This window comes from Nocardia speluncae NBRC 108251, assembly GCF_001613245.1.
Lineage (GTDB): Bacteria > Actinomycetota > Actinomycetes > Mycobacteriales > Mycobacteriaceae > Nocardia > Nocardia speluncae.
On sequence record NZ_BDBZ01000014.1, the window covers coordinates 56,220 to 147,667 of the forward strand.

The 91,448-nt window shown below is 67.3% G+C and carries 84 protein-coding genes, 2 tRNA genes and 1 riboswitch; of the genes, 53 read left to right on the plus strand and 33 right to left on the minus strand.

What is annotated here, in order from left to right; translation table 11 throughout:
* Positions 1-155: 155 nt before the first annotated feature.
* From NS6_RS15585 to NS6_RS15595, 3 genes are all read left to right on the plus strand, one after another.
* Positions 156-881 (plus strand): HAD family hydrolase, encoded by a 726-nt coding sequence (locus NS6_RS15585; protein WP_307647723.1) that lies wholly within the window; start codon positions 156-158, stop codon positions 879-881.
* The gene (locus NS6_RS15590; protein ID WP_068042437.1) at positions 853-1,737 is read left to right on the plus strand and encodes a hypothetical protein; all 885 of its coding nucleotides are present in this window, start codon (positions 853-855) and stop codon (positions 1,735-1,737) included. The genes NS6_RS15585 and NS6_RS15590 overlap by 29 nt, the downstream gene beginning before the upstream one ends.
* Before the next feature lie 93 nt (positions 1,738-1,830).
* Entirely contained in the window at positions 1,831-2,343 is a 513-nt protein-coding gene (locus tag NS6_RS15595) for an OsmC family protein (RefSeq protein WP_068042439.1), read from the plus strand.
* 55 nt (positions 2,344-2,398) lie between these two features.
* On the opposite strand, the gene NS6_RS15600 is transcribed toward NS6_RS15595, so the two are convergent.
* On the minus strand, positions 2,399-3,271 hold the full coding sequence (locus tag NS6_RS15600) for a sigma-70 family RNA polymerase sigma factor (protein ID WP_068042441.1): 873 nt from the start codon (positions 3,269-3,271) through the stop codon (positions 2,399-2,401).
* A gap of 165 nt (positions 3,272-3,436) precedes the next feature.
* Between NS6_RS15600 and NS6_RS15605 the strand changes: the two genes are divergently transcribed.
* Entirely contained in the window at positions 3,437-3,874 is a 438-nt protein-coding gene (locus NS6_RS15605; protein ID WP_068042443.1) for a DoxX family protein, read from the plus strand.
* A 64-nt stretch (positions 3,875-3,938) separates the two neighbouring features.
* Here NS6_RS15605 and NS6_RS15610 read toward each other — a convergent pair whose 3' ends face one another.
* The 3 genes from NS6_RS15610 to NS6_RS15620 all read right to left on the minus strand — a co-directional run bounded on the left by NS6_RS15610 (position 3,939) and on the right by NS6_RS15620 (position 6,256).
* Positions 3,939-4,187 carry a hypothetical protein gene (locus tag NS6_RS15610; RefSeq protein ID WP_157112780.1) on the minus strand — a complete coding sequence of 83 codons (249 nt, stop codon included), beginning with the start codon at positions 4,185-4,187 and terminating at the stop codon, positions 3,939-3,941.
* A 229-nt stretch (positions 4,188-4,416) separates the two neighbouring features.
* On the minus strand, positions 4,417-5,541 hold the full coding sequence (locus NS6_RS15615; RefSeq protein WP_084471085.1) for a helix-turn-helix domain-containing protein: 1,125 nt from the start codon (positions 5,539-5,541) through the stop codon (positions 4,417-4,419).
* A complete protein-coding gene (locus NS6_RS15620) occupies positions 5,531-6,256 on the minus strand; it encodes a hypothetical protein (RefSeq protein WP_157112781.1) in 726 nt (241 codons plus the stop codon). The genes NS6_RS15615 and NS6_RS15620 overlap by 11 nt, the downstream gene beginning before the upstream one ends.
* A gap of 247 nt (positions 6,257-6,503) precedes the next feature.
* On the opposite strand from NS6_RS15620, the gene NS6_RS33925 reads away from it, so the two are divergent.
* Positions 6,504-7,076: a TetR/AcrR family transcriptional regulator C-terminal domain-containing protein gene (locus NS6_RS33925; RefSeq protein ID WP_168443478.1), complete on the plus strand. Its 573-nt coding sequence runs from the start codon at positions 6,504-6,506 to the stop codon at positions 7,074-7,076.
* Here the strand turns inward: NS6_RS33925 and NS6_RS15635 are convergent.
* The 5 genes from NS6_RS15635 to NS6_RS15655 form a co-directional block, all read right to left on the minus strand.
* Entirely contained in the window at positions 7,040-7,720 is a 681-nt protein-coding gene (locus tag NS6_RS15635) for a response regulator transcription factor (RefSeq protein WP_068042452.1), read from the minus strand. The genes NS6_RS33925 and NS6_RS15635 overlap by 37 nt on opposite strands.
* The gene (locus tag NS6_RS15640; RefSeq protein ID WP_068042454.1) at positions 7,717-8,901 is read right to left on the minus strand and encodes a sensor histidine kinase; all 1,185 of its coding nucleotides are present in this window, start codon (positions 8,899-8,901) and stop codon (positions 7,717-7,719) included. The genes NS6_RS15635 and NS6_RS15640 overlap by 4 nt, the downstream gene beginning before the upstream one ends.
* A gap of 5 nt (positions 8,902-8,906) precedes the next feature.
* Positions 8,907-9,785 (minus strand): CPBP family intramembrane glutamic endopeptidase, encoded by an 879-nt coding sequence (locus NS6_RS15645; RefSeq protein ID WP_068042455.1) that lies wholly within the window; start codon positions 9,783-9,785, stop codon positions 8,907-8,909.
* 192 nt (positions 9,786-9,977) lie between these two features.
* Positions 9,978-10,544 carry a TetR/AcrR family transcriptional regulator gene (locus NS6_RS15650; RefSeq protein WP_068042457.1) on the minus strand — a complete coding sequence of 189 codons (567 nt, stop codon included), beginning with the start codon at positions 10,542-10,544 and terminating at the stop codon, positions 9,978-9,980.
* Positions 10,545-10,554: 10 nt separating this feature from the next.
* Positions 10,555-12,105 carry an MFS transporter gene (locus NS6_RS15655; RefSeq protein WP_068042459.1) on the minus strand — a complete coding sequence of 517 codons (1,551 nt, stop codon included), beginning with the start codon at positions 12,103-12,105 and terminating at the stop codon, positions 10,555-10,557.
* A 381-nt stretch (positions 12,106-12,486) separates the two neighbouring features.
* Here NS6_RS15655 and NS6_RS15660 point away from each other — a divergent pair, with 381 nt between their 5' ends.
* Together NS6_RS15660 and NS6_RS15665 are read left to right on the plus strand one after the other, a co-directional pair.
* Positions 12,487-13,170: a TetR/AcrR family transcriptional regulator gene (locus NS6_RS15660; protein ID WP_068042461.1), complete on the plus strand. Its 684-nt coding sequence runs from the start codon at positions 12,487-12,489 to the stop codon at positions 13,168-13,170.
* Positions 13,167-14,060: an alpha/beta fold hydrolase gene (locus NS6_RS15665; RefSeq protein WP_068042462.1), complete on the plus strand. Its 894-nt coding sequence runs from the start codon at positions 13,167-13,169 to the stop codon at positions 14,058-14,060. The genes NS6_RS15660 and NS6_RS15665 overlap by 4 nt, the downstream gene beginning before the upstream one ends.
* A gap of 306 nt (positions 14,061-14,366) precedes the next feature.
* On the opposite strand, the gene atzF is transcribed toward NS6_RS15665, so the two are convergent.
* The 8 genes from atzF to urtA form a co-directional block, all read right to left on the minus strand.
* Positions 14,367-16,142 carry an allophanate hydrolase gene (gene atzF, locus NS6_RS15670; protein ID WP_084471093.1) on the minus strand — a complete coding sequence of 592 codons (1,776 nt, stop codon included), beginning with the start codon at positions 16,140-16,142 and terminating at the stop codon, positions 14,367-14,369.
* 125 nt (positions 16,143-16,267) lie between these two features.
* Positions 16,268-19,927: an urea carboxylase gene (gene uca / locus NS6_RS15675; RefSeq protein ID WP_245669371.1), complete on the minus strand. Its 3,660-nt coding sequence runs from the start codon at positions 19,925-19,927 to the stop codon at positions 16,268-16,270.
* 50 nt (positions 19,928-19,977) lie between these two features.
* On the minus strand, positions 19,978-20,679 hold the full coding sequence (locus tag NS6_RS15680; protein ID WP_281211413.1) for a GntR family transcriptional regulator: 702 nt from the start codon (positions 20,677-20,679) through the stop codon (positions 19,978-19,980).
* Positions 20,680-20,689: 10 nt separating this feature from the next.
* Positions 20,690-21,382, minus strand: coding sequence for an urea ABC transporter ATP-binding subunit UrtE (urtE, locus tag NS6_RS15685; RefSeq protein ID WP_068042464.1), 693 nt, complete (start codon positions 21,380-21,382; stop codon positions 20,690-20,692).
* 2 nt (positions 21,383-21,384) lie between these two features.
* Positions 21,385-22,266, minus strand: a complete 882-nt coding sequence (gene urtD, locus NS6_RS15690) for an urea ABC transporter ATP-binding protein UrtD (RefSeq protein WP_068042466.1) — start codon at positions 22,264-22,266, stop codon at positions 21,385-21,387.
* Positions 22,263-23,375 carry an urea ABC transporter permease subunit UrtC gene (gene urtC, locus NS6_RS15695; protein ID WP_068042468.1) on the minus strand — a complete coding sequence of 371 codons (1,113 nt, stop codon included), beginning with the start codon at positions 23,373-23,375 and terminating at the stop codon, positions 22,263-22,265. The genes urtD and urtC overlap by 4 nt, the downstream gene beginning before the upstream one ends.
* Positions 23,372-24,259: an urea ABC transporter permease subunit UrtB gene (gene urtB / locus NS6_RS15700; RefSeq protein WP_068042471.1), complete on the minus strand. Its 888-nt coding sequence runs from the start codon at positions 24,257-24,259 to the stop codon at positions 23,372-23,374. The genes urtC and urtB overlap by 4 nt, the downstream gene beginning before the upstream one ends.
* A 5-nt stretch (positions 24,260-24,264) precedes the next feature.
* The gene (gene urtA, locus NS6_RS15705) at positions 24,265-25,569 is read right to left on the minus strand and encodes an urea ABC transporter substrate-binding protein (RefSeq protein WP_084471087.1); all 1,305 of its coding nucleotides are present in this window, start codon (positions 25,567-25,569) and stop codon (positions 24,265-24,267) included.
* Positions 25,570-25,866: 297 nt separating this feature from the next.
* On the opposite strand from urtA, the gene NS6_RS15710 reads away from it, so the two are divergent.
* The gene (locus tag NS6_RS15710) at positions 25,867-26,472 is read left to right on the plus strand and encodes a ClpP family protease (protein WP_068042473.1); all 606 of its coding nucleotides are present in this window, start codon (positions 25,867-25,869) and stop codon (positions 26,470-26,472) included.
* 169 nt (positions 26,473-26,641) lie between these two features.
* Positions 26,642-27,232 carry a ClpP family protease gene (locus NS6_RS15715; protein ID WP_068042476.1) on the plus strand — a complete coding sequence of 197 codons (591 nt, stop codon included), beginning with the start codon at positions 26,642-26,644 and terminating at the stop codon, positions 27,230-27,232.
* A gap of 232 nt (positions 27,233-27,464) precedes the next feature.
* Here NS6_RS15715 and NS6_RS15720 read toward each other — a convergent pair whose 3' ends face one another.
* Together NS6_RS15720 and NS6_RS15725 are read right to left on the minus strand one after the other, a co-directional pair.
* Complete coding sequence (locus NS6_RS15720; RefSeq protein ID WP_068042478.1) at positions 27,465-27,833, minus strand: helix-turn-helix domain-containing protein; 369 nt, start codon at positions 27,831-27,833, stop codon at positions 27,465-27,467.
* 227 nt (positions 27,834-28,060) lie between these two features.
* A complete protein-coding gene (locus tag NS6_RS15725; RefSeq protein ID WP_068042480.1) occupies positions 28,061-28,378 on the minus strand; it encodes a hypothetical protein in 318 nt (105 codons plus the stop codon).
* A 344-nt stretch (positions 28,379-28,722) separates the two neighbouring features.
* Between NS6_RS15725 and NS6_RS15730 the strand changes: the two genes are divergently transcribed.
* The 5 genes from NS6_RS15730 (at position 28,723) to NS6_RS15745 (ending at position 32,587) form a co-directional block, all read left to right on the plus strand.
* A complete protein-coding gene (locus tag NS6_RS15730) occupies positions 28,723-28,926 on the plus strand; it encodes a cold-shock protein (protein WP_068042596.1) in 204 nt (67 codons plus the stop codon).
* Positions 28,927-29,259: 333 nt separating this feature from the next.
* A complete protein-coding gene (gene serA, locus NS6_RS15735; RefSeq protein ID WP_068042598.1) occupies positions 29,260-30,858 on the plus strand; it encodes a phosphoglycerate dehydrogenase in 1,599 nt (532 codons plus the stop codon).
* A gap of 170 nt (positions 30,859-31,028) precedes the next feature.
* A complete protein-coding gene (locus NS6_RS15740; RefSeq protein WP_068042599.1) occupies positions 31,029-32,036 on the plus strand; it encodes a 3-isopropylmalate dehydrogenase in 1,008 nt (335 codons plus the stop codon).
* 108 nt (positions 32,037-32,144) lie between these two features.
* A complete protein-coding gene (locus tag NS6_RS35875) occupies positions 32,145-32,387 on the plus strand; it encodes a hypothetical protein (RefSeq protein ID WP_245669378.1) in 243 nt (80 codons plus the stop codon).
* Positions 32,384-32,587 carry a hypothetical protein gene (locus NS6_RS15745; RefSeq protein WP_307647737.1) on the plus strand — a complete coding sequence of 68 codons (204 nt, stop codon included), beginning with the start codon at positions 32,384-32,386 and terminating at the stop codon, positions 32,585-32,587. Before NS6_RS35875 ends, NS6_RS15745 begins: the two co-directional genes overlap by 4 nt.
* 278 nt (positions 32,588-32,865) lie before the next feature.
* Here NS6_RS15745 and NS6_RS15750 read toward each other — a convergent pair whose 3' ends face one another.
* Positions 32,866-34,092 (minus strand): MFS transporter, encoded by a 1,227-nt coding sequence (locus NS6_RS15750; protein ID WP_210747120.1) that lies wholly within the window; start codon positions 34,090-34,092, stop codon positions 32,866-32,868.
* Positions 34,093-34,279: 187 nt separating this feature from the next.
* Between NS6_RS15750 and NS6_RS15755 the strand changes: the two genes are divergently transcribed.
* The 4 genes from NS6_RS15755 (at position 34,280) to NS6_RS15770 (ending at position 37,163) form a co-directional block, all read left to right on the plus strand.
* The gene (locus NS6_RS15755; protein ID WP_068042484.1) at positions 34,280-35,041 is read left to right on the plus strand and encodes a fumarylacetoacetate hydrolase family protein; all 762 of its coding nucleotides are present in this window, start codon (positions 34,280-34,282) and stop codon (positions 35,039-35,041) included.
* A gap of 13 nt (positions 35,042-35,054) precedes the next feature.
* Positions 35,055-36,530, plus strand: a complete 1,476-nt coding sequence (gene gltX, locus NS6_RS15760; protein ID WP_068042487.1) for a glutamate--tRNA ligase — start codon at positions 35,055-35,057, stop codon at positions 36,528-36,530.
* A 341-nt stretch (positions 36,531-36,871) separates the two neighbouring features.
* A tRNA-Gln gene (locus NS6_RS15765) sits at positions 36,872-36,943 on the plus strand.
* Between the two features lie 147 nt (positions 36,944-37,090).
* Positions 37,091-37,163, plus strand: a tRNA-Glu gene (locus NS6_RS15770).
* A 543-nt stretch (positions 37,164-37,706) separates the two neighbouring features.
* On the opposite strand, the gene NS6_RS33935 is transcribed toward NS6_RS15770, so the two are convergent.
* From NS6_RS33935 to NS6_RS15785, 3 genes are all read right to left on the minus strand, one after another.
* The gene (locus tag NS6_RS33935; RefSeq protein ID WP_168443477.1) at positions 37,707-38,210 is read right to left on the minus strand and encodes a phosphotransferase-like protein; all 504 of its coding nucleotides are present in this window, start codon (positions 38,208-38,210) and stop codon (positions 37,707-37,709) included.
* A 62-nt stretch (positions 38,211-38,272) separates the two neighbouring features.
* Positions 38,273-38,800: a pyridoxamine 5'-phosphate oxidase family protein gene (locus NS6_RS15780; RefSeq protein WP_068042490.1), complete on the minus strand. Its 528-nt coding sequence runs from the start codon at positions 38,798-38,800 to the stop codon at positions 38,273-38,275.
* A gap of 34 nt (positions 38,801-38,834) precedes the next feature.
* The gene (locus tag NS6_RS15785) at positions 38,835-39,536 is read right to left on the minus strand and encodes an IclR family transcriptional regulator (protein ID WP_068042492.1); all 702 of its coding nucleotides are present in this window, start codon (positions 39,534-39,536) and stop codon (positions 38,835-38,837) included.
* A 143-nt stretch (positions 39,537-39,679) separates the two neighbouring features.
* Here NS6_RS15785 and leuC point away from each other — a divergent pair, with 143 nt between their 5' ends.
* The 3 genes from leuC (at position 39,680) to NS6_RS15800 (ending at position 42,560) form a co-directional block, all read left to right on the plus strand.
* On the plus strand, positions 39,680-41,095 hold the full coding sequence (gene leuC, locus NS6_RS15790) for a 3-isopropylmalate dehydratase large subunit (RefSeq protein WP_068042494.1): 1,416 nt from the start codon (positions 39,680-39,682) through the stop codon (positions 41,093-41,095).
* 53 nt (positions 41,096-41,148) lie between these two features.
* Entirely contained in the window at positions 41,149-41,757 is a 609-nt protein-coding gene (gene leuD, locus NS6_RS15795) for a 3-isopropylmalate dehydratase small subunit (protein WP_068042496.1), read from the plus strand.
* Positions 41,758-41,912: 155 nt separating this feature from the next.
* A complete protein-coding gene (locus NS6_RS15800) occupies positions 41,913-42,560 on the plus strand; it encodes an HU family DNA-binding protein (protein WP_068042498.1) in 648 nt (215 codons plus the stop codon).
* 187 nt (positions 42,561-42,747) lie between these two features.
* Here the strand turns inward: NS6_RS15800 and NS6_RS15805 are convergent, their stop codons facing one another.
* The 3 genes from NS6_RS15805 to cofC are packed head-to-tail and all read right to left on the minus strand — an operon-like array spanning position 42,748 to position 46,668.
* The gene (locus NS6_RS15805; RefSeq protein WP_245669372.1) at positions 42,748-43,722 is read right to left on the minus strand and encodes an NUDIX hydrolase; all 975 of its coding nucleotides are present in this window, start codon (positions 43,720-43,722) and stop codon (positions 42,748-42,750) included.
* Positions 43,719-45,911, minus strand: a complete 2,193-nt coding sequence (locus NS6_RS15810) for an RNA degradosome polyphosphate kinase (protein WP_157112782.1) — start codon at positions 45,909-45,911, stop codon at positions 43,719-43,721. Before NS6_RS15810 ends, NS6_RS15805 begins: the two co-directional genes overlap by 4 nt.
* 52 nt (positions 45,912-45,963) lie before the next feature.
* Complete coding sequence (gene cofC / locus NS6_RS15815; protein ID WP_068042500.1) at positions 45,964-46,668, minus strand: 2-phospho-L-lactate guanylyltransferase; 705 nt, start codon at positions 46,666-46,668, stop codon at positions 45,964-45,966.
* A 30-nt stretch (positions 46,669-46,698) separates the two neighbouring features.
* On the opposite strand from cofC, the gene NS6_RS15820 reads away from it, so the two are divergent.
* Together NS6_RS15820 and NS6_RS15825 are read left to right on the plus strand one after the other, a co-directional pair.
* Entirely contained in the window at positions 46,699-47,694 is a 996-nt protein-coding gene (locus NS6_RS15820) for an NAD(P)H-dependent glycerol-3-phosphate dehydrogenase (protein ID WP_068042502.1), read from the plus strand.
* 55 nt (positions 47,695-47,749) lie between these two features.
* Entirely contained in the window at positions 47,750-48,868 is a 1,119-nt protein-coding gene (locus tag NS6_RS15825; RefSeq protein ID WP_068042504.1) for a D-alanine--D-alanine ligase family protein, read from the plus strand.
* A gap of 50 nt (positions 48,869-48,918) precedes the next feature.
* On the opposite strand, the gene NS6_RS15830 is transcribed toward NS6_RS15825, so the two are convergent.
* Entirely contained in the window at positions 48,919-49,587 is a 669-nt protein-coding gene (locus NS6_RS15830; protein ID WP_068042506.1) for a DUF3515 domain-containing protein, read from the minus strand.
* A 341-nt stretch (positions 49,588-49,928) separates the two neighbouring features.
* Here NS6_RS15830 and NS6_RS15840 point away from each other — a divergent pair, with 341 nt between their 5' ends.
* Genes NS6_RS15840 through NS6_RS15855 form a run of 4 tightly spaced genes read left to right on the plus strand, consistent with a single transcriptional unit; the run spans position 49,929 to position 52,860 of the window.
* Positions 49,929-50,954: a thiamine-phosphate kinase gene (locus NS6_RS15840; RefSeq protein WP_068042510.1), complete on the plus strand. Its 1,026-nt coding sequence runs from the start codon at positions 49,929-49,931 to the stop codon at positions 50,952-50,954.
* Positions 50,955-50,980: 26 nt separating this feature from the next.
* Positions 50,981-51,664, plus strand: coding sequence for a uracil-DNA glycosylase (locus NS6_RS15845; protein ID WP_068042512.1), 684 nt, complete (start codon positions 50,981-50,983; stop codon positions 51,662-51,664).
* A 35-nt stretch (positions 51,665-51,699) separates the two neighbouring features.
* Positions 51,700-51,939, plus strand: a complete 240-nt coding sequence (locus NS6_RS15850; RefSeq protein WP_068042514.1) for a hypothetical protein — start codon at positions 51,700-51,702, stop codon at positions 51,937-51,939.
* A 51-nt stretch (positions 51,940-51,990) separates the two neighbouring features.
* Positions 51,991-52,860: an alpha/beta fold hydrolase gene (locus NS6_RS15855; RefSeq protein WP_245669373.1), complete on the plus strand. Its 870-nt coding sequence runs from the start codon at positions 51,991-51,993 to the stop codon at positions 52,858-52,860.
* Positions 52,861-53,231: 371 nt separating this feature from the next.
* On the opposite strand, the gene NS6_RS15860 is transcribed toward NS6_RS15855, so the two are convergent.
* From NS6_RS15860 to rpmB, 3 genes are all read right to left on the minus strand, one after another.
* Positions 53,232-54,017, minus strand: coding sequence for an enoyl-CoA hydratase/isomerase family protein (locus NS6_RS15860; RefSeq protein ID WP_068042516.1), 786 nt, complete (start codon positions 54,015-54,017; stop codon positions 53,232-53,234).
* Entirely contained in the window at positions 54,014-54,622 is a 609-nt protein-coding gene (locus NS6_RS15865) for a GNAT family N-acetyltransferase (RefSeq protein ID WP_084471090.1), read from the minus strand. Before NS6_RS15865 ends, NS6_RS15860 begins: the two co-directional genes overlap by 4 nt.
* An 84-nt stretch (positions 54,623-54,706) precedes the next feature.
* Positions 54,707-54,898: a 50S ribosomal protein L28 gene (gene rpmB, locus NS6_RS15870; protein WP_011210730.1), complete on the minus strand. Its 192-nt coding sequence runs from the start codon at positions 54,896-54,898 to the stop codon at positions 54,707-54,709.
* A 372-nt stretch (positions 54,899-55,270) separates the two neighbouring features.
* On the opposite strand from rpmB, the gene NS6_RS15875 reads away from it, so the two are divergent.
* Entirely contained in the window at positions 55,271-57,196 is a 1,926-nt protein-coding gene (locus tag NS6_RS15875; RefSeq protein WP_371859342.1) for a DAK2 domain-containing protein, read from the plus strand.
* A 148-nt stretch (positions 57,197-57,344) separates the two neighbouring features.
* On the plus strand, positions 57,345-59,621 hold the full coding sequence (recG, locus tag NS6_RS15880) for an ATP-dependent DNA helicase RecG (protein ID WP_068042518.1): 2,277 nt from the start codon (positions 57,345-57,347) through the stop codon (positions 59,619-59,621).
* 706 nt (positions 59,622-60,327) lie between these two features.
* Here the strand turns inward: recG and metE are convergent.
* Positions 60,328-62,607 (minus strand): 5-methyltetrahydropteroyltriglutamate--homocysteine S-methyltransferase, encoded by a 2,280-nt coding sequence (gene metE / locus NS6_RS15885; protein ID WP_371859343.1) that lies wholly within the window; start codon positions 62,605-62,607, stop codon positions 60,328-60,330.
* A gap of 139 nt (positions 62,608-62,746) precedes the next feature.
* Positions 62,747-62,928, minus strand: a riboswitch (cobalamin riboswitch).
* A gap of 594 nt (positions 62,929-63,522) precedes the next feature.
* Between metE and NS6_RS15895 the strand changes: the two genes are divergently transcribed.
* Genes NS6_RS15895 through coaD form a run of 3 tightly spaced genes read left to right on the plus strand, consistent with a single transcriptional unit; the run spans position 63,523 to position 68,000 of the window.
* Complete coding sequence (locus tag NS6_RS15895; RefSeq protein ID WP_068042523.1) at positions 63,523-66,921, plus strand: pyruvate carboxylase; 3,399 nt, start codon at positions 63,523-63,525, stop codon at positions 66,919-66,921.
* Positions 66,918-67,511 (plus strand): 16S rRNA (guanine(966)-N(2))-methyltransferase RsmD, encoded by a 594-nt coding sequence (gene rsmD, locus NS6_RS15900; RefSeq protein WP_068042525.1) that lies wholly within the window; start codon positions 66,918-66,920, stop codon positions 67,509-67,511. The genes NS6_RS15895 and rsmD overlap by 4 nt, the downstream gene beginning before the upstream one ends.
* 3 nt (positions 67,512-67,514) lie before the next feature.
* The gene (gene coaD / locus NS6_RS15905; protein ID WP_068042527.1) at positions 67,515-68,000 is read left to right on the plus strand and encodes a pantetheine-phosphate adenylyltransferase; all 486 of its coding nucleotides are present in this window, start codon (positions 67,515-67,517) and stop codon (positions 67,998-68,000) included.
* On the opposite strand, the gene NS6_RS15910 is transcribed toward coaD, so the two are convergent.
* Positions 68,001-68,543, minus strand: coding sequence for a GtrA family protein (locus NS6_RS15910; RefSeq protein ID WP_068042529.1), 543 nt, complete (start codon positions 68,541-68,543; stop codon positions 68,001-68,003). It lies immediately after the preceding gene.
* Between the two features lie 225 nt (positions 68,544-68,768).
* Between NS6_RS15910 and NS6_RS15915 the strand changes: the two genes are divergently transcribed.
* The 15 genes from NS6_RS15915 to smc all read left to right on the plus strand — a co-directional run bounded on the left by NS6_RS15915 (position 68,769) and on the right by smc (position 82,639).
* Positions 68,769-69,515 (plus strand): DivIVA domain-containing protein, encoded by a 747-nt coding sequence (locus NS6_RS15915; RefSeq protein ID WP_068042531.1) that lies wholly within the window; start codon positions 68,769-68,771, stop codon positions 69,513-69,515.
* 110 nt (positions 69,516-69,625) lie between these two features.
* Complete coding sequence (locus tag NS6_RS15920) at positions 69,626-70,282, plus strand: YceD family protein (RefSeq protein WP_068042533.1); 657 nt, start codon at positions 69,626-69,628, stop codon at positions 70,280-70,282.
* 2 nt (positions 70,283-70,284) lie between these two features.
* On the plus strand, positions 70,285-70,467 hold the full coding sequence (rpmF, locus tag NS6_RS33940) for a 50S ribosomal protein L32 (RefSeq protein WP_081595648.1): 183 nt from the start codon (positions 70,285-70,287) through the stop codon (positions 70,465-70,467).
* A gap of 14 nt (positions 70,468-70,481) precedes the next feature.
* Positions 70,482-71,204: a ribonuclease III gene (rnc, locus tag NS6_RS15925; RefSeq protein ID WP_068042536.1), complete on the plus strand. Its 723-nt coding sequence runs from the start codon at positions 70,482-70,484 to the stop codon at positions 71,202-71,204.
* A gap of 1 nt (position 71,205) precedes the next feature.
* A complete protein-coding gene (gene mutM / locus NS6_RS15930; RefSeq protein ID WP_068042538.1) occupies positions 71,206-72,093 on the plus strand; it encodes a bifunctional DNA-formamidopyrimidine glycosylase/DNA-(apurinic or apyrimidinic site) lyase in 888 nt (295 codons plus the stop codon).
* An 80-nt stretch (positions 72,094-72,173) separates the two neighbouring features.
* Entirely contained in the window at positions 72,174-72,755 is a 582-nt protein-coding gene (locus NS6_RS15935; RefSeq protein ID WP_068042540.1) for a dihydrofolate reductase family protein, read from the plus strand.
* Between the two features lie 3 nt (positions 72,756-72,758).
* Positions 72,759-73,817 (plus strand): PHP domain-containing protein, encoded by a 1,059-nt coding sequence (locus tag NS6_RS15940; RefSeq protein ID WP_174552601.1) that lies wholly within the window; start codon positions 72,759-72,761, stop codon positions 73,815-73,817.
* A gap of 138 nt (positions 73,818-73,955) precedes the next feature.
* On the plus strand, positions 73,956-75,116 hold the full coding sequence (locus NS6_RS15945) for a winged helix DNA-binding domain-containing protein (RefSeq protein WP_245669375.1): 1,161 nt from the start codon (positions 73,956-73,958) through the stop codon (positions 75,114-75,116).
* A 177-nt stretch (positions 75,117-75,293) separates the two neighbouring features.
* Positions 75,294-76,817: a PstS family phosphate ABC transporter substrate-binding protein gene (locus tag NS6_RS15950; protein WP_068042542.1), complete on the plus strand. Its 1,524-nt coding sequence runs from the start codon at positions 75,294-75,296 to the stop codon at positions 76,815-76,817.
* Positions 76,818-77,008: 191 nt separating this feature from the next.
* A complete protein-coding gene (locus NS6_RS36235; RefSeq protein ID WP_281211414.1) occupies positions 77,009-77,134 on the plus strand; it encodes a hypothetical protein in 126 nt (41 codons plus the stop codon).
* Between the two features lie 94 nt (positions 77,135-77,228).
* The gene (locus NS6_RS15960) at positions 77,229-77,702 is read left to right on the plus strand and encodes an OsmC family protein (RefSeq protein WP_068042614.1); all 474 of its coding nucleotides are present in this window, start codon (positions 77,229-77,231) and stop codon (positions 77,700-77,702) included.
* A 2-nt stretch (positions 77,703-77,704) separates the two neighbouring features.
* Positions 77,705-78,010: an acylphosphatase gene (locus NS6_RS15965; protein ID WP_068042546.1), complete on the plus strand. Its 306-nt coding sequence runs from the start codon at positions 77,705-77,707 to the stop codon at positions 78,008-78,010.
* A 52-nt stretch (positions 78,011-78,062) separates the two neighbouring features.
* Positions 78,063-78,302, plus strand: a complete 240-nt coding sequence (locus tag NS6_RS15970) for a hypothetical protein (RefSeq protein ID WP_068042548.1) — start codon at positions 78,063-78,065, stop codon at positions 78,300-78,302.
* Between the two features lie 73 nt (positions 78,303-78,375).
* Positions 78,376-78,810 (plus strand): DUF1707 SHOCT-like domain-containing protein, encoded by a 435-nt coding sequence (locus NS6_RS15975; RefSeq protein WP_068042550.1) that lies wholly within the window; start codon positions 78,376-78,378, stop codon positions 78,808-78,810.
* 202 nt (positions 78,811-79,012) lie between these two features.
* Entirely contained in the window at positions 79,013-82,639 is a 3,627-nt protein-coding gene (gene smc / locus NS6_RS15980) for a chromosome segregation protein SMC (RefSeq protein ID WP_068042551.1), read from the plus strand.
* Positions 82,640-82,822: 183 nt separating this feature from the next.
* On the opposite strand, the gene NS6_RS15985 is transcribed toward smc, so the two are convergent.
* Entirely contained in the window at positions 82,823-83,212 is a 390-nt protein-coding gene (locus tag NS6_RS15985; RefSeq protein ID WP_068042554.1) for a DUF2237 family protein, read from the minus strand.
* Between the two features lie 168 nt (positions 83,213-83,380).
* Between NS6_RS15985 and ftsY the strand changes: the two genes are divergently transcribed.
* From ftsY to ffh, 6 genes are all read left to right on the plus strand, one after another.
* Complete coding sequence (ftsY, locus tag NS6_RS15990) at positions 83,381-85,216, plus strand: signal recognition particle-docking protein FtsY (RefSeq protein ID WP_084471092.1); 1,836 nt, start codon at positions 83,381-83,383, stop codon at positions 85,214-85,216.
* Positions 85,217-85,480: 264 nt separating this feature from the next.
* Positions 85,481-86,770: an ammonium transporter gene (locus tag NS6_RS15995; RefSeq protein ID WP_084471095.1), complete on the plus strand. Its 1,290-nt coding sequence runs from the start codon at positions 85,481-85,483 to the stop codon at positions 86,768-86,770.
* A gap of 5 nt (positions 86,771-86,775) precedes the next feature.
* Positions 86,776-87,114, plus strand: coding sequence for a P-II family nitrogen regulator (locus tag NS6_RS16000; RefSeq protein ID WP_033241369.1), 339 nt, complete (start codon positions 86,776-86,778; stop codon positions 87,112-87,114).
* A 118-nt stretch (positions 87,115-87,232) separates the two neighbouring features.
* Positions 87,233-89,707, plus strand: coding sequence for a [protein-PII] uridylyltransferase (locus NS6_RS16005; RefSeq protein ID WP_068042558.1), 2,475 nt, complete (start codon positions 87,233-87,235; stop codon positions 89,705-89,707).
* Positions 89,708-89,884: 177 nt separating this feature from the next.
* On the plus strand, positions 89,885-90,190 hold the full coding sequence (locus tag NS6_RS16010) for a hypothetical protein (protein WP_068042560.1): 306 nt from the start codon (positions 89,885-89,887) through the stop codon (positions 90,188-90,190).
* Between the two features lie 120 nt (positions 90,191-90,310).
* The coding region (ffh, locus tag NS6_RS16015; protein WP_068042562.1) for a signal recognition particle protein at positions 90,311-91,448 on the plus strand (1,138 nt) is incomplete at its 3' end.

Genomic DNA, 91,448 nt, shown 5'->3' on the forward strand with positions numbered 1-91,448 from the left:
ACCGAGGCCGGGTATTCCGCAGTGGACTTGACCTGCCACCTTCCGACGGCGACGCGGAGTCCTTTCACACTGATCGTGCTGCGTAGCGCTGCCCGGCACAGCTTGTGCTCGAGGCCGCTCACGGTTTACCTGATCGACGGGGCAAGCAACTGGAAGTGGAGGTCTCGAGCGTGGAAATGATCCGGGCGGTGGTTTTCGATGTGGGGGAGACATTGGTCGACGAGAGTCGCGAGTACGGGAACTGGGCTGATTGGCTCGGCGTGCCTCGCCATACCTTCGCAGCGGTGTTGGGTTCTGTTATTTCGCAGGGGCTCGGCTACCGGGAGACGCTGCAAGTGTTCGCGCCCGGGGCCGACCTGAGTCGGGAACGGCAGAAGCGGATCGATGCCGGGGCTGGGGAGTGGGTCGGCGAATCCGATCTCTATCCGGACGTGCGGTCGGGCTTGGCCGGGCTGCGGGAACTGGGAGTCGTGGTCGGTATCGCCGGGAATCAGACCGCGCGTGCCGGGCAGAGTCTGCGCGCGCTGGATCTGCCCGCGGACTTCCTCGTTACCTCGGAGGACTGGGGTGTACAGAAACCGGCTTCCGAGTTCTTCGATCGAGTGATCGAGGCGTCGGGGGCTGCGGCAGGTGAGATCGTGTACGTCGGTGATCGGGTCGACAACGATCTGGCGCCGGCCAAGCGGAGCGGCTTACGGACTGCCTTCGTGAAACGTGGTCCGTGGGGGTGGATACATCGGGACAAAACCGAGGTGGCGGAGCTGTCCGATTGGCAGATCGACAGTCTTCAGGAGCTGGTCGGGATCGTTGCTTCGGTGAACTGCTATTCGGATAACGAGGCGCGGAGAACGGATGATCTCGAAGAGTTGGGTCGAGCATGATGGTGCTGTGAACCTGTGGGCGACGGTGGATCGCGGGACCCGGCGGTATTGGAAGACGTTCGGCCGGCGGGTCGATCTGGACGGAAGGCATTCCTGGCTGCGGGCGCCGGTATTGTCCGACGTCGGTGGGACAGTGGGGGACAACTGGTTGCCGGCCCAGGCCGAGCGGGTCGGTGGGCGGATCGATAAGGAGCCGGCGGCGGGGTTGCTGCCCGATATCGGGATGCTTGCAGGTGTGGGGTTCGATCCGGATCGGTTGCATCCGGATGTCCGGGATTTCTATGAGCGCACCGGGTTGTGGCGGATGGAAGCCTGGGTGCAGTGGGCGCCGGTGTTCGCCGTGGGCGGGTGGTTCGTCACGAGGTTCTTCGGGCGTCGGGTGGGGCAGTTGGCGTTGCCGATCCGGTCGCTGGATACCGCGCGCGGGATCGACAGCCGGGTCGAGCGGGTGGTCGGCGCGGACGGTGGGTATCGCGGTGCGGCGTGGTTGCGGACGTCCCGGGCCACGGGCGAGTACGTCTACAGCGGCTTCTATCGCGTCTCGCAGCTGCCCGGGTCCGACCGGCCGAGCGTGCATGTGTCGTTTCCGCTGCCGTTGGGGAATGTGCAGGTCTTTCTCCGGCCGGAGGTCGAGGAGAGTGGGGCGTTGCGGCTGGTATCGCCGCCGGGTGGGTTCGGGGCCGACGGCGCCTATGTCACGGTGGTCGAGGGTGATCAGTGCTGGGCGGCGCGGATTCCGATTCATGAGGAGTTCCATGTGTTCTCCGACGGTGCGAATCTACTGCGCACCGACCACACGCTGGCGCTCGGTCGCGCGACTGCGCTTCGACTTCACTATTTGCTCTTGCGTGATTGAACCCGGTGTCCGGCGCCGTACCGGAATCGTCGATTCGCCTCAGCGTGAGCACAACTCTGGCCTCTGTTCCAGCCGGAACTTAGCGTCACAGCTATGACGGCCGGTACTTCCTCGCTCAACGATATCTCTGCCGCCACTGCCGACGCGGTGGCGCAGGATCCGGCGAATGCCGCGGTGGTATTCCGCGCATCGGGGATTCCGCAGGGCACCGTGGGTAGTGCGATCACTGCTGGTGCTCATGGGTTGCGGGTGGATGAACCGCCGGCGCTCGGTGGTGAGGGCACCGCGCCGAATCCGGTGGAGGTGTATCTCGGTGCGTTGATCTCGTGCCAGGTCGTCACTTACCGGTTCTGGGCGCAGCGGTTGGGGATCGTGGTCGAGGATCTGTCGATCGAAGCCGAAGGGGATCTGGATATTCGTGGGTTCTTCGGTCTCGACGACCGGGTTCGTGCCGGGTTTCAGGCGGTGCGGGTCCGGGTGAAGATCACCGGGCCCGAGACCGCGCAGCGGTATGCGGAACTACAGGCCGCCGTCGATGCCCACTGCCCGGTCCTGGACCTCACCACCGGCGCGACACTGGTCGAGACCACACTCGAAACAGCCTGACTTCAAGGGCCTCGCGGTCCCCGACCCTGGTGCGGGCCATCGGTATCGGGCCGATTCAGTGGTCGCTCAGGTTCAAGACGTCGATCCGCTCCGGATCGCCGATCATCTCGATACCGGTGATCCTTCCGTGCCGGACGGTGAAGACGAAGACGAATCGCGGCCGGCCCTCGACCCTCCAGACCGCACCCGGTTCTCGATCGATCAGGATCGGCCGGACGCCGCGGGCACGGCCGTCGAAGGTCCGGGCCACGGAATCGGAGCCGACCACTTCGGCTGCCGCACCGGCCGCTACGACAGTAGCGTCCGCTCGCAACACCACATCGGGGTCGAGGAGTTCGAGCAGGGCTGCGAACCGGCCCGTGCGGGCGGCAGACAGAAATGCGTCGACGATCTCACTGCGCGCCGTGACGTCGATCGTCGAGGGCTGATCGATTCCCTGGACCCGGCGTCGCGCGCGGCTGGCGAGTTGACGGGTCGCAGCGCTGGAGCGGCCGATGATTGCGGCGATCTCGTCGAACGGCACAGCGAACATATCGTGCAGGACGAACGCGAGTCGCTCGGCCGGAGACAAGGTGTCCAAAACGACCATCAGCGCCGACCCGACCGAATCGGCCATCACAGTTTCCTGCTCGGGCGACATCATGGCGGCGCGCTCCGCGCTGTCGTCGGCCGCTTCCGTTCCGTAGAGGTCCTCGCGGCGGCCTTTCCGGCGCTGGAGCACGTTCAGTGACACTCGCGAAACCACGGTGGTGAGCCATCCGGTCAAGTTGTCGACATCGGAGACGTCGGCCCGGCTGCTCAGCCGTATCCAGGTTTCCTGCACCGCATCCTCGGCGTCGGCGGCCGATCCCAGCATCCGGTACGCCACGGTGCGCAGGTGAGCCCGGTTGTCTTCGAACTCCCGGACCAGCCACTCGGTGTAGTCCATCCGCCACCTTCTTCTCGAGAGATCCGTCGGTAGGTATGACCGCCCACATCCCGCCGATGTGACACAGCGGGACAGATCGAGGTGTCACATTCGCCGGATTCGGACTGTCAGACATGCAGCGGGAAGGTCGCGTGCCCGCGTCCATGCTCCTACCGGAGGAACGAAATGTCTGAACATCGCACTGTCCCGAACTGGTTGCGCACTGGGTTCTACTGGTTGTTGGCCGCCGAATTCTTCATGGGGTTCGCCACCAAATTCTGGCCCGGGGAGACATTCTTCGGGCCCGCCTACTCCGAGAAATTCGCGGATTGGGGTTTCGACCCGAATATGCGGTACGTAGTCGGGGCGATCGAGCTGGTCTGCGCGATCCTACTGGTCCTGCCCCGGAGAGAGGCCAGATTCCTGGGTGCCGCGGGTCTGGTACTGGTGCTGACCGGCGCGGTGACTACGCACGTCATCGATGACGGGCCCGTCTACCAAGAGGTATCGGCTCCCTTGCATCTGGCAATCATGTTGTGTGTCGCGGCGGTGAACTGGCCGGCCGATGTGCGGGACCTCGTCCGGTGGCGACCCGCCACTTCGGGGCCCACGACTATCGGGTGAATCAGGCCCCGGAAACAGGGAGCGGTGGTGCGACATGATGTGCCGCACCGCCGCAGCCGCGAAATCAGTTCGCCTGGCAGACGAACATCCATTCGGTGCCGTAGTGGGCGGCGGATTCCTCATCGAGGTGCACCCACTCGTAGTGACCCGCGACGCCACCACCGGCGGTGCACGGGTCGCCGACCTTCTTGCCGTCCGGCGGCGGAGGCGGGCCGGGCTCCTGTTGCGCGCCCGGCAGTCCGGGCAGGTCGGCGCTACCGGAAGGGATCGCGGCGGCGGTAGCCCCTGATAAACCCATGACTGCCAGGGACATTGCCGCAATCATGCAGGCCTTCTTCATGAATGTGTCTCCACTCGACGTTCGTGCGGGGGCGGCCCTGAGACCGGTTGGTCGCCAGGATCGGCCGGAACACGCCGCCTGCGTCCGAACCGGCCGGTCGTAGGAGCCGGTGCCATGGTAGTGGCGGCGCAGGAGTCTTGCGAACTGGTGTACTCACGCCACGACGCACCCTTCTCCGCCGGACCACCTGCGCGAGCGTCCATCACGGTACGAGGGTGAGCTGAGGCTTGGGCTCTGCCTCGCCGAGTACTCGAAGCAGGTAGTCCGGTGCCCAATGCAATTTCTCCGCGAGTTCGCTGCACCCGTTCACGCCGAGGAGCGTGAATGCTTCCCTCAGTAACGCGGGGGCTTCGCCGGGATAGTGGGTCAGCTTTTCGCACTGAGATCCGGTCGTCGGGATCCGGTGCCGGCGGGCAGATCCGTCCGGGTCGGCCTCGTCCAGTCGATTGATCACGGCCGACAGCGGGACTCCCCATTGCTCGACCATGCGAATCAGTGCAGGCTGTCGAATGCTTGCTGGCAGTAGCGGTGCGATCTCGGCTTGCGGGAGGAGGAATTCGAGGGCGAAGCGGTGTGCCTCGTGCACTTGACCGTGGTCGCCTGGAATCGGATTCGGGTGCAGCAGAAGGTGCGCGAGTTCGAGGGCGCAGGACAAGCGGAAATCGTAGACGGATGTGGTTTCGACAGGAGGGACGACGACGAGAGGCCGGCCTCTTCCTTCGGTGGAGTAGGTGCCCACTCGCCGCAGGGTCCTGTCGGCGGCGGGGACCGCGCAGAGGACTATGCCGTGCGACTCCATGGTCGCCCCCAGATGCGCTACCGGCCCCCGCGGCAGACCCCAATGCTCGCGCAGCCCTCGGGCTGCTTCGGCAGGTGTGGCGCAGGTATCGACGGCTGGCAGGTCCGGCGCCGGCAGCTTGATGCGGCGATCCAGTTCGTACACCAGCTCCCACAACTGCTCAGCGTGGGCGGCCGCTTTGGCTCGGTCGGTCACCGATGTGGTACGCAGTCGGGAGAAATGGATATCCGCCTTGTCGATCCGGGCGAGCGGGCGGCCGTTGCAGAAATAGTTGACCGGAACCTGCAGTATCGATGCCAGTTTCGCTATGGCCTCGTCCGGTTGGGCGGCGCCTGACTCGAACCCTCGGACAGCGATGGTGCTGAGCCCGGCGCGCTCGGCCAATGCGGCTGAATCGAGCTCGGCGAGAACTCTGGCGCGGGTGATACGTGCAGGTTCGAACCAGATTCCGGTGGTGTCGACCGAAGGTCTGGAAGCGGCAACACGAAGGTTCGGCGTGGGCCGACTGCGGTGTGGGTCATCGGTCACCTTGCGTGTCTACCGCATCGTCTCCGCCGTGGGACAGTCTCCGAGGAATCTCATCGCTGGTGAAGGTCCGGTTCGGTGATGTGGAGACAGGCCCGGGGTGGTAGGCGGCCAACAGGACTTCGTGGAATTCGCCCCATTCGAGCCGGCGATCGCCGGTCGACACTGCCAGCCCCCACTCCACCGAGTTCAGCTCCTCCACGGAACTGTTGATGGCGACAAGAACGAGACCGTGGGAGGCTGCGTCCGGGTGGCTGGTGATGCCGGAGATCCTGTCGGTCAGCTCTGAATTGTTACTGATCGAGATGGGATCCGGCGGGATGACATCGAAGTCGAACGTTCCCTGGACCGGTTGCCGGTGCAACTCAGGGAGCTCGGTGCGAGCGACGGAGGTACTGAATGGGATGTCCTCCATGCGTTTGTCGGGGTTCCGGGCGAATCTCCACGGGAAGACTGCGATTCCGTTGATGACCGGCACCGAGTACTTGGCACCACCGGGGCTGATCAGGGTTGCGCCGGCGAGCTTGCCGAAGCATTCGAACCGTTCGAGCACCCCGGAGTAGAAGAGGCCGTAGGCCCTGGTGGCCTTCTGCTGCGAGGTCCGTTGCGACTCGACGGAAGCAGCATGGACTTCCTTGACCACCTGCGGTATCAGCTCTCGAAGGGTAGGGCCATGGGTCCCGAGAATCCGTCGCGCCCAATCCTGGCTCTCGTCCATCCGTGCCTCCTCGGACGACTGCTGATTTATTCCAGTATGCGTGAAGAGTTGGTGCGACATGTGACGTATTGACTTGCTCCACAATATATTTCGACATCTGTGTCGCCGCGGTGAGACAAAGGACGGTTAGAGGGCGATGCCGAGGGCGCCGAAATGGCCGATCAAGGGTGGGGCCGGTGCGATGGGGTTTCTGAGGGCACGGTCAGGCGTTCGATCGGGGTCCGGTTCGCCGCCACAGTTTCGAAACATGCCCGGGTGCACTGCCCGACAGCTCGTAATCCGGGAGTGCAATGGCCCCGGTCGCGGTGAGCTGCTGGGGACGGATCCCGACCTGCAGGCCCAACTCGACCAGCGGTATGAGTGGACCCTGATCTCCCGGCACCCCTGGGTCTTACGGGTAGTCACCACATTTCCTCCGGTGACTGCGCCCGCGCTACTCGCCGATGTCGAACGTGTCTTTGCCGCGCTGGTCACCGCCGGCCTCGCGCCGATCCAGGCTTACCGCTCATTCCAGAGCGTCACCGGGCTTGTCGAAGGACTTGCCGCATTGCGGACGAGTATCTCGGAGGCCGACGGCAAGGGCATTACGAGCCGGTGGAGGACCCTGGAAATCCCGGCGATCCTCGAGCGACTCGGACCGAAGGAACATCCGGTCCAGTCCGCGCTCCTCGAATCCCTCGACGAGGCGATGGATGCGGACTCGATGGTCGAATTCGGTCTTGCGCGATTGCTCGACGGAATCGAGCAAGTGGTCGAACAGGGTCGCGGCGAGGACTGGCCGGGTCAGTGCGCCGGGGATTGTCCGAGCGAACGGAGATAGATGAGGGTTGCTTGGACTCGGCGATCACCATCGCGAAGGGGGAGCTTCGCGAAGATGGCGCCGATGTGTTTGCGTACCGCGGCTTCCGAAACGGTCAAGACCTCGGCGATCCCGGAATTCGTGCGCCCCTCCGCTACCAGCGCGAGCACTTCCCGCTCCCGGGCGGTGAGGCCGGCCAGGGGCGTGTGGTGCCGGCCGGATTTGACGAGAGCCCGGACGACCTCGGGATCGACGATTGTCTCACCGGCGGCGATCCGGGCCACGGTGTCGAGAAATTGCCGGACATGACCGACGCGTTCCTTCAAGAGGTAGCCCACACCGGCGGTCGAGTCGTCACCGAGGAGATCATCCAGGTAGGCAACCGAAACATACTGTGACAGGACAACTATCGGTAGCCGAGGGTCACGGCGCCGTAGATCGGCGGCGGCGCGGAGCCCGTCGTCGGTGCCGTTCGGCGGCATCCGGACATCGGTGATCACCAGGTCGGGCAGGTAGGCCGCGCAGGCGTGGACGAGCCCGGGCGCGTCACCGACCGCGGCACTCACCTCGTGCCCGGCCGAGGTGAGCACGGTTTCCAGTCCTGCCCGCAGTAGGGGACTGTCCTCGGCCAGCACGATCCGCAGCCGGGCGGGAGGGTTTGTCACACTGCGCACTCCATCCGAATGGTCGTCGGGCCGCCGGGCGGGCTGGTCACCGTGAGCTGTCCGTCCAGGGCCGCGAGACGGCGTTGCAACCGGTCGAGGCCGTGACCGTCGACGATATGCGCACCACCCGGGCCGTTGTCGCTGACGATCAGTATCCACCGCGAACCGGTGCGGGTGCCGTGCACATCGACCCGGGCGTCCTCGGTGTGCCGGGCGACATTGGTGAGGCATTCGGCGACGAGGACATAGGACATGTGCTCGACCGCGGGTGGCAGGCGGTTGTTGTCGAGGTCGATGTCGATATCCAGCGGCAGGTCTGCGGCGAGGTCGGTCAGGGCCGGTGCGAGTCCGCGTTCGGACAGCACCCGAGGGGAGAAACCGCGCAGGACGGCCCGTAGTTCGCCCAAGGTTTCGTCGACCTGCCGGTGGGCCTCGGCAGCGAGACGGCCGGCGGGGCCGTTCGTATCCTGCGCTTCGGTCAGCCCCAAGTTCATCGACAGCGCGACCAGGCGGTGCTGGACACGATCGTGCAGTTCGGATTCGAGGAGTTCACGTTCGAAACCCTCCGCTTCCAGCAGGGCCGAGCGGGAGCCTTCGATCCGCACGGCTTCGTGGCGCCAACGGTCGGAATCGGGGGTGAGCAGACTCCGGGCGAGCAGCGCCTCGAGCGCCGACCAGGCGCCGATGAGAATGAGCAGTACGAGCATGGCGAGCACGCCCACTCCCGCGGTGATCCAGGCCGCAGAACTGTTGTCGATCACCCAGGGGCCGAAGTCGAAGTAATCGTCCCGGACGATGAACGGCGCAACGAACAGGACCGCGGCGACGGCGAAGCCCAGCGCGGCCAGGCAGAACACCGCACCGCCGGACACTGCGGTGGCGATGATATAGGTGACATGCCGGAGTGTGGGCAGACGATGCGCGGCACTCGCCTCCCGCACCCGGGAATCGGCACGGACGGCTGTATCGGGGTCGATCAGCCGGAGCCGCATGCAGTGCAGTCGCAGCATGGGCTCCCACAGGGCGGCCCGCAACGAACGGGTGAGACCGAGCAGTACGATCGGCACCAGACCGATCACTGTCAACGCCGACAGGACGCCGCCGCACACCACTGCGAGCAGCGCGCGCCACGGCCACGACGAGATCAAGAAGCGCGGACCTGTCCGGAGTGCGGATCCCATCGACGTCACCGCCCGGTCTTCGGGGTCGCGTTCCGCGGACCGCCGAGTCTCGTCGTTACGACGATCCACGCGACTACCGGCAAATACGCTGCGCACATCAGCAGGGTAATCGACGCGCCGGAGGGACCCGCGTTACCGACGAACAGCTCCAAGCCGAGCGCGACCACGAGATTGCTGCCGCCGTGCAGCAGCGCGGGCGGCCACACCGACCCGCTCCGCGCCCACAACCAGCCGATCAGGAACTCCAGTTCGATCGACAGCGGCAGCCACAACAGCATGGCGATGAACGCGTCGGCGGCCGAACCGCCCGAGCCCAGGTAGCCCACCCACGGCAGCGGCCAATGCCACACACCCCAGATCACGCCGGTCGCGAAGGTCGTGGCCACGGGGCGGCCGGGGAGGAGGCGATCGCGGAGATAGGTGGTCCAGCCGAACTCTTCACCGAAGAAGATCGGGGCCGCCAGCACCGGGATGATCGGGGCGAGCACCAGGAACAGCACGGTACCGGAACCGAAATCGTGCAGCGCGGGACGCCACATTCCCAGCAGTACCGCAAGCAAGAGCGCGGCGGCGAGCACGCCGATCGGCAGCAGCGCCGCGGTCAGATACGACCGCCACTGCGTCCCGAACCGCGGCCGCAGACCCGAATCGGCGAAACCTTCCCGGGTGATCCACCGGCGAGTGATGATCGCCGCGATTGCAGGGGTGAAAGCGCCGGTCAGCAATTGGACGCTGGGATTGTCGAGGGAGTATCCGGCCGCTGCGGCGATACCCCACGGAATCCATGCTCCCGCGAAAGCGAGCAGCAGGAACCAGAGGATGCCGCGCCGTCGAGTCAGGGTGCTGCGCCCGAACGGCTCCCGTTCGGTCAACGCTGTAGTCATTCCTTGATTACACGGTGGCAGCTGCGGGAAGTCGGTGGTGGACAGACCCGTTTCGTGGTCGCGTACGCGCTACCCCGCACGGTCCGGTTCGGGGGCGATATGGTCGGGAAGCGAACAGCCGTCGCCGGGGAGCAGCCGTGGGTGCTTCCGGTGAGTGGGCTGCTTACCGGCGCCCGCGACGCGTTCGGTGGACTACGGCCCCGGGCGCAGCAGCACGCCGTTGAGGAGTCCGCGGATATGTTCCGGGTCCACGCTCTGGTCGCCGAGCAGGATCGCCGCACACAATCCGTCGCAGAGCGCGACGAAAGCCTCCACGGCGTCGGGGTCGGCGGATTGTGCCCGGGCAAGTTCCGCGACGCCGGCGCGCCAGCTCCACGCCGCGGGACGTAACGCGGGCCGGCGAGCCGCCAAGGTGGAGAGTTCCCGTTCCGCGAGCGCGCGCTCACGGCCGGGACCTGCGGATTCGGCGATGATCCGGGCGAGTCCGTCCACCGGGTCGTCGGCGGTGTCGATGAGTTGGCGGATGCGTTGCGTGTAGGCGTCTGTGACGCTGGTCAGGGCGGCGACCAGCAGGTCGTCCAGGGTGGCGAAGTAGTAGAGAGTGAGGCTGGTGGTGATACCGGCTTCCTTGGCCACGGTTCGGTGGGTCACGCCGGCGGCGCCGTCGCGGTGCACGATCGTCAGTGTGGCCTCGATGATTTGAGCTCGGCGGCGCCGGCCGCGCAGCTTGCGGCCGTCGGCAGTGTCCTGCTCAGTCATCGTGTTCCTCTCACCGATCGTCGCTGCCCTGGGTCGAGGCTATCGGTTCCGTGCTGTGGCCGGTGGCGCCGATCGGTGCGAGATGGCGTAGCTGCCGCAAACATACGACGGCTGCACCGGCGACGGCGATGCCTGCGGCGATCGCGGCGATGTTGAGCCCGCCGGTGAACGCCTCCCGGGCGTGCCGAAGTGCTTCTACCGGTAGTTGTTCGGTGACCGATACTGCGCCGGGGAGGCTGTCGGTGTAGGACTCGGCCACGGCGGCGGGTGCGTCGGCCGGGGCTTGCGCCATGATCCGGTAGACCGCCGTGGTGAGGCTTCCCAGCAGCGCAACCCCTGCGGCGATCCCCAGTTCCTGCACTGTCTCCGACAGTGCTGCCGCCGAACCGGACCTTTCCGAGGGGGCCGCGCTCACGACGATTTCGGTGCCGAGAGCGGCGATGACACCCAGTCCGAGATAGACGAATCCGAAGCCTGCCACCACCGCGGGCACGCTGTTCGTTCCGGCGACGGCAAGCAGGGCGTACCCGATCAACGACAACGCCAGAGTGCCCGCCATGACGATTCCCGGCGAGACGCGACCGGCGAGCATCGGGGCACCGATCCCGCCGACGAGCATCGCCAGAGCAGGGGGCCCCATCCACAGTCCGGCCGCCGCCGGCGAGAGCCCGTCGACGAACTGCAGGTATTGGGTCACCAGGTACATCACCCCGCCGAAACCGGCCAAGCCGATCAGCAGGACGGACAGGGCAGCGGAGAAGCTCCGATCGGTGAAGAGCCTGATATCCAGCAGCGGCTCACGCAGGCGCAGTTGACGACGAACGAAGGCGATGGTCCCGGCACCGCCCAGCGCGGCAGCGGCCAGGACCTGGGCGTCGATACCGTGTGCGGCGGCGTGTTTGATCGCGAAGATGGCCGGAAGTAATGCGGCCAGCGACAGGGCGACGCTCCACAGATCGAGCCGGGAGGTGTCATTCCGGAACTCCGGCAGGAGGGCCGGCGCCGCCACCAGTGTCGCTACGCTGACCGGAACCGCAAGCAGAAAGACTGCACCCCACCAGAAGTGGGCGACCAGGATGCCACCCACAATGGGTCCCGCCGCCATTCCCAGCGCGAACATCGTGGCCCACAAACCGATCGCCGATGCCCGCTGCCGAGCGTCGGTGAACATGTTGCTGATCAGGGACAAGGTGGACGGCATCAGGGTCGCCCCGGCTACGCCGAGCAGCGCCCGTGCGGCGATGAGCCAGGGGGCACTTGTCGCGAACGCCGCTAACACCGAGGCTGCGCCGAATGCGGCCATACCGATCATCAGCAGGCGCCGGCGCCCGATCCGGTCGCCCAGCGTTCCCATCGTGATCAGGAAGCCTGCGATGAGGAATCCGTAGGCGTCCATGATCCACAACGTCTCCGTTGCGGTCGGTTGCAGGTCCGCGGCCAGGCTGGGGACAACCAGGTAGAGCGCCGTGACATCGAGACCCAGCAGCGCCGTCGGCAACATCAGCACCGCCAGGCCGGCCCACTGCCGCCACCCGGGGGCGGGCGCCCGTTGTGTGTCCATCTTCCACTCCGATCTAATTGAACGAACGTACTAGTTGTACCATCGTTCAAGAATATTCGTAAGGGGGTGGCAGGGCGCGTCGGGATGGGCCTCTGGGTGTCGAGTCGGGGCGCTACGCGTTTCCGGTGGACGACGCCACCTCCGGCGCGGTACTCGGCCGGCTCGCCCAGTGGCCTGCCGTCGACTATGGATCCGGCCCGGAGAACTGCAGGGATCGGCGGATCAATCGGTTGTCCGGCGGTCGCGGGGGTTTACGTCCGTGACCCCGCTGGTCACAGTTATGAACTCTTCACTGTCGCCCCCGATGCATCGGGTGAGGCGGGGGTTGCGGTATGGTAGTGACCAGAATTCACTAACTGGTCACTACGGAAGTGAAGCCTCATGCCACGCCCGCTCGTCCCCGATCGCCGGGGAAGGATCCTGACCGCGGCCGCCGAGCTGATCGTCGAATCCGGCTGGCCCGACACCACCGTCGCGCACATCGCGGAACGAGCCGGAATCGGCAAGGGTGCGGTCTACCGCGAGTTCGACGGCAAGGACGAAATCCTGGCCGCGGTGCTCAACCGCAGCATGCGGCGGATGACGGCGCAGGTGCACCGGCGAGTGATCGCCGCCGACAACCTGGTGGACCTGTCCGCCGTGTACCGGTTCGGCATGGAGGCGCTGCTGTCGGAGCCGCTGATGCGAGCGCTGTATCTGGGTGATGATTCGGTCCTCGGCGACCATGTTCGCGGGGTCGATGATCGACGCTATTCAGTCCGGATGGGCTGGCTCACCGACTACATCGAAAAGCTCCAGCAGGCGGGAGTGATTGCGGACGATATTGCGAGCGACAACATCACCCGCATGCTGAGTGTTTTCACCATCGGCCTGGTCAATGCGCCCGGCACCCTCGGTGCCGGAACCGCCGAGGGGCTGACCGACACGGTGGCGCTCTTCGCGCAACTGATGGGCGCCGGTCTGCGCGGCCCCGGGCCGGTGGATGCCCCCGCCGCTCGGCAGGCCCAGATCGCGCTGCTGGAACAGCTGTCGGATCAACTCAACCAACTCGAGGAGCCGGTATGATCTCCGCATTCGAACGCTGCACCGACCTGACGATCGGCGGTGGCCCCATCCGGCACTACCGATCCGGTGAACAAGGACCGCCCGTACTGTTGCTGCACGGCGGGATGATGGACACCGCCGAGGGGGTTTGGCGCGATATCGCACACCGGATGGCGGCGAAACACCAGGTGCACGCGATCGACCTCCCTCGGCACGGCGCCAGCAGGCCCTGGCCGGGCCGGCTGGACCGGCAGTTCTTCGATCGTTTCCTCGACGATCTCTTCGACCGTCTCGAATTGCCGCCCACGGCCATCGTCGGGTTGTCCCTCGGCGGGGGTATCGGAATCGGCTACGCGCTCCGCAATCCGGGCCGGGTCTCGGCGCTGATCGCGATCGGGCCCGGCGGGATCGGTGCGAAGCGGCGGGCCCAGTTCACCACCTGGGCGGTGATGAGAACACCGGGTCTGCTGAAACTCACCAGCAAGTATTTGGCCCGCAGCCCCGAAGCGGTCCGGCGGTCGATGATCACCAATCTGACTGCCGGTGCCGACACCCGCGACTTCGACGCCATCCTGGACCTGGTCCAAGCCGAAGCGCGGGCGAAGGCGCGGTTCGGCGAACCGGCGCTCGATGATTGGATGGTCGACGCCTATGGTCCTCGGCGGATGCGCTGGGACTATCTCACCGAACTCGACCGGCTCGCGGTGCCCAGCCTCTGGATCCGGGGCGAAAACGATCCACTTGTGGGACATCCGGAACTCGCCGCCGCCGCGGCGGCGGCACCCGGCGGCCGGTTCGCCGCGATTCCCGATGCGGGGCATATCGTCACCTACGATCAACCGGCCGAATTCTTTCGGCTGGCCGACGAATTCCTCGATTCGGCCGCCGGAGGGCGTGAGCGCACCGGATGAGTCGACGGTGAGCGAAGGCGGTTCGCTCAGTCGCCGACAACCATCGGGGCAGCGGACCATCACCGAGACCCCACTGTGCTGGGCGATGTAGGCGGCGTTGCCGGAGACCTCGACCGCGATACCTCGGCCGAGCCGCCGGAGGGGACGTCGGCAAACGAGATCGGCGGAGCGTGTACGGACTTACACACTCCGCCGACCTTGGGAGTTCGCGCGGCGGCAAGCCGAGGCTCGGGCCGAGCCCGCCGCGCCCCTCATCGGTACGGTGGGCCGATTCGCGTCACTCCCGAAAGGTGATCGGGACCGCGGTTACCGATCGGCGTTCAGATAGTTCTTCCACCCCCCGTACTCGGTGATATCGGTGGCGTCACGTGATGATTCGAAATCGCAGGCGAAGCCCGTGACCCATTCGCCGGAATCCAGCTCGACCTTGCCCAGTGTCATCGGCGCCGGCAGGTTGCCCAGGAACGTGCCGAGGGCGGCAGGGGAGAGGCGATACAGTTCGCCGGGTAGGGAGCGGCCCCCGGACCCGACGCGGAGCATTCCGGGTTTCGGCGGGGTGGCGGGTAGCGCGACCATGCGGTACGCCGCCGACGTCGTCACCTCCCCGACGAAGCGGGCGCGGGCCTGTTCCAGTTGGTGGTGCAGGGGCAGGCCGCGGAGGTGGGCGCCGACTACCAGGAGATCTGTGCCGGTGTCGGTGAGCAGGCTGGAGGGTTCGCCGAGAAGCCGGGCGGCGAGATCGATGCCGACCTGATCGGCGAAGGCCGGGGTGACGAACATGATGCCGAAGGGGTCCCCGTCGGCGGTGTCTGTGCCCGGCACCGCGACTGCGGCCAGGTCGAGGAGGTTGCAGAAATTGGTGAATGTGCCCATCCGGCCGTTGATCGCGATCGGTTCGGCCGCAACCGCTTCGATGGTCGGGTGCTCGGTGGTGGTGGGCAGCAGTAAGGCGGGGTATTCGGTGAACAGGCGGCGGGCCGTGGCCGCGGCACGGGTGAGGTGATCGAGATCGGCAACGTAGGAATGCGCGGCGGGGCGGGCGCCGCCGGTAATGATGGCAGAGACCACGGGGTCGGCGCCTGCGGGGCTGCCGCCGAGGAACTCGCCGACGGCGGCGAAGCGCTGGGCTACGATCGCGCCGTCGTAGAGGAGTGTGGCGGCGTCGAGAAGTTCGGCGATATCGACCGCGGCGATCTCGCCGCCACCGGACCGCCAGCGGTCGACGGTCGCGTCGAAGGCGGCGCGGTAGGCGGGAGTCAGGGATTTCAGGTTGTCGTCGGTAGGGACGGCGAGGACGGTGTTCGACGGTGCGCCGAGAGGAGTGTCGGCGGGCCACGGGCGGGAACGAGGATCGGCCGGATCCGGGCCGGTCATCGCGCTCGCGACCTTTGTGGCGAGGGACAGGTCGCGGGCGAAGACAGTGACGGCGTCGTAGTCGGGGCAGGCGGGGACCACGCCGGTCGTCGGGATCAGTCCCAGGGTCGGTTTGATCCCGACGATGCCGTTCAGCGCCGCCGGGACCCGGCCCGAACCGGCGGTATCGGTGCCCAGGGCGGCGTCGACCATGCCGAGGGCGACAGCCACGGCCGAACCGGAACTGCTGCCGCCGGAAACCCGGTCGGGGAAACGGCTGTTGCGGACAGCACCGTAGGGGCTGCGGGTACCCACGAGGCCGGTGGCGAACTGGTCGAGGTTGGTTTTGCCGAGGACGATCGCGCCCTGTGCGACCAGCCGGGCGACGGCAGGTGCGGTGTGGTCCGGAGTGCGGGCGAACCCGGGGCAGGCGCAGGTGGTGGGGGTTCCGGCGATATCGATGTTGTCCTTGACCGCTACGAGAATCCCTGCCAGCGGCAGCTTGTCGCCCTGCCCGACCCGGGCATCGAGCGCCGCGGCCTCGGCCAGGACGTCGGCTTCGGCGCGTAGCGAGATCCAGATCTCAGGACGGTCGTGCTCGTCGATTGCCCGGTACGCGGCAGCGACTCTGTCGGTTGCCGAAAGGATGGCAACGGCTGCGCCGGTGCAGTCCCCGGTTCCCACGACGGCCTTACCCGCACCGGCGGCCGCGTCGTCGGCAGCGATCATGTTGTCGGCTGCACGCGGTGCGCTCGCGGCAGCAGGGAGGACGCCGCTGTCGGCGGCGCGAATTTCGTTGTCGGCCGTCCCGGATGCCTCGGCACCCGCGCCGGCCAGCGGTAGTTTCTCCATGGTTATGCCGCTCCTTCGGATTGGATGGCGACCAGCGGTGCGCCGGTGGTCACTTGGTCGCCCGCGGTGGCGGTGAGCGCGCGGACGGTCCCGGCGACTTCCGCCACCACGGGAAGTTCCATTTTCATGGCCTCGAGGACGAGCAGAGTGGCGCCCGCCTCGACGTACTCGCCTTCGGTGACCTCGACCCGCCACACATTCGCCATCATGGGGGCGGTGACGATTTCGCAGCCTTCGGGAAGATCGAGGGTCTCGGCGGGATCGGAGGCCGGATCCGGTTCGGACCGGGCGCTGAGTTCGCCGCTGGCCTCCCAGCGCTGCCGTTCGGCTGTGAACGCGGCCTGCCGGATTTCCTCGGTTGCAGCGATATCGGAGGCGTGCTCCGCCAGGAATTCGAGATGTTCGGCCATCGCGAACTCGCCTACGCTGGTGCGCATCTCGAATCTCCCCGCCGACATATCGGCGCGCATATCGAGCAGCTCGCCGGCCGAGACGGGATACCAGGTGATGCGGTCGAAGAATCGGAACAGCCACGGCTTACCGGTTTCGAACGGGGCACGCTGCCGATACCCCGACCAGATAGGGACGGTGCGGCCGATGAGCTGGTAGCCGCCGGGAGATTCCATCCCGTAGACACACAAGTATTTGCCGCCGATACCGACGGCGTCGGAGGGGGTCCAGGTGCGGGCGGGATTGTATTTGGTGGTCGCCAGGCGGTGGCGCGGGTCCAGGGGGACGGCCAGTGGCGCGCCGAGGTAGACGTCACCGAGGCCGAGCACCATGTATTGGGCGTCGAAGACGATATCGCGGACCTTGTCGATACTGCCGAGACCGTTGACGCGGCGGATGAATTCGATATTCGACGGCAACCAGGGGGCGTCGGGCCGGACGCCGTGACCGTAGCGTTCGATGGCCTGCACGATGGTCGGATCGTCGAACGAGAGCGGCAACTCGATATGGCGGCTCGGGACGCGGAGGTCGGCGGTATCGGGGATATCGTCCTCGAGTTCGCCGAGCAGGCGGACCACGGTGCGCTGATCGATGGCATCGGGGTCGAAATGCAGATGCAGGGAACGTACCCCGGGCGTGATATCGATCAGGCCGGGAACGGCGGCCTGTTCGAGGCGTTCGCTCAGCGCGTGCACGCGCATACGCAGGCCGAGGTCCAGTTCCATCGGGCCGTATTCGACGAGCACGTTATCGTCGCCGCCGCGCAGGTATTTGACCTCCGGCGTGCCGGTGCCGGGGTCGCGGCGGCCGAGTACGCCGTTGTCCTGCTCGCGTGAGCCGAGGAATTCGGGGGTGGATACGTTACGGCCGCGCAGCGCGGGTGACGACCGGAACCCGGCGGCGCGTTCATCGGCGACCGGTACGAAACGCACCTGGTCGCCGGGTCGCATCTGGCCCAGCTTCCACCGGTGTGCGGAGACCACTGTGAGCGGGCAGGCGAAACCGCCCAGGCTGGGACCGTCCGGACCGAGCAGGATCGGAGTGTCGCCGGAGAGATTGAGTGCGCCCACGCTGTACGCGCAGTCGTGCAGATTCGAGGGATGCAGGCCGGCGTCGCCGCCGTCGGTGCGTGACCACGTCGGTTTCGGGCCGGCCAGGCGCAGGCCGGTACGGTTGGCGTGGGCCTGTACCTGCCAGGTGGCGTCGTAGAACTGGGCGATATCGGCCGGGGTGAAGTAGTCGGGCGCGGGCTGGGGGCCCTCGCCGACTCCGACGTACCAGGTGTGGCCGAATTCGGGGCGGTCCTCGGCGGGGATGGGCACGGGGTCGAGTAGACCGCCGGCGTCGGGTTTGATGCCGAGAATATCGCCTCCCGCGACGGCGCGGCCGGTGATACCGCCGAAACCGCCGAGGGTGAATGTCGCTGCGCTGCCGTGATAATCGGGGGCCAGGATACCGCCGCGAACCGCGAGGTAGGTGCGTAGACCGGTGTCGTGGGGTGCGCCGATATCGAGAACCGAACCGGCGGGCACGGTGATCGGTTCCCACATGGGCACGGGTTCGCCGTCCACGGTGACCGGCGCTTCGGCGCCGGTGACGCAGACGATCGTGGTGTCGGTGCAGCGTAGGCGCGGACCGAGAAGCGTCGCCTCGAGGCCGTTCTCGCCGAGCGAATTGCCGACGGCGTGATTGGCGAGCTGGAAGGACAGGTCGTCGAAGGCGCCCGACGGTGGGATCCCGACGTTCCAGAGTCCGAGGCGGCCGGGATGGTCCTGGATGGTGGTGGAGACGCCGGCGCGCAGGATCTCCAGGCGGGGACGAATGGTGGCCAGGCTCCCGAGGGTTGCGGTGGTGTGCCGGGCGTCGAGCATGGGTGAGCTCGTGGCAGCGGCGCGCAACTGGGGCAGGTTGGTGGTGATACCGAACATGCGGGTTTCGTCGAGCGCCGCGCGGAGCCGGTGCAGGGCCTCGGTGCGGCTCTCACCCGATGTGATGATCTTGGCGATCAGCGGGTCGTAGTAGGGGCTGATTTCGGTACCGGTTTCGACCCAGGTCTCCACCCGCGCATCCGCGCCGGGGATCTCGACGCCGGTGAGTGTGCCGGCGCCGGGCCGGTAGTCGTTACCGGGGTCCTCCGCGTAGACACGGGCCTCCACGGCGAAACCGGTGAGGGGTGGGCCGGCATCCGGTACCTCGTCGAGGAAGGCGGAATCTCCGCCCGCCAGGCGCAGCATCCACTCGACCAGATCTATACCCGTAACGGCCTCGGTGACCGGATGCTCTACCTGCAGGCGAGTGTTCACCTCCAGGAACGACGCCTCACCGCGGTCCACGTCGTAGAGGAACTCGACAGTCCCGGCGGACCGGTAGCCCACCTCGCCGAGCAGCTTCCGGCTCGATGCGAGCAGCCGTTCGCTCACGGTATAGGGGAGTCCGGGCGCCGGCGCCTCCTCGATGACCTTCTGATGGCGTCGCTGCAGACTGCAGTCGCGGGTACCCAGGGACACCGCCCGACCCCGTCCGTCCCCGAAGATCTGCACCTCCACGTGCCGGGCACGGGCAACGAATCGCTCCAGATACACCGCCGACGACCCGAAGTTGTTCTGCGCCAGCCGGATCACGCGCTGGTAGGTTTCGGTGAGTTCCGCGGGGCCGGCGCAGGCCGCCATCCCGATACCGCCGCCGCCCCCGGCCGCCTTGAGCATCACCGGATAGCCGATCCGATCGGCCTCCGCCAGCGCCTCGTCCAGCCCCGCGAGCAACCCGCTCCCGGCAACCAGCGGTACACCCGCCGCCGCGGCGGCCTGGCGGGCACTGTGCTTATCGCCGAAAAGCCGCAGATGTTCGGCGGCCGGCCCGACGAACGCGATACCCGCCGCCTCCACCTCCGCCGCGAACTCGGCGTTCTCGGAAAGGAACCCGTAACCGGGGTGGATCGCCGTCGCGCCACTGGACAATGCCGCCTCGATCACGGCTTCGGCGCGCAGATAGGATTCCGCGGCCGGCGCGGGGCCGAGCCGGACCGCGCGATCGGCCATCCGCACATGCCGGGAACCCTCGTCGGCATCGGAGAACACCGCGACCGTATCGATCCCCAGCCGCCGCGCGGTGCGCAGAATACGGCAGGCGATCTCACCGCGATTGGCGATCAGCAGACATTCGGGCAGCGGCGTATGCAGTGGTGTATACAACTGCGGGGCGGTCTCGGTCACGGTCGATCCTCTCGGCGTGGACAGTGCCGGCTACCGGAGTAGCCGGGAAATCAGGTTTTGGTCGCGCGGGCCAGGCGGGTCAGCTGCAGTACCTGACCGGCTCGGTCGGCCACCACGCGGCGGGATTGGTCTATATGGGCGAGGAGCTGCTCACGGCCGTTGTCGAGGTCGCGCGCCAGGACGGCTTCGCCGATGGCGATGTGCTCCTCGATGGTGGCGAGCATGCGGTCGGGGGTCAGATAGTCGAACATCCGGACCGGGCGGATCCGGGCGTTCACCGTGCGCAGGGCCTCGGTGAGGGCGTGATTACCCGAGGATTCCAGCAGTACGGTGTGGAACTGTTCGTCGGCGTCGACGAAACCGGCATCCGGTTCCGGGGGTGCGGTGCGGAAGGCGCGCCACCGGTCGATCTCCGGACCGAGCACGGCCCGGTCGTGGCCCAGCTCCGGATCGTCGAGGACGCGGGCGATGCCCTGGACTTCCAGCGTGATCCGCAACTCGTAGTAGTCACCCAGGGTGTCCAGCCGCGGCCGGTACGGGAACAGGCCGGCGTCACGGCGTTCGACGAGACCGTCGGCCTGCAACCGGGCCAGCGCCTCCCGCACAGGGGTGCGGGAAACGCCGTACCGGTCGGCCAGCCGTTCCTCGCCGAGCCGCTCGTCCGGTGCCGGCGCACCGCCCATGAGTTCATCGCGCAACGCCTTGTACACAGTGTCGCTACGGGATTCGCGTTTGCTTCGTGGTTCGGTCACGACGCGCAGCCTAAAGAGTCATGGCGGCGCGAACGGTGTCGACGGCACCGGCACCACCCTCCCCGGTCGAGGTGACCCGGCCGCTCTCCAGCACGTAGTACCGGCTCGCCGCCCGCAGCGCGAAACCGATGTGCTGTTCCACCAGCAGCACCCCGAGCCCACCGCGACCCACCAGCTCGGTGATGGTGTTCTCGATCTCGGCGACCACCGACGGCTGGATGCCCTCGGTGGGTTCGTCGAGGATGAGCATCCGCGGTTCGGTGATGAGTGCGCGGGCGATGGCCAGTTGCTGGCGCTGCCCGCCGGACAACAGCCCGGCGCGGCGGTCGAGCAGATCCTTCAGCGCGGGAAACAGATCCAGCTGCTCGTCGATCAACGCCGTGCCCCGTTTACGGCCGTCGGCCACCACGCGCAGATTCTCGGCGGTGGTGAGATGACCGAAGCACTGCTGGCCCTGGGGGACGTAGGCGATTCCCCGTTTGACCCGTCCGCTCGGGCGCAACGTGGTGATATCTGCGCCGTCGAAACGGATCCGGCCCCGAGCGGTTTTCACCAGTCCCACCGCTGCGCGCAACAAGGTCGTTTTACCGGCCCCGTTGTGGCCCATGATTGCGGCGACTCCGTCGGCCGGGACCTCGATCCCGACCCCGTGCACCACTTCGGTGCGGCCGTATCCGGCGTGGACATCGATGAGTTCCAGCATCGTCACTCTCCTTGTCCATCGGACCCCCGCGAGGATGCGGCGCCGTCGCGTCTCGCCGCAGCTTCCGCGGCCGGCTCCGGGTGCGGCACACCGGTGCCGGCGGCGGTACCCAGGTACGCCTCCTGCACGGCGGGATCGGCCTGGACCTCGGCCACCGACCCCTCGGCGAGGATCGCGCCGCGGGCCAGCACCGTCACCGAGGTGGCGAAGTTGCGCATGAAATCCATATCGTGTTCGACCACCACGACCGTGCGTTCACCACCGATACGGCGCAACAGGTTCCCGGTTTCCTCCCGCTCCTCCTGGCTCATCCCGGCAACGGGTTCGTCCAGCAGCAGCACCGAGGCGTTCTGAACCAGCAGCATGCCGATTTCGAGCCACTGCTTCTGGCCGTGGGCGAGCGTTCCGGCGGGTTTGTTCCGCAACTTGCTGAGCCCGATCGTTTCCAGTGCCTGCTCGATCGATTCCGAGACCTCCGCCGGGCGGCGGCGCAGCATCGTCCAGACCGACCGGCCGGCCCCGGCGGCGATATCCAAATTCTGCAGAACCGACAGTTCCTCGAACACGCTCGCGGTCTGGAAGGTGCGGCCCACACCCAGCCGGGCTATCTGGTGCACCTTCTTGCCCAGTAGTTCGACCCCGGATTTCTGCACCGACCCGGTGGCCGGTACCAGACCGGTGATCGCGTCGATCATGGTGGTTTTTCCGGCGCCGTTGGGTCCGATGAGGAACCGCAGGTCACCCTGGAAGAGGGTCAGGTCGACATTCGATACGGCCTTGAATCCGTCGAATTCGACGCTCAGCCCCCGGACTTCGAGGTAATCGCTGTGCATACCGGCGTTCCCACCGGCCACCGGGGTGGTGATCGTCTCCTGCTGGGTCATGACACTCCTACCGGGGTCGCGGCGGCGGGCTGTGGTGCCGGACCGGGTGATGCCGGATCGTCGTCCGCACCCCGGTCCCGCCGCAGCAGGGTGACCAGGCCCGCCAGCCCCGCCGGGAAGAACCCGACCACGACGATGAAGAGGATGCCCTGCGCATACACCCAGCCGGAGGGGAAGCTCTCCGACAGGCTGGTCTGCGCCCAGGCCACCGCGATCGCGCCCAGCACCGGGCCCAGCAGAGTCGTGCGGCCACCGATGGCGACCCCGATGAGGAAGGCGATGGAAGGCACGATCCCGATATCGGCGGGGGAGATGATCCCGACGATCGGTACGAACAGCGCCCCGGCGATACCGGCGAACAGCGCGGCCACCGCATACGCGACCACCTTCACATTGGCCGGGTCGTAGCCGAGGAACCGCACCCGCTCCTCCTGATCGCGCACAGCGACCAGCAGTTCGCCGTACCGGCTGTACATCAGCTGCCGGGCCAGCGCCACGATCACCAGCAGAGTGCCCGCGGCGATGAAGAACAGCAGCCGCCGGTTGATCGGATCGTTGAGCGCCAACCCGAAGAAGCTGCGGAACCGGTTGAGTCCGTTACTGCCGCCGGTGGATTGCTGCCCCACCAGCAGGATGGCGAAGGCAGCGGCCAGCGCCTGCGACAGGATCGCGAAGTAGGCGCCCTTGACCTTGCGTTTGAACACGCCGAGCCCGAGCAGAACCGCCACCAGCGGCGGAACGATCAGAATGCCCAGGATCGTCACCACGGGCGACGAGAACGGAATCCAATACGCCGGCAGGTCCCGGATGCCCGCGATCTGCATGAAATCGGGCACGTCATCACCGCGCAGCCGGGCATCGGAGATTTTCAGGTGCATCGCCATGATGTAGGCGCCGAGCCCGAAGAACACACCCTGCCCGAGGGTGAGCATTCCGCCCCGCCCCCAGGCCAATCCGATCCCGACCGCGACGATGCCGAAGCAGAGGAACTTACCGAGTAGGTTGAGCCGGAAATCGGAGAGCACCGCGGGCGCCACCGCGAACAACAGGACGGCGGCCAGCGCGAACCCCGAATAGACCTTCCAGCGGGTGGTCAGGAATTCCCTCATACCAGACTCCTCGACCGGATCATGAACAGTCCCTGCGGCCGGACCTGCAGGAAGATCACGATGACGACGAATACGATCACCTTCGCCACCGAGGCGGTGGTGCTGTATTCGATGAACGAATTCAGCAGCCCCAGCGCCACCGCGGCCAGTACCGCGCCCCGGATCTGCCCGAGACCGCCGATCACCACCACCAGGAAGGCGTCGACCAGATAGTTGGCGCCGGTATTGGCACTGGTGGAACCGATCAACGTCAGTGCCACACCTGCCACACCGGCGAGTCCGGAACCGATGAAGAAGGTGGTGATATCGGTGCCGCGGCTGGAGATCCCGCTCGTTTCGGCGAGATCACGATGCTGCACCACGGCCCGGATCCGCCGGCCCATCGCGGTGTACTTCATGGTCACTGCGATGGCCGTCACGCACAGCACTGCGAGCAGCATGATGAAGATCCGGGTCTTGGGCACCACGGCCCCGAGGATCTCCACCCCGCCGCCGAGCCAGTCCGGCGTCACCACCCGGACCGCGGGCGCACCGAAGATATCCCGGGCCGCCTGCTGCAGGATCAGCCCCACACCGAAGGTCACCAGCAGCGTGTCCAGCGGCCGGTCGTACATCCGTTTGATCAGCGTCACCTCGAGGACGACCCCCATGAGGCCGCCGACCAGGAACCCGACCAACAGCGAGACGATCAGTGAGATATCGGTGTTCGAGACCAGATACGTCTGCACCGTGTAGGCCGTATAGGACCCTGCCATGATGAACGCGCCGTGGGCCATGTTGATCACGCCCATCTGCCCGAAGGTCAGCGACAACCCGAGGGCCGCCAGCAGCAGGATGGACCCGAGGCTCAGGCCGGTGAAAAGCTGCCCGACAAGTGCTTCCATTCAGATCAGCCTCCGAGCCCCTCGGCCCACGAGTAGCCGGCCAGATACGGGTCGGGTTCGATGGCCTCGCCGGAATCCCAGATGCTGTAGATGAGGCCGTCGGGCCGGATCTCGCCGATCCGGGCGGTTTTGGTGATGTGATTGTTCTCGCCGTTGATCGTGACCGTGCCCTCCGGTGCCTCGAAACTCACACCGCCGGCCGCTTTCTGCACATCCGCGACGGCGAAGGACTGCGCCTTCTCCACTGTGTTCTTCCACAGGTGGACCGAGGTGTAGGCGGCCTCCATCGGATCCGAGGTGGGTTTGGCGGCACCATATTTCGCCTGGTAATCCTCGACGAAGGAGTTGTTCACCGGGTTGTCGACGGTCTGGTAGTAGTTCCAGGCGGTCAGCTGGCCGGCGATGTTCCCGACGCCGATACCACCGACCTCCTCCTCGGCGATCGATACCGAGACCACCGGCATATCCTGTGCCGTCAGGCCGACGTTCTTGTACTCGCGGAAGAACGCGACATTGGAGTCGCCGTTGAGGGTGTTGAACACCGCGTCAGCGTCCGCGGCCCGCACTTTGTTGACGATGGTCGAGAAATCGGTGGATCCGAGCGGGGTGTAGTCCTCGCCTTTGATCTCGATCCCGTTCGCTTCCGCATATGCCTTGATGATGCGATTCGCGGTCTGCGGGAACACGTAGTCGCTACCCACCAGGTACAGCGATTTCACGCCGCGGCCCTTCAGATAGTCCAGGGCCGGCACAATCTGCTGGTTGGTGGTGGCGCCGGTGTAGAAGATGTTCTCCGACGATTCCAGGCCCTCGTACTGCACCGGGTAGTACAGCAGCGCGTTGCGGTCCTCGAAAACCGGCAGCATCGCCTTCCGGCTCGACGAGGTCCAGCCCCCGAAAACCGCAGCGACACAATCACTGCTGATCAGCTTCTCGGCCTTTTCCGCGAAAACCGTGGGCTCCGAGGCGCCGTCCTCACCCACCAGTTCGATCTGCTTGCCGAGCACCCCACCGGCGGTATTGATCTGATCGACAGCGAGCCGGATGGAATCCCGGACGGTGACCTCCGAGATGGCCATGGTGCCCGACAGCGAGTTCAGGGAACCCACCTTGATCGTGGGACCCGAGGTGTCGACACAGGATTGGGCACTCGTGCCGGCCTGCTCGGAGGCCGAGCTACCGCAGGCGGTCGCGGCCAGCGCGGTAACACAGAGAGCGACCGGCAGCGCGAGCAGTTTGCGCCGCCGGCCACCTCCGTTCCGGCGGATCGCCGCAGCGCTTGTAGGTGCTTCGGTTCTGGCTGCATTCATGACCGTTCGGCCTCCACTCCGGAAAAGGTCAGGCCCGCTGACTCGCTATCGGCTCGCTGTATACAGCGGCGTATACGAGGAATTACGCTAAGGACGCTGTGTTTCCGTGACGTATCTCAGCGTGAAACCCCGGTATCCGTTTCCTCTCCGCACGGGCGGGCGCTGTCGTGGTTACGCAGGCTGTCCGCGCCGGCCACCGACCTTCGCGCAGAGTGCTCGGCCTTTCGCTGCCGAGAGCAGATCCGCTCACAGCAGCGTGCGGTTCCGGTTCCCGCGCAGGCCGGGCACCGTGAAGGCATGGCTCACGACGATAAAACCCCGCTGTTCGGCTGGCGCGCCCGCGAACAACTGCTGGCCCGCCGCATCCTCGTGCTCGACGGTCCGCTCGACGACGACAACGGCACGCTGCTGGCCACCCAGCTGCTGACGCTCGCCGCCGAGGACGCCGACGCGGGCATCTCCCTCTGGATCCACTCCCCGGGCGGATCGGTACCGGCGATGCTCGCCATCCGGGATGTCATGCGCCTCGTGCCGTGCCCCGTCTCCACGCTCGCACTCGGGCTGGCCTGTAGCGCGGGACAGTTCCTGCTCTCCTCGGGAACCCCCGGAAAACGCTTCGCGCTGCCGCACGCCCGCATCCTGATGCACCAGGGTTCGGCCGGAATCGGCGGCACCGCGGTCGATGTCGAGGTCCAGGCCGGCGATCTGCGCTACACCGTCGAAACCGTGCTCGGACTGATCGCCGAGGACACCGGCCAACCCTACGACCAGATCTACGAGGATTCCCTGCACGACCGCTGGTTCAGCGCCACCCAAGCCGAGGAATACGGGTTCATCGACCATATCGTCGGCGAATTCGGGCAGGTCGTCCCGCCACGCCAGCGCGTGGGGATCTCCGCGTGACCACGGCAGCGGTAGCGGAGCGCAGAGCCTTGCTTGCGTGTGGGAGGGGCAACGTGGCCGGTAGCGCGCGGCACCGCGAGAACGGTGCCCGGCCGGGCCCGGTGGAGAACGTAAGAGCAGGCAGCACCCGGAGTGAGCCCTGCCGACCCGGACACGAAGGAGACAACCGATGAGTACCTACACGATTCCCAACGTGATCGCCCAGCATCCACGCGGCGAGCGCATCACCGATATCTATTCACATCTGCTGGCCGAGCGGATCGTCTACCTCGGTACCCCCATCGACTCCGGGGTCGCCAACGCGCTCATCGCGCAGTTGCTGCATCTGGAATCGGAAAGCCCCGGTCAGCAGATCGAGTTCTATATCAACTGCGAAGGCGGCGATCTGTCGTCGATGCTGGCCGTCTACGACACCATTCAGCACATCGGCGCCCCTGTGCACACCACCTGTGTCGGGCAGGCCATCGCCGTCGGCGCGGTCCTGCTGGCCGGCGGCGCTGCCGGGCATCGCGCGATGCTCCCGCACGCCCGGGTGGTCCTGCATCAACCGGCCGCCCGCGGTCAAGGCGCCATCCCGGACCTGATCCTGCAGGCCGACGAACTGGTCCGGATGCGCGCCGAGATCGAGTCGATCCTGTCCCGGCACACCGGGCAGACCGCCGAACAACTCCGGCGCGATACCGACCGCGACCGGGTCTTCACCGCATCGGCCGCCGTCGACTACGGCCTCGCCGACACCGTTCTGACACCGCGAGGCTGAGGGCGGCGCCGGTCGGGCAGCTTCTGTGTCGACCGGATTCGGGCCGAGCTCGGCGATTGCGGTGACCTCCGTGTCCTGGTGGTACGCAGTTCGCCCCGAACCGAAACAGTCCGGCCCGGCACCTTCCGACGAGGGAGCGCGGTCCGGGCGACTGCTCGTACGAGGGCTCGTCCTGCGGCGCTGGGCTCGACCGGAACTCCGCGTCGCTGGGCTATGGCAGAAGGGCGTGCGATCAGGCGGCGCGCAGCACGGGCGCCTGCGCGGTGCCACGGCCCTCGGCGGCAGGGCGACGACGGTAGCGGAGTTCCCCGGCGACCTGCTCGGTCAGTTCCCCGAGAGAAGTACCGAGGGCACCGGCCAATGCGGCGATCATCTCGCTCGACGGTTCCTTGCGGCCGCGTTCGACCTCGGAAAGGTACTGGGGCGAGATCCCGGCCCGCTGCGCGGTTTCCGCCAGGGTTTCGCGCTGATCGTTGCGCAGGGCGCGTAAACGGCCGCCGAGTACCTCGCGCCACAGTGGTTCGGGTTCATCCGCCCGCTGCCGGCGCGGCGGCTCGTCCCGGCCACCGGGGATCGCGATCAATCTGCGCGGCTCGGTCATGGGTCGAGCCTAGGTTCGCGGCCGGGCCGGTCGACACCGGTTACGCTCTGGGCGTAACCGTCGCGCGCGACCTGACCGAACCCGTGCCGCCGGTGGGATGTGCTGCGCGGCAACCGGCTCGGTGTATCCGGGGAGGCGCCACCCTGTCCTTGAATGGGCGCTCTGTTCTTGATGGGGCAGACAAAGCTCGGGCCCGCATTCTCGCCGGAATGCGGGCCCGTGCGCGGTCAGCTGCTGCCGAATGCTCCGCGCAGGATATGGCGGAACCAGTCCGCCGAATCGTCCCAGCCGTTGTGGTGACCGCGGTCCCAGTCCCGGTCGCGGTCCCGGTGGTGACCCCGGTCGCGATCTCGATCCCGGTCGCGGTCCCAATGCCGGTCGCGGTCGCGATCGCGATGATGATCCCGATCTACTTCGGTGTATCCGGGGGCAGGGGCCGCGGGGGCGGCCGCGGCGGGGGCGGCGAGCGCCGCCAAGGGGAGTAGGGCAATGGCGCCCGCGATAACGACCCGGCGGGTCGCGAACGCTCGTTTCGTGCGGAACACTTCGTATCCTCTCGAACTCCAGCCGCGGCGCGGCAAGGAATCCGCGCCGAAATCGGCGATAGAGCCCTCACTCTCGCGTAATCGGTGCCGGTATGTCACCGATTTTCGCGGAAATCATCCCTTTGAACTACGGGGCATCCCTGGGGTTCACCCCGAGGCGCGGGCCTGCCGGCGCGAGCGCCACCATGCCCGGTCATATCGTGCGCGATATCACCGCGTTCTGCCTCACAATCAGCGGATTCAGAGGTGCAGGAACTTCCCGGGACGTGGCATCGTTGTCATGGAGATCAGGCGGATCGACCGAGATCCGGCTGGCTCGCAACAGAAAGTATGAAGTAAGTATCATGGCTCAAGGCAGTGTGAAGTGGTTCAACAGCGAGAAGGGCTTCGGCTTCATCGCGCAAGACGGGGGCGGACCTGACGTATTCGTGCATTACTCGGCAGTCGCCGGCTCCGGCTTCCGGTCCCTCGAAGAGGGACAGCGGGTGGAGTTCGAGATCGGCCAGGGCCAGAAGGGTCCGCAGGCTCAGGACGTTCGCGCCATCTGAGTGATGTGACGAAATGGCAGAGCCCCGCACCGCAACGGTGCGGGGCTCTCGTCGTTTCCGGTGCGGTTGCCCGGCCTCGCCCGCCGGGCACCCTGTGGACTCTGCTCTTCTGCCGATCCACGGCCGGTCCCGGTCTCCTGCGCCCGGGTGTACTCCCTGCGCGGACGCGTGAACCTGTGGAACGTGATTCCGCCCACCCGCCGCACCTGGTCGGCGCTGGTTGTGCCGGGTCCGTCCCAGGTGACCACGAGGGGGCGGGACACCGCCCGATCCGCTGGAACTAAGCTTGGCCGCGTCAACTGGCCGTCCCCCTTCATCCAGGAGAACCCCACCGTGAGCCAAGCAGGCCGTCCTGTAGTTCTGATCGCCGACAAGCTCGCCCAGTCGACCGTCGATGCGCTCGGTGACGGTGTCGAGGTCCGCTGGGTCGACGGCCCGGATCGGCCCGCCCTGCTGGCGGCGGTGCCGGAGGCCGACGCGCTGCTCGTGCGTTCCGCCACCACCGTCGACGCCGAAGTCCTCGAGGCCGGCAAGAACCTGAAGATCGTCGCCCGAGCCGGGGTGGGCTTGGACAATGTGGACGTGCCCGCCGCCACCGAACGCGGTGTCATGGTCGTCAACGCGCCCACCTCCAATATCCACACCGCCGCCGAACACGCCGTCACGCTCATGCTGAGCGCCGCCCGCCAGGTCCCGGCCGCCGACGCGACCCTGCGTGAGCACACTTGGAAGCGCAGCAGCTTCAACGGCGTGGAGATCTTCGGCAAGACGGTCGGTGTGATCGGCCTCGGCCGGATCGGCCAGCTGTTCGCCGCGCGCCTCGCGGCCTTCGAGACCAAGATCGTCGCCTACGACCCCTATGTCTCCCCGGCGCGCGCCGCACAGCTCGGGATCGAACTGCTCACCCTGGACGAGGTGCTGGAGCGGGCCGACCTCATCTCCATCCACCTGCCGAAGACCCCGGAGACCAAGGGCCTGCTCGGCAAGGAATCGATCGCCAAGACCAAACCGGGCGTGATCATCGTCAACGCCGCACGCGGTGGACTGGTGGACGAGGCCGCGCTGGCCGAAGCCGTCAAGTCCGGTCATGTGCGTGCCGCCGGTATCGACGTATACGACACCGAGCCCTGCACCGACAGTCCGCTGTTCGAACTGCCGCAGGTCGTGGTGACCCCGCACCTGGGCGCCTCCACCAGCGAAGCGCAGGACCGGGCCGGTACCGATGTGGCGAAATCAGTGTTGCTGGCCCTGGCCGGCGAATTCGTTCCCGGCGCGGTGAACGTCACCGGCGGCGTCGTCGGCGACGAAGTGGCGCCCTGGCTGGATCTGGTCCGCAAGCAGGGGGCGTTGCTGGGTGCGCTGGCCGACGAACTGCCGGTGAGCCTCGAGGTGCAGGTCCGCGGCGAGCTGGCCGCCTCGGAGGTCGAGGTACTGCAACTGGCCGCGCTGCGTGGCGTGTTCTCCGCCCACGTCGACGATCAGGTCACCTTCGTCAACGCTCCGGCGCTCGCGCAGGCCCGCGGGATCAGCGCCGAGGTCACCACGGTCACCGAAAGCCCCAGCCACCGCAGCCTGGTGGATCTGCGGGCGGTCTTCGGCGACGGCCGCACGATCAATGTCGCCGGCGCGCTCACCGAACCGGCCCAGGTCGAGAAGATCGTCAACATCAACGGCCGTAACTACGATATGCGCGCCGAAGGCATCAACCTGGCCGTTCTCAACTACGCGGACCAGCCGGGCGCGCTCGGCAAGGTCGGCACCGCGCTGGGCGCCGCCGAGATCGATATCCTCGCCGCACAGCTCACCCAGGACGCCAACAAGGAAGGCGCCACGGTGGTGTTGCGGGTCAACAAGGAGGTGCCCGATTCGGTGCGCGCCGATATCGCGGCCGCCGTGGGTGCCGGCAAGGTCGCGCTGGTCGACCTGTTCTGATGTAGCGGTGCGCCGCCGTCGCAGGCGATGGGTGGCGCGCAACGTCGTACGTGTCCGCCCGGGTGTTCGCGCTCGGGCGGACCGGCGCAGAATCACTGTCCCAGCGGCGGCCGCTCGGTCCGCCGGCCGCGGTCACTCGCGGCACGTCGTATCCAGAAAGCGTGGTTGTCATGAAGCTCGCCGTGATCCCCGGTGACGGTATCGGTCCGGAGGTCGTCGCCGAGGCGCTGAAAGTGCTCGATGTGGTGCTGCCCGGCGTGCAACGCACCGAATACGATCTCGGAGCCAAGCGCTACCACAGCACCGGTGAGGTCCTGCCGGAATCGGTGCTGCCGGAACTGAAGCAGCACGATGCGATCCTGCTCGGCGCGATCGGCGACCCGTCGGTGCCCAGCGGAATCCTCGAACGGGGCCTGCTGCTGCGCACCCGGTTCGCGCTCGACCATCACGTGAACCTGCGGCCGTCCAAGCTGTACCCGGGTGTAGGCAGTCCGCTCGCCGGAAACCCGGATATCGACTTCGTGGTTGTCCGCGAGGGCACCGAGGGCCCCTACACCGGAACCGGTGGCGCCATCCGGGTCGACACCCCGCACGAGGTCGCCACCGAGGTCAGCACCAACACCCGGTTCGGCGTCGAACGCGTGGTCCGCTACGCCTTCGCCAAGGCGCAGGCCCGGCGCAAACACCTCACCCTCGTGCACAAGACCAATGTCCTGGCCTTCGCCGGCTCGCTGTGGCAGCGCACGGTGGACGCGGTGGGCGCCGAGTTCCCCGACGTCGAGGTCGCCTACCAGCACATCGACGCAGCCACCATCCATATGGTCAACGATCCGGCCCGGTTCGATGTGATCGTCACGGATAACCTGTTCGGCGATATCATCACCGACCTCGCCGCCGCGGTGAGCGGCGGTATCGGCCTGGCCGCCAGCGGCAATATCGACGCCACCGGCACCAACCCGAGCATGTTCGAACCGGTCCACGGCAGTGCACCCGATATCGCCGGCCAGTCCAAGGCCGACCCGACCGCCACCATCCTCTCGGTCTCCCTGCTGCTCGAGCACAAGGGCGAAGCCGCGGCCGCCGCCCGGATCCAGGACGCGGTCGCCGCGGACCTGGCGGGTCGCACGGGAAGCTCGTCGACCACCGAGATCGGCGACCGGATAGCCGCCGCGGTCTGACCCGGCAGTTCCGAACTTTCGGCAACGAAATCGCGGTGCCCCTCCGGGATACCATCGGGGATACCTGGGCGTATCCCCGATGGACGGCCCAAGCACTCGGAGGGCAGCATGACCGCGTGGGATGCCACCTGTGACGCAGGCTTCGGCCCTTACACAGTGCTGGACCTCTACGACTTGCCGGAAGACGGTAAGGGGTTCGAACTCGAAGACGGGTGGTTGGTCGAGGTGGCCGCGGGGGCACGGCACCACTGGATCGCGCGCAGGCTGTCCCGGATCATCGAGGGGGCGTGGTGGTCGAGGTGGTCTCACCCGGCAGCGGTAGCGAGCGCACCGACAGGGTGCGGAAGGTGAGTGAGTATGCAGCGCTGGGTATCCCGCAGTACTGGATAGTCGAACACCGGTCAAAGGTTCGTGTTCACCGTGGAATTCTGGACGGAAGTACCTACCGGTGGGCCCCCGTCGTTGTCGAAGGAAGTGAATTCGCTGCCGATGTCGAGGTCGATTCGACGATCCGAGTGAGTTTCGATCCTGTGGTTCTCATCGATATCTGAGCGGTTGGGGATAGCCATCCAGGTTCCTGCTCCGCGGACCTGTCGTCCTGTTGTGGGTTTCAACCGGAACTCGCCCGGCCGATTGCACCGGCGCCGTCTTGGTCGTCCCTATCGCTCGCGACGACCGTGGGTCAACGCCGGTGCGCACGGCGGGTTGCGCACCGGCGGCGCTCGAAACTGCTCCTGTCGAAGTTCTCGGCCCCGAGTCCGGTTCCGGGATCTCGCGGTGTTCGCCGACGCGCTTCACGGCGGCGGCTCGCCTCGGGACGGTGGCCCACCTACTTCGGGAAGCTCTCCGAACTCGATGGCACAAGTGGGACGGCCGCAGCGGCCAGGACAGCAGCCGCCAAATAGGCCGCGGGGAATCCGGCGGCGGTGACGAGGCCGCCGAAAACCGGAGGTACCGCGGCGATCATCAGGTTCTGGCCGGTGTTCTGGATGCCGAGGCCGCGGCCACTCCAGTAGGGGCCGGCCAGTTCGGCGATGGCCGTGAAGGCCAGGCCGTTGTCGGATACCGAGACCACCGAGGCGATCACCATCAGCGGGATGGCGACCCACCACCATTCGGTCCAGGCGGTCAGTGCCAGTAGTGCCATGGAGGTGACCGCGGCGACGGCGATCAGGCGTAGTGGACGCATACGGCTGCCGACGTGGTCGGACCATGCCCCCGCGCCGATCCGGCCCAGTGCGCCGAGTACCTGGGTGCCGGTGACGAGGGCGCCGGCGGCGGCCAGCGACCAGCCGATATCGCGATGCAACCACAATAGTGCGAAGGTCCAGACGGTGCCCTGCGGGATGACCAGCAGGATGGACACGCCGTGGATCCGCCACAGGGTCCGGCCGGCGCGGTACGGGTTGGCGCCGGCGGTGTCCGCCCGCGGCGGGCGGGGCGGGTCGACGATGCCCAGTAGGCAGCCCGCAGCCGCCAGACCTGCCAGGACGGCCGGTACGAACAGCGCCGGAGCCACCCCGGCGCTGTCGGCGACCAGTGGAATGGACAATGCGCCGATACCTACACCGATGGGCTGACCGGTCTGCCGGATACCCATCGCCAGGCCGCGCCGCTCGGGCGGGAACCAGCCGACGATCACCCGGCCGCTGGCGCCATTGGTGCTGGCGGCGCCCATACCGCCGAGGAACAGCATAATCCCGAGCATGGGATAGCTGGTCGTGAAGGCGGCCGCGGTGCCCGCGGCGCACATGATCAGCGGTCCGGCGACAAGCGCGATGCGTTCGCCGAACCGGTCCACCAGATAACCCCAGGCGATAAGGGTGCAGCACAGGCCCACGGTCGGCAGCGCGACCAGCAGGCCGGCCGTCGGCAGCGGCATACCGCCCGCGGTGAGCGCGGGCAGCAGGAACGGGACACCGTGGACGAAGATCGCGCTCGAGGTCTGGGCGAACACCCCGAGGGCGAGCATGAGCCAGCGGCGTGCGGGGGACACCGGTATCGGCCGGTGCCCCGGCTCGGCAGCTCGGGTGGCCGCCGGTGAACTGTGTGCCATAGATCCCCATTTCGGAATACCGCAGCAGCATCTCACTATATGGGAAGCGCTTCTCAAATCGTGAACTTCGGTCACCGTACACCGCCCAGCTGCGGTCGTACCAGGAGGTGTCACGCTTTTCACCGGTCCACATGCCGACCGGTCGGGCGCATTCGGGCTGGTGAAACCGGCTGGATAGACTCCGTTCATGCGTCTAGGTCGAGTTGCCAGCCCCGACGGGGTCGCTTTCGTCGCCATCGAAGGCGAGACCGCCAAAGAAATCGCCGAACACCCGTTCGGCACTCCGACGTTCACCGGCCGCAGCTGGCCGCTGGCCGATATCCGCCTGCTCGCCCCCATCCTGGCCAGCAAGGTGATCTGCATCGGCAAGAACTACGCGGCCCACGCCGCCGAATTCGGAGGGCAGGCACCGGAGGAGCCGGTGATCTTCATCAAACCGAACACCTCCATCATCGGGCCGAACGTGCCCATCCAGCTGCCGCCCAACTCCACCCGGGTCGACTTCGAAGGCGAACTGGCGGTCGTGATCGGGCGCCCCTGCAAGGACGTTGCCGCGGCCCGCGCCAAGGACGTGATCCTCGGCTACACCGTCGCCAACGACGTCACCGCCCGCGATCAGCAAGCCCAGGACGGACAGTGGACGCGAGCCAAAGGGTACGACACCTTCTGCCCGCTCGGTCCCTGGATCGAAACAGAACTGGATCCGGCCGACCTCGAGATCACCACCGAACTCGACGGTGAAGTGAAGCAGCGCAGCACCACATCACTACTGCTGCACGATATTCCGGAAATCATCGAATGGGTGACCCGGGTGATGACACTGCTGCCCGGTGACGTGATCCTCACCGGCACACCCGAAGGTGTCGGCCCGATGAAAGACGGTCAGAGCGTCTCGGTGACCGTCGCCGGAATCGGAACACTCACCAATCCTGTTGCCGCCAAACGCTGAACGAAAGAGAGACATGACAAACGTACGGGTCCGATTCTGCCCGTCGCCCACCGGAACACCGCATGTCGGACTCATCCGCACCGCGCTGTTCAACTGGGCCTACGCCAAACATCACGGCGGAACCTTCGTCTTCCGAATCGAAGACACCGATGCCGCACGGGATTCCGAGGAATCCTATCTTGCACTGCTGGACGCATTGCGCTGGCTGGGCCTCGAATGGGACGAGGGCCCCGAAATCGGCGGGCCCTATGCGCCGTACCGGCAATCGCAGCGCCGCGATATCCACCTCGACGTGGTGCGAAAACTGCTGGAATCCGGCGAAGCGTACGAATCTTTTTCCACGCCAGCAGAAGTCGAAGAACGCCACCGGGCGGCCGGACGTGATCCGAAACTGGGCTACGACAATTACGACCGAGATCTGACGCCCGAACAGATCGCCGAAAACAAAGCCGCAGGCCGCGGTGCCGTGGTCCGGCTCCGTATGCCCGATACCGATCTCACCTGGAACGATCTCGTACGCGGCGAGACCACTTTCAAAGCAGGCACCGTCCCCGATTTCGCCCTCACCCGCGGCACCGGCGACCCGCTCTACACGCTGGTCAACCCCGTCGACGACGCGACACAGCGAATCACCCACGTCCTGCGCGGCGAAGACCTGCTCTCCTCCACCCCCCGCCAGCTCGCTCTCTACGCGGCCCTGCAGCGTATCGGCGTCACCGATTTCACTCCGGAATTCGGCCACCTGCCCTTCGTGATGGGACAGGGCAACAAGAAACTCTCCAAGCGCGACCCCGAATCCAACCTGTTCCTGCACCGCGACCGCGGTTTCATCCCCGAGGGACTACTCAATTACCTCGCACTCCTCGGCTGGAGCATCGCCGACGACCACGACGTCTTCACCCTGGACGAGATGGTCGCCGCCTTCGACATCTCCACAGTGAACTCGAACCCGGCCCGATTCGACCAGAAAAAAGCCGACGCGATCAACGCCGAACATATCCGTATGCTCGCTCCCGCCGATTTCGCTGGACGGTTGCGCGAATACTTCGTCCGGCACGGATATATCGGTGAAGAAATCGACGAGAAGGTATTTGCGGACGCCGCCGAACTCGTTCAGACCCGAATAGTTGTACTCGCCGACGCCTGGGATCTGCTCCGATTCCTGTTCGCACCCGCCGCCGACTTCGGAATCGATCCGGCAGCCGGAAAGAAAAACCTCGGCGAATCCAGCCGGCCGGTTCTGGACGCGGCCGTGGACGCACTCGAACCACTCACTACGTGGACTGCCGCCGAAATAGAAGAAGCACTGAAAACAGCGCTCATCGAGCGGCTCGAACTGAAACCCAGAAAAGCGTTCGCGCCGGTACGGGTCGCGGTCACCGGATCACATATCAGCCCGCCGCTCTACGAATCCATGGAACTGCTCGGCCGGGAAGAATCCATGCGCCGGCTGCGCGCCGGACGCGAATGGGTCGCACCCGGCGAATAACCCCGCCCGGCGGGCCCGGCGATTACCGCGCGGGGCCCGCCCTCCAGCGCTGCCCGACGGTAACCGGCCGGCTACCGGACGCCGTGCCGCGCAGCGACGCCAATCACAGCGACCGTCGGCGCCGGCCTGTCCGCTCGGCCCGCCCGGATCGAACGCGGCCGGCGGAAAGACCGGCCCGCCGGGCCGATCGACCCGAGACCCACCGCGAAACAGGCCGACCGCCCCGTCAACCCCGCTCTGACCAGCCGATTTGTAGTTTCCCCCGGACAGTTTGGTACTCTCTTCTCGGCCGGAACGACGGTGCCGCCGCAGCCAGCGACGAACCCGAAAGCCCAGGTCATTGGGGTATGGTGTAATTGGCAACACAGCTGATTCTGGTTCAGCCATTCTAGGTTCGAGTCCTGGTACCCCAGCGGAAATCGCTCACTACTACATCCTCCAGATGCGGTGCGGAACGAATATCCAGGCGATTTGGTCGCCGCAGCCCGGTCGGTTACGCTGATCGAGCTTCGGATCGAAAGATCCACGATCCGCTCCAGCCAGGAGTCGATCAAAGTCCTGGCCCCGTCGTCTAGCGGCCTAGGACGCCGCCCTCTCAAGGCGGTAGCGCGGGTTCAAATCCCGTCGGGGCTACTCAGTTGGCAGGCTCATGCTCATCAAGAGCATGAGCCTTTGCTGATTCGCGATGCTTTGCGGGGGCTCGACCCCGCGCCCTCGCCAGGCGGGCTCGGGCCCCTGGACCTCTCCGCGGCGGTCGGGATTCTCACCAACATCTTGCCGGGGCCGCACCCCTTGGATCCCTTTGCGGTTGGTTGCGTTCGGGTGGGCCTTCGGTGCCGGTGGGCGGCGCGAAACGGGCCACCTGCCAACCGGGACCGGCTACAGAACCGTCGCCGGTTGTGCGGGGGCTCGCGGCGGGTTGTCTACGAACACGGTGGGTGCCAGGTCCTGGCCATGCTGAGTGATAAAAAACACAGTCGGCATCGGCTATTTCTCGTGGCTGCCGGTGTCGCAATTGGGCCTCTTGTGGGTCGACCCGGCCGTGGCAAGGACTGGGTGTGTAGGTCAGCGGCCGGTTGCGGCGCGGAGTCGGTCGGAGGTGCGATTCGACGGAGCCGGTCGAGGAATGCCGTGATCTCAGCGGAGTACTCACCGGTGGAGGCGGCCCCGTATCGACTACGAGGTCGTAGATTCCGTGGGCGTGGACCGAATCCGGTTGCTGTGCCGCTGTGCCTGGGACTGGTCTGCGCGGCGGCATTCGCGGCGCCGGAGTTCGGCGGGTGGGCAGTGGACGCCGCCGAAAACGACGTCGGTACCGGTCATCACGGCCCACGGGGCGGATAAGCGCCACGGTCCGCTCAGGACGTGGCCCATGATGATGTCGTTGCCCGTCCGGGCCATACCGGCGACAGCGCGGTGGAATCCGGCGTGGGCCCGGCAGCGGACTTCGGTGAGATGGCTCGGATCGAGTTCGTAGGTCCGGGATTCCGAATACACGGCGCCTGACATGTCGACGCTCATGTGGAAAAGGTCGGTCAGGAGTATGTGCGCGATGTTGGATTTCCCGAGCTCGAGACGCAGTTGAGGAAGACTGTCCGGCCCGGAGCGGTCTCGCCCGCACAGCCGGAGTCCGTCTTCATCAGTCCATGGTGACCGGGCGGTGGTGGTTGTCCAGCGCACCGCACCTCGCCGGAGATTGTGCGGCTTGCCCGGGTGATCGGAACTACCCGGGCACTCCGGGCTCAGTCGTCGAGGGCGCCCGCGGTGGAGCCGCCGAGGGGCATTTCGGGTAGGCCCAGTTTGCGGTGGTCCCAGCTGCGAATGCGTTCGGGAACCACGCGGACTGCGACGCGCTTGTTCAGCATCCCTTCGACATACTGGCGCATATCGTCGGTGTAGGGGCCGGTGTAGCGCTCCCAGACGCTGACGCCGACGGCGAACAGCTTCTCGGGGTCGTCGATCACTTCGGCGCGGCCCTCGATGGAGACGCCGCGCAGGGTGTCGTAGGTCTGGCCTGCCTCGACCATGCAGGTGATGGTGGGGTTACGGCGCAGGTTGACGGCTTTCTGGGATTTGCCTTTGGTTTCGAACCACAGTTCGGGGACGGCATCGGGACGGCCGGGATCGGCGATCAGCGCGTACCACATGGCGGTGAGGTGCGGTTTTCCGTCACCACCCAGGGTGGCCAGGGTGGCCACACGGCTGCGGGTGAGGAAATCGGTGATCTCGGCGTCGGTCATGACGATCTGTGACCGTTGGTTCACTCCCATTGGGTCACCATAAGTGACGGCGGACGCCCACCGCTCAGAGTCGGCGGTGCAGGGCATCCGCGGCCGCGACCAGATCCGCGGCCCAGCGGGCCCCGGGGCGGCGGCCCATCCGGTCGATCGGGCCGGAGACGGATATGGCGGCGACCACGGCACCCTGCTGGTCCCGCACGGGTGCCGAGATGCTCGCGACCCCGGCCGCGCGTTCGCCGGCGCTCTGCGCCCAACCCCGTTTGCGGACATCGGCGAGAGTGCGTTCGTTGTATACGGCCTCGGTGAGCATGCTGCGCTGCAATTCGGGATCTGCCCACGCGACCAGGACCTTTGCGGCCGATCCTGCGGTGAGCGGCAGCCGGGAACCGATGGGCACGGTATCGCGTAATCCGGCGGGTGGTTCCAGGGCGGCGACGCAGACGCGCTGGCTGCCGTCGCGGCAGTACAGCTGCACACTTTCGCCGGTGATCTCGCGGAGCCGGGGCAGAATAGAGCTCGCGGCCTCGAGCAGCGGATCGGCGGCGCCGGCGGCGAGTTCGCCGAGGGCGGGCCCGGGGCGCCAGGCGCCGTCGCCGTTACGAGCCAGCAGGCGATGGGTTTCCAGCCCTACCGCGAGGCGGTGTGCGGTGGCGCGAGGCAGGCCGGTGCGTTCGCACAACTCGTTGAGGCCGCAGGGCTGTTCGGCGACCGCATACAGCACTGCCACTGCTTTGTCCAGAACGCCGATACCGCTATGCTGTCTCATACAACGATATTAGCGTCCTGCATTCTGAGATGCCATCACGAACAGCCCAGGTGGGTCACGGGATGAGGTCGCGATATTCCAGCTAGCGCGTATCCGCCGCGGTTCACCGGGACGGATGCCCGGCCTGAAAGGTGATCGCAACAATGCCACGTACGCTGGCCGAAAAAGTATGGGAAGAGCATGTCGTCGCCCGCGGGGAAGGGGATGGCGAGGCTCGCGAACCCGACCTGATCTACATCGACCTGCATCTGGTGCACGAGGTCACCAGTCCGCAGGCGTTCGACGGTCTGCGGGCGGCGGGGCGGCCGGTGAGCCGGCCCGATCTCACCATCGCCACCGAAGATCACAACGTCCCCACCGTCGATATCGACAAACCGATTGCCGATCCTATTTCGCGTCTCCAGGTGGAGACGCTGCGGCGTAACTGCGCCGAATTCGGCATCCGGCTGCACCCGATGGGCGATCGCGAACAAGGGATTGTGCATGTGGTCGGCCCGCAACTGGGCCTGACCCAGCCCGGAACAACCGTGGTGTGCGGGGACAGTCACACCTCCACCCACGGCGCCTTCGGCGCGCTTGCCATGGGAATCGGGACAAGTGAGGTCGAACACGTACTGGCCACTCAGACGCTGTCGCTGCGGCCGTTCAAGACGATGGCGATCACCGTCGACGGAGAACTGCCACCGGACGTCACCAGTAAAGACCTCATTCTGGCGGTGATCGCCGAAATCGGTACCGGCGGCGGGCAGGGATATGTGCTCGAGTACCGCGGTGAGGCTATTCGGAAAATGTCGATGGAAGCGCGGATGACGATCTGCAATATGTCCATCGAGGCCGGGGCGCGAGCCGGGATGATCGCCCCGGACGAAACGACCTACGAGTTCCTGAAAGGCCGGCCGCATGCGCCGCAGGGCGCCGACTGGGATGCCGCGGTGCAGGCATGGGAAGCGCTGAAGACCGATGAGGACGCCGTTTTCGACCGGGAAGTGCATATCGACGCAAGTACACTGACCCCGTTCGTCACCTGGGGCACCAACCCGGGGCAAGGTTCGCCGCTCGGCGCGAATGTGCCGGATCCGGCGCAGATCGCCGATGAAGGCGCCCGCGACTCGGCGGAGAAGGCGCTGCGATACATGGATTTGACCCCGGGTATGCCGCTGCGAGAGGTCGCGGTGGACACCGTGTTCGTCGGATCCTGCACCAACGGCCGGATCGAGGACCTGCGGGCCGTGGCCGGGGTCCTGAAGGGCCGCAAGGTCGCCGACGGGGTGCGGATGCTGGTGGTGCCGGGGTCGATGCGGGTGCGTGAACAGGCCGAGGCCGAAGGGCTCGGGGAGGTATTCACCGCCGCCGGGGCCGAATGGCGGCAGGCCGGATGCTCGATGTGCCTGGGGATGAACCCCGATCAGCTCGAACCCGGCCAGCGGTGCGCTTCCACGTCCAACCGGAATTTCGAGGGGCGGCAGGGCAAAGGTGGTCGCACCCATCTGGTGTCGCCATTGGTCGCGGCGGCCACCGCGGTGCGCGGCCGGTTGTCGGCGCCCGCCGATCTGAACTGAGCCGCCACGCCGCATTCCGAATCCCACGACCAGCCTGAAACAGGAGAAATACGATGGAAGCCTTCACCGTGCACAAGGGGATCGGCGTTCCGCTGCGCCGGTCCAATGTGGACACCGATCAGATCATCCCGGCCGTCTATCTGAAGCGCGTGACTCGAACAGGATTCGAAGACGGTCTGTTCGCCGCATGGCGGGGCGACGAGGACTTCATTCTGAACACCGAACCGTACTCACGCGGCTCCGTACTCGTGGCCGGACCGGATTTCGGCACCGGATCGTCGCGTGAGCACGCAGTCTGGGCGCTCATGGACTATGGCTTTCGGGTAGTTATCTCTTCGCGTTTCGCCGACATCTTCCGCGGTAATGCAGGCAAGGGCGGTCTAGTGGCCGCACGAATGTCACAGAATGATGTCGAAATGCTCTGGAAGTTGCTCGAGGAACAGCCCGGACTGGAATTGGTTGTCGACCTCCGGACGCGCACGGTGACCGCTGGAACCGTCGTGTTGCCGTTCGAAATTGACGACTACACGAGGTGGCGCCTGTTGGAAGGATTGGACGACATCGGCCTGACGCTGCGGCGCGGCGATGTGATCGCGGAGTTCGAAAAGGCAAGGCCGGGTTGGAAACCAAAGACCCTTCCCGAACCTATTTCGCAGGCGTAATGTTCTCGGCCTCTTAGTGGGGCTCGGATGAAGCGGTAGCTGTGCGTGTGCTAGGCCACATGAATTTTGGCGTGGCACATAGACTCTTGCCCATTGTGGGTTTACCGTGGTACCTAGTCGGTCCGACGACGGGCCATTAGTCTGCGGAGGATTCAATGAACAAGGCGGAACTGATCGACGTTCTGACCGAAAAGTTGGGTACTGACAGGCGCACGGCCACCGCGGCAGTCGAGCATGTGGTCGACACCATCGTGCGTGCGGTACACAAAGGACAGAGCGTCACCATCACCGGATTCGGTGTGTTCGAACAGCGGAAGCGCGCGGCGCGCGTCGCACGTAATCCGCGCACCGGGGAAACCGTCAAGGTGAAACCCACTTCGGTCCCGGCCTTCCGGCCCGGTGCCCAGTTCAAGGCGGTAATCGCGGGTAAACAGAAGCTCGCGGCCACCGGCCCGGCGGTCAAACGCGGTGTCAATGCTCCTGTGGCGGCCAAGAAATCCACGGCCAAGAAGACCACGGCGAAGAAAACCACCGCCAAGAAGTCCGCCACCAAGGCGCCCGCCAAAACTACGGCACGCAAGACCGCCACCAAGGCGCCGGCCAAGAGCACCGCCGCCAAGAAGGCAGCCGTCAAGAAGGCAGCCGCCAAGACGACGGCCCGGAAGACCGTCGCCAAGAAGAGCCCCGCCAAAGCCACGGCCAAGAAGACCACGGCCAAGGCGACCGCCAAGAAGACCCCGGCAACGAAGAAGGCGACCACCGCGAAGCGGACCACGGCGAAGAAAGCTGCGAAGAAGCGCTGATTCGCCCTGCCGCGGATGCCGCGGAAATCCCCGACGGCTTTCCGACCCGCGAACGGTGCTCGACGAGGACCGCGTGCCGCATCTCGGCTCGCGTGCTCGCGACCTTCACAACCGAAACGCCGGACGGACCAGCCCCCGGGCGATCCCCGGGGGCGTGACCGTTTCCACGGCCGTTGAGTGTTCGGCTCTACCCGGTCGCCGGCGCAGTATCGACCGATAGCGATCGGTCCAGGTGATCGGCGGCGATCAATCGGTCGCCCACGAAAGACAACACCCACACCGAACCCTTCCGGGTTCGGGCGGGTGACAATCGCATTCCGTCCCGCTCCGCCCACCACCGGACAAGATCCGGAACGGTGTCGCCTTGACTGCACAGTACGGGCACCGTCCGGGCGGACAGGGCCAGCGACCGGATATGCTCCCGCGCTTTCTCTGCATTCGCGGCGTATCCGATATCACCGAGCAGCGGATCCACCGCCACCTCGACCCCCAGTTCTTCGGCCAGCGGCGCCACGGTCTGCACGCAGCGCAGCGGTTCGGCGGAATAGATTTCCCCGGCCCCGAATGCGAGCAGATTGGGCACCAGGGCGAGCGCCTGCTGATGTCCGGCCAATTCGAGCGGACGGTGCTCGTCCGGGCCGCGGAACCGGTCGCGGCGACCGGCCTTGGCGTGCCGGACCACCAGCGCGGTTCGAGTATCGGCCGGTAGCCGGGTGAACGCCCGGACGATCTGGCGATCCATCGGATACGACAGCGCCGACATCACCGTCTCCAGCGGGCACCAGGTGAGTTCGTCGACTTCGTTGTTCGCCGTGAACGCTCCGCCGGTCACCTCGGCCGTCCAATAATCGACCCTTTTCAGCCTGCGATGCCCCGGAATCGGATACGTGACCTTGCCCAGATAGCGGCCCAGCCGGGGCCGCAGTCCCGTCTCCTCCTCGGTTTCGCGGACTGCGGCCAGGACAGGGGTCTCCCCGGGATCGAGTTTCCCCTTCGGCAACGACCAGTCGTCGTATTTCGGCCGGCGAATCACGGCGATCTCCACCCGGCCGGCCGAATCGGGCGCATGGCGCCACAGCACGGTGCCGGCGGCATGAATATTGGCTGTGGTCCGAGGATCCGGATAGGACGGCGGTGTATGCGTGGTGTCCACTGCGTTCACTGCTGATCCGGGCGGCGCAGCCGCATCAGCGCCACTTGATGGTCGCGGACTTCGAGCGCGTCACCGCCCGGTCCGGTATCGGCCCGATCGGGGCTGGATTGCCAATTGCCGTCGGGATCCAGTACCCAGCAGCGCGTCATCGGGTGCAAGGCCGATTCGAAGATCCCATCCAGTCGTTCCCGTAGTTTCGGGTCCTTCACCTGTGCCATGACCTCTACTCGGCGGTCCAGATTCCGGTGCATCATATCGGCGCTGCCGATCCAGAACTCGTCCTGCGCCGCGAAGTTGAGAATTCGCGAATGCTCCAGCACTCGGCCCAGGATCGACCGCACTTCGATGTTGTCGCTCATTCCCGGAACACCCGGGCGTAACCCACAAATACTGCGGACCACGATCTGCACCGGAACTCCCGCCTGCGAGGCTCGGTAGAGCGCGTCGATGACCTGTTCGTCGACAAGGGCGTTGGCTTTCAGCCGAATCCGTGCCGCCGCGCCGTCACGGGCCAATTCGATCTCACGTTCGATCCGGGAGATGATTCCGGCGCGGATACCGTGCGGGGCAACCAGGATGTTGCGGTAATCGGCCTTTCTGGAATAGCCGGTGAGCGAATTGAACAGATCGGTGAGATCGGCGCCGATCTCGGGTGCCGCAGTGAGTAGACCCACATCCTCGTACAGGCGTGCGGTCTTGGGGTTGTAGTTACCGGTGCCGATATGGCAATAGCGGCGGATGGTCGAGCCCTCGCGGCGCACCACCAGGCAGGTCTTGCAGTGCGTTTTCAACCCGACCAGGCCGTAGACGACATGCACCCCGGCCTGTTCCAGCGTGCGCGCCCACTTGATGTTGGCCTGCTCGTCGAACCGTGCCTTGATCTCCACCAGCGCCACTACCTGTTTGCCGGCTTCGGCGGCGTCGATGAGTGCGTTCACGATGGGGGAATCGCCGGAGGTGCGGTACAGGGTTTGCTTGATCGCCAGGACCTGCGGGTCGGCGGCGGCCTGTTCGATGAAACGCTGCACGCTGGTGGAGAACGAATCGTACGGGTGGTGCACGAGGACATCACCTTCACGCAAAGCAGCGAAAACATTGCGCGGGGTTTCCCGTTCCCCGAATGCCGGCGGGGTCGCGGGAACGTAGGGGGCGTCCTTGAGATTCGGGCGGTCCACCCCGTACACCTGCCACAGGCAGGACAGGTCCAGCAGCCCGGGAACCTGGATCACGTCCCCCGGGTCGACCTCCAGTTCGCGAAGGAGCAGTTCGAGCATGTGCTCGGTCATATCGTCGGACACCTCGAGCCGCACCGGTGAACCGAAGCGGCGCCGGGCGAGTTCGCGTTCCAGCGCCTGCAGCAGATCCTCGTCACGATCCTCGTCGACCTCGAAATCGGCGTTGCGGGTGATCCGGAACGAATGGTGCTCGACCACCGTCATCCCTGGGAACAGCTGATCGAGATGCGCCGCGATCAGCGCTTCCATCGGCAGGAACGCCGCGATCGAGGCGCCGTTACCGGAACCGGGCCGGCGCACCCGCACGAACCGGTCCACATTGTCGGGGACTTTCACGCGGGCGAAATGTTCACCACCGGTGGATTGGTCCTGGACGGTGACCGCGAGATTCAAGCTGAGCCCGCTGATATAAGGGAACGGGTGAGCGGGATCCACGGCCAGGGGTGTGAGCACCGGGAACACCTGATCCTGGAAATGTGCGGACAACCGTTCGCGCTCGGGCTCCTGCAGATCATCCCAGTCGATGATCTCGATACCCTCCGCGGTGAGCGCGGGCAGCACCTCGGCGAGAAACACCTCGGCGTGGCGGACGGCGAGATCCTGGGTTCGGGCCGCGATCAGCTCGAGCTGTTCACTGGGCGAGCGGCCGTCGGCCGAGCGCACGGAAAGCCCGGTTTCGGCGCGGCGTTTGAGGCCGGCGACACGGACCATATAGAACTCGTCGAGATTCGAGGCGAAGATCGCCAGGAATTTCGCGCGTTCCAGCAGCGGCAGCGAACTGTCCTCGGCCAGGGCCAGGACACGGGCATTGAAGTCGAGCCAGCTCAATTCCCGGTTGAGATAGCGATCGGCCGGCAAACGAGGAGATCGCTCGTCGGCAGGGATCTGAGTGGCGGCCGGAGGCGGGGTGGGTAGCACCTGCTGCTGCTTGACGGTTTCCGTATCGCTCACGCCTACGATCATCCCCTACGAACCGGGTGGTGTGCAGATACCGGCGGTGACTGTTATCTCTAGTTCACGGGGTGGCGACCGGCCCGCACACCTGGGTGACCGGTTCGCGAACACCAGCGGGCAGACCCAGTTCACGCAGGAGGGCAGCGGTCTCGACACCCGTGCCCAGCGCCCGCACGGCGGCCAGATCCGCGGCGGTATCGACATCCTGGCGCAGACCGGGCCAATCACCGGCCAGTTCGCGGGCGCCGTCGGCGCGGTGGTGGTGAGCCGAATCACGGCCGAACCGGGGTCGCAGCGGCACGCCGGACGGCGCGAACAAGGCTGCGGTGCCCGTGCCCGCATGGTCGGTCACCAGTGCCCGCAGTTCGCCGGAAGCAGCGGCCAGGACGGCTGCCAACTCACTCGGGCACAATGCGGGCAAATCGGCTTGCAACGCCAGCAGGTCGACGGCTCCGTGCCGGCCCCGCAGGGCCGCCGCGGCATCGGCGAGCGCGATATTGAGCCCGTCCGGGTCGGTACGGGCACGAGCAGGTTCGGGATGCACCTCGGCGCCGAGCGCGCGGGTTGCCTCGGCTACCACCGGGTCCGGGGTGACGATCGTGATCGCCGCGATGGCGGGCACCTCCGCGGCCGCGCGCACGGTATCGGTGAGCATGGCCAGCACCAGCCGGGACCGGTGCGCCGGCGCGAGCACACCGGCGAGCCGGCTCTTGGCGCTGTCCAGGGATTTCACCGCGATCACGGCGTGCACGGAGTGCGGGCACATTCCCCCATCCTGTCATGGCATTCTGGGCTGATGACGAGGGCGGCGGTAATGGGTGCGGGATCGTGGGGTACGACACTGGCGAAGGTGTTGGCCGACGCGGGGACCGAGGTCACGGTGTGGGCTCGCCGGCCCGAGGTTGCCGAGGCCCTGGCCACCGATCACCGCAACCCGTACTACATGCCCGGAGTGCAGCTACCGCCGATCGCCGCCACCAACGATCACGAACGCGCCTTGGCCGGCGCCGATATCGTGGTGCTCGCAGTGCCCTCGCAATCCCTGCGCGCGAACCTGTCGGCCTGGGCACCGGATATCGGCGGCGACGCCACGCTGCTGAGTGTGGCAAAGGGGATCGAGAACGGCACCCTGCTGCGGATGAGCGAGGTGATCGCGGAGGTCAGCGGGGCGGATCCGGCGCGGATCGCGGTGCTGTCGGGACCGAACCTCGCCGGGGAGCTTGCCGCCGGGCAGCCTGCCGCGACGGTAATCGGCTGTATCGACGCGCAGCGGGCAGCGGCAGTACAGCAGGCGTGTGTCACCAGCTACTTCCGGCCCTACACCAACACCGATGTGACCGGCTGCGAAATCGGCGGTGCCTGTAAGAATGTGATCGCGCTGGCCTGCGGGATCGCCTCCGGCATGGGGTTCGGCGACAACTCCATCGCCGCGCTGATGACCCGGGGCCTGGCCGAGATCATCCGGCTCGGCGTGGCACTCGGCGCCGAACCTGCGACTCTGGCCGGGCTGGCGGGGGTCGGGGATCTGATCGCGACCTGCACCTCGCCGCTGTCACGCAACAGATCCTTCGGTGTGGCGCTCGGCTCCGGTGGCTCGATGCAGGTCGCGCAGGAGGCCACCCACGGCCAGATCGCCGAAGGCGTGAAATCCTGTAGTTCGGTCCGCGCGCTGGCAGACGCGCATGGGGTGGAGATGCCGCTCACCGAAGCCGTCCATCAGGTGTGTCACGAAGGATTGGCCGTGCAGTCGGCACTGGAGAAACTGCTGGGGCGCCGGATCAAACCCGAATGAGCACGGGTCCGGTGCGCGGGGATTATCCGGTGCCGCGAGAGGGTACCGTTCGGGCATGACCCGGATCAGAGTTGCCGTCGTCTTCGGCGGGCGCAGTAACGAGCACACGGTCTCGTGCATATCGGCCGGTGCCGTCCTGCGCAACCTCGATCCGGAGCGTTACGAAGCGGTGCCGATCGGTATCACCCGGGCCGGAACCTGGCTGCTCGCCGATATCGATATCGACGCACTCGCCCGCCACGACCGGACCCTGCCGTCGGTCACCGGCGACGGTACCGAGTTGGTGCTGGCCGCCGATCCGAGCCGTGCCGGAACGCTGGTACCGCTCGATGATCCGCGGACCGTTCTCGAAACCGTCGATGTGGTGTTCCCGGTGCTGCACGGCCCGTTCGGCGAAGACGGCACCATTCAAGGAATGCTGGAATTGGCGGGCCTCCCGTACGTGGGCCCCGGTGTCCTGGCCAGCGCGGCCGGGATGGACAAAGAGTTCACCAAGAAACTGCTGGCCGCCGAAGGTCTGCCGGTGGGCGTGCAGGTGGTACTGCGGCCCGGCACCGCGACCGTCGCGCCGGCGGACCGGCAGCGGCTCGGGTTGCCGGTGTTCGTCAAACCCGCCCGCGGCGGTTCGTCCATCGGGATCACCAAGGTCACCGACTGGGCCGATCTCGATGCCGCGGTGGCCACCGCGCGCGAACACGATCCGAAGGTGATCGTGGAAGCCGCCATCGTCGGCCGGGAGGTCGAATGCGGTGTGCTGGAATTCCCGGACGCCCAGGTGGAAGCCAGTGTGCTCGCGGAAATCAGGATGCCCCAGGACCTCGCCGACGCCGATGCCGGTGAGGAACCCGCCGGGCCGGCCTTCTACGATTTCGACACCAAATACCTCGATGACGTCTGCGAATTCGACGTCCCGGCGAAACTGGACGACGATATCGCCGAGGAGGTCCGGGCGATGGCGGTACGCGCCTTCCGGGCACTGGAATGTCAGGGGCTGGCGCGGGTCGATTTCTTCGTCACCGAGGACGGGCCCGTGATCAACGAGATCAACACGATGCCCGGATTCACGCCGATCTCCATGTACCCGCGGATGTGGCAGGAAACCGGGATCGGCTACGCGGAACTGCTCACCAACCTTGTCGACACCGCGCTGGCCCGCGGAACCGGCCTGCGCTGAGCCGACCCGGTCGAGCCGAATCAGCACCGGGTGGACGAGCCACTGATGAACTAGTTGGGCAGTTCGCCGGGATCGAGCGGCTGCGCCGGCAGGTGCGCGGTGAGAGTGTCCGAGACCGCCTGCAGCGGCGTCGGGCCGGAACCGTCGGGAACGGTGAGCGCGATATAGGTTTCGCGGTCGACAGCGAACCAAGTGGCGGTGGCCGCGGTCTCGTCGCGGACCTCGAACCATTGGACGCCGTTGACGACCTGCAGCGGGGAAGCCCGGTTGAATTCCAGCGGGCGATCCAGACCGCAACGCAGCACCACCGCGTCACCGCCGTCCGGCCGCTGCCAGGCCGCCGTCGCGGGTGGGGCGGGTTCGATCAGTGTCGAGCGGGTGAACTCACCGACGTCGGCGGGTAACGCGGGCAGTAGTGCGGTACAGGCCGGGCCGTCGGCCGCGGGCGCCGGAACCGGGCCTAGCGCCAGCGGTTCGCGTTCGGCCGGGCCGCGCAAAACGATCACGGCCGCGACCAGGACGCCGACCAGTAGTGCGACAGGCAATGCGACCGCAGTCGCGATGAGCGCGGGAGGGTAGGGCGTGCGTTCGGGAGTCGCATCGTCCGGAGTGGTGTTCTCGAGGGTCGCGTTGTCCGGGGTCGCGTTGTCCGGGGTCGCTGCGTCTTGTGCCTCGGTGTCCGGGGTCTCCGTGTTCCTTTCGGGCGATGTCCCCGGCATCCTCGACGATCCTTTCTTCGGTATTCGGGTATCGGATGAGCCGCGTCCCGACCAATGGTCGGCAACGAGCTGGTGTACCGAGTACGGCGTGGTCCGACCGCCCCTCGCACGGCATCCGATCGGGCCGTCCGGCGTGTGCTCCGCGATCCGGCCGTGGCGCGGTCGATGGCGGCAGCCGCCGAGCCCGGCCACCGGGCACAGGGTACCGTCAGTGCGGAAAGCGCTGGACGACCGGCTGTCGGCCCGGCCCCGGCTCCGGTCCGCCGGACCCGAATCCGTTCGGCCGGGCCTCCTGGCCGGCGGAGTCAGCGAATCCACCGCCCGATCGGCAGTGGCGGCGAATGAGAAAGGTCCTGGCGATCAGCATCCCACCGACAGTGCGCGACCTGGGCGAATTCGCCCTGATCGACCGGATCAACGCGGGCCGGGCACAGGGCCCCGCAGTCCGGCTGGGCCCCGGTGACGATGCCGCGGTACTGACCGCGGCGCGCGGGAACTACGTGGTGAGCACGGATATGTTGATCGAGGACCGGCATTTCCGGTTGGACTGGTCGAACCCGGACGAGATCGGGCGTAAGGCGATCGCGCAGAACGCGGCCGATATCTACGCTATGGGCGCCGAACCCGTGGGTTACGTGATCGGCCTGGGGCTGCCCGGGGACACTCCGGTGGATTTCGTCAGCCGGCTCGCGGACGGATTCTGGGCCGAAGCGGAGCGGGCAGGGGGTTCTGTCGCAGGCGGGGATATCGTGCACAGCGCCCAATTGGTGATCTCGGTAACAGCCTTCGGGGATCCGCTGGGCGATCGGCCGGTCACCCGGTCCGGTGCACGGGTCGGCGGCACGGTGGCGATCGCGGGCCGGCCGGGATGGTCCGCGGCCGGTTTCGCACTGCTGTCACAGGCCCACCAGGGTGTCATGCGCCGACACGCGGATTCGACGGCCGCGGTGGTGGTGGCCGCGGCCGCGGCCCACCGTGCACCGCGCCCGGCCTATGACCTGGTTCGCGCGGCGATGGGCACCGCTACCCCGCCGGAAGCCCTCACCGATATCTCCGACGGGTTGCTCGCCGATCTCGGGCATCTGGCCGCCGCCTCAGGGGTCGCGGTGGCGGTGGACTCCGCCGCCTTGCGTGATCCGGACCTGCAGCTGTGCGCGGCGGAACTGGAAGCGGATGCGCGGCAATGGATTCTGACCGGCGGTGAGGATCACGTATTCGCCGGGGTATGGGCGCCGGGGGAGGCGCCGCCGCCCGGATGGACCCTCATCGGGCGTATCGAGGCCGGTCGAGGCGTCGCCGTGGATGGTGCGCTTTATCGGGGCGCGGGGGGTTGGGAGGCCTTCTCCGGCTCGGACTCGGCGAAATAGGACCACTCACGATAGGTTGTGCGGTCATGGGCACGAAACCACTCGCGGAAATCATCGATCCCGGCTGGGCGAAAGCATTGGACCCGGTGGCCGACCGGATCGCGGCGATGGGTGAATTCCTGCGTACCGAGAACGCTGCAGGGCGCGGATATCTACCTGTCGGGGAAAATGTGCTGCGCGCCTTCCAGCACCCCTTCGAAGATGTGCGAGTGCTGATCGTCGGCCAGGACCCCTATCCCACCCCGGGGCACCCCATGGGATTGAGCTTCTCGGTGGCGCCGGACGTTTCGCCGGTCCCGCGCAGCCTGGCCAATATCTTCGCCGAGTACAGCAAGGATCTCGGCCACCCCACACCCACGAACGGGGATCTGAGCCCGTGGTCCGATCAAGGTGTGCTGTTGCTGAACCGCGTGCTGACGGTTTCGCCGGGTACACCCGCCTCGCATCGCGGCAAGGGCTGGGAAGCGGTCACCGAACAGGCCATCCGTGCCCTGGTGGGCCGGAACGAACCGCTGGTGGCGGTCCTGTGGGGTCGCGATGCCGGCTCGTTGAAACCGGCGCTGACCCAGGCCGAGGTGCCTTGTATCGAATCTGCGCATCCGTCACCGCTGTCGGCGTCGCGAGGATTCTTCGGTTCGCGTCCGTTCTCCCGGGTCAACGAACTCCTGGACGGACTCGGCGCGGAACCGGTGGACTGGCGCCTGCCCTGACAAGGCGTCGAAGAAAAACAAGTGAGGAGCACACCATGAATATGCGCGGCATCACCGCCACGCTCGCGCTGGGCGCCGCCGCCCTGTCCGGCGCCGCCGGGGCGACGGCCGGAGCGGCCCCGCTGACCCTGCAACCGGCCCAGCCGGTCACCGAACCCGCACCGGTCGCCGAGGATTTCACCTCGTCCGGTTCGTCCACGATCTCCGCGTCGGTGAACGCCAAGGGCGCATGCCTGTTCCAGCGGACCCTCAGCGCCATGGACCTGGACTGCTGATTTTGTTCGTTCGTACGGCGTAACGCCGGCATATTTGCGATGCTGCGAATCGTGACTAATGCGAACAATCTGCTCGATCCCGTCCAGCTGCGTCTCCGTGGCGCGGGCGGGATCGAGCTCGTTGCGGACCGATACGGGCCGGCGGACGGCCCCACGGCGCTTTTCCTGCACGGCGGCGGGCAGACCCGGCACTCCTGGAAGCAGACGGGCGCGCAACTCGGCGCCGCAGGAATCCGTGCGGTCACACTGGACGCGCGCGGACACGGTGACAGCGAATGGGCACTGGATCGCGATTACCGCTATGCGGCCATGGTCGGCGATGTATTCGCGGTACTGGAGCAACTGGGCGGCGGCCCGGCGGTGCTGGTCGGTGCCAGTATGGGCGGGATCACCGGGCTGCTCTCCACCGCAGCTCCGGGCGGGGACGCGATCTCTGCGCTGGTCCTGGTCGATATCGTCACCCGGCCCGAACCCGAGGGAGTCGACCGGGTCGTCACCTTCCTCAACAAGAACCCCGAGGGTTTCGCCACGGTGGAGGAAGCCGCCGATGCGGTCGCCGAATATATGCCGCACCGGCCCCGGCCCAAATCCAGCGCGGGTCTGCTACGCAACCTCCGGCAGCGCGACGGGCGCTGGTACTGGCACTGGGACCCGGGCATTCTCGGTGACAAAGGTCACGACCCCGATGAGATGGCGCGCGACCTGGAAGGCGTAGCTCGGGCACTGACGATCCCGGTTCTCCTGGTACGTGGTCTGAAATCCGATGTCGTCAGCGCCGAAGGCGCCGCCGAATTCCAGGCGCTGGTACCGCATGCGGAAATCGCCGAAATCGGCAATGCCGCCCACACCGCCGCCGGTGACGACAACGACGCCTTCACCGAGGCGGTCACCGAATTCGTGCTCCGCGCCCGGCACATCTGATCGCCAGGATTCCGAATCCCGGCGCAGCCACCGCCGCCGGCGCATGCGCACCCTGCGTGACGGCACTGTGCTTTCGGCGCGTAGGGGCCCTCTGTCCGCGGTACTCGGGCCTGCGGAGCATTGTCTGCGCACGTGGACCGGCCGAGCAGTTCGAGGCCCGCACTGAACGTGGCATCGCTGCCGGTTGCGTCAGGTGTGGGAAGTGCGGCCGTTACGGATTGCGTCGGCCACCGCGACGTCGGTTGCGTCGGCTCGGTGCCGGGAGGACTTCGGGTGTTCCCCGGAAGTTGTGTCACGATCGGTAGGTGTAGCCGGTCCGCGACCGATGAGGTCGCGGACCGGATCGGTTCTGCGTGGTCGGGCGGTCCGGATCAGCTGAGACCGGAATAATCGGGGGCGCGTTTGGCCAGGAAGGCGTCCACGCCTTCGCGTCCGGTGGGGCTACCGGCGGCCTTGCCCATGGCGTCGCGCTCGGCGTCCAGCTGTTCGCTCAGGGTCGCGGTGGCGGAGCTGCTGAGCAGCGTACGAATCGAGGTGTAACTGGCGCGCGGACCGCGGGCCAGAGTGCGGGCGAGATCGCGGGCGGCGTCCTGGACGGCGTCGTCGCTGTCGGTGAGCCGCGCCAGGATACCGAGGCGGTGTGCTTCCGCGGCGTCCAGCGCGGTGTCGGTGAGCATGATCTCGCGGGCCTTCGCGAAGCCCACCAGCCGCGGTAGCGTCCACGACATACCGCCGTCCGGGCTCAATCCCACCCCCGGATACGCGGGGCGCAACCGGGTGCCCGGGCCACCGACCGCGATATCGGCCGCACATACCAGGCTCATACCGGCACCGGCCGCCCACCCGTGCACCGCCGCGACCACCGGAATCGGTGCGGCTTCCAGCGCGCGGACGAAAACGTGCAACGTATCGGCGAGCTGGTACAGGTGCGCGGAACGATCCTCGACAGCGGCGAAGCCCCGGACGTCACCGCCGGCACAGAAATTGGGACCGGAACCGGTGAGCAATACAGCGCCCACATCCTTGCCTGCCGCGGCCAAGGCGGCGGTGCCCGCGGTGACTCCCGTGAAGTCGAGGGAGGTTCCTCGGGCCGCGGTGGACAGGGTGATCTCCAGTACCCCGTCCTCGATCCGGATGTATTCGCTTTCGGTGCTCATGATCGGCACTCTACTGCCGGGCGCACCAACCTGATCTCGGTCGTGGTGGCGAACCGTTCGGCCCGGGCGGTGCCATCGGCCGAGAAACCGTACTTGCTGTAGAAGGCGCGGGCCCGCAGGTTCTGTTCGAAAACCCACAGCGAGCAGGACTTGTCCGGCTCCAGTACGGCGTCCAGCAAGGCCTGTGCGAGCCCGCTGCCGTACCACGGTGCCCGGACGTACAGCGCACCCAGTTCCCGCTCCGCAGCCGCGGGATATTCACTCGGCGGACCGTAGTGGACGAACCCGATGACCTCGGTTCCGGATTCCGCAACCGCGGTGGTTCCTGTGGGGGATCGAGCGATCCGTTCGACGGTGGCGGCGCGGCGATCCGGATCCAGGGCCGCCAGTACATGCTCGGGTACCAGTCCCTGATAAGCCTCGCGCCAGCAGGCGATATGGCAGACAGCCAGCGCATGGGCATGCCTCGGATCGAGGGGAACTATTCGCCACCGCGGTCCGGAACCCGCCTGCTCCGCACTGTTCGGATCGATGGGGACCCTCCGATCATCGGACGCCCGTACGAACTCGCCCCGGCTGCCATGAGGCAGCCGGGGCGAGACCATGTTCAGATTATGTGTACCGATGCGGCAGCGAGCAGCTTGCGCCGCGCAACCGCCGCAGCTCGGACCACAGGCGATCGACGCGACTCAGCCGCGGACGACCTTGCCCGCCTTCAGGCAGGAGGTGCACACGTTCATCCGGCGAGTGTTACCCGGGGCGACCTGTGCACGCACGGTCTGGATATTCGGGTTCCAGCGACGGTTGGTGCGCCGGTGCGAATGCGAGACCGACTTCCCGAAGCCGGGGCCCTTGGCGCAGACGTCGCAGACGGCAGCCATAGTCGCGAACTCCTTCATGTCTTCAGAGGGATCTGCCACCGGTACAGCGGCCGATCCGAGATCAATGTCTTCCTGCCTGCCGGGCATCCCCCGGAAGCGCAGACCGATCCGATCGCGCCAGGCAACCCCGCAAGAGTAGCCCGACCCGCAATGATCCACAAAACCGGGGGTGGACGCCGCCCGTGCGGCCGCGGCCTGCACACCCGGCAGCCGCCGGCCGGCGGGGCCCGTTGCTTCGAGGCTACGCCGGCGCTGCGACCCCATGGGTCGAGCCACTGTCGCTTTGTCCTGCCGGCGTGCACCGATTCGCGATGTCGGGCACCCCCGCTAACCTGGCGGGCGACGAACCCGACGACCAGGAACGAGGTGGCGGTGCCCGAAACTCGGCAGGTGAACTGTGCTCCGGAGAGTTTGTGCCCGGAGCTCGACGGCGCACCGGTTGCGAGTGAACGGGATGCGCGAATACCGGATTCCGGGGCTTTCGACGCCGGTCTGGGCGGTGCGGAATTCTTGCGGTGGGGTCGCGCCTGTGTTGCAGCCCTGGAGCGGGCGCGTGCGGAGATCGACGGGCTGAATGTGTTTCCGGTCCCGGACTCCGATACCGGGCGGAACCTGCTGGCGACCGTTCGCGCCGCAGTGCTGGCAGCGGAGGCCGCTGCCGGGGAGGTGGTGGGGGCTGCCGACGGTGCTGTCGGCGAGCAGGCGCGTATCGCTGCCTCGCGCGACGTCGACGGGCCGGCACAGCAGGTTCATCGTTACGCCGTGGCGATGGCACGGGGAGCGACCACGGGTGCGCGGGGGAATTCGGGAATCCTGCTCTCGCAGGTATTGCACGGGATCGCCGAGTCCACCGTGGACCAGGGGCTGACCGGTGAGACCTACCGGAACGGACTCGCGCGGGCGGCGGCGCTGGTCCGTGGCAGTTTGAGTGAGCCGGTGGAAGGAACCATTCTCACCGTGCTCGACCGGGCGAGCGAGGCGGCGCACGAATGCCCCCGGAGTGGCCTGGCCGAGGTTGCTCGCGCCGCCGCCGAGGGCGCGGCGCGAGCGCTGGAACAGACTCGTGATCAGTTGGCGGCGCTGCGCGCGGCCGGGGTGGTGGACGCGGGCGCGCGCGGGCTGCTGGTCTTGCTGGACACGATGGTCGCCGTGGTGACCGGGGACGCCCCCACTCGACGCGAATACCCACCGGCCGCCCATACGCTCCGTTCCGGCCGCGAGGAGGTCGCCCCGGAGCAAGCACGCTACGAGGTGATGTACGCAATCACCGAGGCCGGCGAGGGCCGCGCTGCCGAATTGCGTTCGCGGCTGGCGCAACTGGGAGATTCCGTGGTCGTGGCGGCCGACGGTGCCGGAGGATGGACGGCCCATGTCCACTGCGCGGACGCCGGTGCCGCTGTCGAAGCGGGATCGGCCACGGGCACCCTCCGGGATATCCGGATCGAATACCTTGCCGAGCCGCGGGCCCCTGCCGATCCTGCCGTCGCGGAACGGGCGGGTCGGGTCACTGCCGGTTTTGTGAGCCGATGTGCGGCCGGGGGCATGAACCTCGCCGTCGACTCGGTGCGACGCTCTGCGTCCGAGCCCACAACGGTCGCGGACGATCGCGATGTGCCGATGTATGCGGCCGAGCCGGGCGTGGTCGATCGCGGTGTCCTGGCGGTGGCGGCCGGGGCGGGCGCGACCGGTCTGTTCGAGGAGGCCGGTGCGGTAGTGCTCGATGCGGAGCCGGCGCCGGAATCCGCGGCGCTGCTCGCGGCGATCCGCACGATGCCGCACAGAGAGGTACTGGTGCTGCCGAATGGGGCGTTGCCGGCCCACGAACTGGTCGCAATCGGGGTCGCGGCCCGCGACGCGCACCGCGATGTCCTGCTGCTGCCCAGCGCCAGCATGGTGCAAGGGCTGGCGGCGATGGCGGTACACGACCGGGCACGGATAGCCGTCGACGATGCCTTCGCCATGTCCGAAGCCGCCGCGGGCACCCGTTGGGGTGCACTGCGCCGGGCCGGGGAACGCGCACTGACCATGGTCGGAACCTGCGCGCCCGGCGACGGACTGGGGCTGGTCGGCCACGATGTAGTGGTGATCGACCGGGATACCCATGCCGCGGGACGCACACTGCTGGACCGGATGCTGGGACTGGGCGGTGAACTGGTGACCCTGCTGGTCGGCGCCGGAGCCCCGGACGGGCTGGCCACCGACCTTGCGCGGCATATCGGAACCGTATTCCCCGGTGTAGAGGTCTCGGTGTATTCCGGGGGGCAGCGCGGGGATCTGATACAGATCGGTGTGGAATGAACGGGCGCCCACCCCTGGCCGGTGGCGGCCGGAGGATCACCAGCGCGGCGTCGAGCGGGGTGACGCGGCCGGATCGGCTCCTGAACGTGGCTGCGGGCTGCGCGAGCCGAGCCGGGACGGAGTGGAGGGCGGCAGTGAGCGGAGTGAAATGGCTACTTTGAGCGATCGGCTCGACCACGTGCTGGGGGCGAAAGCCGCCGGGTCGCTGTCGGATGCGTTCGATATGCGCACCGTGGAGGATCTGCTGCGGCACTACCCCCTGCGGTATGCCACTCAGGGCCAGCCGCTCACCGAGGAAGCGCCCGAGGACGGCGCGCACATCACGGTGATCGGGCGGATCACCAAGGCCGAACTGCGGCCGATGCGGCAGCGGCGCGGCTCGCTGTTGAAGGTGGTCCTCGATACCGGTTCCGGTCGCGGGGTCGATGTCACCTTCTTCAACGGCGACAAAGTGAAATACGCGGTGCGCGAGGGAGCTCGGGCGATGATGTCGGGCACCGTGAATTACTGGCGGCCCGGCCAATGGAACCTCAACCACCCCGGCTATCTGATCCTGCCGGAATCCGACGGTGACGAGCCGACGCTGACCACCGTGCGCGGCGGCGGGGAGTTGCGCGGGATCGCGCAGAGCGCGAAGGGTGCGGGCGGGGTGGATATGTCGTTCTTCGAGCGCGAATTCATCCCGGTCTACCCGGCCACCGCGAAGGTGCAGAGCTGGGAGATCCTGGCCTGTGTCCGGCAGGTGCTGGACCAGCTCGACCCGGTCGAGGATCCGTTGCCGGCCGATGTTCGCGACGAGCGGGCGCTGATGCCGGTGAGCGATGCGCTGAAGCTGATCCATCTGCCGGAACAGCAGGCCGATATCGAGCGGGCCCGGGAACGGCTGCGATTCGACGAGGCGCTGGCATTGCAGCTGGTACTCGCCGAACGGCGGCACGAGGTGGCCGGCCGGACGGCTCGCGCCTGCCCACCGCGGCCGGATGGTATCGCCGCGGCCTTCGACGAGCGGTTACCGTTCGAACTGACCGAGGGGCAGCGGCAGGTGATCACGGAGATCTCCACCGACCTTTCCCGTGAGCAGCCGATGCACCGGCTGCTACAAGGTGAGGTGGGGTCGGGCAAGACCATCGTCGCCCTGCACGCGATGCTGCAGGTCGTCGACGCGGGTCAGCAATGCGCGTTGCTCGCGCCCACCGAGGTTCTCGCCGCCCAGCACTATCGGTCGCTGTGCGCGATGCTGGGCGATCTCGGGCAGGCCGGTGAACTCGGTGCAGCCGAGGCGGCGACGCGGATCACGCTCGTCACCGGATCGATGTCGACGGCCACCAAACGGGCGGCGTTGCTCGAAGCGGTTACCGGCGAGGCCGGGATCATCATCGGCACGCATGCCCTGATCCAGGATTCGGTGGAGTTCTTCGATCTGGGCATGGTGGTGGTCGACGAACAGCATCGTTTCGGGGTGGAGCAACGGGATGCGTTGCGCGCCAAGGCGAAAAACGGCATCTCGCCGCACCTGCTGGTGATGACCGCAACCCCGATTCCGCGCACGATCGCCATGACCACTCTCGGAGATCTGGAGACTTCCACCCTCACTCAGCTGCCACGCGGCCGCTCCCCGATCGCCTCGAAAGTGGTGCCGCGCCGTGTACACCCCAACTGGGTGGATCGGGCCTGGGAGCGCATCACCGAGGAGGTGGCGGCCGGTAGGCAGGCGTATGTCGTGTGCTCGCGCATCGGCGACGACGAGGACGGCGGCGGTTCCCGCGGGAAGAGCGGAAAAGGACGTGCCGCGGATTCCGGGAAGGAACCGCCGACTACCCAGTCCGTGCTGGACGTCTTCGATCGGCTGCGCACCGGGCCGTTGGCGCACCTGCGGATCGGATTGTTGCACGGACGGCTGCCGTCCGATGAAAAAGACCAGGTGATGCGTGATTTCAATGCCGGCGATATCGATGTACTGGTCTGTACGACCGTCGTCGAGGTCGGGGTGGATGTGCCGAACGCGACGGTGATGGTGATCATGGACGCCGACCGGTTCGGGGTGAGCCAGCTGCACCAGTTGCGTGGCCGGATCGGTCGTGGCCGACACCCCGGGCTGTGCCTGCTGATCACCGACGCGGCACCCGGTGGGCCCGCAATGACCAGGCTGGAAGCAGTGGCCGCGACCACCGATGGTTTCGAGCTCTCGGTGCTCGACCTGCGGCAGCGCCGCGAGGGCGATGTGCTGGGCTCCGCGCAGTCCGGAACCGCGCGCTCGCTGCGCCTGCTGTCGCTGCTCGACGACCTGGAGGTCATCACCACCGCCCAGGAACTCGCGCGGGCCTTGGTCGCCGACGATCCCGGCCTCACCCGGCACCCGGGTCTGGCGGCGATGATGCACGCCGCCGTCGATACGGAACGGCTGGAGTACCTGGCGAAGTCCTGAGCGTGTGGGGGCGGTGACCGGGGCAGGATTGTCGCCGATGGCCACCGCAGATCGGTAGCGGGTAGATCTTGTGCGCCACCTGCGGTCCATCGGATCCGCACGCGTGCAACACATCTGGAGGGCAGGTCGAACAGTCCTGCCTGTGCCGGTCTTGAAATTGCCACGTTGCGCAGCCTGGTCTGGCTTCGGTGTATCGAAGCTGATGCGGTAGGCCCTGGGCGCGGGAGTGCCGGGTAGGTGGTGAAATTTGTTGTGGCAAGAGGGAACCGGCGTGTGTCCGGCCGCGTCAAATTTGGCACAGAGCAACGGCGAGGGAAAGGGTTGGGCGGTATGAGACCAGAGCAAGGGTGCCGTGCGGTCCGGCGGCGGTCGCCGGTTCCGCAGCGTGGGGTTCGTCCGGTGTTGCGGATTACGCGGCATTGCCCGGAATGTGCTACGACCGAGCGGATGAAGCGTCGCCAGTCCGGGGCGGGGGAGCTGGAGGGCTGACCCGGCCGGACCGAATACCCTGGCCGGTGGCCCGGCCCGGTGCAAGCCCGGTGGTGATCAGCGCACAGTACGGCCGGCTCGGCGACCGTACTGTGCGACGACGCCCCTCCTGGGTGATTCCCGTGGGTGGCGGCCCGGAGGACGTTGACCGTGCCGGCCGCCGCTGCCGCCCGGGGCGACTACCTTTCGGGCGCTGCCCGGGCCCGGCGGCGTCCGGTCAGCGCACCCGCTGCGCGGCGGCAACCATATTGCGTAGTGACGCTTCGACCTCGGCGGTGCCGCGGGTCTTCAGCCCACAATCCGGATTCACCCAGAGACGTTCGGCAGGAACGGCTTTCAGTGCTGCTTGGAGTGCGCTGGTGAGCTCCTCGGTGCTCGGCACCCGGGGCGAATGGATATCGTAGATACCGGGGCCTACCCCCGCAGCGAAGCCGGCGGCGTTCAGATCGTCGAGAACCTCCATATGCGAGCGTGCTGCCTCGATCGAGGTCACATCCGCGTCCAGGCCGGCGATCGCATCGATCACCTCACCGAATTCCGAGTAGCACAGATGGGTGTGGATCTGGATCGAATCGGCGACCCCGGAGGTCGCCAACCGGAACGCGCCCACCGACCATTCCAGGTAGTCCTGCTGGTCGGCCGTGCGCAGCGGCAGCAGTTCGCGCAATGCCGGTTCGTCCACCTGGATGATTCGGATGCCTGCGTTCTGCAGGTCGAGGGTTTCGTCCCGGATGGCCAGCGCCACCTGGCGGGCGGATTCCCCGAGTGGCTGATCGTCACGGACGAATGACCAGGCCAGGATGGTGACGGGTCCGGTGAGCATGCCCTTCACCGGTTTGCCGGTGAGCGATTGGGCGTACCCGATCCAGTCGACCGTCATGGGTGCGGGCCGGGAGACGTCGCCGAACAGGATCGGCGGACGTACGCAACGGGTGCCGTAGGACTGGACCCAGCCCAGTTCGGTGGCCGCGAAACCGTCGAGCCGTTCGGCGAAGTACTGCACCATATCGTTGCGTTCGGGTTCGCCGTGGACCAGCACGTCGAGGCCCAGCTGCTCCTGTAGCGCGATGACCTCGGCGATCTCCGCCCGCATCCGGCGCTCGTATTCGGCCCGGTCGATCTCGCCCTTGCGGAGCTCCGCCCGGGCCAGCCGGATCGCGGTGGTCTGCGGATAGGAGCCGATCGTGGTGGTTGGTAGGGGCGGCAGCTGCAGCCGGTCCTGTTGCAGGGTCCGTCGCTGCGCCGCGGGGCCACGTTCGGTGGCGTCCGGGCCCAGCGCGGCCAGGCGGGCCCGAACTCGGGAGTCGGCGATCCGCGGATCGGCCCGGCGGTTCGCGATCGCGGCGCGGGCCTGTGCGAGCTCTCCCGCGACGGCCTCGGTTCCGGTGTTCAGGCCCTCGGCCAGCACCCGGACTTCGGCGACCTTCTCGGCGCCGAAGGCGAGCCAGGAGCGCAGAGCTTCGTCGAGGTGTGTTTCCGCGGCAAGGGTGTAGGGCACGTGCAGCAGGGAGCAGGAGGTCGAGACCGCGACCGATTTCGCGCTGCCGAGCAGTGTGGCCAGGGTGGACAGGGCATGGTCCAGGTCGGTGCGCCAGACATTACGCCCGTCGACGACACCGGCGACCAGCGTCTTACCTGCCGACGCCGGGACGGCCGCCACATCGTCGACCGTCCCTCCGGCGACCAGATCGATTGCGAGTCCTTCCACATCGGTTCCAGCGAGGGCTCCCAGCGCGGGACCGGGGCTGCCGAAGTATGTGGCGACCAGGACTGCCGGTCGATCGGCCGGTTCCGTCAGCTCGGTGTAGACCTGCCCGACCACCGCGAGTTCCTCCGTGGTGAGGTCGGTGACCAGCGCGGGTTCGTCGAGCTGGACCCAGCTCGCGCCCGCCGCGGCGAGCAGCCCGAGCAGGTCCTGGTAGAGCGGGATCAGCTCACCGATGCGTTCCAGCGCGGCGGTGCCCGCGGACTTCGAGAGTTTCAGGAAGGTGATCGGGCCGATGACGACCGGACGCGCCGGAACACCGAGTTCGAGCGCCTCGCGCAATTGCGCCAGCAATTCGCCGGGATGCAGCGCGAAGGAAGTCTGCGGATCGATCTCGGGGACCAGGTAGTGATAGTTGGTGTCGAACCATTTGGTCATCTCCAGCGGTTCCACCGAATCCGTACCGCGGGCAGCGGCGAAATAGCGGTCCAGCGGGTCGGCGATATCGGCGACCCGGGGCGGCAGGGCACCCAGCAGTGCGGCCGTATCGAGCATCTGGTCGTAGTAGGAGAAGGTGCCGACGGGAATCGAATCCAGGCCGGCGGCCTGGAGCTCGGCGTACTGATCGCGGCGCAGGGACCGCCCGGTCTCGTGCAGACGGCCGGCATCGATACGGCCGGCCCAATAGGATTCGGTCGCGCGTTTGAGCTCGCGGCGCGGCCCCACCCGGGGCAGGCCGAGAACTGTTGCGGTGAACGGATTGTGCGAAATAGCAGTCACGGTGTTCTCCAGTGCTGACGTTCGACCGGCCATCGCCTTACGCGGGTGCACGGACACCACTGAGAACCCGGACCGCCTCGCGTGACGGTGAGGTGCTTCAGCACTGGTGGACCGCGGCGCCCAATCCTCGAGGCGGTGGCCACCGGATACGGCGTACCCGGTACAACCGGCAGGTCTTCGGACTCGCGGGCTCCGGCCGGTCGGCCGACCTACTGGCTGTCGCTTCCCAGGCCGGCGCCCAGTGCTTATGACAGCGTTCGTTCTCGCTCACCGCTGCGGGACAGTTCCGGATTTCCACCGGATTCCCTCTCACCCGCTCGTTGCGGGTTTCGACGCCGGGGCGATCGTCCGGGGCTCCGGGTCGACCGGCCGGCGAACCAGCTGCGTCATCCACCATAACCCGGCCGGCGTGCCGAGCCGACACGACCGCCCGCCCCGTGCCGCTGGTGCGGATCGCGTCGCCGAACTGTGCCGCATCGCATCGAGCGCTGCCGGTACCGCGATCCCGCCTATCGGGCCACCGCCACCGACATGATCGGCTGCCCGACATAGCGGCCGCACGGCCGGCCGTGCAATCGCGCCGACAAGCAGAGTGCGACCGACGAGCGCAGTGTGACAGTTACGGGGCGCAGCGTGACCGTGTGCGGTGTGGCCGGGCCGCGCAGCGGAATGTGAGTGTGCTGCGGGGTCCGTGCGACCGTGCTGCCGAGCGCAGCCCGACCGCATTGCCCCGGCCCGGTGTGGCCGTGCTGCGAAGATTGCCGGGAGTTGGCCCGCTCCGGGTGGCCGCACGATCGCCCGTGGTCGCCGGTGAGATGTGACGGCAGGGTGACCAAGGTTTCGCAACCGTGCAATGCCCGGTTGTGAAGTTTCTGCGAAGTGGACTTCGGTGTCGATCCTGGATGTGGCGCCGGGTACGTTGGGTCAATGTTCTCGAAAGTCTTGGTTGCCAACCGCGGCGAGATCGCCATCCGAGCCTTCCGTGCGGCGTACGAGCTCGGTATCGGAACGGTTGCCGTCTTCCCGCATGAGGATCGCAATTCGGTCCACCGCCTGAAGGCGGACGAGGCATACGAGATCGGTGAGGAAGGTCATCCCGTCCGGGCCTATCTCTCGGTCGAGGCGATCATCGAGGCGGCCAAGACCGCCGGCGCCGACGCGATCTATCCGGGATACGGGTTCCTGTCCGAGAATCCGGATCTGGCTGCCGCCTGTGCACAGGAGGGAATCACCTTCATCGGGCCGTCGGCCGAGGTCCTGGAACTCGCCGGTAACAAGGCGCGTGCGATCGCGGCGGCGAAGGCGGCCGGGCTGCCGGTCCTGAATTCCAGCGCACCTTCCGCGGACGTCGGTGAACTGCTCGCGGCGGCCGAATCCATGGAGTTCCCGGTGTTCGTGAAGGCGGTCGCCGGTGGCGGTGGCCGCGGTATGCGCCGGGTGCAGGCGCGCGAACAGCTACGGGAGGCGATCGAGGCGGCCTCGCGGGAAGCCGAATCGGCGTTCGGCGATGCCACGGTCTTCCTGGAACAGGCGGTGGTCAACCCGCGCCATATCGAGGTGCAGATCCTGGCCGATACCCACGGCAATGTGATGCACCTGTTCGAGCGGGACTGTTCGCTGCAACGGCGGCACCAGAAGGTGATCGAGCTGGCGCCCGCCCCGAACCTGGATCCCGCACTGCGGGACCGGATCTGCGCCGACGCGGTGGCGTTCGCCCGGCAGATCGGTTACAGCTGCGCGGGAACCGTCGAATTCCTGCTCGACGAGCGCGGGAACCATGTCTTCATCGAGATGAATCCCCGTATCCAGGTCGAGCACACGGTGACCGAGGAGATCACCGATGTCGATCTGGTGCAGTCGCAGCTGCGGATCGCAGCAGGGGAGAGCCTGGACGATCTGGGCTTGAGCCAGGACAAGGTGACCATTCGTGGCGCCGCGCTGCAGTGCCGGATCACCACCGAGGACCCGGCCAACGGGTTCCGCCCCGATACCGGCCGGATCACCGCTTACCGCACGCCCGGCGGCGCCGGTATCCGGCTCGACGGCGGCGCGAACCTCGGCGCCGAGATCGGTGCCTACTTCGATTCGATGCTGGTGAAGCTCACCTGCCGGGGCCGGGATTTCCCGGCGGCGGTGGCACGGGCGCGCCGGGCGCTGATGGAGTTCCGGATCCGCGGTGTCACCACGAATATCCAGTTCCTGCTGGCAGTGCTCGACGACCCCGATTTCCGAGCCGGGCGGGTTACCACCTCGTTCATCGACGAGCGCCCCCAGCTGCTGTCCTTGCGCGAACCGGCCGACCGCGGCACCAAGATCCTGAACTATCTGGCCGACGTCACCGTCAACAAACCGCACGGGGCGCGGCCGACAGCGGTGTACCCGCACGACAAACTGCCGGCGATCGACCTGTCGGTGCCGCCGCCGGACGGTTCCCGGCAGAAGCTGCTGACCCTGGGCCCGGAAGGGTTCGCGCGGGCCCTGCGCGAACAGAAAGCCGTGGGGGTCACCGACACCACGTTCCGGGACGCCCACCAGTCGCTGCTGGCGACCCGGGTGCGCACCAACGGCCTGCTCGATGTCGCCGGGCACGTCGCCCGGCTCACCCCTGAGCTGCTCTCGGTCGAATGCTGGGGCGGCGCGACCTACGATGTGGCGCTGCGGTTCCTGTACGAGGATCCGTGGGAGCGGCTGGCCGCACTGCGTGAGGCGATGCCGAATATCTGCTTGCAGATGCTGCTGCGCGGCCGCAACACCGTCGGCTACACCCCGTATCCGGAACGGGTGACCAGGGCGTTCGTCGCCGAGGCCACCGAAACCGGGATCGATATCTTCCGGATCTTCGACGCGCTCAACAATGTCGACCAGATGCGTCCGGCGATCGACGCGGTCCGCGAAACGCGTACGGCGGTGGCCGAGGTGGCGTTGAGCTACACGGGGGATCTCGCCGATCCCGACGAGAAGCTCTACACGCTGGACTACTACCTGAAATTGGCCGAGCAGATCGTCGATGCCGGCGCGCATGTGCTCGCGATCAAAGATATGGCCGGTCTGCTGCGGGCCCCGGCGGCGGCGAAACTGGTGACGGCGCTGCGCAGCAATTTCGATCTGCCCGTCCATGTGCACACCCATGACACCCCGGGCGGTCAGCTCGCGACCTATCTGGCGGCGTGGCAGGCCGGGGCCGACGCGGTGGACGGTGCGTCCGCGGCGATGGCCGGCACCACCAGCCAGCCCGCGCTTTCTGCGATCGTCGCGGCCGCCGCGCACAGCGAGCACGACACCGGCCTGAATCTGGGCAATGTCTGCGATCTGGAGCCCTACTGGGAGGCGCTGCGCAAGGTGTATGCGCCGTTCGAGTCCGGGCTGCCCGCTCCGACTGGACGTGTCTACACCCATGAGATCCCCGGCGGCCAGCTGTCCAATCTGCGCCAGCAGGCCATCGCACTGGGCTTGGGCGACCGCTTCGAGGAAGTGGAGGCGAAATACGCCGCGGCCGACCGGCTGTTGGGCCGGTTGATCAAGGTGACCCCGTCGTCGAAGGTGGTCGGCGATCTCGCGTTGTCGCTGGTCGGCTCCGGTATCGAGATCGAGGACTTCGCCGCCGATCCGGGTCGCTACGACATCCCCGATTCGGTGATCGGTTTCCTGCGCGGCGAACTCGGTACTCCCGCCGGTGGCTGGCCCGAACCGTTCCGGGAGAAGGCGCTCGCCGGGCGCAGCGCCGCCAAACCGGAGACGCCGTTGACGGCCGCGGACGAGGCCGGGTTGGCGGGCACTTCCCAGGAGCGCCGCGCGACCCTCAACCGGCTGCTGTTCCCGGCGCCCACCGCCGAATTCCTCGCCCACCGTGAGAAGTACGGCGATACCACCGGGCTGTCGGCGAATCAGTTCTTCTACGGTCTACGGCACGGCGAGGAGCACCGCGTCCAGCTGGAGAAGGGCGTCATCCTGCTGATCGGGCTGGAAGCCATTGCCGAACCGGACGAACGCGGTATGCGCACGGTGATGTGCATTCTCAACGGGCAGCTGCGCCCGGTCTCGGTGCGGGATCGCTCCATTGCCAGTGAGATCCCGGCTGCGGAGAAGGCCGATAAGAACAATCCGCACCATATCGCCGCGCCCTTCGCCGGTGTCGTCACCCTGACCGTCGCCGAGGGTGATCGAGTCGCCGCCGGCGATACGATCGCGACTATCGAGGCCATGAAGATGGAGGCGGCCATCACCGCGCCGCGCGGGGGAGTGGTGGGCCGGGTTGCCATCACCCAGGTGCAGCAGGTCGAGGGCGGTGACCTGCTGATCGAACTGGGCGGACGCGAATCCGAATGACCCGGATCGTCGCCGGAACGGCCGGCGGGCGGCGCCTGCGGGTACCGCCCGCCGGGACCCGGCCCACCTCGGACCGGGTGCGGGAGGCGCTGTTCTCCTCGATCGAGGCCCGGATGGATCTGGACGGCGTCCGCGTACTCGATCTGTACGCGGGGTCGGGTGCGCTGGGGCTCGAGGCGTTGTCCCGTGGCGCCGGGGCCGCGTTGCTGGTCGAATCGGATCGGCGGGCGGCGGCGGTGCTGCGCGGCAATATCTCGGATCTTGGGCTGAGGGCCGCGCAGGTGCGGGTCGGTGCGGTGGCGCAGGTGCTGGCGCAGGCCGGTTCGGGCGATTTCGACCTGGTCTTCGCCGATCCGCCCTACGATCTGCCTACCGCGGCCGTCGAGAGGGATATCGGCGCGCTGGCCGCCTACGGCTGGCTGGCCGAGGATGCGCTGATGCTCGTCGAACGATCCGCCCGTTCGGCGGAGATTGCGTGGCCGGCGGGGTTCGCCGGGCGTGCGCCGAAACGCTACGGGGAAACCCGGATCGAGTCCGCCGTATACGTCGGCGCCGGCGCGGTGGATTCCGCTGCACCTGCTAGCGTCTGAGTCATGGCAGGAGCATTGTGCCCGGGCTCGTTCGATCCGGTGACCAACGGCCACCTCGATGTATTCCGCCGGGTGGCGGCCCAGTTCGACGAGGTCGTCGTCACGGTGAATGTGAACAAGAAGAAACAAGGCATGTTCAGCATCGAAGAGCGCATGGAGATGTTGCGCGATGCCACCGCCGATCTGCCGAATGTGCGGGTCGCGTCCTGGGCCGGCCTGACCGTCGACTTCGCCCGGGAGCAGGGGATCTCCGCGATCGTCAAGGGTCTGCGCGATGCCGGGGATTTCGGCTACGAACTGCAGATGGCGCAGATGAACAAGAAGCTCGCCGGGGTGGACACCTTCTTCATTGCCACCAACCCGGCGTTCAGCTATCTGTCCAGCTCACTGGTCAAGGAAGTGGCGGCGTTCGGCGGCGATGTCAGCGATATGCTGCCGCCGCTGGTGCACAAGCGTCTACTGGACCGGCTCGCCGAGCGCGCCGGCTGATCACTCACGGGCGGCGCTCACTTCCCGGGCCCGCCGCAGCGGCCGGAACACCAGGCCGCGCAGCGCCAGGAAGCGTAGCCCGCCCACGGCGGCGCTGATCGCCAGCACGCCTGCGGCCTGCACCGGTTGGGCCATCGTGGGGGCGAGAACTTCCAGTGCGGCGAGGGCCGCCGTACTGATTCCCAGGCCGAGCAGCGCCAGGCCGCCGCCCTCCCACTGCGCGGTGAACCAGCCCACCCGCTCGGCCGCGTGGAAGGTGAGGCGGCGGTGCAGTTCGTTGGCCAGGACCGTGCTCACCACCGAACCTGCGACATTGGCCAGCAGGGTGCCTGCGCCGGCCAGGCTGAGGAAGAGCAGGACGTAGGAGATATTGCTCAGGCCGCCCACCAGTGCGAACCGGATCAACTGTGGAAATGCCCGGTCGCCGCGCAGATACCGGAGCAGGCGCTGCTGCCAGGCCACCGGGTCGATGTGTTCCGGCCAATCGATATCCAGATCCCCGGCGGACACTGCCCTGGAGGAGGGCAGTTGCAGGATGGTCATGGGCGGTTCCGATCGGGCAAGGGTCAGGCGGTCGATCGCGGTGCGATACGACTCCTACGAATTTAACATCAAGCGGAGAAGTCGTCTCCAGTTGATCCCCCGGAAGTCTGTGGATATCCGCCGGAAGTAGCGACACACCGAAAGTTGGCTCGGCTCAGCCGACGGGCCGGGGCACACTGGGAACGGCGTGATATTTCGCCGATCGTCAGCAGGAGGGCACTGAGCATGTACCGGGTATTCGAGGCGCTCGACGAACTGGTCGCCATAGTCGAGGAGGCACGCGGGATACCCGCGACGCGTAACTGCATCGTCCCGCGTCCGGAAACGCTCGATCTGCTCGACGATGTGCGTGACGCACTGCCGGCCGAGATCGACGATGCCCAGGATGTGCTCGACCATCGTGACAAGATCGTCGACGACGCCCGCGGTCTGGCCGAGGAAACTGTCCGTACCGCCGACGAACAGGCCACCACCGCCGTGGCCGACGCCCGCGCCGAAGCCGACAGGATCCTCGCCGAGGCGAAGGCGCATGCCGACCGCATGGTCGCCGAGGCCACCGCGCATGCCGACCGGATGGTCGATACCGCCACGAACGAAGCACAGCGCCTGGTCGCCGACGCCAAGGCCGAATACGAATCGGTCACCGGCCGGGCCCGCGCCGAAGCCGACCGGATGGGCGAAGCCGGCCGGGCCTCCTACGACCGGTCGGTGGCCGACGGTCAGGCCGAACAGCGGCGCCTGGTGGAGGAGACCGAGGTCGTGCGGTCCGCGCACGCGGAATCGGCCCGGTTGATCGATACCGCGCAGGCCGACGCCGACCGGATGCGGGCCGACTGCGACCACTACGTCGACAGCAAGCTCGCCGAATTCGAAGAGACCCTCGGCGGCGCCCTGCGCACCGTGGGCCGCGGTCGTCAGCAGTTGCGCAACGGATCGGGAGTGCCGGACTATGCGGGGGAGTTCCGCCGCTAGCCACCGGACAATTTTGCAGGTAACCGCCCGTTTCGCGTACTGTGGTGTGGTTGCTCGCCGAATCCGGCCCATACCCTGATACCCCGAACGACCCAGTGGAGTGTTCTTCGATGCCTGCCGATACAACCGCGCGCTCGCGTTCCGGTGCACGCCGTGCGCACGACGCGGGTTTCGTGCTGGATATCCGCAGTCTCGGTCGCGCCCCGGGATCCATGCGCAAACTGCGGCGAACCGTCACCACCTCCGAACAGCTCGGCCTGGACCTGATCGCCGTACCGGCCGGTTCCGAGGTCGAGCTGGATCTGCGCTTGCAGTCGGTTTCGGAGGGAGTGCTCGTCACCGGAACCGTCACCGCGCCGGTGGCCGGTGAATGCTCGCGCTGCCTGGAACAGTTCACCGATTCGGTCGACGTCTCGCTGACCGAACTGTTCGCCTACCCGGACAGCGCCACGGATAAGACCGCGTCCGACGACGAGATCTACCGGATGGACGACGACCTCATCGACCTCGAACCCCTGGTCGTCGACCAGCTCGGCATCGAATTGCCGCTGCAGCCGCTGTGCACGCCCGACTGCGCCGGGCTGTGCCCGGAATGCGGGGTTCGGATGGCGATTGCAGGATCCGATCATGGGCATGAGATACTGGATCCCCGCTGGGCCGGGCTGGCGAAATTCGCCTCCGGATCGCCTGGCAGCGGCAGCCCCGAGGGTGCGGCCACCGGAGATCATTCCGTAGACATTGCACGTAACAGCACAGAGGAGAAGTAGTCGTGGCCGTTCCCAAGCGCCGGATGTCCCGTTCCAATACCCGGTCTCGGCGCAGCCAGTGGAAGGCCGTCGCGCCTACGCTGATCACCTGCCCGAACCGGGCCTGCGGTCAGAAGACCCCGCCGCATATCGCGTGCCCCTCCTGCGGTACCTACAAGGGCCGCCAGGTCGCCCCGGCCGTCTGATCCCCGGTCGACCATTGACCGCGGGCAAAGACGAACCCGGCGAGCGGCCGGATCAAGCGAGTTTGCTCGCCGCCCTGGGTGTCGAGATAGAGCCCGAGCTGCTTCGTCTCGCCTTGACTCATCGCTCGTACGCGTACGAAAACGGTGGGCTGCCGACCAATGAGCGGCTCGAATTCCTCGGCGATTCGGTCCTCGGACTGAGTATCACCGAACGGCTCTATCACGAGCATCCGGAAAAATCCGAGGGCGAACTGGCAAAGCTGCGCGCGAGTGTGGTGAATATGCACGCTCTCGCCGAAGTGGCCCGGAAGCTGGGCGAGAGCGGTCTGGGCGAGCATCTGCTGCTCGGTAAAGGTGAGGAACTCACCGGAGGCCGGGACAAACCCAGCATCCTGGCCGACGGTATGGAGTCGCTGCTCGGTGCCGTGCATCTCGAGCACGGTATCGACGTGGCGCGTGAGGTCGTGTTGCGGTTGTTCGCCGAACTGCTCGAACGCGGTCCACGGATGGGTGCCGGGCTGGATTTCAAGACCAGCCTGCAGGAACTGACCGCCGAACGCGGTCTGGGCGTGCCCAGCTACGAGATCACCTCCACCGGGCCCGACCACGACAAAGAGTTCACCGCGACCACCGTGATCGCCGGCGACGCCTACGGGCAGGGTGTCGGACGGTCGAAGAAGGAAGCGGAGCAGAAGGCGGCGGGCGCGGCCTACCGTGCGTTGACCGGCGAAACCTGAGGTGCCCGAGCTTCCCGAAGTAGAGGTCGTTCGCCGCGGCCTGGCCGAGCATCTGGGCGGCCGGACCGTGGCATCGGTCACCGTCACGCATCCGCGTTCCGTGCGCCGGCATCTGGCCGGTGCCGCCGATATGGCGGCCCGGCTGACCGGTCTGACGGTGGCCGCTGCCCGGCGCCGCGGGAAATATCTGTGGCTCACCTTCGATGAACCCACCGGCGACCCCGCGGATACCGCGCTGGTCGTCCATCTGGGGATGAGCGGGCAGATGTTGGTGCAGCCGGCGGGCGCGCCGGTCGAGAAGCATGCGCATATCCGGGCGACCCTCGACGACGGCCGGGAGTTGCGGTTCGTCGATCAGCGCACATTCGGCGGCTGGGTGCTGGCACCACTGAAAGAGGTGGACGGTGACCTGCTCCCCGATCTGCTCGCCCATATCGCCCGCGACCCGCTCGATCCCCGCTTCGACGCCGAGCGGGTGGTCGCTGTGCTGCGGACCAAGCAGACCGAGATCAAACGGGTGCTGCTGGATCAGGCAGTGGTCTCCGGTATCGGCAATATCTACGCCGACGAGGCATTGTGGCGGGCGCAGGTCCACGGTGGCCGGACGGCCGCGGGACTCACCCGTCCAGTGTTGCGGCGGCTGTTGGCCGAGGCCGCGGCGGTGATGAACGATGCATTGGCTGCGGGGGGTACCTCGTTCGACGCACTGTATGTGAATGTCAACGGCGAATCCGGCTACTTCGAGCGCGCCCTGGCTGTGTACGGGCGCGGTGACCGGGCCTGCCCGCGCTGCGGTGCGGTGATCATCCGGGAGAAGTTCATGAACCGGTCGTCCTTCTCGTGCCCGCGGTGTCAACCTCCGGCACGGCCCCGCCGAACCGCGTCGTAGACCTCTCGCGGCGGCACCCCGCGGCGGGTTACGGTTTTCTCGGCCGAGATCGTCGATCCGGTCGGCCCGGGAAGGACGCCATGCGCAAGCTCACCTACTTCGTCGCCGCCACGATGGACGGGTTCATCGCCACCGAGGGCGGCGCGGTCGATTTCTTCCCGGTCGGTGGCGATCACGGCCCCACGATCACCGCACAGTATCCGGAGACTGTGCCGTCCGAAGTGCGCCGCGCGCTCGGTATCGACGCCCGCAATGCCAACTTCGACACCGTGATCATGGGCCGGAAAACCTACGATTTCGGCGTGCGCACCGGCACGGCCAGCCCATACGCACATCTGCGGCAATTCGTGGTGTCGACGACGCTCACCGCGGCGCCCGATCCGGCCGTCGAACTCATCGGCGCCGACCCGCTCGCCCGGGTGCGTGAACTCAAACGCGAGCAGGGACCCGGGATCTGGCTCTGCGGCGGCGGCCATCTGGCCCAGGACCTGTTGCCCGAGATAGACCAGATCTTCCTCAAACTGCATCCGATCGTGCTGGGGCGGGGCCGGGCGCTGTTCGGCAGCGGCCCGCGACTGCCCGAACCCCTGGAATTCCGTGTTATCACCAGTCAGGTCTTCGACGACGGTGTCGCCTTCGTCAAGTACCGAAGGGCTCGCTGAGCCGTGTCCGGCGAGGCGCCGGAAACCACCGGACGGCCCGCGCCGGGGCCGGTGGCGGCGCTACGCGAAATCGGCTTCTGGCTCGAACGGGCTCGCGAGAAAACACATCGGGTCAAGGCGTACCGGCGGGCCGCCGATATTGTCGCCGGTCTCGGCGACGAGGAGATACGGCGGCGCCGGGCAGCCGGGAGCTGGCAGGAGCTGGCAGGGATCGGCCCCAAGACCGCGGCAGTGATCGAGGCGGCCTGCGAAGGAGTCGTGCCGCGCTATCTCACCGAGCTGCGGGCCGCGGCGCGGCCGATCGGGGCCGCGGGTATCGAGCTGCGCACCCGGTTGCGCGGTGATCTGCACACCCATTCGGACTGGTCCGACGGTGGGAGCCCGATCGCGGAGATGATGGGTTGCGCGGCCGCCCTGGGGCACGAGTACTGCGCGCTGACCGATCATTCACCGCGGCTCACCGTCGCGAACGGTCTTTCCGCGCAGCGGTTGCGCCGTCAGCTCGACGTGGTCGCCGAAGTGAATGCCGAGCTGGCGCCGTTCCGGGTGCTCACCGGGATCGAGGTCGATATTCTCGGCGACGGCAGCCTGGACCAGGACGCCGATCTGCTCGCCGAACTCGATATCGTCGTCGCCAGCGTGCATTCACGGCTACGCGACGACCGCGACACCATGACGCGGCGCATGGTGTACGCGGTGGCGAACCCCAATGTGGACATCCTCGGACACTGCACCGGACGGCTGGTCGAGGGCGGACGGGGGACGCGGCCCGAATCGGATTTCGACGCCGAGATCGTATTCGAGGCCTGCCGCCGCTACGGTACGGCGGTCGAGATCAACAGCCGCCCGGAGCGCCAGGATCCGCCGGAGCGGCTGATCCGGCTCGCGCTCGAGATGGGGTGCGAGTTCGCGGTCGATACCGATGCGCATGCGCCGGGTCAGCTGGACTGGCAGGGGTATGGCTGTGTCCGGGCCGTCGCCTGTGAGGTAGCGCCCGACCGGGTCATCAACACTCGTTCGGTGGATGAGCTTCTGGAATGGACGCGGTCGGTCGGCGGCTGAGCCGCAGGCGAACCGGGGGCCGACCGGATGTCGGCACTGCGTCCGAGCCACTCGGGATCAATCCGGCACGGTGGGCGGTGATGCTGGTGTTCCCGCTGTGATTCGGTGCCGTTGCCGGCGGGCGGAACGGTCGTGCTCATGGTGCTCTTGCTTGCCGCCGCGGCCCCGGCCGACGGTGACCTGTCGGTGTCGGTCGCGATAATGCCCGGTATGCGGGACTTGTCACTGCGCACCTTGAACCGGACCTTGCTGGTACGTCAGCATTTGGCGGCCCGGACAGACCTGTCGCCCTACGAGCTGATCCGGCATCTGGTCGCAGTGCAGGGGCAGGAACCGAATTGGCCCTATATCGGGGTGTGGTCGCGGTTGGGGCGGTTCGATCATCCCGAACTTGCCGCCCTGATGCACGATCGGAAACTTGTCCGGTCCACCACGATCCGGCGCACCGTGCATCTGAGTACGGCGGAGGATTTCCGCTGGCTGCGCCCTACAGTTCAGGCGTATATCGCGGGGGCGCTCAATACCGCCTACTACCGCGACGAGATCGACGGTATCGAGTTGTCGGAATTGGCCGCCGCAGGGCGGGAAGTGCTGGCGGGCCGGTGGATGTCGCGCGGCGATCTCGGAAAGTCTCTGGCCGAGCGTTTTCCGCAGCGCCATGCGCGCCGGCTGGCGGAGGCGGTCGAGGTGCTGGTGCCGATGGCGCATGGGGCCGAAACCGGGGAATGGGGGCGTTGGCGGAACAGATACGTCACCGTCGGCCCGGCCGAGGAGTGGATCGGTGCGCCGCTGGGGCAGGCCGACCCGTCCACGCTGGTCCGGCGCTACCTTGCGGCGTTCGGCCCGGCGAGCGTCGCCGATATTCAGGCATGGTCGGGCCTCACCAGGCTCGGCGAGGTCGTCACCACGTTGCGTCCGCGGCTGCGGGTGCTGCGGAGTGCGGAAGGCGCCGAATTGTTCGATCTGCCCGACGCGCCGCTTGCCGATCCGGAACTGCCTGTGCCGGTGCGGTTTCTGCCCGCTTTCGACAATGCGCTGCTCGGTTACCGGGACCGGCGCCGGATCATCGCCGAGGAGGACCGCCGGCGGACCTCCCGTGAGGCGTCGGCCGGGGTCCCGGTGTATCTGGTGGACGGTTTCGTGCACGGCAGGTGGTCACTGCAGGACGCGACACTGCGCATCGAGCCCTGGTATGGGTTCGCGGCAGGCCAGTGGACGCTCGTCGAGGAGGAGGCCCGGCGGCTGCTGGCATTCGTTTCCGACGGTGGTGCCGGCGACATCGTCGTGGTGGGCAGGTGAGATCGCCGGCGACCCCGCGCGGGAGGTGAGCGGCGAATCGACGCCGAGAGCGCGAGCGCATCTACGCGGTCGATGACACTGTGGTGAATGGTGTGCGAACACTCGCCGGGCCGAGTGGGTTTCGCCGTACGGTTGGCCGAAGAGGGTGACCGACAGAGGTATTGGGGGTGACTGCTGGTGGGTGAACTTCTGTTCGGTTTCGTGCTCCCGATCGCCGGTATCGCGATCCCGGTGGGCGCCTTCGTCTGGGAGTTCGTTTTCGTCGGCCGTAAACGGCTCGGCTGGCGGGTGCAGATGGATACGCCGGTTACCGGAGAAGCGGAATCCGGGCATGCCGGAGCGTTGCGGCAGTTGCGGCAGACGGCCGACGGGACCGAACGTAATCTGCAGGATCTGTCGGTCGTGCTGGTCCGGATCGAGAACCACGGTGCCACCACCATCGATGCCACCGATTACGTAGCCGGGCAGAACGGCCAGGCCGGGCTGCATCTGCATTTTCCGCAGCGGCGGGTGATCGGGATGGCGGTCACCGAACTGAGTAATCCCGGGCTGGCGGTCTGTTTCGAACCGGATTCGGGTTTCGGGCACCGCGAACTGCCGGGCCAGGACATCGGTGTCATCGATTTGCCGAAGGTGCCGCTGAACCGTTCGGACCACTACAAGATCCTGGCGACGCTGGAACGGACCGCTGGAACGGGAGGCTATCCCGAGCCCGCAATGCAGGGCGTGGTCACCGGCGGCGGAATCACCAAGACCCAGGGGCGCTCGGGGGCGTCGCTGCTCATGCTCGTGCTGATCGGGTTCCTGGTCACCGTTATCGCGGCGATGGCGGTGCTCGATATCGTCGAATCCGATGCTGCGCCGAGCGGTTGTGCCACCGGCCGGCTCACCGTGGTGGGTTCGACCGCGTTCGCGCAGGTGGTCGAGGAGGCGGGCGGACTCTACGAACGGACGTGCCCTGGTACGGATATCGACTACGAATTCGAGGGCAGTGAACGTGGTATGGCGCGGGTGGACGACGCGCGGGGTGCCGACGGCGCGCTGCTGGCAATAGGTGACGCGCCCAAGGGCGCGGACTTCCCCGATCTGGTACAGCGGCCGCTGGCGCTGTCGTTGTTCACCGTGGTCGTGCACCCGGAAACCGGGGTAATCGACCTCACGGTCGAGCAGATCAGGGATCTGTTCCTCGGCAGGATCACCAACTGGCGGGCGGTAGGTGGCGCCGATCTGCCGGTGCGGGTGGTCAACCGCTACGCCGGATCCGGGACACGCTGGAATTTCGAGACCCGGTTGCTGGAAACCGGGCAGCCACCCGAACCCGGCATCACCTGCAACCAGCTCGCGCGCGGCGGCGAACCCGGGCGCTGTCAGACCCTGACCACCGGGGATCTCCTCGGCGAGGTCGCCGGGATACCGGGTGCCGTCGGGTACAGCGAAGCCGCGGATGCCGCGGCTACCGCGGGTGTGGTGCCGTTGACGATCGGTGGCCGGGCCGCAACGCGAGAGACGGCCGGGGAACAGAGCTACCCGCTCTGGGGTGTGGAGTACGCCTACTCGTACGGCGATTTCGCCCCCGGATCGATCGGTGCGAGCTTCGTGCGTTTCCTGCTGAGGGACGGCGGCCAGGATGTGATCCGCCGGTACGGGAATCTCCCGTGTGCGGAGCTTGCCGACCCCTCGCGATGCCACCCGTATCGGTGATCGGGAGTGCGGTTCCTCGCATGGATCAGCCACCGGATTTCATGCGTAAAGATAGCGCAAGCAACCGGTTTCCGGGCTGTCCGGAGGGGTAGTTTTTCAGCGCACCGCCGGTGAGTGCGGCCGGAGGTACCGGCCTCACCAGCGGGTACGCGGTCGGTGGCGGCCGCGCGACGCGGAACGGAAGGACTGTCATGTCCCTGGTGACACCGACGTTGATCGCCGGATTCATCGCCGGTCTACTGCTGCTGCGGATTCTCGCGGTCGCGCTGGAGCGGCGGCCGGTCCGGGTGGCTGCGCGGCGATCGCGCCGGGGCTGATCCGTGCCGGCTGCGGACGGGTGCGCCGGGGCTGATCCGCGCCGGTCGCGGACGGGTGCGCCGGGCCTGTGCGGTGGATGGCAGGATCGCCACCATGGCTGATGACACCACCACTGTGGCCGCCGCGGCGCCGGCCGGCGCACCCCCGGGCTCGACCACGCTGTGGGTGGAGCGCGCGGGGACCAGGCGTTATACCGGGCGTAGTTCACGCGGCGCGGAGGTTCTGATCGGGTCCGAAAGCGTTCCCGGTGTGTTCACCCCCGGTGAGCTCCTGAAGATCGCGCTGGCCGCATGCTCGGGGATGAGCTCGGATTTCCCGCTGTCGCGCCGGCTCGGCGACGACTACGACGCAACCATCCGGGTTTCCGGTGCCGCGGATCGCGAGAACGAGGTGTATCCGCAGCTGGACGAGGTATTCGAACTCGATCTCAGTGAACTCGACGAAGCCGCCCGCGAGCGGCTGCTGGTGACGGTGCAGCGCGCGATCGACAAGGTGTGCACCGTGGGCCGGACCTTGAAGGCAGGTAGCAAGGTGACGCTGTCCTTCGAGATCGATACCGTCGACTGATCATGGCGGGCGATACGGGGGCGCAATCGGCGACCGATCCGGTACGGCTGAGCGCCTGGGTGCACGGATACGTGCAGGGCGTGGGTTTCCGCTGGTGGACCCGGTCGCGGGCATTGGAACTCGGGCTCACCGGGCATGCCACCAATGCGGCCGACGGTCGCGTGCATGTGGTGGCCGAGGGGCCGCGGCGTGCGGCGGCCGAGCTGCTGGCGCTGCTGCGTTCTCCCGCGGCTCCCGGCCGGGTGGATCTGGTGGTCGAGAACTGGGAGCCGGCCCGGGGCGGGCTACAGGGTTTCGTGGAGCGATAGGGGCATCCGGCTGCCCCGCGAGGCAGCGCCGTCCGGGCCGACCTGCCGCCAGGTGGGTGAGTCGTCGGCGCTGCTGCCGGACACCGCGCTCGCGGCAGGCGTAGGTCTGGCACCGCTGTCCAGCGACCACCGGCCGGACGGCAGCGTATATGAGTTACCCATGCCCGCCGACCTCGCCTACCTCGATCATCACGGTGCCGGATATCTCACGCCGCTGCTGTCCGTGGCCGGGGTCTGTTCGGGGCGTCCCGGGGTAGCGGGTGCGGCGAATACGAGTTCCGGAAGCACTTGACATTCCACAGTGGGAGTAGCACGCTGATATTTATTCCACAGTGGAGTGTGGTCCGACGTGTAAGGGGAGCGCTATGGAGATCTCGACGGGCATCCGCGCCTCGGATGCCGAACGTGATCGATTCGTGCGGGAGCTGGGCCGCCATCTCGGGGACGGCAGGCTCGACCTCGCCGAATACGACGAGCGGGTAGCGCAGGTGTACCGGAGCGCGACCCGCGAGGAACTGCAGGGCGTGCTCGCCGACCTGCCCGAGCTGAAGCCGGCTCCCGGTCCTGACTCGGCCGCGCCGCGATCGCGCTCGCGGTTCCCGATCTGGCAGCGAATCGAGGGCGGCGCCTGGCTCGGTGTCAGTGTGCTGGTGCTGGTGATCTGGACGGCGATCTCGCTGGGTGTGGGAGCGTTCACCTACTTCTGGCCCATATGGGTCATCGGCCCGTGGGGCGCCGTGCTGGCATTGCGTGCGGCAACCGGATTCGAGGGCGGCCGCTGCCATCGCCGCAAGACATAACGCCCGGTAGCCTCGGTGGTATCCGGTCGGCGGAACCATCGGGGTATGGTGCGAGCCGCCCTCGGCAACCGTGCCGCCACCACCCGCGGCCGATCGGTCACCTCCGGTGCGCCGGATGGGGTTATCTCGCTACGGCCCTATAGCATGGCTGATCGGCCTGAGCGAGGCGGACAGTACGTGGAGGCGGAAAGGGTCGTCGGCGTTGCATCTGAAGAGCTTGACGTTGAAGGGGTTCAAATCCTTCGCGTCCGCGACGACCCTGCGGTTCGAACCCGGTATCACCTGTGTGGTGGGTCCGAACGGATCCGGTAAATCCAATGTCGTCGACGCACTCACCTGGGTGATGGGCGAACAGGGGGCCAAAGCATTACGCGGCGGCAAGATGCAGGATGTCATCTTCGCCGGCACCACCGGCCGGGCGGCGCTGGGGCGGGCCGAGGTCACGCTCACCATCGACAACTCCGACGGAGCGCTGCCGATCGATTACGCCGAAGTCTCCATCACCCGCCGGATGTTCCGCGACGGCGCGGGCGAATACGAGATCAACGGCAACTCGTGCCGGCTGATGGATGTGCAGGAACTACTCAGCGATTCCGGTATCGGCCGCGAAATGCATGTGATCGTCGGCCAGGGGCAGCTCTCGGCCATCCTGGAATCGCGACCCGAGGACCGGCGCGCCTTCATCGAAGAAGCAGCGGGCGTTCTCAAACACCGCAAGCGCAAAGAAAAAGCCGTCCGCAAACTGGACGCCATGCAGGCCAATCTGGCTCGACTCTCCGATCTCACCACCGAACTGCGCCGCCAGCTCAAACCGCTGGGCCGCCAAGCCGAGGTCGCGCGCCGCGCGCAGACCGTACAGGCCGATCTGCGGGACGCCCGGCTGCGATTGGCTGCCGACGATCTGGTCGCCCGGCGGACCGAGTTGCAAAGCCGGCAAAGCAAAGAAGCCTATGCGCGGGAACAGCAGATCACCGTGCAGAGCGAACTCGATGCGGCCGATGCGGCCCTGGCCCAGCAGGAATTCGAACTCTCCCGGCTCACTCCGGGCGCCGAAGCGGCGGGCCAGTTGTGGTTCCAGCTGTCCGCATTGGCCGAACGCGTCAACGCCACCACCCGGATCGCGAACGACCGCGCCCGCCATCTCGATACCGCGCCCGCGGCCGATACCGGCCGCGACCCCGACCAGCTCGAAGCCGAAGCCGACCGGGTAGAAGCCGAGGAAGCCGAACTCCGTGAAACCGTCGAGATGGCCGCGGAGACCCTCGAAGCCGCCCGGGACGGTCTCGCCGAACGGGAACACGAGGCCAAGGCGGCCGAACAGGCACATCTGGCCGCCGTCCGGGCCATAGCCGACCGCCGCGAAGGGCTGGTCCGGTTGTCGGGGCAGGTCGAGAACCTGCGCACCAAAGCGCACTCCATCGACACCGAGATCGTCCGCTTGACCACCGCCCTCACCCAGGCGCGAACCCGAGGTGAGCAAGCGCAGCGTGAATACGACGGTGTGCAGGACGAACTGGCCGAACTCGACGCCGGGGAAGCCGGTCTCGACGCCCAGCACGAACACGGTGTCGAAGCGCTGGACCTCGCCGATCACCGAGTCACCGAACTGCGCGCCGAGGACCGCGACGCCGGGCGGCGTGTCGCCTCGCTGACCGCGCGGATCGAAGCGCTCGGCATGAACCTGGCCAGCCGCGACGGTGCTGCCTGGCTGAGCGAGAACCAGCCGGCCGGGTTGCTGGGCCCGCTGTCCGAACTGCTGGGCGTGCACCCCGGGTACGAGGCCGCGGTCGCCGCGGTGCTGGGGCCGGTGGCGGAGGCGGTGGTCGCGGATACCGGTGGTACGGCGATCAGCGCCGTCCGAGCGCTCGGGAAGGCCGATGCCGGCCGGGCCGCGCTCGTGTACGAGGACGGCATCGCGGATACCGGGAGCGACGACGACACCGAACTACCCGGAGGGGCGCGCCGCCTGCTCGAAGTGATAAATTACCCCGAATCGCTGCGCGCGGCGGTGGTCGCGCTGACGAGCCGGGTCGTGGTGGCCGACGATCTGGATTGTGCCGCGGAGGTACTCGCCGCACGTCCGGAGCTGCGGGTCGTGACGCGGGAGGGCGATCTGGCCGGAACCGGCTGGCTGGTCGGCGGATCCGATCGTGCCCCGAGCCGCCTCGAGATCCAGGCCGAAATCGATACCGCCGAAGCCGAACTGCGCGCCGCGCAGCGGCATGCCGAGGAACTGGAAGCGAGCCTGTCCGGGGCGCTGGAGGAACAGGCCGACCGCAAGGACGCGGTGGACCAGGCGCTGCTGGCGCTGCACGAATCGGATCAGGCGCTCAACAGCATCTACGAACGGCTCGGCCGGCTCGGCGCGGCCGCACGTACGGCGAACACCGAATCCGAACGCCTCATCGAGCAGCGGACCGCCTCCGAGACTTCGAGAGAAGAGGCTGTCACCGCGCTCGCCGACCTGGAGGACCGGCTCCGCCGCGCCGAACTGGAACAGGCCGGTACCGACGGCGATGCAGCCGGCGCCGCCGGTACCGAAGCCGCCGCGCTGGCTCGCGAAGAGGCCGCCGCCGCGCTCGCCGAGGCCCGGACTCTGGAGGTCGAGGCGCGGCTGGCGGTGCGGACCGCCGAGGAACGCGCCGAATCGGTGCGCGGTAAGGCGGATTCGCTACGCCGCTCCGCCCGGGCCGAACGCGACGCCCGCGCCCGGGCCGAACACGCCCGGGCCGCCCGGCGGCGCGCCGCCCAGGTGGCGACGGCTGTCGCCGGATCCGGTGCGGAACTGGCTGCCGAATTGGAACGGGTGGTGGCAGCCGCCGCCGCTCGGCGTGACGATCTGGTGCGCCGGCGCACCGAATGCGCGACCGCAGTCGACCGGATCAAGGAGCGGGCGCGGGCGTTGAGCACCCAGCTCGGGCAGCTCACCGACGCGGTGCACCGCGACGAGGTCGCCAAGGCGCAGGCCGCGCTCCGGATCGAACAGATCGAGGCGAATATCGGCGAACAGTTCGGTATCGCGCTCGACGATCTCATCGCCGAATACGGCCCCGATATCGCGCTACCGCCCAGCGAGCTGGAGCTGTACGAATACGAGCAGGCCAAGGAGCGCGGGGAGCAGGTCAGCGCACCGGCACCGATGCCGTTCGACCGGGCCTCGCAGGAGCGTCGCGCCAAACGCGCCGAGAAGGATCTGGCGACGCTCGGCAAGGTGAATCCGCTGGCACTCGAGGAATTCGCCGCCCTCGAGGAGCGCTACAACTTCCTGGCGACCCAGCTCGAGGACGTGAAAAAAGCCCGCCAGGACCTGCTGGACGTGGTGGCCGAGGTGGACGACCGCATCCTGCAGGTCTTCACCGACGCCTACGCCGATGTGGAACGGGAATTCGTCCAGGTCTTCTCGTCACTTTTCCCGGGCGGCGAAGGCCGGCTACTGCTCACCGACCCCGGCGATATGCTGACCACCGGTATCGAGGTGGAGGCGAGGCCACCCGGGAAGAAGGTGAAGCGGTTGTCACTGCTGTCCGGCGGCGAGAAATCGCTGACCGCAGTGGCGTTGCTGGTGGCCATCTTCCGTGCGCGACCCTCACCGTTCTATGTGATGGACGAGGTGGAGGCCGCGCTCGACGACACCAACCTACGCCGCCTCATCGGGTTGTTCGAACAGTTGCGCGAGAAGAGCCAGCTGATCGTCATCTCCCACCAGAAGCCGACCATGGAGATCGCCGACGCCCTCTACGGCGTCAGCATGCGCGGCGACGGAATCACCCAGGTGATCTCGCAGCGGCTGCGCGGGCAGAACGTCGCACCCGCCGGTGCAGCGACGTGATATTGCGGCTCGGCGTGCCAGTTGGGACGGCGTCCGCCCGTGCGACGCGTCGGGACGGTTCAGCGGTTTCGGATTCAGGGCCGGTATCCATATCCCGAGAACGACGGCGACGAGGCACTACCGACTCCCACGGGTCGCCGTAGTCTCACCGGTGATCAGCCCGGTCCGCGGCCGGCTGCTACATCAGAGCAGATCGCTGACGTCGTCGGGTACGTCGACCGCGTATTTTCGCAGGATCTCCATCGATATCACTTCCAGGGCATTCTCATGGGTCGCCGCCAGTATTACCGGCGCCGCGACACCGTCCTCGTGCGCGTGCAACCAGCGCACCGCCACCACACACCATCGGTCGCCCGGCTGCAGGCCGGGAAAATTGTTCTCCGGACGTGGTGTGCTCAGATCGTTGCCGATGGATGCCTGGTGCTCCAGGAACTCGGCTGTGACGACCGTGCACACGGTGTGGCTGCCCAGATCATCCGGGCCGGTGCTGCAGCAGCCGTCCCGGTAGAACCCGGTCAGAGGATCGGTGCCGCACTCTTGTAGCGGACCCCCAAGCACGTTTCGATCGGTCACATCGCCGATCCTATTGGCCTCCCGCGAGAACTTCCGCAGGACAAGAAATCTCACCGATCATGTTTGCCGGGCTGAGCAGGGAATGTGCAGGGGGGACAGAGCGCGCCGGGGTCCGGCCGCCGCGCGGGCCCGGCGGGGTCGGCGGGCGCCCGCACCGCCTCTGCAAGGATGGGCGGTGTGAGTGCGCAAGCCTGGATTCTGATCGCAGCGATCGCCGCCGTACTGCTGGTCGCGCTCGTGGCCGGCTTCATCCGGTACAAACGCGGCCGGGTCTCGCTGACCCCGCCGGCCGAGAAAGGGGAGCTGGCCGACCGATCCGGTGGGTACCAGGCGGCCGGTGGCTTCAGTTTCAGCCAGGGTGGGCAGGGAGCCACCGCGGCACCCGCGCGTCCGAGTCCCGCTGAGCGGACGGATACCGAGGGCCAGCCCCATATCGGTGACGATGCCGCGATACCGCGCGATGCGCCCCGCCGCGGGATCACCGATGTGCCCCTGCCGGATGCCGCCGACACAGCGACCACCACCGCGCCGGAAGCGCCCGGCGGCGGTGCCGCGGCTCCCACGGCGCCGCCCGAGTCCGAGACGACCCTGCCGCCGGAAACCGGAACCGCGGCGGCACCCCGGGCCGGACAACCGGGGACTTCCGCTGCCGGGGCTACCGCGCCCGGCGACACCGGAACCGCGGCGTCCGGCGCCGCGCCCGCAGAATCGGCGACCTCCGTGCCGCCGGCGACCGGGACCCCCGCGCCGCCGGTAGCCGAAACGTCGTCCGCACCGCCGACGGATGAGAAGTCCGTGCCGCCCGCGGGTGCGGAGTTCGCGCCGCCGTCGGACAAGACGTCCAAGGCACCGTCGGCCGACCCGACCGCGCCGCCCGAGGCAGGGAAACCCGCGCCTGCCGAGCCCGAGACAACCACGCCGGAGGCTGGTGGAGCGGTTGCCGCGGCGAGCACCACCGCACCCGACACCGAGACCGCACCGCCTGCCACCGCACCTCCGGCGGAACCCACCACCGGCGAAGCTCCGGTGGTGGCGCCCGATACCGCGGCCGGCGCACATCTCGTCCCCGAAGTAGAGGAGATCGAACCCACCTCCGGCCGGTTGACCCGGCTGCGCGGCCGGTTGTCACGGTCGCAGAATGCGGTCGGCAAGAGCCTGCTGGGTCTGCTCGGTGGTGGCGACCTCGACGAGGAATCGTGGGAAGAGGTCGAGGACACGCTGATCCTGGCCGATATCGGCACCGCCGTCACCGCCGTCGTCGTGGAGCGACTGCGGGAGGAAATGGCCGCGCATACCGTCCGTACCGCCGACGAGGCGCGGGCAGTGCTGCGTGATGTGCTGATCGAATCGCTGCGGCCCGAACTGGATCGTTCCGTGCGTGCCCTACCGCACCCCGATCACCCATCGATCCTGCTCGTCGTCGGGGTCAACGGTACGGGTAAGACCACGACCACCGGCAAACTCGCCCGCGTGCTCGTCGCCGACGGCCGGCGAGTGCTGCTGGGTGCGGCCGATACCTTCCGGGCCGCCGCGGCCGACCAGTTGCAGACCTGGGGTGAACGGGTCGGTGCGGATACGGTTCGCGGCAAGGAGGGCGCCGATCCCGCCGCGGTGGCCTTCGATGCCGTGGCCTCCGGTATCGACGCCGGTGTGGACGTGGTGCTCATCGATACCGCCGGCCGCCTGCACACCAAGACCGGGTTGATGGACGAGCTCGGCAAGGTGAAACGGGTAGTGGAGAAGAAGGCCTCGGTGGACGAGGTGCTGCTGGTGCTGGATGCGACCGTTGGCCAGAACGGGCTCATGCAGGCCCGGATCTTCGCCGAGGTGGTCGATATCAGCGGTGTGGTTCTGACGAAGCTGGACGGCACCGCGAAGGGCGGGATCGTCTTCCAGATCCAGCACGAACTCGGGGTACCGGTCAAACTCGTCGGTCTCGGCGAGGGCTCCGACGATCTGGCTCCGTTCGAACCGGCAGCGTTCGTGGACGCGCTGCTCGGTTGATCCCGGTTGCCCGGTGGCGTCCAGCATGCCTGACAGATGGTCGGGCAGAGGTTCGGTCACCGCCGAGGGGCGACCTCACAACCTGCGGTGACCAGCAAGTACGGCTGCGGCAACACACTGGAAACATGACGGCGTGATCCCTTCACGTAGGTGAAACACCGGAGCGTCACGGAGGAAACACCGAATGAGCACCCTTCATTAGCGGGCCCGATGTCGCGCAGGCGACGGGCCGGAAGATGAGGGAGGTAACTGGTGGAAACCGTGATCGGGGCGCCCAATGCCGGCGATACCGCGTGGATATTGACGAGCGCCGCGCTCGTTCTGCTGATGACACCCGGCCTGGCGTTCTTCTACGGCGGCATGGTCCGAGGCAAGAACGTGCTCAACATGATCATGATGAGCGTCAGCGCGATGGCTGTCGTCGCAGTGCTCTGGGTGCTGTTCGGCTTCTCGATGGCGTTCGGGACCGACAAGGGCGGGTTGATCGGTGACCCGGGCCAGTTCTTCGGCCTGAAAACGCTGATCGCCGGATTCGGTGACGAATCAGCGGGTGTTCCGCTCTTCGGGACCATTCCGGCGACGGTGTTCGTCGCTTTCCAGGCGATGTTCGCGATCATCACCGTCGCGCTGATCTCCGGTGCGGTCGCCGACCGGCTGAAGTTCGGTGCGTGGCTGACGTTCAGCGCCATCTGGGTCACCGTGGTGTACTTCCCGGTCGCGCACTGGGTCTGGGGTGGCGGCTGGATCATGGAGAAGGTCGAGGCCATCGACTTCGCCGGTGGCACCGCCGTGCACATCAACTCCGGTGCCGCCGCGCTCGCCCTGGCGATCGTGGTCGGTAAACGCGCCGGCTGGCCCAAGACGCCCTTCCGGCCACATAATCTGCCGTTCGTCATGCTGGGTGCCGCGCTGCTGTGGTTCGGCTGGTTCGGATTCAACGCCGGTTCCGCGGCGGCCGCCGACGGTGTCGCCGGTGCTGCCTTCATCACCACGCTGGTTGCCACCGCTGCCGCGATGATCGGCTGGCTGGTGGTCGAGAAGATCCGCGACGGCAAGCCCACCTCGCTGGGCGCCGCCTCCGGTATCGTCGCCGGTCTGGTCGCCATCACCCCGTCCTGCACATCGGTCAACGTGCTGGGCGCGCTGGCCATCGGGGTGATCGCCGGCGCGGTCTGCGCGCTGGCGGTGAGCCTGAAGTTCAAGTTCGGTTACGACGATTCGCTCGATGTCGTGGGTATCCACATGGTCGGCGGTATCCTCGGCACGGTACTGATCGGCTTGTTCGCCGCACCCGAAGCGCCCGCGGGCGCCGAGGGCCTGTTCTACGGCGGTGATCTCGAGCTGCTGGGCCGGCAGACGCTCGGTGCGGTTGCCGTGCTCGCATATTCCTTCGTGGTCGCCTTGGTGATCGCGTACGCGATCAAGTTCACGATCGGTCTGCGTGCGGACGCCGAGGCGGAGTCGGGCGGGATGGACGACTCCGAACACGCGGAGACCGCATACGATTTCGCTGCACTGGGTGGAACCGCTCGTTCGGCCGGCAAGGAGGCATGAACCCCATGAAACTGATCACCGCAATCGTCAAACCGTTCACGCTCGAAGACGTCAAAACCGGTCTGGAACAGGCGGGCGTATTCGGTATGACCGTGAGCGAGGTCCAGGGCTACGGCCGGCAGAAGGGCCATACCGAGGTGTACCGCGGCGCCGAATACTCGGTGGATTTCGTCCCGAAAGTACGGGTCGAGGTCGTGGTGGACGACGCATCGGTGGACCGGGTCGTCGATCTCATCGTCGACGCCTCGCGCACCGGCAAGATCGGCGACGGCAAGGTCTGGGTCAGCCCGGTCGAGACGATCGTCCGGGTGCGTACCGGCGAACGCGGCACCGACGCTCTATAGAACCTGCCGCGTCGACAGCGGGCGATAACGCAACCTGCGCGCGGAGTATGTGTAGAACAACGACAGCGGCCCCGCTCCCACCGATTTTCCGGTCGGGGCGGGGCCGCCCGTATGACGGGTGGTGGTTGGTTTGGGTCAGGACCGGCAGAAACGGGAGCGCGCGCGGGTCGCCGCCGGGCCGTCGGGGAAAGCCGTGGAACTGTCGAACGGCGCCGCCGATCTGGTCCGTGCCCGCGATCAGCTGCTCGGCGGCGGGCAACCCCGGCATCCGCGCCTGGATGCCGAGTCACTGCGGGCGGCGCTCGTCGACCTGTACGAGCTGTGGCTCACGGGCAAGGGCACCGAGGTCGGGATAACTCCGGACAGCGGCCTGGCGATCATGGCCGTGGGCGGGCTCGGCCGGCGCGAGATGCTGCCTTACTCCGATCTTGACCTGGTGCTGCTGCACGAGAATATGGACCCGAAGCGGGTCGCCGAGATCGCCGATCGGTTGTGGTATCCGCTGTGGGACGCCCACATCAAACTCGACCACAGCGTGCGTACGGTGCCGCAGGCATTGACGGTGGCCGCCGATGATCTGGTCGCCGCGCTCGGGATGCTGGACGCTCGTCATATCGTGGGTAACCCCGAACTCAGCGACCGGGTCATCGCCGGTATCCGCCGGGATTGGCGCCACGGTATCCGCGGCCGCTACGAAGAACTGCTCACCGGGGTTCGCGCCCGCTGGGAGCGCAGCGGGCAGATCGCCCACCGCACCGAACCCGATCTGAAGAACGGCCGCGGCGGGTTGCGCGATATCCAGCTCTTGGATGCGCTGGCCATCGCACAGCTCACCGACGCCATGCCGGGCCTCGGGCCGGAGACGCCGGGTGGTGGACTGGCCCAGGCACACCGTCGGCTCCTGGATGTCCGCACCGAACTGCACCGGGTGGCGGGCCGGGCCCGTGATCAGTTGCGCGCCCAGGATGCCGACGAGATCGGTGCGGCACTGCATATCGGTGACCGGTTCGATCTGGCCCGCACACTCAGCGACGCGGCCCGCACCGTCGGCTATTCGGTGGACGTCGGGTTGCGTACCGCCGGGAATGCGTTACCGCGGCGCGGGCTGGCACGGCTCCGGCGGATGCCGGTGCGGCGGCCCCTGGACGAGGGGGTGGTCGAACACGCGGGCGAAGTGGTACTCGCCCGGGATGCCCGGCCGCAACGCGACCCCGGTCTTATCCTGCGAGTGGCGGCGGCGTCCGCGCAATCCGGTCTGCCGATGTCGGCGACCACCCTCAACCGGCTGGCCGAGGACGCCCCGGAACTGCGGGAACCGTGGCCGAAAGACGCCCTCAACGATCTGCTCGTGCTGCTCGGTTCCGGCCGCGGGGTGATCGACGCAGTGGAGGCGCTCGACCGTACCGGCCTGTGGGGCCGGCTGCTTCCGGAATGGGGTGCGGTGCGCGATCTGCCGCCCCGCGACGCCCTGCACGTCTGGACTGTGGACCGGCATTCGGTGGAGACCGTCGCCTACGCGAGTGTCTCGAGTACTCGCGTCGCCCGGCCCGACCTGCTGGCTCTCGGCGCGCTGTTGCACGATATCGGCAAGGGTCGCACCGAGGACCACTGTGTGGTCGGTGCCGAACTCGCTACGCAGATCGGCCGCCGGATGGGCTTGTGGCCGTCGGACGTCGATATCCTCAGCGCCCTCGTGCGCCACCATCTGCTGCTTCCCGATGTGGCCACCCACCGCGATATCGACGACCCGGCCACGGTGCAGTACGTAGCGGATGCGCTCGAATACGATCCGCAGCGGCTGGAACTGCTGCATGCACTGGCGGAGGCGGATTCGCTGGCCACCGGACCGGGTGTCTGGGGTGACTGGAAAGCGACGCTGATCGGCGAATTGGTCCGGCGCTGCCGCGTCGTGATGGCGGGCGAGGAACTGCCCGAGCCCGAACCTGTACCGCAGGAGCTGCTCGTCCGCGCCGCCGCCGGTGGAGTACATGTCGAATTATCCCAGGGCGACGGTAAATACACCTATCTCGCCACGGTTATCGCCCCGGATACTCCCGGTTTGCTGGCCGATACCGCCGGGGTACTGGCACTGCATTCACTGCGGGTGTTGTCGGCATCGATCAGCGGGGCAGGGGAGTCGGCGATCAATACCTTCGTCGTGACACCGGCCTTCGGGTCGCCGCCGGACGCCGGGCTGCTACGCCAGGAACTCAACCGAGCGATCGCCGGTGACCTCGATGTGCGCGCCGTTCTGACCGCGCGGGAACGGGATACGCCCGCCGCGGCCCGCTACGCCCGAGCCGAGCCGTGGTTGTCGTGGACACCGACCCCGGTTGCGGGCCAGTTCATCCTGCAGCTGAGAGCGGAGGACCGAATCGGCCTGTTGTGCCGGTTGTCCGCCGTGCTGTCGGGTGTTGGCGCCGATGTGCGCTGGGCCAAGGTGGTGACCATGGGATCGTTCGTGGTCGATGTTTTCTGCGTGGCGTTGGGCGCCGACGCGGGCCCGCAGCGGCGGTCGGCCATCGAGACCGCGATCTTGGCGGAGGTTCCGCAGCCGGCGCCGCGCAAAACCTCCGAGCAGGAACGAACCTGAGGTCGCGGCCGGGCGCCCGCAACCGGTGTGGCCGCCCGGCCGGGACCGGCAGGTCCTGTGTCCAAGGTCACCGTTGCGCGTCGATTGCCCTCCAGTTGCCAACAGATCCTGAGCCATGCGGGATCCGGCCCCTACCATTCGGGAGTCAGCTGTCGCGCTCATGAGGGGAGCAGGTCGGTGGCAATCCAAGTGGTGACCTCGTCGATCATGACCAGCGATAGGACCTCGCATATCGCCCGATGCGTGGGCGACGCCTATTGGGTGGTGACCTGGCTCCCCGGGCGGACGCTCACCGAACCCCAGGCGATGGCCGCGATGACCGTGGCCGCCGCCGTCGCGACCACCGGCATCCCGCCGGACGACGACTGGTCGCAACTGGATTCCCTGGCCCGCGGGCTCGGCCTCACCGGCCGGGAAGCGGCCTACCTGGTCGCCGTGGAACAACACGACTACCAGCGTGGTTTCTCCACCCCCGCGAGCTGAGCGCACCAGCGCCACATTCTCGAGTACGGTGCGAGCGGAGTCACGCCGCGACGCCCGCTAGTCTGAGACCCCCATTACCCTGGGACTCAGTGACGTCACTCGAGATCAGGAGCGCGCCAGGTGTTCGAATCTTTATCCGACCGGTTGACCGGTGCCCTGAAGGACCTTCGCGGTAAGGGCCGCCTGTCGCCGGCCGATATCGACGCCACCTGCCGGGAGATCCGGCTGGCACTGCTGGAGGCCGATGTCGCGTTGCCGGTGGTCCGCGGGTTCATCGCCCGGATCAAGGAACGCGCGAAAGGTTCCGAGGTTTCGGCTGCGCTGAACCCGGCCCAGCAGGTCGTCAAAATCGTCAACGAGGAACTCGTCGCCATCCTCGGCGGCGAGACCCGGCGCTTGACACTGGCCAAGACGCCGCCGACGGTGATCATGCTCGCCGGCCTGCAGGGCGCCGGTAAGACCACCCTGGCCGGAAAGCTCGCCAAATGGCTGCGCGATCAGGGCCATCAGCCGCTGCTGGTGGCCTGCGACCTGCAGCGCCCCGGCGCCGTCACCCAGTTGCAGGTGGTGGGTGAACGCGCCGGTGTCCCGGTGTTCGCACCCCATCCGGGCACCTCCATCGGTGGCGGTGAGAACGCGCTCGGGGTCACCGCGGCCGATCCGATCGCGGTCGCCGAAGCCGGGATCACCGAGGCGCGCGCCAAACAGTACGACGTGGTGATCGTCGATACCGCCGGCCGGCTCGGTATCGATGCCGAGCTGATGGCGCAGGCCGCCGGTATCCGCGATGCGGTGAAACCCGACGAAACCCTGTTCGTCCTCGACGCCATGATCGGTCAGGACGCCGTCTCCACCGCCGAAGCATTCCGTGACGGTGTCGGCTTCACCGGCGTGGTACTCACCAAACTCGACGGCGACGCCCGCGGTGGCGCGGCGCTGAGCGTGCGCAACGTGACCGGTGAGCCGATCATGTTCGCTTCCACCGGTGAGAAGCTCGAGGATTTCGACGTCTTCCACCCCGACCGGATGGCCAGCCGCATCCTCGGGATGGGCGATGTGCTCACCCTCATCGAGCAGGCCGAGCAGGTCTACGACGCGCAGCAGGCCGAGGAGGCCGCGCGCAAGATCGGCAGCGGTGAACTCACCCTTGAGGATTTCCTCGATCAGATGCTGGCCATCCGGAAACTGGGGCCCATCGGAAACCTGCTCGGGATGCTGCCGGGCGCCGGGCAGATGAAGGATGCCCTCGCCCAGGTCG

Bases quoted from the DNA above. Each gene is read 5' to 3' on its own strand.
- gltX (WP_068042487.1), top strand. From the start codon at position 35,055: ATGACAAACGTACGGGTCCGATTCTGCCCGTCGCCCACCGGAACACCG.
- NS6_RS15740 (WP_068042599.1), top strand. From the start codon at position 31,029: ATGAAGCTCGCCGTGATCCCCGGTGACGGTATCGGTCCGGAGGTCGTC.
- urtE (WP_068042464.1), bottom strand. From the start codon at position 21,382: ATGCTGGAACTCATCGATGTCCACGCCGGATACGGCCGCACCGAAGTG.
- cofC (WP_068042500.1), bottom strand. From the start codon at position 46,668: ATGTGCCCGCACTCCGTGCACGCCGTGATCGCGGTGAAATCCCTGGAC.
- NS6_RS15845 (WP_068042512.1), top strand. From the start codon at position 50,981: ATGGGCACGAAACCACTCGCGGAAATCATCGATCCCGGCTGGGCGAAA.
- NS6_RS15755 (WP_068042484.1), top strand. From the start codon at position 34,280: ATGCGTCTAGGTCGAGTTGCCAGCCCCGACGGGGTCGCTTTCGTCGCC.
- NS6_RS15785 (WP_068042492.1), bottom strand. From the start codon at position 39,536: ATGAGACAGCATAGCGGTATCGGCGTTCTGGACAAAGCAGTGGCAGTG.
- NS6_RS15825 (WP_068042504.1), top strand. From the start codon at position 47,750: ATGACCCGGATCAGAGTTGCCGTCGTCTTCGGCGGGCGCAGTAACGAG.
- leuD (WP_068042496.1), top strand. From the start codon at position 41,149: ATGGAAGCCTTCACCGTGCACAAGGGGATCGGCGTTCCGCTGCGCCGG.
- NS6_RS15660 (WP_068042461.1), top strand. From the start codon at position 12,487: ATGCCACGCCCGCTCGTCCCCGATCGCCGGGGAAGGATCCTGACCGCG.
- NS6_RS15655 (WP_068042459.1), bottom strand. From the start codon at position 12,105: ATGGACACACAACGGGCGCCCGCCCCCGGGTGGCGGCAGTGGGCCGGC.
- urtA (WP_084471087.1), bottom strand. From the start codon at position 25,569: ATGAATGCAGCCAGAACCGAAGCACCTACAAGCGCTGCGGCGATCCGC.
- NS6_RS15895 (WP_068042523.1), top strand. From the start codon at position 63,523: ATGTTCTCGAAAGTCTTGGTTGCCAACCGCGGCGAGATCGCCATCCGA.
- NS6_RS16000 (WP_033241369.1), top strand. From the start codon at position 86,776: ATGAAACTGATCACCGCAATCGTCAAACCGTTCACGCTCGAAGACGTC.
- NS6_RS15860 (WP_068042516.1), bottom strand. From the start codon at position 54,017: ATGAGCACCGAAAGCGAATACATCCGGATCGAGGACGGGGTACTGGAG.
- rsmD (WP_068042525.1), top strand. From the start codon at position 66,918: ATGACCCGGATCGTCGCCGGAACGGCCGGCGGGCGGCGCCTGCGGGTA.
- NS6_RS15920 (WP_068042533.1), top strand. From the start codon at position 69,626: ATGCCTGCCGATACAACCGCGCGCTCGCGTTCCGGTGCACGCCGTGCG.
- atzF (WP_084471093.1), bottom strand. From the start codon at position 16,142: ATGATCGCTGCCGACGACGCGGCCGCCGGTGCGGGTAAGGCCGTCGTG.
- NS6_RS15595 (WP_068042439.1), top strand. From the start codon at position 1,831: ATGACGGCCGGTACTTCCTCGCTCAACGATATCTCTGCCGCCACTGCC.
- rpmB (WP_011210730.1), bottom strand. From the start codon at position 54,898: ATGGCTGCCGTCTGCGACGTCTGCGCCAAGGGCCCCGGCTTCGGGAAG.
- NS6_RS36235 (WP_281211414.1), top strand. From the start codon at position 77,009: ATGTCCCTGGTGACACCGACGTTGATCGCCGGATTCATCGCCGGTCTA.
- leuC (WP_068042494.1), top strand. From the start codon at position 39,680: ATGCCACGTACGCTGGCCGAAAAAGTATGGGAAGAGCATGTCGTCGCC.
- NS6_RS15915 (WP_068042531.1), top strand. From the start codon at position 68,769: ATGTACCGGGTATTCGAGGCGCTCGACGAACTGGTCGCCATAGTCGAG.
- recG (WP_068042518.1), top strand. From the start codon at position 57,345: ATGGCTACTTTGAGCGATCGGCTCGACCACGTGCTGGGGGCGAAAGCC.
- NS6_RS15865 (WP_084471090.1), bottom strand. From the start codon at position 54,622: ATGGTCTCGCCCCGGCTGCCTCATGGCAGCCGGGGCGAGTTCGTACGG.
- NS6_RS15640 (WP_068042454.1), bottom strand. From the start codon at position 8,901: ATGGGATCCGCACTCCGGACAGGTCCGCGCTTCTTGATCTCGTCGTGG.
- urtD (WP_068042466.1), bottom strand. From the start codon at position 22,266: ATGACCCAGCAGGAGACGATCACCACCCCGGTGGCCGGTGGGAACGCC.
- NS6_RS15960 (WP_068042614.1), top strand. From the start codon at position 77,229: ATGGCTGATGACACCACCACTGTGGCCGCCGCGGCGCCGGCCGGCGCA.
- NS6_RS33925 (WP_168443478.1), top strand. From the start codon at position 6,504: ATGCCCGGGTGCACTGCCCGACAGCTCGTAATCCGGGAGTGCAATGGC.
- NS6_RS15850 (WP_068042514.1), top strand. From the start codon at position 51,700: ATGAATATGCGCGGCATCACCGCCACGCTCGCGCTGGGCGCCGCCGCC.
- NS6_RS15975 (WP_068042550.1), top strand. From the start codon at position 78,376: ATGGAGATCTCGACGGGCATCCGCGCCTCGGATGCCGAACGTGATCGA.
- NS6_RS15820 (WP_068042502.1), top strand. From the start codon at position 46,699: ATGACGAGGGCGGCGGTAATGGGTGCGGGATCGTGGGGTACGACACTG.
- NS6_RS35875 (WP_245669378.1), top strand. From the start codon at position 32,145: ATGACCGCGTGGGATGCCACCTGTGACGCAGGCTTCGGCCCTTACACA.
- NS6_RS15645 (WP_068042455.1), bottom strand. From the start codon at position 9,785: ATGACTACAGCGTTGACCGAACGGGAGCCGTTCGGGCGCAGCACCCTG.
- NS6_RS15730 (WP_068042596.1), top strand. From the start codon at position 28,723: ATGGCTCAAGGCAGTGTGAAGTGGTTCAACAGCGAGAAGGGCTTCGGC.
- NS6_RS15665 (WP_068042462.1), top strand. From the start codon at position 13,167: ATGATCTCCGCATTCGAACGCTGCACCGACCTGACGATCGGCGGTGGC.
- NS6_RS15800 (WP_068042498.1), top strand. From the start codon at position 41,913: ATGAACAAGGCGGAACTGATCGACGTTCTGACCGAAAAGTTGGGTACT.
- NS6_RS15750 (WP_210747120.1), bottom strand. From the start codon at position 34,092: ATGGCACACAGTTCACCGGCGGCCACCCGAGCTGCCGAGCCGGGGCAC.
- NS6_RS15935 (WP_068042540.1), top strand. From the start codon at position 72,174: ATGCGCAAGCTCACCTACTTCGTCGCCGCCACGATGGACGGGTTCATC.
- NS6_RS15910 (WP_068042529.1), bottom strand. From the start codon at position 68,543: ATGACCATCCTGCAACTGCCCTCCTCCAGGGCAGTGTCCGCCGGGGAT.
- NS6_RS15590 (WP_068042437.1), top strand. From the start codon at position 853: ATGATCTCGAAGAGTTGGGTCGAGCATGATGGTGCTGTGAACCTGTGG.
- NS6_RS15830 (WP_068042506.1), bottom strand. From the start codon at position 49,587: ATGCCGGGGACATCGCCCGAAAGGAACACGGAGACCCCGGACACCGAG.
- NS6_RS15720 (WP_068042478.1), bottom strand. From the start codon at position 27,833: ATGACCGAGCCGCGCAGATTGATCGCGATCCCCGGTGGCCGGGACGAG.
- ftsY (WP_084471092.1), top strand. From the start codon at position 83,381: ATGGGCGGTGTGAGTGCGCAAGCCTGGATTCTGATCGCAGCGATCGCC.
- NS6_RS15650 (WP_068042457.1), bottom strand. From the start codon at position 10,544: ATGACTGAGCAGGACACTGCCGACGGCCGCAAGCTGCGCGGCCGGCGC.
- NS6_RS15840 (WP_068042510.1), top strand. From the start codon at position 49,929: ATGAGAAAGGTCCTGGCGATCAGCATCCCACCGACAGTGCGCGACCTG.
- NS6_RS15610 (WP_157112780.1), bottom strand. From the start codon at position 4,187: ATGTCCCTGGCAGTCATGGGTTTATCAGGGGCTACCGCCGCCGCGATC.
- NS6_RS15810 (WP_157112782.1), bottom strand. From the start codon at position 45,911: ATGATCGTAGGCGTGAGCGATACGGAAACCGTCAAGCAGCAGCAGGTG.
- NS6_RS15710 (WP_068042473.1), top strand. From the start codon at position 25,867: ATGGCTCACGACGATAAAACCCCGCTGTTCGGCTGGCGCGCCCGCGAA.
- NS6_RS15715 (WP_068042476.1), top strand. From the start codon at position 26,642: ATGAGTACCTACACGATTCCCAACGTGATCGCCCAGCATCCACGCGGC.
- NS6_RS15600 (WP_068042441.1), bottom strand. From the start codon at position 3,271: ATGGACTACACCGAGTGGCTGGTCCGGGAGTTCGAAGACAACCGGGCT.
- urtC (WP_068042468.1), bottom strand. From the start codon at position 23,375: ATGAGGGAATTCCTGACCACCCGCTGGAAGGTCTATTCGGGGTTCGCG.
- coaD (WP_068042527.1), top strand. From the start codon at position 67,515: ATGGCAGGAGCATTGTGCCCGGGCTCGTTCGATCCGGTGACCAACGGC.
- urtB (WP_068042471.1), bottom strand. From the start codon at position 24,259: ATGGAAGCACTTGTCGGGCAGCTTTTCACCGGCCTGAGCCTCGGGTCC.
- NS6_RS15945 (WP_245669375.1), top strand. From the start codon at position 73,956: ATGGTGCTCTTGCTTGCCGCCGCGGCCCCGGCCGACGGTGACCTGTCG.
- NS6_RS15620 (WP_157112781.1), bottom strand. From the start codon at position 6,256: ATGGACGAGAGCCAGGATTGGGCGCGACGGATTCTCGGGACCCATGGC.
- NS6_RS15605 (WP_068042443.1), top strand. From the start codon at position 3,437: ATGTCTGAACATCGCACTGTCCCGAACTGGTTGCGCACTGGGTTCTAC.
- NS6_RS15965 (WP_068042546.1), top strand. From the start codon at position 77,705: ATGGCGGGCGATACGGGGGCGCAATCGGCGACCGATCCGGTACGGCTG.
- NS6_RS15780 (WP_068042490.1), bottom strand. From the start codon at position 38,800: ATGGGAGTGAACCAACGGTCACAGATCGTCATGACCGACGCCGAGATC.